Here is a 115,343-nt window from a genome sequence, read left to right on the forward strand (position 1 = left end):
TTTCGATTCGTGATAAAGGGAATACGGTTCTCGTTGTTGAGCATGATCCGGATGTAATAAAAATTGCAGATTATTGTGTCGATATAGGACCTGGAAGTGGTAATCATGGTGGAGAAATTATATTTACCGGGAAATATAATGCATTGCTCAAAGCTGACACACCAACGGGTCAGGCACTCTCCCGTGTACATCAGTTTAAACCGAATGTTAGGACTGCATCTGATTTTATAAATATAGAACATATTACTAAAAATAATTTAAAAGATGTATCAACGCGAATTCCTAAAGGTGTCCTTACTGCAATTACAGGTGTCGCTGGTTCTGGAAAGAGCACATTAGTCCAGACAGGATTAAGGAATCGAGCAGATACGATTTATATTGATCAAAAGCCAGTGCACGCAACAAATCGATCTAACTTACTGACGTATTTAAATCTATTTGATGATATTAGAAACTACTATAGTAAAGCGACAGGGCTTAAAAAAGGGATGTTTAGTTATAACTCTGAAGGCGCATGTCCGAACTGCAATGGGAAAGGTGTTATAAAGACGGAGCTTGCATTCATGTCAGACTTTGTACAAGTATGTGATGAGTGTCATGGTGACAGATACCGCGAAGAAGTAAGAAGTGCTAAAGTGAATGGCTATTCTATTGTAGATTTATTGAATCTTTCAGTGGATGAAGCTATTGGCGTTATACCTATAGATAATGTTAATAAAGTACTGAAAAGCGTTGTGCGTACCGGCCTTGGCTATATGACGCTCGGTCAATCACTTGATACACTTTCTGGTGGCGAAAGCCAGCGTGTTAAATTGAGTCGTTATATTAATGAATCAGTGAAGAATCATTTATTTATATTTGATGAACCTACAACAGGACTACATGAAGAGGACATCGATACTTTAAAGCTTGTATTTGATTATTTAATTGATCAAGGTAATACGGTAATAATTATAGAACATAATTTGACGATGATGACATATGCAGACTGGATTGTGGATATCGGTCCTTATGCAGGTTTTGCAGGAGGTAAAGTACTTTATAGCGGATTACCAAAAGGCATATTACAAGTAGAAGGTTCATTAACAGGGAAGCACTTATCGAGGTATATAAAATAACAAAAAAACAATCTATACAAATTGATTTGTGTAGATTGTTTCTTTTGTTATTTGATAATAATAAATATTTTTTCTTGAGAAATATTTGACTACTGATAAAATAGATTTTCTCAGGTTAAATATTGTGATATTATTCACAATGTGTTATATTAAAAGTGAAATTAATGCTAAAGTTGAAGGAGGGTCATTTATGGCCGAAGTAAAGCTTACCCCAAAATTATTCTTATTTAAAGTGCTTAATGGTGTCGCTTTAGGGATTGTTGTAGGTTTAATTCCAAACGCAATTCTTGGAGAATTATTTAAGTATTTAACGCAGTACCATCCTTTCTTTGGAACATTGCTGAATGTAGTAGTTGGTATTCAGTTTACAGTACCTGTTATCGTAGGTGTATTAATTGCAATGCAGTTCAAGCTTAATCCTTTGCAAACAGTCATTGTAGGTACGGCAGCTTTTGTTGGTAGTGGTGCAGCTGTATTTCAGGATAAGGCATGGATGCTTGTAGGTATTGGAGATTTAATCAATACAATGATAACTGCTTCAGTTTCAATTTTAATTATATTATGGATAAAAGATCGTCTTGGTTCTCTTAATATTATTTTATTACCGATTATCGCAGGTGGATTGGCAGGTCTTATTGGTATTTTAAGCTTACCTTATGTTAAGTTAATTACAAGCTCCCTCGGTCAGCTTGTAAACAGTTTTACCAATTTACAACCAGTAGTAATGTGTATATTAATCGCAGTTGTATTCAGCATTCTTATCGTATCACCGATTTCTACTGTAGCGATTGCAATTGCAATCGGTATTTCTGGTATGGCATCAGGCGCTGCAAACTTAGGTGTAGCAGCTGCAGCTACAATGCTTGCAATTGGTTCAATCAGAGTTAACCAATCAGGTGTTACAATCGCTATTCTTATGGGTGCTATGAAAATGATGATGCCAAACTTAATCAAATATCCGATAATCATGTTGCCAATTACAATTACAGCAGCTGTAAGTGGTTTAATGGGTGCATTGTTTAACATTCAAGGTACACCAGCATCAGCGGGATTTGGTTATGCGGGGCTTGTAGGACCAATTAATGCTTTAAAATTCATGGAAGGCAGTCTATTAATGAATTTAGGAGTATTAGCAATATGTTATATTGTAGTGCCTGTTACTGTAGGATTAGTTGTTCATAATCTTTGTTTGAAAATGAAAGTATATCCTAAAGAAGTATTTAAATTCCAAACTGAAGAATAAGGGGGAAATGACAATATGTATAAAATTGCAATTGCCGGTGCCGGCGCTATGGGCGGAAGAATTGGAACGTATTTAAAACGTAACGGAGAAGATGTTGTTTTAATTGATCGTTGGCAGGAACATATAGATGCTATTAATCAAAATGGTATGGAAATTCAGACTGAAACTGAAACTTATACAGTTCAGATACCAGCGATGCAGCCTGAAGAAGTACAGAAGCAATTTGATTTAATTGTACTGTTAACAAAAGCAATGCATTCAGATGATATGTTAAAAGCTTTAAAGTCAGCAGGAGCAATCAAAGAAGACACAGTAATACTTTCAATGATGAACGGTTTAGGTCATGCAGAAAATTTATCAGCATATGTTCCTAAAGAACAAATATTCCTCGCTGTAACAATGTGGACTGCGGGGCTAAGAGGGCCTGGTAAATTATTATTAGAAGGTTCAGGAGGCATTGACTTCCAACGTTCGGATGGAGAGGCGGATGCTCGTACGGAGAAAGTCGCACAAGTATTAAATGATGCGGGATTGAATGCCAATATAAGTGATGATGTATTCTTCTCTATTTGGTCTAAAGCAGCAGTAAACAGTGTGTTAAATCCACTATGTACAATACTGGATAAGACGATTGGTGAGTTTGGAGCATATGAAGCATCACGTGAAATGATTACGCCGATATTAAAAGAGTTGGTTGCCGTTGCAAATGCACGAGGAACAAATGTTGAATATGAGCCTTTACTCAAAAAAATTGAAGCTACTTATCCGAAAGAGACACAAGGATTGCATCATCCATCAATGCATCAGGACTTTACGAACAAACGTTTAACAGAAATTGATTATTTGAATGGTCAGATTGCGAAGTACGGTAAGGAACTAGGTATCGCGACACCTGCAAATGAACTGATAACACATTTAATTCATCAGTTAGAAATGAAATATTAGTTGAAGTAGATGATGTGTTTAAACGAACGTTTCGCGTGGAACAATTTAGAAATAAATCTACCGGTGGCTCTGGTTTAGGGATTTATATTGCAAAGTCACTAGCAGAACAGATTGGTAGTAGCATTAGCATTCAAAGTAAAGAGAATGAGGGTACGACAATTACATTAATCATAAATAAAACCCAGACGGTATAGCGATTACTCAGTGCTATACCGTCTGGGTTTATTGTTTGAAATGATGCAGTAAATGTGGGTTATCTATCCATGTCACCATTGAAAATAGAGTTTTTAACGACTACATAATCAACTGTTCGAATAGATTCTAAATCTTTTCCGCCTGCATATGAAATTGAAGATTGTAAGTCTTGTTCGATTTCTATTAACGTATCTTTTAATGAACCTTTATGCTCAACGAACATCTTTTTACCTTCGACGTTTTTGCGTTCACCTTTTTGGAATTCAGATGCGCTACCGAAATATTCTTTATATAACTTACCATCTTTTTCAATCGTTTCTCCTGGCGATTCTTCATGTGCTGCAAATAAAGAACCTACCATAATCATAGATGCACCGAAGCGAATAGACTTTGCGATGTCACCGTGTGTACGGATACCACCATCAGCAATAAGCGGCTTACGCGCTGCTTTCGAACAGAGCTTAAGTGCTGCAAGCTGCCATCCACCCGTACCAAATCCAGTTTTAATTTTAGTGATACATACACGACCCGGACCGATACCTACTTTTGTAGCATCAGCACCTGCATTTTCAAGTTCGCGTACAGCTTCGGGTGTGCCGACATTACCTGCAATCAAGAAACTTTCAGGTAAGTGTTGTTTAATATGGCGAATCATATTAATCACTTGATCTGAATGACCGTGTGCAATATCAATTGTAATGTATTCAGGTATTAATTTTTCTGCTTTTAATTCTTCGATGAAAGTATATTCATTATCTTTTACACCGACAGAAATTGAAGCGAATAGACCTTTGTCCTGCATAGCCTTAATAAAAGGCTTTCGTCCAGCTTCATTAAAGCGGTGCATAATATAGAAATAATCATTCGCTGCAAACCATTCAGCAAGTGATTCGTTCATAACGGTTTGCATATTTGCGGGTACTACAGGTAACTTAAATTTTCTTGGTCCGAACTGAATGCTTGTGTCACATTCCGAGCGACTTTTTACAATACATTTGTTAGGGATAAGTTGTATATCTTCGTAATCAAATACGTCTGTCATGTTAAATGCTCCTAAAAGTTTATTTCCGAACGATTATTAGAATTTATTTTTTAATATTCGTTCATAGAGTAATTTACACGTATATGTTCATAAAGTAAAGAAAAAATATTTAGAAAATAAAATTTTTAATTATAAAAGGCATGGACAATATTTTGTCCATGCCTTATTAGATTTGACGTTAATTAATTTCAGCATCCAGATCAACTTCATCAATGTTAAGACCCATCGCTTGTGCAACACCTTGTCCGTATGCAGGGTCTGCTTTATAGCAATGTCTGATGTGGCGATGTTTAATGTGTTCAGATACTGGTGCCATTTCGTTTGCTGTATTATCGAATAAACGTTGCTGTTCTTCAGGTGATAATAAATTAAATAATTTACCTGGTTGTTCAAAATAATTATTATCATCTTCGCGGAAATTCCATTCATATGCAGCGCCGTCTAATGGTAATGCTGGTTTTTTATAGCGTGGATCATCCTGATGATGTCCGTATTGGTTAGGGTAGTAGTTAGTATGGCTGCCTACGTTTCCATCTACACGCATTTGACCGTCTCTAGAGAATGGACATCCACCACCTGTAACGCCTTTAGGCTGGTTAACAGGAATCTGGAAGTGGTTAACGCCTAAACGGTAACGTTGTGTATCACCGTATGAGAATAAACGGCCTTGCAACATTTTGTCAGGTGAAAAATCAATACCTGGAATAATATTAGTTGGTGCAAATGCTGCTTGTTCTACTTCAGCAAAGTAGTTTTCAGGGTTGCGATTAAGTTCAAACTCTCCAACAGGAATTAAAGGATATTCATCTTTAAACCAAACTTTCGTTAAATCAAATGGATTATCTTTATGATTTTTCGCTTGTTCTTCTGTCATTACTTGAATGTACATTTTCCATTTCGGGAAGTTACCTTCTTCGATTGCATTGAATAAGTCACGTTGACTTGATTCACGGTCAGTAGCGATAATAGCATTCGCTTCTTCAGTCGTTAGGTTTTCAATACCTTGTTCTGTTCTGAAATGGAACTTCACCCATACACGCTCACCCGCATCGTTGTACATGCTATATGTGTGAGAACCGAATCCATGCATATGTCTGAAACCTTTAGGAATACCACGATCACTCATTAAAATTGTAACCTGGTGCAGTGCTTCAGGAAGAGAAGTCCAGAAATCCCAGTTACTTTCAGGATTATGCATATTTGTCTTTGGATCACGTTTTACAACGTGGTTTAAACTTGCGAATAATTTCGGGTCACGGAAGAAGAATACAGGCGTATTATTCCCTACTAAATCCCAGTTACCTTCTTCAGTGTAAAATTTAAGTGCGAATCCACGAATGTCACGCTCAGCATCAGCTGCACCACGTTCACCGGCAACTGTTGAGAAACGGGCGAACATTTCAGTTTGCTTGCCAATTTCAGAGAAAATCTTTGCGTTAGTGTATTGCGTAATATCATGCGTTACAGTAAATGTTCCAAATGCACCTGAACCTTTAGCGTGCATACGGCGTTCAGGAATCACTTCACGATCAAAATGTGCCATTTGTTCTAAGAAATAAATGTCCTGCATCAGTAATGGACCACGTGGACCTGCTGTCATTGAATTTTCTCTATCACCAACAGGTGCACCGAATAATCCGCGCAATTGGTTATTGTCGTTGTTGCTCATCAAAAAAACCTCCTAAATTATAATAATTCTAACTTAATATTAATTATAATTTAGGAGGGAGATTATATCAATTAATATGGCTTTGATTAAGTGTATTATAACAACAAATAATAAATTAGTTAATCAATAAGGTTTAGTATGGTTGTCTGATTTTCCATTTAAATGGTGATTCAAACTGATTCCAATCTGCTTCAATTTCATCAGTTTTTAATAAACAATCATCCAGAGATTTTGTAATCATTTCTTCATCAAGATCAATACCGATAATGACAAACTTCGTATGACGATCACCGTACTCTGGATCCCATTCCGATAGTACTTCAGGTCTATCTGATAATATTTCATTCTTCTGAGCCTCACTCATCGCATCTACCCAGAATGTAACGGGATTGATGTCTACAGATGGACCAGTTTGAGAAAATAAACATGCGACCGTATTATAATTAGCAAGCCATATGATACCTTTAGCACGAACGATACTCGAATGTATATTGTTCATCCAATTTGCAAAACGTTCGGGATGAAATGGGAGACGTCTATGATATACGAACGATGAAATACCGTATTCTTCAGTCTCAGGTGTATGGTTGTGATGACCTTCTGTCAGCTCTTTAATCCATCCTGCAGAATCAGATACTTTCTCGAAGTCAAACCGATTTGTATTTAATATGAGGTTTGGATCTACTTCCGCATGCGATGTTTTGATAAATAATGCTTCAGGTTGTAATGAGCGTAGCACTTGTTCGAGTTTTTCTAGTTCATCTTCTGTTACTAAATCGATTTTATTTAATATGAGGATATCGCAAAACTCAATCTGATCGATGAGCAAGTCTGCGATTTCACGCTCATCGGCCTCTCCAACGGCCTGCTTACGGTCGAGTAATGTATCACCTGACTGAAAATCTTTTAAGAAGCGGTGCGCATCTACAACAGTAACCATAGAATCTAAACGACAAATCTTTGTTAAGTCGATATTCATTTCTTCATCGATGTATGAGAATGTTTGTGCGACTGGTATTGGTTCTGATATACCGGTTGATTCAATGACGATGTAGTCAATGCCGCCTTTATGTACAAGTTTTTCTACTTCAATTAATAAATCTTCTCTCAATGTACAGCAAATACATCCGTTTGATAACTCAACGAGTTGTTCATCTGTTTTATCGAGATGACCTTCATTTGCAACGAGGTCTGCATCAATATTTACTTCTCCCATATCGTTTACAATAACAGCGATTCGCATTCCTTTTTCGTTGCGTAGTAAATTATTCAGTAGCGTCGTTTTACCTGACCCTAAGTAGCCGCTTAACACCGTTACAGGCACTTTATGATTCATAATACTCCTCCTAAATAGTAATGATTACGATTTATAGAGTAACATAAATATAAGTGCATGTAATATAAAAAGCATAAAAAATTCGAGGCAATCGATGCCTCGAAAAATTATTAATTGACGATATAATCGGGTTTTTCGCCACATGATACTTTGTAAACATTTTGTGTAACGATATCAGCCATCATATCTCGTGCTTCAAACGTTGCATTACCGATATGTGGTGTAATCACTACGTTATCTAATGTTTTCAGTTTATTATTAATTTCAGGCTCAAACTCAAATACATCAAGTGCTGCACCTTCGATAATGCGCTTTTCAAGTGCATCTGCAAGTGCTGCTTCATGTACAACAGGTCCGCGAGATGCGTTGACTATGTATGCGGTAGGTTTCATCATTTCTAATTGAGGTGTATCAATCATATGCTTCATTGAAGGGTTATAGGACGCATTAATTGTTACAAAATCAGATTGTTTTAATAGTTCCTCCAATGTAACATACTTTGCATCGATACCTTTTTCCCTATCTTCGTGGCGATTAGGCCCAGTGTAAAGGATATCCATATCGAATCCTTTAGCACGTCTTGCTACGGCTTGACCGATTTCACCTAGTCCAATGATTCCGATCGTTTTTCCTGAGACTTCACGTCCTCTGAAGAAAAGTGGTGCCCAACCATTAAAACCGGTTGTTCTGCATAATTGATCACCTTCAACGACACGTCTTGCACTTGCGAGTAGAATCGCCATTGTTAAATCTGCAGTTGCATTAGTCGAAGCGTTTGGTGTGTTTGTAACGTCTATTCCTTTAGTACGTGCATACGCACAATCGATATTATTAAATCCTGCACCATAGTTAGCAATGACCTTTAAGTTTGGAGCGGCATCAATAATTGATTTATCAACATTTGTAGATAACAGACTGATCAAGGCATCCTTATCTTTTATACGGCTGATTAAAGTATCATTATCAATTAGTGTATCACCTTCAAATACATCTACTTCAGTAAAGTGATCCTGTAGAAACTTAAGGCCTTTTTCAGGTATTTCTCCAGCTACTAATACTTTCATAAACTACATCCTCCTATCATACGTTTACTTCTATAGTATCAAATTAAGAGAGGACTTCATAATATATGGAATGTAATCCTTAAATATTGGTATAATATTTAAAAATAATCATTATCTAGTAATAATGAGTCGAAGTAGGGATATATCATGCATGGTAAATTTAATTACTTGAATAATAAATTTTTTGTATTTTTTATCATATTGTGCATAGGTTTAATCGCCAGTTTCATCTATTATGTACCAGATATATACCGATACTTTAAAACGGGTGAACTGTATATAGGAATTGGGGATGGATTAAAGCAGATGCTGCCATTTCAATTGTATTTGTATAATCATATGAAATCTTTCCAGATGTTCTATGATGTATCATTTGGCTTAGGTGGTGACTACTTTACAAATTTAACATATTATTATGCAACGTCTCCGGTAAGTCATTTAACATTTTTATTATTGGCACTGTACAGAGTGCTTTTCAATCATGAAACATATCAATTAGTCAATGACATGATACATATGCAGTATGCGACAGCAATTATAAAGTGCGCTTTAGTATTTACAGCAATTTACTATATGATGCGTGAAATTAGAATAAAACTCATGTATGCAATGTTAACTGCAATATTATATAGTTGGTCAACGATTTTTTATTACTTTTCATATACGTGGTCATTTTATAGCGATGTTATGATTTATCTCCCGTTGTCTATTCTTGGAGTAGAGCAGCTACTCCGCAGGAAAAGCATCGTAGTGTTAGTAATCAGCATCGGCTTGACGATGTTTTCTAACTTTTATCTTGCTTATTACGAGACGATTATTGTAGGAACGTATTTTCTTTTTCGCATCATTCGACCTTCGAAACGAGATGTTATTATAAAAGGACAGGCATTACTTCTCGGCATAGTGAGCGCATTAACAGGTGCAATGATCGGAAATATTGGGTTCATAAGAGGTGTTCAGTCATATCTACAAAATGATCGTTCAATTGAATCGATGAATATACCACTATTAATAGAGTTTTCTAAAGATGAGAATTTATTCTATGGTGGATTTCATCTCATTATTATCTTTTTGGCAATGGTGGCGTTGTTATGTTTTCCGCTGTACAAACATTATTATTTCAAACTGTTTTCGATATTAACGTGGATATTATTACTAGGTTCTTTAACACCGTATTTCGGCAGTATGTTTAATGGATTTTCTATGCCACAGATGAGGTGGGTTTATGCATTAGCATTCTCAACGTCTGTATTAACAGGTTTATTTATGCACTACTTATCAGAATTGAAGTTAAAGCATGTGCTATATGCGAGTATCCCGATAACGTTAATTATCTTTATTTCGTTTATATTGCAGGAAAACAAGCAGCTCTGGATCATTTACGTTCCAATTGCAATCATATTATTCATACTTTATTTCAAATGTGCACATAAACGACGCATTAAGTTACTTATCATCGGCACACTTATATTATGCCAGTGGACGGTTGTGCAAAATTATCACTATGATAGTCAATTGACATATTTCCCGGATAAAGATGAACTTTTACAGAAAGATATTTACGATATTAAAACGCATAAAGCATTGGATTTACTAAAGAAAGATGCGCATGATGATTTGAGAAGGATAGAGCTACCGTATCCAACGAGTCACAATGTCCCGATGTACTACGATATTAATGGTACGATGCTATATTCGAGTATTTTTAATAAGGATATATTAAAATTTTATGAAAAAGACTTACAGATTATAATGCCTAAGCTAAAAAATAGTTATTATTCCGGACTTTCAAAACGTAATAACTTAATGAGTTTAATGAACGTAGATTATTATATATCGCAATATAACGATGGACCTGCACTATTTAACCATTACAGCATGTTCAATAGTAGTGCAAATTATACGGTATATAAAAATCCATATCAGCTTCCGAGTGTCAGAGTTGTAAATCATCTATACGCTGAAGATGATTTGAATACCGCATTGGACCGGGAACATGCAATGCTTAAAGGGGCAATCGTAAAAAAAGGAAACACCGCATATAATGAACATGCGATAGATATATATAAGCATGCAAGTATGAGCGTGTTTGGTGGAAATCTAAAAGGCGATACATTAAACATTGTAAATAAAGTAGGTGGAGTGGAGCTGACGATACCTGAGGATAAAGTGAAACAATATAAAGAGCTTTATATTGAAATGTATGCAGATATTATCAGTCCAGTAGATGAGGATTTTTATATTAAGGTGAATGATTATAAAATAGAGCGCCCGGAGAAAAAATATCGTTATCGCAGAAAACCACAACCATTCATTATGAATGTTAAAGCGAATAATAAAATAAAAATTTCATTCCCGAAAGGTATATATCAGTTCAACATTAAACATATTTACGGTGAAGATTATTCAGTGCTAACTGAAGCGGCAGGGCAATATAAATATCAAGATTTGAAGTTTCACAAGTATAACAATAAATTTGCAGTAAATTTAAAAGGGAGACAACAAGGTATGCTTGTTATTCCGATGCCTTATGAAAAAGGATTGCGCGCTACTATAGACGGAAAACATGTCGACGTTCAGAAAGTAAATTATATGATGACAGGCATTAAAGTTAATAAAGGTGATGAACTGCTGGAGATTCGTTATGCACCGCCATATATGCGAACAGGACTTGTAATTATGTTTGCAGGTATAATTGCTTTAGGGATTATCCAGTCTCTATTGTTGTTTCGAAAAAGAAATAAAAAGAAGAGTTGACAACGCTTACATATTATGAAAATTGAGATATAATAGTGTAAAGGATACTAAAAGTGTAGGAGGCGTTTAAATGAATAACCATCAGAAAGTATTGGCATTCGGATCGATACTTGCAATTATTTTATTTTCTCTACTGTTTTGGCAGCAAATGCCGCATGAAGACGTACACAATGTTAAATCAAAAGAGATTCAGGCGATTGACAAAGGGGTATATGCAACAATGGATGATGCTGAGAGGGCGCTAAGAAGTGAATTGAGTAAAGGGCAGGATGTTAATACTGTAATTTATACACCGAGTAAGAACTTGAAACTACCTTTTTATACAATGCAATTCTCATATGAAAAGGATAAGCACAAATTTGCCGGGTATGCTTTTGCTGTTCCTGTAGGAAACCATTATAAATTAGAAATTGCAGATGCAAAGATTAAAACATATCAAGGGATGAAACCTGTCCGTAACAGTATGAAAGTGGGCGAAGATAAAGTGCACATGTTTATAGGAACACCAGCAGACAATCCATTTTCAGATAGTGTACGTCACTCATTTGATAATGAAGTAGAGCTTGCGCATCATGTAGAATAAAAGAAAGGTTCGCGTGCGAACCTTTCTTTTATTATTCCTGTATTAATTGATCGATACGTAGTCGAAGCGTGTCAAAATCTATAATGCGCGCTTGCCTGTGATATTCCCTCTCTGATTTATATAGAATTACGACCGGAGAAGTGAAGAGACTGAGTTGACCTGCTGCTTCAGGGAGTTTATCAGCAAGAAAGTAAATCGCAGGAATATCGGTTTCTTTTACAATTGATGCGACTTTCGGATAATCTGCATGACAGACAGAACAATCAGTAGTCATGACATAAACTAACGCTTTATCGTTTTTATTTAGAAATGAAAGCACTTCTTCATATTGATGAATCTGTTTCATGTGAAACTCCTTTGTCATATTATTTTAATAATAGTTGATAGAAGTCCAGGTTTAACCAATTATTAAATTTATAACCTACACTTTTAATAGTTCCATTATACGTGAAACCGAATTTCTTATGAAGATAAATACTCCCTTTATTTTCGGAATCGATACCAGCTACCATCGTTTTATAACCTTCCTCGCGTGCAGATGTAATGAGGTGTTCGAGCAGCTTCTCTCCAATGCCCATATGTCGATAGTAAGGTGAAATATATACAGAGTGCTCGATAGTATGTTTGTATGCCGGGAAATTTCTAAATGGCCCATATGTCGCAAAACCCGCCACGACACCGTCTACTTCAAAAACGAATATAGGGAATCCGTCATTTTCTTTTTGTTGCATCCATTGTTTACGCTCTAATAACGTCGTTTTCTCGTATGTATATATAGCGGTAGTGTTAACGATAGCGTGATTATAAATGTCTAATATTTTTGGTAAGTCATGCTGCGTTGCAAGTCTAATCATAATAAACCTCCATAATTAATAATATACGTCAAATCATAACGTATTTATGATTTGACGTATATTATTATGATTGTATGAATTTATTAAAAGATAAGGAAATATATAGTAAACTGTCTTTAACAATTATAAATATAAAGGAGTTGTTTAACGTGAGTACAAATAAGAAAATTTTATCCTTCGTTGCACTTGTAATGGCAATCATCATAATAATAGGGATATGGCAAATGAATTATCATTACCCTGAATTAACTAAAGAAGAGATAAAGATAATCGAAAGTCCAAAATATCAAAGTGTGGAATCATTAAATTCTCAAATATCACACTTAAATAATGATAAGATTGTATCCGGTATCACTACGACAATAGACTTAGGCGATAAAACAATTCCTTTAATAATTCTTACAGGAATACGAAATGATAAAAGTGAAGGGACTTACCAGACTTATATTTATTTAATACCAGAGGGTAACGGATATAAAGCGGATGTCAGAAAAAATGGCGTATATTTTAACCCTAATATGAAGCCAGTTTTAGATGAATTTAAATTCGAGGACTATATTGTAAAAACTTATCTAGGTCGCAAGTCTGACAATTTGATTGGAGAGGGTATAAGACTAATGGATGATGGCAATGGTTTAGAGTTTGTGATTTATCCTGAGAAAGTCGTTAAAAAGTAAAACTAGTACAGCTATTGAGAGATATAACATGGTATTGCAGAGTTTTATACAGCATAAAGTTGTGTAATAAAAACGATTATAATAACGATGGGAAGTATAAATTTTATTAAGTAATACCATATGTGCGTAAATCCATATTTTTTTCTGAATGCATGCAGTAGCTGTTGCTTATGCATAATATACCCAGCAAAAAGCGTTGTAATAAGGACACCGATTGGCATAAATATATTCGTAACGAAAAAGTCCATATTATCAAATATAGTACCGGCACCAAATTGAACATGTGATAGTAGACCGAATGATAAATTAGCGGGTATGCCCACGATAAAGACAATAATACTGAGCAACCATGCATATGTCTTTCGTTTTGAAGCATCGTTTTTAATAACATTCGATAAGTTAAGTTCCAGCAATGATATTGACGACGTAAGTGCAGCGAATAAAAACAAAAGAAGAAACATAATATAGAAAACGAGTCCGAATGCCATTGCATTAAATAATTTAGGCAATACAATAAATAGCAATCCTGGTCCTGCAGTTGCTTCGATATTAAATGCACTTGCAGCAGGGAATATTGCAAGACCTGCTAATATTGAAATCGCTAAGTTCATGAATACAATCCAGCTCGAAGAACTCACAATATCCGTATCTTTTTGCGAATAGGCAGCATACGTAATCATTCCCGTAGTACCGAGTGATAACGCGAAGAATGATTGTCCCATCGCATACAAAGTTCCTTTGAAAGATAAATCTTCAAATCTTGGTATAAGAAAGTACTTCACACCTTCCATTGCGCCATCAAGTGTTAAAGCACGTACAACAATAATTATAAAGAGTATAAAAAGTAGCGGCATCATTATTTTAGAAGCACGCTCTATTCCTTTTTCCACACCGAATGAAACGATTAATCCGGTAATCATAATAAATAAAAATTGACCAGTTAACGAGAGGAGTGGATTTTGAATCATCATATCGAAGAAATTCATGTTTTGTTCGGTAATTTTAGTTGCAATCAGTAAGTAATATCCGAAGAAAATAACAATCCATCCACCGATTACGCTATAGAATGCATAGAGAATAAATGCAGCGAAATTACCCCAGAAGCCGATGAAATTTGTAAATTTTTGATGGGATAATTTAGAGAATATAGTAGTTGAATACGTTTTTCCAAGATGCCCAATTGCAAACTCAGTGATGAGTAGTGGTAACCCGATAAGTATTGTAAACAGGATGAACTCCAGTAAAAATGCCCCACCACCATATTGACCTGCGATATACGGAAACTTCCATATTGCACCGAGTCCGATGGCAGATCCTGCGCTTGCAAGTATAAATCCTATAGATGATTTGAAACCTTGTTTTTCATTCATTAAAACACTCCTCTGCTTAAACGCTTTAACGTGATGATATATTACTTGTTACATTTCGTCAAGGAGGATTGTGCTTTCTTTCAAGTAAGTAACGTCATACTTCTGTGCAAGATGATATAAAAAACGTTTGATTTCTTTATCATTAATCAACACTTCTGTGCAAAGACTGAAGAAATTTTCTTTTTCTTCTGGGGTGGCTTGTTTTTTGAAGTATCCCCACATATGCTCAAAACTATTTCTCATGGAGCCTTGGGTAGGTTTCATACTGTAAGTAGTCGTTAAAATTTGTTTGAGTTCGGCTAAATCATCTAACCCTTCGTTCAACCTAGTACGAATATATAAGTATTGCCGCTGACTGTAATACATCACTTTGTATTTCTCATGCTTCCACAATAACTCAACTTGTTTCCTATGTAATTTATTCATGTTGATCAAGCAAATTTGCTAATGCCATTTTAGCGTTAGGATATTTGAAGTGAAAGCCATGAGATAATAATTTCTCGGGAAATACTTTCTGCCCTTTCGTAACCATCATTGCTTGTTCACCGAGTACAAGCTTTAATAATGCTTTTGGTGTATAGAAATAATGTGGTCGATGGAGTGTTTCTGCGATTACTTTTCCGAGATGTTGTTGTGTAACCGGGTAAGGCGCAGTTAGATTATATACACCTGTTAAACGATGTTCATAAATGTATAAAATTGCACGTACTAAATCTTCAATATGAATCCATGAATAAGGTTGATTACCTTTACCGATAGGGCCACCTGCAAAGAATTGATAAGGCTTGACCATTAAAGGTAATGCGCCACCATTATTTGAAAAAATAACACCAAAACGCATATAAGCAACGTCTATTCCTTCCTGTTCGATTTCGTGTGCAGCGCTTTCCCATAAGTGCACGGTTTCAGATAGAAAATCAAATGATTCAAATGAATCTAATTCGTTGTACGATGCTGTATCAGATGGGGGATAGTATCCTACTGCACTTGCGTTAAGTAGCATCGGCTTTTTGTTCATTTGTTTAATAAGCGGTCGTAACTTATTCGTACTCTCGATACGGCTTTTTTGTATTGCATCTTTATGTGCTTCTGTCCATCTGTCGTTTAATGATGCACCAGCAAGATTAATAACGACATCTACATCAGGAACGTTGTTCATATCATTATCTTTGTTCCAATTGATATATGTAACATTATCATGGTTATCTTTATCAGAACGTGTTAATACATATATTTCATCATTTGATGATAATTGCTTCTGTATTGCGCGTCCTACTAAACCTGTACCACCTGTCATTAACACTTTTACCATAAAATCACTCCTTTGTTTATTTCTCTATACCCTTTCTTGAATGTTATAATAGTATAAATTTAAATTAAAGGAGAAGTTATGGAACTGTTATTTTATGGAGATAAACATTATCAAAATATAGAGCAATTTGAATTAACCGAAGAACAACTTAAATATGTACGTTCACCACAGGAGAACATAAGTCTATTAAAAGATTATGATAGTCGGTATCCGATAGTCGGAAAAGTCGATGAAAATATCGTATTATTTTGTGTGCTCGACACTAATAGCGAGTTTAAAATGCAATTTGAAGTTGAAAATGGAATTTATGTGCGATCATTTTCAACAGATGTCAATTATGTACGTCAAGGATATGCAAAGCAGGCATTAAGGTTGCTTCCTCAATTTATTAGAAATCATTTTAAACATGTGGAGAATATTGTATTAATTGTTGATGAGCCAAATACTATTGCTAAGAACATGTACATTGATGCTGGATTTATAGTGGGAAAGTGTATCAATGGAGAGCGCTATAAGGGGAATTTAATGTATTATAAACTCTAAATTATGATAAGTAATTTTTTTTGAACTACAAAGAAGCGTACCGGTTTGATTACGCTTCTTTGTTTTTTTACAGTAATTTATTAATTTATAGATTTTAAACTATTCATTATTGCTTCACGATTACTTTCAAGAAAGTCTGGTAAATTCAGCTGCTGTCCAAGTTGTGTCTTCGGAGTATCTCTCATAAATCCTGGTTCAGGTGTTGCGAATTCATACATGATACCGTTATGTCGATAATATACTGACTTAAAGAAATAACGATCGATGATACCTGTATGATTACCTTCTTCATCACCATAGAAAAAGTGGTACATGGATGGATTGTCCTGGTTGACAGAGATTTCTATGAGCCTTAGCCCTAATATTTCAGTATAGAAATGTTTGTTGTTTGTAACATCTTTCGTATACATAGATATATGGTGATGACCTAATAATTTCATTGTATTGTTCACCCTTCCTTTACCGTCACTAATGTGTCAGCTGCATCAAAAGATATACACGTAATTGTCACAGCAGGTGCAAATGATCATATGGTATCTCCAGGACAGGTGAAACAATTAGAGTTAGAATTTAAATCACACTTTGATAACGTACAATTTGAATTGTTTGATGGGGGTCACGAACTGACGTTTGAAGAAGTTGAGACGATAACATCAACGTTGAATCATTAAAATCTTCTGCCAATAAATATGAGGGATGTGTTTCATTAGCTTGGACATCGGGAAAGTGATTAGTGCATAATAGTGATGAACATTTAATAGTATGAAAGAGGATTTGGAGGAATACGATGAATATATATATTTCAGAAGCAGCAAAGCATTGGTTTAAGGAAGAAGTTGGTTTAGAGTCTGGCGATAAAGTGAGATTCTTCAGTAAGATATACGGTTCTAGTAAAGTACAGGAAAGTCATTCACTTGCGTTTATGGTTGACGCTGACGATGATAAGTCAGTGGCTTCAATAACAGAAGATGGTGTTACGTATTATATCAATGAAGCGGATTTATGGTTCTTTGACGGGCATGATTTATATATTGAGTATGATGAAAAGCTTGATGAAGTAGCGTATGACTATAAAAAATAAAGGCGTGATTTTATGTACTTATTAGAATTCATAGAAGATGCGCAACGACAAATCGTTGGAGTATTTAACGACGAACAAGATGTAATGGAATGGATTTCAAGTGTTCCTTTTATTCATAAAGATGCTGATAATCAATATACATTATCGTATGACGAACTGCCACCTTACTATGAAGTATTGTACAAAGATAGTGTTTATCCTTTGACACGTTATGCATTCAATCAATCAGAAGTTATTGAAGTTGTATGGAGTGAAATCGCCCATATGGATGAAACGAATGGTGTGGCGCCAGGTGTAAGTAAAGTAGGCGTATACTACTATAATAACGAAGAAGTTGAAGCGGCAGTTAAAGCGAGAGAACAATTTAAATCAGAACTAAAAGCTTATTACGATGATAAAGGAAAGGCTTATACATTTGGTGGCGTTGGCTCTGAAGATGGAGAATATGTACATGTTGAAGGTGGGCCGTTTATTCATATTGATCCAATGACGATAGAATCATATGAATCGGCGCACAATATCGAACAATTTTTAAAGGAAAATCAATAAATCGATAAAATTTTCAGAAAATAATTGACGTAGGAAATGAATACTGATAATATTAAACCAATTTAAAGCTAAAGGAGTTCGTATTATGACAAACACAAAGTTACAATTAAATAACTGGTGGCAGCTGTCTTAATACTTATATTTATGTCCGTCATAGATATAGGTATCTATGACGGCTTCCTTGGCATGTTTGCTATTGAGGCCATAATATGAGCCTCTGTATAAAATTCTGTAAAGAGGCTGATATTTATTGGTCTCTTTTTTTATTTTATATTTCGGAGGAGATAGTATGGAAAATCAATCAGGTTTTAAATCGAAATTAGGCTTTATATTAGCAAGTGCAGGATCGGCAATTGGCTTAGGTGCAATGTGGAAGTTTCCGTATGTCATGGCCGATAATGGTGGTGCAGCATTTTTATTCTTATTTATTATCTTTACCATTTTAATAGGGCTACCGATATTAATGAGTGAATTTGTGATGGGTGTCGCAAGTCAGACACATAGTACGAAAGCATTCAGTAAACTCTCTAATAAAAAGCATTATGATATTATAGGCCATTTAGGCAACTTAGGTGTATTTTTATTGATGAGTTTTTATAGTGTTATCGGTGGTTTTATCCTTATCTATATATTAAGAACTGTAAAAATTCTATTTACAGGTGACCATACGAAAGATTACGCAGCATTATTTGGGCAAATTATATCTAATCCGGTAAATACAATCTTCGGTGTTGTATTATTTTTACTATTAACGGGAATCATCGTTATTAAAGGTGTAGAAAAGGGAATTGAACGTGCTTCAAAAGTGTTGATGCCGATGTTATTTGTGATGTTTTTAATCATGATTGTTCGTGCATTAACGTTACCGAATGCTATGGAAGGTGTGGTATTCTTCTTGAATCCAGACTTTAGTAAACTGGATCAGGAAGGTATATTATTTGCACTTGGTCAATCTTTCTTCTCTTTATCTGTTGGATTTGGAGGTATGCTGACATATGCATCGTATATGAAAAAAGGAACGGATTTAGTTCAGGCAGGCGGTTATATTGTTTTAATGAACATCCTCGTAACAATTATGGCTGGTCTTGCAATCTTTCCTGCAACAGCATCGCTCGGTATTGATAATGCGCAAGGGCCAGGATTATTATTTATCGTATTGCCATATGTATTTGATCATTTACCGTTAGGCTCATTATTCTATTTATTATTTTTATTGCTGTTTTTCTTTGCGACAATTACTTCTTCTATCAATTTAGTAGAAATCAATGTTTCAAACATGTCTAAACAGAATAATGCGAAGCGTTTAAAGTCTACGCTCACGATTATTGCAGGTATATTTTTAGTAAGCATACCATGTGCACTATCATTTGGACCGATGAGTGAGATGAAGTTTTTCAAAGGTACATTCTTTGATAATATGGATTTCTTAGTATCGAATATCATGCTGCCTATCGGTGTGTTATGCTACACGCTATTTTCCGGATATGTATTGAACAGAGATATGACGAGAACATACTTCGTACATCAACCATATCAGGAGAAATTATTTACAGTATGGATAATATTATTGCGCTATATCATTCCAATTGTTATCGTTTTTGTTATGATCAATCAACTTATTAAATAAATACAGTGAAAAAGACCACTAAACTTTCGATATAAATCATTTTTGAAATTTTAGTGGTTTTTTATATGGAATTTCTGTGGTAATATATAAAATCATAATATATATGTAAGTGTTGTAATCATAGACTTCACTAAAACATTACAAATAGCTTTGGATGTATATACTACATACAAGTCGCATTTAAAAATATAGGTGATTTGGAATTATTGCTAGAGAAATTTAACACTTTATTGCGAAAACGCTTTCATGCAACTTGAATATATATATAATAACAAAGTAGAAAAAGACACCGTGGATTTGGAAAAAAGAAAAGATAAAGGGGTCAACGATTATGGGAGATAATCATTTAAAAAGAAGTTTAAGCTCAAGACAAGTGCAGATGATTGCACTTGGAGGAACGATTGGTGTAGGACTATTTATGGGTGCTTCAAGCACAATTAAATGGACTGGACCGTCAGCGATTTTAGCGTATTTAGTAGCAGGATTGTTTTTATTTTTAATTATGCGTGCAATGGGAGAATTAGTTTATCTATACCCGACAACAGGATCATTTGCTGATTATGCATCTGAATACCTTCACCCAGTAGCTGGATATGTAACAGCTTGGGCGAATATATTCCAGTGGATTGTTGTAGGGATGAGTGAAGTTATTGCAGTAGGACAATATATGCAGTTCTGGTGGCCGGAACTACCGAGCTGGATACCAGGTGTTATCGTAATTATTACGTTAGCATTAGCGAACATGGCTTCAGTTAAAGCGTTTGGAGAGTTTGAATTCTGGTTTGCAATGATTAAGATTGTAACAATTATTTTAATGATTGTAGCAGGTTTAGGTATTATTTTATTTGGATTAGGAAATAACGGAAACCCAATTGGATTAAGTAACTTAACAGCACACGGTGGTTTCTTCCCGAACGGTTTTACAGGGTTCTTCTTTGCATTATCAATGGTAGTAGGATCATACCAAGGTGTGGAATTAATCGGTATTACTGCGGGTGAAACGAAAGACCCACAAAAAAATATTACAAAAGCAGTTAACGGTATTATATGGCGTATTTTAATTTTCTACATTGGAGCAATCTTTGTTATTGTAACAGTTTATCCATGGGATGAATTAGGTAACGTAGGTAGCCCATTCGTAGCTACGTTTGCTAAAGTCGGAATTACAATTGCAGCAGGATTCATTAACTTCGTTGTTATTACTGCTGCGATGTCTGGATGTAACTCAGGTATCTTCAGTTCAAGTCGTATGGTGTTTACGCTTGCTCAAGAAGGTAAGATGCCAAAATCATTTGCCCGAGTAATGAAAAATGGTGTGCCAGTATACGCGGTTATGATGATTTCTATCGGTATCTTCGTTGGTGTACTATTAAACATCTTCTTACCAATGTTTATCGATGGCGCAGAAAACATTTTCGTATATGTTTACAGTGCTTCAATTTTACCTGGTATGATTCCTTGGTTCATGATCTTGTTCAGTCATTTAGCATTTAGAAAGCGTGAACCAGAACTTGCGGCAAATCATCCATTTAAGATGCCATTTGCACCAGTTTCTGATTATTTAGCGATTGGATTCTTAGTGTTAGTATTAATCGGTATGTTAATTAACGTTGATACGCGTGTATCAGTAATTATCGGAATTATCTTCTTATCAGTGATGGCTGGTGTGTATTTCTTAAGAGGATTCCATAAGTTAGATGAAGGACGTAAATTTTTAGAGAAGTAGTATGATTGAGCCTCTTAACAACTGTTAAGAGGCTTTTTTATGTGATAAAAAAGATATACATTGAAGTTAATCTATAATATTATTTATTGTATATGTCTCATAACTATTGGGAGGGTGTATGACTGACCTAATTAATCATTTGCAATCATTAGATTTCAAGAATCATGCATGTATCGTATCTAACATGAATCAGCAAAAAGAAATAATCGCTTATTTTAATAAAAAAGATATATGGATAGAAACTTTTAATACACCTTTTCATGAACGTTTAACAGTAAAAGAACAATTAAAGTTTTATATGAAATGGTACGGCGCAACTTATAATATAGATGATGTTTTACAATCGCTTAAGTTGCATGAATATAGCAATGTGAAAGTAAAGAAATTAGAGTATGATGAGTATGTGCTGCTAAAGATAGCTTTGGCATATGTGCAAGATAATAAGTTTATCATTTTTAAAGGTTTATTACATAATCTAAAAGTAGAAACAGTTGATATCATCTTAAATGCACTTCCGCAATTTGATACAGAACATAAAGTTCTACATATACTTTCATATCTAGACCATGCGTTATTGCTATCAAATGAAGTTTATCAGGTAAAAAAATCTCAATTAAAACGTTTAGAAGTATATGAGGACAGAGAATTATTGAACGAAAGAACCGAAATAAGTAAAAAATCAGAACAATCTGCACAGGTATCAACTAATAACGATGAACTAGATAGTATGAAAAATGAGTGTATCCCAGAAAATATTTCCCGAGAAATACATTCAAATCTTTCCCGAAGTAACGTATTTAGAATAACTGTCAAAACGGAAGATAAAACGTTATTTATTAATCCAGAGGATATCAACTATATTGAAGGTGCAGAAGGAAAAGTAAATATTCATTTCAATGGCGAATCATTTAAAGGTGATTATACTTTAAATGAACTGGAAGAGAAACTAAAGGTATATGGTTTCTATAGATGTCACCGCTCTTACATTATTAACTTACAGAAAGTAACAGAGATGATTACATGGTCGAAGAATTCATATTCGATTAAAATAGATGGTTTAGAAAATACTTTCATACCATTATCACGTAACAAAGTGAAAGAAATTCAAGGATATTTTAATAGTCATTCGGTACAGTTCACGGAAAATTAAGTACATTTAACATTTACTTTATAGTGCGGAAATCAAGTCTCTAATACAATTTGAGTAACAAATTGATTGGAGGCTATTTTTATGACACTTATACAAATGGATGAAGTACTAAAGATGTATGACGGTAAAAAAGCAGTGAATCATTTATCTTTGAATATTAAACAAGGTGAGATATTTGGTCTTCTTGGCCCAAGTGGATCTGGTAAGACAACGACGATAAAGATGCTAACAGGGGAGACATCTATTACTGAAGGTAGTATTCAAGTATTTCAATATAAAGATAAAGCACTTCAGACAGCAGAATTTAGAGAACAAATTGGGATACTTTCAGATAATAGTGCGCTATATGAAAGGCTAACAGTCTTTGATAATTTAAAAATGTTTGCTAGGCTATATAAGCAATCTTCACATAGAATCGATGAAGTGCTTTCATTTGTACAATTAGAAAATGAGAAGAAAACAGTGGTTAAAAAGTTATCTAAAGGAATGCGTCAAAGAATACTGTTGGCGAAAGCACTTATACATCAACCGAAACTATTATTCTTAGATGAACCAACATCAGCGCTAGATCCAAATACGACAAGACATATCCATAAAGGGTTGTTAAAACTAAAAGAAAGTGGTACGACAATTTTCTTAACAACACATGATATGGATGAAGCAGAAAGCTTATGTGACCGAATTGCATTGATTAATAATGGTACGCTTATCGCTCTAGATACACCAGATAATTTAAAGTATCAACATTCAGATCATACAATTACAGTGGAAATGAATAATTTAGAGAAGAAAAGAGTTCATAAAGAAGACGTCGTAAAGATTACAGACTTACTAAATTCGAAACAAGTGAAACGTATTTATACGAACGAACCGACATTAGGAGAAGTATTTATAAAAGTAACTGGAAAGGAGCTTGTTTAAGATGAAGATGAATAGAGTGATGGCAATTGCAGAGAAAGATTTCAAAGAATTTATGAGAAATATGATGTTACTTACAATGCCGATATTACCAGTTGCAATGGCATTTCTATTTACAGCTACTCCATTACCTGAAAGTGAAAAAATGGATATGGTACTTTCAGTCCTTGCGATGAGTTTTGTTGCAGTATTAACAGGGTCATTAATGACGATGATTGCTGAAGAAAAAGAGAAACACACATTGAGAGGTTTAATAAACTCTCCCGCATCAATGATGGAAGTATTTTTTGGAAAGAGTCTTGTAGTAACAATTATATTATTAGTGACAATTTCAGTAGTGTTGTTTATATTTAAAATTAATATATTTGCGAATATATGGATGGTTGTTGGATTTATATTATTATATATATTCTATTTATTGCTCGGGTCACTAATTGGTTTGCACGTAAAATCAGTATCTGAAACAAGCCTATATTTCGTCCCTGTTCTATTTATCTTTGGAATGAATACAACAATCGCTAATATTGGCATTAAGAAAGATAACATCCTTATTAAATTAAATGAATACATGCCGATGATGCAATATTCCAAGTTAGAGCAATCGGGAGATATTATCCATCTTATTATTATTGCTGTATGGTTAATAGTAACTTTTATATGTACTTATCTGCTGTACAGAAAAAGTTCAATTGATTAAGAAACAATACTTATAAGATGCATCCAGAGAAGAAGAAATCAATAATTGATAATAGAAATATTATATTGAAGAACAGCCATTACTTGGTTGAACTTCTTTTTTTAATAATTCTTCAGAGCAGTTGATGGTATTTGATAATAAATAGTCGAAAACAGAAATATTTCCCCTGAAATAATTTTATGTATGACCTAGATATCAAAACTAATTGCTTAGTAATAAATAACTACTCAAATAAAAGAGCAGGATGAGTGCAAAATTATTTTGCATCTATCCTGCTTTAATATATTGATTAAACAATTACTCTGACCGTTACTATTTTAAATCTAATGATTCATTAATTGAACTGTCTTTGTTACTTCCTTTATCATTAGAGACTAATGATTTAATACCTTCAATAACAGTTTTAACTGATTCATCTGTTGCCCAATACTCTGCTGATTTAGGAACGACTTTAATTAGAACAACATTCGGATCTTCCAGTTTTATCTTTAAGAATGCTTCAATCCCTTTATTCCAGTACTGTTTGATTTTTTCGTTGTCGTTAATGATAAAGGCATTACCGGCAATAGATACATAACCTTTCTTAGCAAATGATAAGTTAACTCGATTATCTTTTTCGATTTCTTCAGTTTTTTCAGTGCGTGTTGACATAAACCAAATATCACCGCTGTCATCTACATCCTGATAACTCATAGGTCGTGAAACGAGTTTATTATCTTGAATTGTTGTCATCATTGCAATATCATTTTTCTCTAATAGTTCAAATAATTTATCATAGCTTTCCTTTTGATTCATATTATCGCCTCCATATTCTTTATATATTATAATTACCCTACATATTAATGATTTATGCATAGGAAGAGGTTAAATATGGAAAAATAATTTGTAACGATTGATGACATTGTTGAGATGGGAGTACCTTATCCAACATTTTCAATGTGGATGACAAATGGTTTAATTAAAGTTGCATATCAATCTAAGACAGAACGTTATTTCTGGAGATCAGAGGTTGAGACGTTAAAAAGTAAGTATAAATACTAAATATTCAGAATAATCTATAAATAGCTATTGCCATACGATAATAGTGAATATATAATTAAGAAGTGTATTGATTCACTATTTTGATGTAAGGGGATGAGTGTATGGAAGGGATAGTTAGTTTTTTAAATGAAATTGTCTGGAGTAAACCATTAGTATATGGATTATTAATAACAGGAATATCGTTTTCTTTATTAATGAAATTTTTCCAAGTAAGACATCTCAAAGAAATGATCAGATTAATGTTTCAAGGGGAAAAATCACCTACAGGTATCTCAAGTTTCCAGGCGATTGCGTTATCGCTTGCAGGTCGCGTAGGAACTGGTAACATTGTCGGAGTATCAACAGCGGTATATATCGGTGGTCCAGGTGCTGTATTCTGGATGTGGATGACCGCATTTTTAGGTGCGAGTTCAGCGTTTATTGAGTCTACGCTAGCGCAAATTTATAAACGTGAAATTAATGGGGAGTATCGCGGTGGACCAGCTTACTATATAGAATCAGGTATGAAAGGTGGATTTGCAAAAGGGTACGCTGCATTGTTTGCGGTACTTGCAATTATTTCTACAGCGTTACTTTTACCGGGTATTCAGTCGAATGCGATTGCGAGTTCAATGAAGAACGCATTTGGTGTTGAAGGATGGATTATCGGGGTAGTGCTTGCGATTGTTTTAGCTTTAATCATATTTGGTGGGGTACGCTGGATCGCTTCAGTAGCAACAGCAGTAGTACCATTTATGGCGATATTATATATTTTACTCGCAGTAGTGATTATCGTAATTAATTTTGATAAAGTACCTGGATTAATTGCATTGATTATTAAATCAGCATTTAATATGGAATCGGCATTTGGTGGAATTCTAGGTGCGATGATTGAAATCGGAGTAAAACGTGGTCTTTATTCAAATGAAGCAGGACAAGGTACAGGTCCGCATCCTGCAGCAGCTGCAGAAGTTTCACATCCTGCTAAACAAGGATTAGTTCAGTCATTCTCTGTATATGTCGATACATTGTTTGTTTGTACAGCAACAGCGTTAATTATTTTATTATCAGGAACGTTCAATACGACAGATGGTACGATGAAAGGCGATATGCCAAACTTAATTAAAGATGGTGGTATATACGCAGTTAATGCAGATGGCGTGAAAGACTACTCAGGAACTGCAATGTATGTTCAGGCGGGTATTGATAAAGCATTCCATGGAAGTGGCTATCAGTTTGATCCGGCATATTCAGGCATTGGTTCATATTTCGTAGCAATTGCATTATTCTTCTTTGCGTTTACGACGATATTAGCATATGCATATATCGCAGAAACAAATGTATCTTATTTAACGAAGAATAGTAGCGTGTCTTTGAATAAGTTTTTAATAAACGTTGCACGTTTAATTATTGTTGGCGCTACATTCTATGGTGCTATAAAAACAGCGGATGTTGCGTGGGCAATGGGTGACTTAGGTGTAGGATTGATGGCATGGTGTAATATTATCGCAATATGGATTCTGCACAAACCTGCATTACGTGCGCTTAAGGATTTTGAGAGACAGAAGAAAGAGAAAGGGTCAGGGAAATATGCGATATATCAACCAGATCCAAACGAACTACCGAATGCAAAATTCTGGTTAGAAGATTATCCAAAGCGTTTACGAGAAGAGAATATAGAAGGTTAGTCATTAAAGAGGGCAATGTAGCCCTCTTTTTTATTTTGGATAAATATAAATAAAATTGCATCATTAATTAATTAAATATTGACAATATTCTGACAAATAAATAAAATGAAATAGGGTGAACAATTTACACAAATAGATACAAAGGGGATGGAATGATGAAACAATATGATTACAATGCGATTGCAAATGATGAAAAGTTCAAGCAATTACAGAAATCGAGAAAGTCATTTATTTTTCCGATTTCACTGTTTTTTATTGTAGCAACTGTGCTCTTTCCGATTCTAACTGGGTATACGACAATATTAAACAATGAGGCATTCTGGAATATTTCATGGGCGTGGGTATATGCATTCTTATTGTTCGTGATGGTTTGGACTTTAGTAACAATATATATGAAAAAAGCAAAGCAATTCGATTTAGAATCTGAACGTATCATACAAGAATATCGTCAGGAGGATGAATAAATGAATGCTACTGTAATTATTATGTTTTTAGTTTTTGTAAGTTTAACGTTACTCATTACATATTTTGCGTCTAAGAGAACAAATTCTGCAGAAGACTTTTATACAGCAGGCGGAGGCCTTACAGGGTGGCAGAATGGTCTAGCGATTGCTGGTGATTATTTATCTGCTGCGAGTTTTTTAGGAATAGCAGGTGCGATTGCTTTATGGGGATTTGATGGATTCTTTTATAGTATCGGCTATTTAACGGCATATTTGATTGTACTGTATATTGTGGCAGAACCGTTAAGAAACTTAGGGAAGTACACATTAGCTGATATGATTGCTGCGCGTTTTGAACTGAAGAAAGTGCGTGCGACAGCAGCGGTTTCTTCGATTACGATTGTCATTTTTTATATGTTAGCACAGCTCGTTGGCGCAGGGGCACTCATTCAGTTATTATTTCATATCCCATATACATGGGCAGTAATCATTGTAGGGATTATGATGACGATTTATGTATTGTTTGGTGGAATGACGGCTACGAGCTGGGTGCAGATGGTCAAAGCTGTTCTTTTAATGATAGGTACAATTATTATTTCATTTTTAGTATTGAAACATTTTAATTTTAGTATCATAAATATGTTTGGTGCGATGAAGGAAATTAATGCACCAGAACTAAAAGGTGAGTATATTAATCCTGGGTCTCAAGGTAAATCGCCTTTAGATAATATTTCATTAATTGTCGCGTTATTATTTGGAACTGCAGGATTACCACATATATTGATGCGTTTCTTTACAGTAAGTGATGCGAAGACTGCTAGATCTTCAGTAATGTGGGCGACATGGATTATCGGCATTTTTTATATTCTTACGATCTTTTTAGGATTTGGAGCAGCAAGCTTGCTATCAAGAGCGGAAATCATTAATGCAAACCCGGCAGGTAATATGGCAGCGCCACTTCTTGCAGAAAAGTTAGGTGGGGACGTGCTGATGTCGTTCGTATGTGCTGTTGCATTTGCAACGATATTAGCGGTAGTAGCAGGACTTGTGCTATCTGGCGCTTCTGCATTTGCACATGATATTTACGGTGAGATTATTAAGAAGGGAAACATATCAGAACGTGAACAGATGAAAGCTGCTAAGATTGCATCACTCGCAGTGTCAGTTTTATCGATATTGCTTGCGTTATTCGCACAGAACATGAACGTTGCGTTCTTAGTGTCATTAGCATTTTGTGTTGCAGCAAGTGCGAACTTGCCTGTTATTGTATTTACAATCTTCTGGAAGAGGTTTAATACACAAGGTGCGATTGCAGGATTATTAACGGGGTTAATAACATCATTAGTACTAGTAATATTAAGCCCGAATGTAATGAATCCAGAGGGGACTGCGTTTATTACAGCGAACCCGATATTCCCATTAGCAAATCCTGCAATAATATCGGTGCCGGCAGGTTTCATCGGAGCATTTTTAGGGACATATTTAGGAAAAACTGAATCTGAAGATAAATTTAGAGAAGTAGAAGTGAAATCTGTAACAGGTATCGCACATTCTGAAGTGACACATTAGGAGTGAATTTGACGGTGTGCCAATTTCGCGGCAGAAAAAGAGGGTGAATTTGGCGCCGTGCCAATTTCACCCTCAAATATTTTATCTTTCTTTTACTAGTTTTCCGCCTTCTAATCTTAATATATGATCGGCATATTTAAAAATGCGTTCGTCGTGCGTAATAATGATACATGAACTGTTATTCTCTTTCACACGTTCCCTAATGACTTCCACAACTTGAACTGCACGTTCAAAGTCTAAACTAGCTGTAGGTTCATCTGCTAATATAAGAGAAGGATGATTCATAAATGCACGTGCGATTGCTACACGTTGTTTCTCACCGCCTGATAAGCTTTTAGGATATACTTTAGCGCGGTGTGATAAACCGAATGTTTCAAGTAATTCATCAGCTTTTTTAGCAGCAGCTTTTCGGTCCATTCCATTTTCCAGTGCAACGTGTAACAATTGTTCTTTCACGTTTACGAAAGGTATAAGGTGAGATGCCTGAAAGATAAAACCAATATCATCTAAGCGCATTTTTGTGATGTCGCTTTTAGATAAATTTAATAAAGATTTGTTATTAATAATGACTTCTCCGCTTGTTGGTTGAAGTAATGCGCCGATAATTGTCAATAATGTACTTTTACCTGAACCAGATGGGCCGTATAAACATACGACTTCTCCATCATTTACTGTAAAGTTAATATCTTTAAGAACTTCAGTTGTAGTATCTCCTTGTTTAAATGATTTAGATATATTTTTAACTTCTATCATTATTATTCTCCTCCGATTGCTTGAATTGGATCGATTTTTAACACTTTATAGATTGATAGCATTACTCCGAGTAATGCAACGATCAGGAATAACCCGATTAATAAGAATATTAAGTTAGGATTGAAGAAAAATGGCATTGTTGCAGGTATATTCATATTTATAATGTAAATAATGCCGATGCTTAGTAATACACTGAGCATTACGATTAATATAACTTCCTGCATTAATTTAAAAATCAGTTTGCCGTTACTTGTACCGATTGCTTTTAAAATACCGTACTCTGTTGTTTTTTGAATTGTAATTACATAGAAGAACACAGTAATGACGATAGCTGAAATTAAGAATAAGAAGATTACCATTAAGTTTAATGGCATTTGTTCTGCCTCATAACTTGGTATACCTTTCATCGCTTTGTCTGGTGTTATAATTTTAGAATCTTTTAATTTATTATTTAAATCATCCATTTGTGATTTCGACATTGATTTAATAATCCCTGCGTTTGCTGGCATATTTTTAAAGAAGTTGTTATATGTTTCTTGTGAAACAAGTCCAACTGGCATATGCGCAAACATTTGATGACGTGTAAATTTTGAGATTGTTAAATCAGGGTCTTTATCTTTAACGTTCAATTTATCACCGATAGAGAATACTTTAGATGTATGAGAGTCAAGATTAACTTTATTTTCTGAAGGTAAATTCATATAGTCTTCAGAGATTGTTGCGAGTAAAAATTTCTCGTTTTGTTGTACTTTAACGGGTTGTAATTTTAATAATGGTATATTATTGTCTTCTAAAATTTTCTGGTCATGCGTTGATAATGGTGTATTCATTAAGTTATTATCTGCATCTTTTGAAATGACATAGTGACTTGCATCCATTTGCTCGATGAATGATACGTTATCTTTTCCGAGCCCTTGTGCTAAACTAGATACAAATAAAACTAAGAATGAGAGTAAAAATATAATAGCTGCAATCAGTAAGTATTTCACTTTATAATATTTAATTTCTTTTAGTGCTAAGTTCATAATGATCAACCTTTCGCTTTGTTTGTAATACATATATTAAAGGTAGAATATGAACGGAATATGAACGGAGGACATATAATGCAAAATAATATATTAGTAGTAGATGATGAAGCGGCAATTCGTCGTGAAGTTAAAGAAGGTTTCCTGCGTCATGGTTTTCAAGTGTATGATGCAAGTAACGGAGATGAAGCGATTGAATTGCTGGATAATGAGAGTGTCGATTTATGTATCGTTGATATTATGATGCCGGGGATTGATGGATTCAAGTTATGTGAACAAATAAAGCAAGACTATGCATTGCCTGTCATAATGTTAACAGCACGTGATGCACTCGGAGATAAACGTATAGCATTTCAGGCAGGAAGTGATGATTATGTTACTAAGCCATTTGAAATTGAGGAGGTTATCTTTCGTGCGCAGGCGATATTAAAGCGTTATGAGAAATCAGTAGAGAAAGTGAAGTTCGGAAAGCTGACGATAGATGCTGAAAGTTATGAAGTGACGATGGAGGATGAAGCTTTATACATTCCGAGAAAGGAGTTTGAACTGCTTTATTATTTAGTGAGACATTATCCGAAAGTTGCAACGAGAGAACAACTAATAGAAGAAATATGGGGATTTGATTTTGATGGAGATGAGCGAACAGTGGACGTGCATGTGAAGCGCATTCGTAAAAGGTTAGGGGCATTTGATAGTGGTGTTGAAATACAGACGGTTCGTGGAGTAGGATATAAGGTACATCATGTTTAAGCGACTATCGACACGATTTATTATCGGCACATTCCACGTTATTCTCGTTAGCTCGTTGCTTTCGTTTATCATTGCAAACATATATTATCATGTAACACTAAAAGAACAGAACGACACACGTATAACGAATACTTTAATAACTCAGAAGAAATATATTGAATCACATCCGGAAATAAAACCTGAAGCGTTTTTTATGCAACTTGCAAATTTAAACTTTCAAGTTATCGCAGTTAAAGATGGTAAGAAAGCTTTCTATGGCACACCGTTCAGGGTGAAAAACTTACCTGATAACGGTCCGTTAACTGAAACATATCATGGCATTAAAGAACGACCATTTAATGTGTTTATTACCGGTTTCTTTGATAACGAGACGAGGAATACAGTTGGTATGCCGATGCAGGTTAACGGTAAAACATATGATGTATACATTCGACCGGATGTTGGAGAGAGCATGCATGAATTTAGAATTTTTCTTGCGATACTGTTTTTATGTGTCATTGTCTTTTCGGTTTTATTTGTATTTATTTCATCTAAATATATCGTGCATCCCGTTGTTCAGTTAAAGGAAGCGGCGCGTAAAATAGGGAATCAGAGCGGTTATCAGACACAAGTAAGACGTAAAGATGAAATTGGTGTATTGGCACATGAAATGAATGTGATGAGCGCGAAAATATTGCATCATGAAGAAATGAATCAACGTTTTGTTGCGAATGTCAGTCATGAAATCCAGTCACCGATAACAAATTTACTTGGACAAATTAAACAATTAAGACAAACGAAAGACTTTAGTTTATTAGATGACATTGAGCACCAGTCACAACGATTAAGTGGATTGACGAAACAGTTGCTGATGCTTGCGTCTCTTGAGAAGACAGGCACTACAATCGAAAAAGAACATTTCGGCGGGAAAACACTTATACAGGAAGTTATACGTAATCACATGTACGCCCTTGATCAAAAAGAAATTTTTGTCACAACAAAACTTAAAGATATCGAAATACTTGGGCATCGTGATTTATGTTATCAAATGATAAGCAATTTACTTTCTAATGCGATTAAATACAGCCCTGAAGATACTCAAATTAAGTTTGAATTAGGAGAAGAAACGTACAAATATATCAAAATTTCAGATGAAGGTTACGGTATGTCTGATAAAACTAAGGAACTATTGTTTGAAAGGTTTTATAAAGCGGAAGTACATGAAGATAAAGTGCCATCTAACGGTCTTGGAATGGCAATTGTTAAAGAGATTGCTGATTTGCATAGCTTTGAAATAGAAGTAGAGAGCGAACTCAATAAAGGAACGACAATTAAAATTGTATTAAATGAAGCACAATAAAAATGAGAATTCCCACTTTTATTGTGCTTTTCTTATGCTTCAATATTTAATATTGTCCTCGTAAACCATTTTTCAATTTCCACGACAATAAATACGAACAATCCAATACCAATTGGAATGAGCCAATAATGTAGTTCTAGAGGTGCAGTTTTCAATATGCGATTGAAAATTGGAACGTAAGTAATAACGATTTCAAGAATTATAAGGATAGCTGTTATTAAGAATGCCATTTTGTTTTTAAAGAAATCTCGATTGATTGCAAATTGATTTAAGTCGCGACAATTATATAAATGGAATATTAATGCGAAAACTAAAGATTGAAGTGTGATTGTATTAACAACACTGTGCGCCAGTTGATGTGTTTCTAGATAAAAATTTACAGTAAGAATTGCGCCGGCAACCAATAATGATACTAATAATATGCGTACTAAAAAGTAAGTGCCCAGTAATGGTTTTTGTTTCTGTCTTGGTGGTCTTAACATTGCACCATTCTCTAATGGTTCAAAAGCTAATGCAAATGATATTGTTACGGCCATGACCATATTTACCCATAAAACTTGCACTGGTGTTAAAGGAATTGATATACCAAATAAAATGGCAGCCATTATTAATAAACCTTGTGAACCGTTTGTAGGTAATATAAAGAGTATTGTTTTCTTTAAATTGTCATAAACTCTGCGACCTTCCTTTACAGCATCAACAATAGTATCAAAATTGTCATTAACTAAAATCATACGGGCAGCATCCTTGGATACTTCAGTACCTTTAATGCCCATAGCTACTCCGATATCGGCTCTTTTTAATGCAGGTGCATCGTTTACACCATCACCGGTCATAGAAACGATTTGATCATGGTGTTGTAGTGCACGAACAAGCTGTAGTTTATTCTCAGGACTCGTACGTGCGAATACATGATGTGTAGTTGCAGCTTCATAAATCTCTTCATCATTCATTTGATCAAGGTCCTGTCCTAAAACTGCATGTTTACCATCACCAATACCGAGTTGCTTTCCGATCGCCATGGCCGTCGCTTTATGATCTCCTGTTATCATCTTTACGGTTATTCCTGCTTTTTGACATTCCTGAACTGCATGTTTAGACGATTCACGTGGTGGATCGATAATGCCGGCAAGTCCAAGCATTATAATACCTTTGTTTAAGTCATCATGAGAGAGCGATTCATAGTCATCAGATACATCTTTATATCCAGCTGCAATGAGACGCTTACCCATTGAAGCAACATCATCAATAGAAGATTCCCATTTACTTCGTATAGCGTCATTCATTTCGGTGCGTGCGAGTATTCTATCAGGAGCACCCTTAATATATATTCGTTTTTGATGATTTTCTAATACAAGGTAGGCCATATATTTATACTTTGAATCAAATGGAATTTTGTCGAGAATTTCAATATTATTTAATGGTTCTTTATATTTATTACTAAGTGTCATTAAACATCCTTCAGTTGGATCACCTGTGATATAGTAATGACCGTCTTTATTTTGGGCAAGATGTGATTCGTTAACTGTTTTAACACATGTAATAAACTTATGAAGTGTAGACTCATCATGTTTGCATGTATTGAGTGCACGTATTTCTCCGTTTGGTGCATAACCTGTACCAGTAACTTCATAAGTACAATTTGGAAGTATTAAATCTGTTACAGTCATTTCATTTTTCGTGAGTGTGCCTGTTTTATCTGTGCAGATTACTGAAACGGCACCAAGCGTCTCAACGGAGGGTAAGTTTTTTACGATTGCTTGTTTTTTCGCCATTGATTGCACACCAAATGCCAATATGATGGAAATTACTGCAGGTAACCCTTCAGGTATTGCACCGACAGCTAGTGCGATAACAGACAGAAGTAGGTCAACGATATCGTAATCACGAACGATGACACCAAATATAAATATAAAAATGGATAATACAACAATTGCGACACTTACGCGTTTTCCGAATTGTGATGTCTGTTGCATTAATGGTGTTATTGTTGAATCCATTTGATGCATCGCGGTATTAATCTTACCGATTTCAGTATGTTCTCCTATTGCAACAACAACACCTTTACCTGATCCGGAAGTGATGGAAGTACCCGAATAAGCCATGTTTTTTCGATCACCAAGTGGTGCGGCACTATAAATTGCATTAGTATGCTTCTTAACTGGAAGTGATTCTCCGGTAAGTGCAGATTCTTCTATGTTTAATGCATTTGTTTCTATAAGACGAACATCAGCAGGTACTTTTGCGCCGGCTGCAAGTACGACGATATCGCCAATAACAATGTCTTCTGAAGGAATCGTTAAATGTTTGCCATTTCTAATTACAATCGCTTCGTTTGTCATCATATTGCGAATACTATCGAGTGCTTTTTCAGACTTAGCCTCCTGGATATAACCGATAAGTGCGTTTATTATCGTAACCATCAAGATTACAGCCATATCAAGAAAGTGTCCGAGTAAGCCTGTAATGATAGCAGCTAATAAAAGGACATAAATTAAAAAGTCGTTGAAGTGCGAGAGAAATTTAAGTATGTTTGATTGGCGCTGTTTCTGTGGTAATGTGTTTTTACCGTGTGTATTCTGCAGTTTTTGTATATTTTCTTCCGATATGCCTGACTTGCTACTATTAAGTGAACTTAACACATCTTTAAAATTAAATGTATGCCATTTGTCATTCATATAAACCACCCTTTGTAGATATCTTACTTTTATGGTAACTTAAATGACTTAATAATACGAATAAAGTAGAGCAACCTCAGAGTATAAAAATACTCTGAGGTTGGTTTACTTTTCATTTTTTAGCATGTCTAATGCTTTGTCTAAGTCTGCTTTATCTTCATCAGATATTGTTGGAAATTCAGGTTTCAATTGTTTAATTGTATCGATCATCACTTCCGTTACAATTTGGCGTGTGTGCCATTCATCATCAGCTGGGAGAACATACCACGGGCTGTGCTCAGTCGAGGTCTCTTCCAGCATTTCTTTAAAGATTGCTTGATAATCATCCCAATATTGACGTTCTTTCACATCATTGAAGGAAAATTCCCAGTTTTTCTCTGGGTTTGTCATGCGTTCTATTAGTCGGTTACGTTGTTCTTCGTAAGTCATATTAAAGAAGAACTTAATTACTATAAATCCATTTTCCGTTAAATATCGTTCATAATCATTGATTTGTCTGTAACGCGTATGCCATATATTCTTCTCTTCGGCACTATCAGGTGTTTCTTTTGCTTCAACTAAATCGTGAATGCGAGGTGCGAGTACATCTTCGTAATATGAGCGATTAAGAATACCGATCTGGCCACGTTCAGGCAGGCCTTCATGAAAGCGCCATAAGTAATCGTGTTTTCTCTCTGTTTCGTTTGGTTTCCCGAAAGAAGTTGTTTTTAATCCTTGTGCACTTAAATTTGAGAAAATATAGCTAATAACTTCATCTTTACCGGCAGCGTCAAGCGCCTGTAGTACAACTAATATGCCATTTTCTTCTGCTGCGTGCAGCTTTAAATGCAATGTATGAAGTTCGTCAGTCAGTTTTGGTATTATATTATTTTTTATATCGTCATTCTTTGATTTTTTATTCTCAGATGAAGGATAATTTTTAAATGAAAATGATGAATCGTAATGCACTTTGTATTTGTTAATATCCATATCGTTCCTCCTTTATGTTTATACTTTTATACCCTTCTATAACGTTAAAAAACAAAGTTATATATATGGTGATTTTAAAATGATTTTGATTTTTTGAAATGTATACTGTATTATCAAACCATTATTAAATTGAAAGGGTACGATATGGAATTTATTAAAAACATGTTTAAACGTTCGAAATTACAGTGGTTTATATACAGTTTGATTTTAAGCTTATGTATCGGAGCGATTACATTCACGCTTAATAATGACGCGCTCTATAAACAAACAATTGCAAAGGTTAATAATGTAGAACTTATATCAAAAACGCACACGGTAGATGCAAACCACCGTGAAGATACTGTATATACGCAAATTGTTGAACTAAAAGGTACGAATCACAAGCATAAAGGTGAGGCGTTCGTAATTACGAATACATATACGAAAAGTAGCGCTTATGATGAGCAGTATAAAGAAGGACAGAAAGTATTTATAAAAGCTGGAGATAGACCACAAATTATAGGTGAGAAAAGGGATACAGTTTTAGTGAGTGCGCTTTCTGTATTTACATTATTACTAATTATTGTGGTTGGTAAGAAAGGGTTTTATTCATTAATCAGTTTGACGCTAAATTTATGTATTACGTTATTTGTATTTAATTTCTATTTATCCCATAAACATATTCCGATGATACTAATAGCGCTTGTCGCAGTAGTATTATGTACGATACTTACGCTCACATTAATCAATGGATTTACGAGGAAAACATGGATTGCGATTATTAGTACACTTGCAGCCACTTTAGTGACGTTACTCGTCGTGCAAAGTACGATATATTTAACTTCAGCTGAAGGTATTCGCTATGAGACGATGTCTTACTTGACGATTCCACCGAAGAAAGTATTCTTAACGACTATTCTTATCGGAACGCTTGGAGCTGTTATGGATATAGCGATCACAATAACATCATCGCTACATGAAATTAAAGTAACACAGCCGTTTTCGAATACGAAGTCATTGCGAGCATCAGGGTATGAAATCGGAAAGGACATTATCGGTCCGATGACAAATATTTTATTATTTGCATATTTGAGTAGTGCGATGCCGATTATTATATTGTATTTAGCGAATCATTCACTTATATTCCAGACGTTTAGTTTACATTGGTCGCTTGAACTTGCTCGAGCTGTATCAGGTAGTATCGGTATCGTACTTGCTATACCGATTACGGTATGGATAGCGAGCACGATGCTTGGGGGGGGGGAGGTGAATCTAAAGCATGAAAACTTTAACATTACTTATTATTATATTATTTGTACTAATGGCAATTGTCGGACGCAAAAACGGAATAAAAGCTTTTCTTGCAATATTTATAAACATGTTCATGTTGGCACTTGCAGTACTTTCTGTTGTGCTCAATGTGAATGTCATATTAGTAGCACTTTGCTTCAGCATCATAATGGCTTTATTTAATATATTAATTATTAATAAGTATAACAATGTTAGTATTTCCGCTTTAATTTCAACATTCGTTACGTTTATTATTTCACTAATTTTTATATATGCGGTGACGAAATTCGGAATGATTCAAGGATTCCCGATGGAAGATGGAGAAGAGATTGCAACGTACTCATTACGTATAGGCGTATCGTTCTTTAATGTCATGCTCTTTGTCATTATGATTAGCGTGTTAGGGGCGATTATTGACTTGTCTGTATCTATTGCATCAAGTATGGAATACATATATTTAAATGAACCGCACTTAACACGTAGTGAACTGTATCGTTCCGGACTGAATGTTGCGAAAGATATATTAAGCACGACTACAAACACGTTATACTTTGCCTATTTAGGTACGGGGATGACATTGATGATCTGGTTTAAGAATGTAGGCTATTCATTTGAACAAATTATTAATTCTAAAGTGTTTTCCCAGGAAATATTAATGATTATTTCTGGAGGAGTTGCGGTTGCAATTGCAATTCCTGTAACGTGTTTAACAGCGAGTTATATTATTTACCATCAATTAGTAAAGCGCAGCGTGTAAATCACGCTGCGCTTTATTATTTCAACCCGTTATGAATGGTTTTTATATTATGCTCCATCATTTTATAATAACTGTCTCCATCTGTACCCTTTTGACCGATAGAGTCTGTATAGACCTCACCATAAATCGGTGTTTTAGTCATTTCGCTGAGTGACTGCATGCTACGTTTATCGACGCTCGTTTCGACGAATAAAGATTTAACGTCATGATTTTTGACAAAGTTTATCGCTTGCTTCATCTGTTCTGGTGTACCTTGTTTTTCCGTATTAATCTCCCATATGTAAGCATGACTCAAATCATAATCTCGACTGAAGTACTTGAACGCGCCTTCACTCGTAATGAGATGACGTTTTGACTTTGGAATATCATTGAATTTATCTTTATACTGTGTGCTTAATGCAGTTAAGCGTTTCGTGTATTGCTCCATATTATGATGGTACGCTTTTGAATGTTTTTTATCTGCTTTCTCTAGCGCACTAGCGATATTTTTACTGTAAAGAATACCGTTATCAATACTTAACCATGCATGTGGATCAATCGCATTATCGTCATGATGTGCCTTTAAGAAAATTTTCTTAACACCATTACTCACAGCAATAACATTGTCATCGCCTAATTTCTTACCACCTTGTTTTAATGCTTTTTGAAACCATCCGCTTGAAGTCTCTAAATTCAGCCCATTAAACAATACGACGTCAGCATCAGTAATAGCTTTAATATCTTTCGGTTTTACTTCATAGTCGTGCGGATCCTGTCCGATAGGTACGATATTAGTGACAACTGCATGATCACCTGCAATTGATTTCGTCATATCGTAAATAATGGAGTTTGATGTTACGATTTTAATTTTTCCTTCAGTTTTATCTTGCGCACATGCACTTAATAAAAATGCTGCCAGTGCAAAGAAAACAATGATTTTTGAGAAAATTTTTGTGTTCATAAATTTCATCCTTTCGTTATGAATCGTTTTTTTGTTTGATTGAGTGTAAATATTACGAGATAGATTAATGTTGCGATAATCACGATGCATGCACCACTTGGAACGTTCAGTATATAACTGATATATATACCGGTAACTGCACTGAATAATCCGAATGTCGCAGATAAAAGCATCATCTTGTGTAAGCTTTTAGAAATTAAATATGCGCTTGATGCAGGTGTAATCAACATTGCAACGACAAGAATAATGCCTATTGTTTGTAAGCTGACGACTGTAATAAGTGCTAGCATTATCATTACAGTGTAATGCCAGAATGCGGGGTTAATGCCATTCATTCTACTGAAGACCGGATCGAACGTCGTTAACTTAAGTTGTCTATAAGAGACAATGATAATGATGAGTACAGCGAGACTAACAAAAAGTGTTGTGTACATTGCTTCTTTCGTTACCGTAAGGATATCTCCGAATAATATATGGTATAAATTTGTCGTCGTTTCCATCATGCTGATCATTACGACACCGATAGAGAAGAATAGCGTAAATGCTATGCCAATCGCAGCATCTTTTTTTGTTTTAGATCGGTCTGTTATTGCCCCGATAAATAGACTCGTTAAGAGACCGGTGAATAATGCACCGATAAACATTGGTATATGTAATAGAAAGCTTAATGCAACACCTGGCAATACAGCGTGACTCATCGCATCACCCATTAAACTTAATCCGCGTAATATGATAAGACAGCCTACTACACCTGCTGCGATTCCGACAATCGCTGCTGTAATTAATGCACGTGATAAGAATGGATAGTTTGAGATTTCAGCAATAAAACTCATTTAAACACCTCCCTGAACGAAATATGTCTGTTTAATGTTATCGTCAGTAAGTATGCTTTCAGTAGGACCTTGGGCAATAATTTCTTTGTTCAGTAAAATGCACTCATCAAACAATTCAGGAGCTGACCTTAAATCATGATGCACAATAAAGATGAGTTTTTGATTTGATTTTAATTTGAAGATACAATCTTTAATGATTTCGTAACTTTTGAAGTCAATACCAACAAAAGGCTCATCCAGAAAGTAAATATCCTTTTCCTCCATAAGGCTTCTTGCGATCAATACGCGCTGTAACTGGCCGCCACTTAAATCACTGATCAGTTTATGCTGAATATCATTTAATTCCATCAACGTCATTAATTCATTCACCTTTTTATTATCCGCACGATACTTCATTAAAGGGGATGGGGATAAACCGGATCTAATCGTATCAATAACAGTGATAGGAAATTCGATATCTATAGATGATTTCTGAGGAATATAGGCACAACGTGTAAGTTGCTTATTTAATGGTTTATTATCAACATACACCGATCCAGTTGAGCGAATAAAACTAAGCATACTTTTAAATAATGTAGACTTCCCGGCGCCATTCGGACCTAAAACTCCTATAAGCTTTCCTGTTAATTGTTGTGTATAATTAATGTTACGAAGAATATGACGACCATCTATAAAAACGTTTAAATTATTGATTGAAAGCATAGACAACACCTTTTATATTATATTAAAAATAATTTTAGGTAAACCTAAACTATATTTAATATAATACTGAAAAAATCATAAATCAATGGGAAAGTTTGAATAAAATGTGAATACTGGAGGGAAATGCATGTTAACTGAAGAGAAAGAGGATTATTTAAAATGTATTTATCATAATAATGGTTTGAATGAATATGTTTCCAATAAAAAAATTGCAACACATCTTGGGATCAAGCCACCCTCTGTAACAGAGATGACGAATCGATTAGAAAAAGAGGGGTATATTACAACTAAACCTTATAAAGGGGCAAGGCTGACAGAAGTTGGAGAGAAAGAAGTTGCCAGAATTGTAAAACGTCATCGCTTAATTGAATGCTTTTTAATAGAATCGTTAGGCTATCGCTGGGATGAAGTTCATATGGAAGCGGAAGTGCTCGAACACCGTGTATCAGATTTATTTATAGAACGCCTCGATGAGATGCTCTGTTATCCTGAATATTGTCCGCATGGTGCATTAATTCCAAGAGAGAGCTTGCAGGAAGAAGAACTTCATATGGTTACCGAACTAAATGCAGGTGATTCATTTATTCTTTCAAAAGTTCATGATGAAGTGGCGTTGTTATCGTATTTATACGAGAATGATATAAAGATTAACGATAGGTTGAGAATTGATTCGATTGATGAAGCGAATCAAATTATGTATTTGAATAAAGGTGATAAGTCTGTAAGTCTGAGTATGGATAATGCCAAAAAATTATATTATAAATAACAAAAGCGCCGAACCGCATGCAGTTCGGCGTTCATTATTATCCTTTTATTTCATTTCTGCTTCCATTTAAATATGCATAAACAAGTCCTACAAAGATTCCGCCTCCGATATAGTTACCGATATAAGCGAAAACAATGTTTTTCAGAACATCGATCCATGATAATGCATCAATATTATAGAACATCATTCCTGCAAATAACCCTGCATTATAAACAACGTGTTCGTATGCCATAAATACGAAAATTACAACACCGACACCGATAAAGAACACTTTCGCGAGTGCTTCTTTACATTGAAGTGAAATATAAATTCCGATATTAATAAAGAAGTTAGCAAAAATCCCTTTTATTAAAATTGTAAGCCACGTAGAATCAATTGTTTTTGCATTAACTGTTTTTGTAAGTGCAGCGACCATTTCGGGCGTCATTACTTTAGTTCCTGTCATCATACCGAATAATACGAAGCCACCAATGATGTTACCGATAAAGCAGTATGTAAAAATTTTCATCACTTTAGGCAGTGAGATGACTTTATAATAAAGACCAACAGTCATGAACATAAAGTTACTCGTCAATAATTCCGAGTTTGTAAGTACAATCATAACGAGTGCAATACTGAATGATATAGCACCAAGTAAATTAATTAAACCTGGGTTTACTCCTGCAAATTGTGTTTTGACTGCCAGCATTAATACCGTCATAATTGCGAGTAAAAATCCAGACATAACAGATTTCAGCATGTATCTGCCAGGTGTGCGGTCAACCATGATTTCTTTTGTTGCTACTTGACCAACGATATTTTCGATATTAGGTTTTGAAGCATGTGTATCTTCAATTGTTTTTACAGGTCGTGCGAGTGTCATAATATCCCTCCGTATATATGTGCAATGTTTCACAATTACTATATCATATTAAAAATTGTTTTTATATAGTAATTTTACAATATTATACTCGTTGTTTGAATAAAAGTCACAGTAAAAATAATAAGCGTATTAAAGATAAAGCTCTAAATGAGAATATACAATATTAAATGATAATTTTTGATGCTGGAAACTGATTAAATCAAGGCATACTAATTGTTAATTAAAATAATTATAAATTTAGGTGTCTTTAGTTGACTTGTATTATGCATCATGTATAATAAGTATTGTAGAGATTAGAATTATTCTAAATAAGAATTTTATTAAATTTTCAGGAGGAATTTATTTATGTCATTAATCAACAAAGAAATTTTACCATTCACAGCACAAGCGTATGATCCAAAAGGTGATAAGTTTGTAGAAGTATCAAATGAGTCAATGAAAGGTTCTTGGAACATCGTATGTTTCTACCCAGCAGACTTCACTTTCGTATGCCCAACTGAATTAGAAGATTTACAAGATCATTATGCTACATTACAAGACTTAGGTGTTAATGTGTACTCAGTATCATGTGATACACACTTCACACACAAAGCTTGGCATGATCATTCAGAAGCGATTTCTAAAATTCAATACACGATGATTGGTGACCCATCACACGTTATCGCGCGTAACTTTGATGTATTAGATGAGGAAGCTGGTCTTGCTCAACGTGCTACATTCTTAATCGATCCAGACGGTGTTGTTCAAACAATGGAAATTAACAACGATGGTATCGGTCGTGAAGCAAGCGTGTTAATCGACAAAGTGAAAGCTGCGCAATATGTAGCATCACATGATGGTGAAGTTTGTCCTGCAAAATGGAAAGAAGGATCAGAAACTTTAACACCAGGTCTAGATTTAGTAGGTAAAATTTAATTATTGAACTTAACATCAATATTTATAGTGCCACAACGTATATATTGCGTTGTGGTCTCTATTATCTTTAAAGTGTATAAATATACAACAAAAGGAGCGTAAGTAAATGCTAGATAATAATTTAAAACAGCAATTAGGCCAATATCTCGAACTACTTGAAGGCGAAATCGTTTTAACAGCAAGTAAAGGTGATGATAAAACTTCACAGGATATGATGGCATTATTAAATGAAATTAGTGAAATGTCGGATAAGATATCTATTCAAGAAGCTACGCTTAAGCGAACACCTAGCTTCACAGTAGCACGTCCTGAAGAGGAGGCGCGTGTAACATTTGCGGGTGTTCCGTTAGGTCATGAATTTACATCATTAGTGCTTGCATTACTTCAAGTGAGTGGAAGAGCGCCGAAATTAGACGAAGATGTCATTGATCAAATTAAGAAAATTGATAAGCTATTAAACTTTGAAACTTTCGTAAGCTTGACATGCACAAAATGTCCTGACGTTGTTCAGGCTTTAAACGTAATGTCAGTATTAAATCCGAACATCACACATACGATGATTGATGGGGCGGCATATAGAGAAGAATCTAAAGATATTATGGCCGTGCCAAGCATCTTCTTAAATGGCGAAGAATTCGGTAGCGGTAAGATGACCGTTGAAGAAATTATCAACCAAGTAGGAGGCGGTATGGACGCTTCTGAATTTGATGCGAAAGCACCGTTTGATGTACTAGTAATTGGTGGAGGTCCGGCAAGTGCTGCTGCTTCTATTTATGCCGCGCGTAAAGGGTTACGTACAGGTGTAGTTGCTGAGCGTATCGGTGGTCAGGTCAATGATACTGCAGCAATTGAGAATTTCATTTCAGTGAAAGAAACGACTGGACCAGAGTTTGCCCAAAATTTAGCAGACCATATTAAGAGTTATGATATTGATGTTATGAATGCGGTACGCGTAGATTCAATTGAAAAGATTGAAGATATGGTACATGTAACACTTGAGAATGGTGGAAAACTTTCAAGTAAAACATTAATTATCGGTACTGGCGCAAAATGGCGTAATATGAACGTACCAGGTGAAGCTGAGTATAAAAACAAAGGTGTTGCATATTGCCCACACTGCGACGGACCATTATTTGAAGATAAACGCGTAGCGGTTGTCGGCGGAGGAAACTCTGGTGTTGAAGCAGCAATTGATTTAGCAGGAATTGTTGAACATGTAACATTACTGGAATTTGGTGAGACTTTGCGTGCAGATAAAGTACTGCAGGATCGATTAGCTTCATTAAACAACACAGAAATTATTAAATCAGCAGCTACGAAAGAACTGACAGGTGACGACAAACTTAAAGCATTAACGTATGTGGATCGTAATACAAATGAAGAGCATACTATTGATTTAGAAGGTGTATTCGTTCAAATCGGTCTTGTACCTAGCACTGAATTTGTTGGTGACTTAGTTGAACGCAACAATCGTGGCGAAATTATCGTAGACCGTAAAGGTGCAACAAATGTACCAGGTATTTTCGCGGCAGGAGATTGTACGGATCAAGCATATAAACAAATTATTATTTCGATGGGTGCAGGCGCAACAGCTGCATTAAGCGCATTCGATTACTTAATTAGAAATTAATTCACTATGAGACTACATAAGATGTATAATATCTTATGTAGTCTTTTTATTTGAAAATTTAAATAATTAAGTAAAAATCTGGAGGTTACTGAGATGAAGAAGTTGTTATATTTTTTAATTGCAGTGTTTGTATTAAGTGCTTGCAGCAATGATGGTGCGACAAGCAGTAAAGCTTCCAAAGATAAGACAGTAATTACAGTTTCGGCTGCTGCAAGCTTGAAAGATGCTTTAAATGATATCGAAAAAGCATACGAAAAAGAGCATAAGCATGTCGACTTAAAATTTAACTATGGTGCATCAGGTGCATTGGCGCAGCAAATAAAGTCAGGCGCACCCGTAGATGTATTTATTTCAGCAGCAGAAGATAAGGTAGATGATTTAGTGAAAGATGATAAAGTAAATAAGCAAGATACAAAGCAACTCTTAAAAAATCATCTCGTTATCGTATCTAAGGACAAACTCGAAAATATGAATGCACTCACTTCAGAACAAGTACAGAAAATTGCACTGGGTAATCCTGAACTTGTACCAGCTGGTAAATATGGCAAGCAAGCGTTAGAACGTGCAAATTTATATGAAAAGTTAAAACCAAAATATGTACTGGCGAAAGATGTAAGGCAAGTACTGACGTATGTTGAAACTGGGAATGTTGAAGCAGGTATCGTATATACATCAGACTTGAAAGCAAGCGATAAAATTAAAAACGTTGTGACGATAGAAGACAAGATGCATGATGAAATTATTTATCCAGCTGCAATCGTTAAAGATACAAAGCATATGAAAGAAGCTAGAGCATTTTATGAATATTTGGACACACGACAATCAATTGAAGTTTTTGAGAATGCTGGATTTGATAAAGTAAAATAATAAAGAGGTTACAAAATGGAAAAAGAACAAAAATTACAACGATTTTTCGAGAAAGAATCACAATGGCAGTCAGCATATTTAGCGTTTAGATCACTGATGCAGGATACAGAACTGGAAGAAGATTATAAATGGATGCATCCGTGCTATACTTTAAAAGGGAAAAATGTCGTTTTAATGCATGGTTTTAAAGCATATGTAGCATTACTTTTTCATAAAGGTGCACTGATTGAAGATAAATTTAATATGCTCGTTCAGCAGACAGAAAATGTACAATCTGCAAGACAGCTGCGATTTAGCCAGTAGAGGAAATTCATGATAAGCAGGAACAAATTAAGTGGTATATAAATGAAGCGATTAAGATTGAAGCTTCTGGAAAGAAAATAGAGAAACAGCAAACAGAGATTGAAATTCCGACTGAGATGGCAGAAATCTTTGCAGAAGATGAGGCTTATGAATCACACTTCCATGCACTCACACTAGGAAGGCAGCGCGCGTATATTCTAGATATTAATAAAGCGAAAAAAAGTGAAACGAGAACAAATCGAGTGATGAAACATAGGGATAAAATTATGCTCGGTAAAGGAATATTAGATAAATAAAAATTGTTTTTAGTTAATAATAAAATTTGTTGTTGTGGACGTGTTTGTTTTATAAAACACGTCCGTATTTTTTAATAAAAACTATTTAAACAAAAGGAATTTAATACTTGTTTACAAAAATTTAACAGAAATTAATATACTTCCTGTAAAATTTGTATATTATTATATATATCAAATAATTTAGGAGTGTTTTATGAAAAGAGATATTAAACTTATGTTGTCATTGCCAATTTTTAGCTGGGCATTGTATGACTTTAGTAACACAATTTTTAGCGCGAATATCGTAACGCTATTTTTCCCGCAATTTGTGACAGAGCAATTGGGAACTGATCCGGTAACCGAACAGATATCTTCAACATGGATTGCATATTCTGCGAGTATTGCAGCATTACTGTTAATTGTATTAAGCCCGGTATATGGTGTATATATCGACAGGACAAATCGTAAAAAGAAATGGGTTGTCATATTTTCTATAGTTGTATTTTTATGCACATTTTGTATGGGGTATATTTATAAAAATCCAGTTGAAGGGACATTTCACGGTGTTCCAATTACGTTTTTAATCATTATAATTTTATTTACAATTGCAAAGTTTATGTATAACTCGAGTCTTGTGTTTTACGATGCGATGATGCCTGATTTAACAGCTAAAGAGCACTATTCGGTAATATCAGGATTTGGGGTAGCACTAGGTTACATGGGGACTTTGTTTGGTGTAATTTCAATCATGATGTTTGTAGGAACTAAAGATGCCGGAGAAACATTTATCCCGACAGCGATATTATTTTTACTATTTAGTTTGCCATTATTTATGTTTACATCAGATAAAAAAAGGCAATCGGTCAAACAAAAGTCTATGAGCACTGGATATAAGGAAATTATTGAAACATATCAGCTTGCGAAAACAAAACCAGCGATTTACATATTTTTAATTGTGTATTTCTTTTTAAATGATGCGCTGGCGACAGCAATCAGTATGATGCAGCCGTATGCAACAACGGTTGTTGGTTTCACGAGTGATCAGTTTATTATGATATTTATGGTAGCAACAGTATTCAGTATTATCGGTGCGTTTGTATTCGGATATATTGCAAAACATATTGGCTCATTAAAAGCACTGCATTATGTCGGACTAGTGCTAATGATTGCATTAATACTTGCGAGTTTGCCGCTACCGAAAGAAAGTTTCTATATATGTGCGATACTATTCGGCATTGCTATGGGGTCGATATGGGTAATATCAAGAACATTAATTATTGAGTTATCGCCACCAGAACATGTCGGTCAGTTTTTCGGTTTGTTTTCAATGAGTGGTAAACTATCTGCAGTATTAGGCCCATTCATTTACGGAACGATTACATTGCTGCTAAAAGATTATGGACCGTTAGCAAGCCGTATCGCCATCTTATCACTTTTTATTATGGCGTTATTAGCTTATGTTCTGCATTTTAAAGTCATTAAAGCAGTACAGGAAGTATAAAATTATTATTTAAATATAATATAATCTTACACTTCTTAATTTAGAACTAATTGGTATATATTCATAATCCCCATATTTATCAATTTAAATTAATTAAGTAACAAAATAAAATAAATGGGTTAAAATTGAAAAAAACTATTTGAAATGAAATTAAAGTTTGCTACTATTAAAATAACAAACCAAGGAGGAATATCATTTATGAAGAAATCTAAAGGCTTGATTATCGGACTTATCGCAGCATTATTAGTGCTTGGTGGTGGTGCGGCAGCATACTTTTACATGACGAATACACCTAAGAATGCCTACTTATTAAGTGAAAAGCAATCGATGGAGAATATTACGAAATATGTTGAATCAAGATTTTCAGAAGAAATGAAGTTTCAGGAAAAAATGAAAGATGAGAGTTATATTTCAACTGTAAAATTAGGTGCAGATGTACCTGAAGCATTAGTTGAAGGAGCTGGTGTTCCTAAATCGGTTATTGATGCTTCAAATATCGTATTTGAAGTTGCGCACAATGGAAAAGAAGAGTTTTCTAAATTAGGAATTACACCGACAATTGCAGATAATAAAATTGGTGAATTTGCATGGGGAGCAGATAAAGATAAACAATATATTAGTGCACCAGTATTAGATAAACCATTAAGTGTTCCAAACGATAAGATTGTAGAAACATTGAAGAAATTAGATGCGTCATTAGTAGAAGAAGGTATGACGAATGAAACATTAAACTTAAATAACATTTTAAGTGGTGCAACGGTGTCACAAGATGAACTTAATAAAATTAGAGATCGTTATATCGATGTATTTGTTGACAGCGTTAAAGACGAAAACTTTAAGAAAGATAAAGAAAAAGTGGCAGTGTTTGGAGAAGATAAGAATCTTGACAAGTTAACGATGGATTTAAAGCGTGAAGACGTAAAGAAAATCGTTATTGCAATGTTAGAACAAGCGAAAGATGATAAAGAATTGCATGACTTAATCAAAACACAAGCACAAGGCAAAGATATAAAGAAAGAAATTGACGATATGCTTAAAGATGCTAAGAAGGAAGATGCTAAAAACTTCCCTGAAGTTCACTCTATCATCTATGTTGACGGTAAAGAAATTTTAAAACGTGATTTAACAATTAAAGGTCAGGATGATGAGTCGATTAAATTAGCAGGATCATCAAAAGTAGACGATAACATTAAGGTTGACTATGAGCTTTCATCAAATAATGAAAAGGTAGGTTCGTTTAAAGGGGAATCTAAAAAGTCGGATAAGAAATATAACGACGATTACAAATTTGTAATGAATGACGGTGAAGAAAAAGAAATTTCATTTAAAAATGAGTCGACAGTTGATGGTAGTAAGCGTAAAGATAAAGGTCAAATTGATTTAACTGCACTTGCAGGTATGGATATGGTCGTTGCGTTTACAAATGATATGAACACAGATGTTGGCAACAACGAACAGAAACAAAAAGGTGACCTTTCATTTGATGTGGATGGTGAAACTGTTAAAGTTGTATTAGATAGTAAGACAAAACTAAAAGAGTCATTCAAAATTGAAGCGAAAGATGCGCGTGATTTAAATAAGATGTCAGATAGTGAAATTTCTGATATTCAATCTGAAATCGAAGAAAACTTTATGAGCATCTTCATGGATGTTTCTGGTGATTTAGAATAATTCAGAAAGGAGTGATAAATGTGAACAAAAATCTGTTTAACATTTATCACTCTTTTTTGTACAAAAAATGGCACTTAATCGTGTACTTAATGCTATTGTTTACTTTAATTGTAGGTGTAATGGTTGCTTTAACGGTAACACAGCAAACAGATGAGAAGTTTAGACTTGGTCTTGTGGATAATGATCAAACGTCAGAGACAAAACTGATTTTGAAATCCATAGGAGACGGCCAGAGTATCGGAAATGATCTGGAATTAAAACAAATGGATAATGATGAAGCGAAGCGTTTGCTTGAAAAGAATAAGCTTGATGGTTACTTCGTGTTTGATAAAGGGATGACGGACTCGTTTTATAAAAATGGCTCTTTGCCGATATCAGTCCATACTTTCGATAAATCATCGGTTAGGAGTGTTGTCATCTACCAGCTTACCGATTCTGTTTATAGTAGGTTGATGTTGTCGATGGGTGGAGCAAAGAGTTATAAAGTACTTTATCCTGGCAGTACGAAAGATGAAATGGTCGAGATGATGACTGAAATGCTCTTTACTGGATTGAATCGTAACGGTTCATTCGATGAGCAGCCAGTTAAGCTATATGATACAAACGCATATTATACTGTGAGTGCACTGTTTATTTCGATTTATCTGTTTTATTTATCATTGTTTTCAATATTAAAGATGAATCAGGATGAAGCGCTTATTGGAAGGTTGAAATTACTGCATTTTTCGATTGAGAAATTAACGATTGCCAGAAGTATTGTAACGCTGTGCTGCACAATATGTTTTACTGCGTTTATTATATTTACGGCGCATCACTTTATGCATTTCAAGTTTGAATTATATAATTTAAAAACCTTACTTATCGTTATATCATTATATTTATTTTTGATTATTGTGTTACTTATTATGATAGATTGCTTGTTTAAAGGGATATTAAACTTACTATGTAAAGTAGTATTAACGATTGTAGTTATACTGTTCTCAGGTGCTACGATTCCATCTGTGTATTTTAAGGATAGAGCACCATTACTATACGAAAGTCCGTTTAGTTATATTTATAATCAACTTGTTGAGTTATTATTAAATAATTATTTAATTGAGATACCAAAATTCGTATTTGTTTCAGTTTCGATCGTATGTATATTATTTGTTGGTAGTTTAGTCTGGAGGTATAGAAGATGAAACCTCTATTACAACTCGTTGTGTTACAGCAATGGAAAGCTTATATAAGTATTATATGTATGCTCCTAGTAGTGCTATTCTCTTTGCAATGGATACAGAATACAATGAATCAAGTGTTCAGTATGCCGATAGCGGTGCAGGATTTAAATGATTCAGCGGAGTCGCAAAAAATTATTAAAACGATTGAAGCGGCACCTTTTGTAAACGTGAAAGAAATCAATCGGGACGAAGCTTATATTGAAGATGTAATTAAGAAAAAAGAAGCAATTGTATCGCTTACAATTCCTGAAGACTTTAGTGAGAAATTATCAAAACATCAGATGCGAGAAGCAATAAAACTGTATTATCGCGATGATTTTATCGGTTCTATTGCCCAGGAAATCGTCAGTAAATCGTTGTATGAAATACAAGTTCCGTACATCGTAAAGAAATATGTAGATAAAAATGAACAAATATCTATTAAGGAAGCGATAGGGACGTATGAAAAGGAAACGCCTGAAAGTAAGATTAAACAATTTGCAGCGAATAAAGCGCAATCGCACTCTGTCTCAATGAATGCGATTGTGAGCTTAATTTTATTATTTTCGAGTGTTCAGATTTTGCTGCATAAACATATTGCACAGCATGCACCTCTAACGCGAATGTTTATGTTTCCTTCTATGCGTATGAAGTATCACGTTGTGTATATCATCGTGCATGTGCTGATTCTGCTTATGAGTATAATAGGTGCAAGTATCCTATTACAGGAATCGATGAACATTACATTTTATATAATATGTGCATTGCTGTTATGTGTATATGAATTCGGTTTATCTGCAATTTTAATCTATATTAAAACGATAAGTCATAAAATGTTTATGACAGTTACTTTTGCGCTAACGATAGTAATAATATTTAATTTAATTATGTTTGGGTGATCATTATGATAACAGTGGAGAATGTATATAAAAGATACAAACAGAAGATTATCTTTAAAGGGTTGAACACAGGGTTCAAACGTAATGCACTAACGATACTGCTCGGCGAGAATGGTGCTGGGAAATCTACATTGCTGCGTATAATTGCTGGTTTAGAAAATGCCGATAAAGGTGTTGTTAAATATAATGATGAGCCACTTGACTTGAAGCGTATTCATAAAGTATTGGGGTATATCCCACAGGATATTGCACTTTTTGAACATATGTCCGTTGATGATAATGTAAGGCTATTCCGTAGCTTGTATCAACAATCTATTGATGACGAAACGATTCTTAAATACAAAGCGTTACTGAATTTGAATGAATCTAAAGCAGTAGTGTCATCGCTTTCTGGTGGGACGAAACGAAAAGTAAATTTGCTAATCGGATTACTTGGTAAACCGGAAATTATCATTCTTGATGAACCAACAGTAGGCATCGATATGAAATCGCGTTATGATATTCATCGTTTGCTAAATGAACTGAAACAACATACACTTATTATCATGACGACGCACCACATGGACGAAGTACAGGCTATTGCTGATGACATTAAGCTTATCGGGAGAGATCCGTTCTATAAAGAAGTGCTGGAAACGTCAGGGCTGCAGTTTGAGAATATGTTAAAGGATGAGATTTAATATGGATCAGTTTGGACAATATTTAGAAGATGTTGCAGATCAGGATAAGATTGCAAAACTAAAATCGATTTTTGATTTTGTAGAACGTAATTTTCCTGAATTAGAACGTGTGTTTAAATGGAATACGCCAATGTATACGCATCATGATACGTTTATACTTGGTATAAGTTATGCGAAAGCACATATTTCTATTGCGCCTGAGAATATAACGATGGAAGAATTTAAAGATGAAATTGAAGCGGCGGGTTATTCACAGACGAAAGGTCTATTCAGAATAAAGTGGGCAGATGAAATTGATTTTTCGCTCATTGAACGCATCATCCAGTTTAATATAGAAGATAAGGAAGCTTGCGATACATTCTGGAGAAAATAATATAACGCAGTCGGGACGATTGTACCGACTGCGTTTTTTATGTACCGCAATATGTTATATATGGCCTGTCCTTTCGTCCAGGCAGTTTGAATAAATGTGGGTGAGATGTATCGAACGGACGTTTTAAAACATCGAGCAATGTGTTAAATGTAGTCATATCTCCATTAACTGCATCGTCCAGTGCAGCTTCAACGAGATGGTTTCTAGGAATAACGACCGGGTTTGTACTTCTCATGAGTTGCTGTGGTGCGTGTTCTGCCTGTAATCGTTTCTCCCAGCGTTTAATCCATGCACTTAAAGGTTTGAGTGCCTCAATATATTGATTAATATTCTGCAGATGAATAAATGTATTCGTATAGTCCATCTCATGCTGTTCCATGCATTCCAGTAACGTTTCAATAAGATGAAAATCTTCATCGCAATATTTTTCGATACCGATTTTATGACACATTATGCGTAAGTAATGATCATGATAAAGTGCTTTGTATTGATCAAGCAGTAGCGTAGCGCGACGAATTGCTTCGCTTTGATCTGAATGTATGAGTGGTAATAACGTTTCTGCGAATCTTGCTAAATTCCATTGACCGATTGCGGGTTGATTTTCGTATGCATATCGTCCTTGTACATCGATTGAGCTAAAAACGGTATACGGATGGTAATAATCCATAAAAGCACATGGTCCGTAGTCTATTGTTTCTCCACTTAAAGTCATATTGTCTGTATTCATAACACCATGAATAAATCCGACAGATTGCCATTTCGCAATGAGTTCAGCTTGTCTGTTTATGACGCATTCAAGTAATTTGAAATACTTATCTTCTTCTTCTGAAAGATATGGATAGTGTCGTTTGATTGTATAGTCCGCAAGCAGTTTTAAATTATCAGTACCATTTCGAATCGCATATTCAAAAGTGCCGACACGTATATTACTGGCAGCAACTCTCGTAAGTATAGCGCCCGGTAAAACTGTTTCGCGCATAACAGGTTCGCCAGTTGTACATACTGCCAAACTACGCGTCGTTGGAATGTTTAAATAATGCATCGCTTCACTAATGATATATTCACGCAACATAGGGCCTAGTGATGCACGCCCATCTCCGGAGCGTGAATAACGTGTTCGCCCTGAACCTTTAAGTTGTATATCAAATCTTCTGTTATCTTTAGTGATATGCTCTCCTAGAATATGCTGTCTTCCATCTCCGAGCATCGTAAAATTGCCGAACTGATGACCGGCGTATGCTGCAGAAAATGGTTGACTGAACGTTGTTTGTCCTGTTAATAGCTCTGGATGCGCGCTTAAATTTGTATCTATATTTAAAGATTTAGCAAGGGTATCGTTAAATATTAACGTGTCGGTATTAGCACAAGTAGCAGGAGCATTAATATCAAAGAAAATTTCAGGAAGTGTCATGTATGTCGTATCAAAATTAAAATAGCGCATAAAATATCCTTTCTCTTAAGAATTAAGAAATAGTTAAGAATTATTTCAATAAATTTTAACAATTTATGGTTGTTACAAAATGGTAAAGAATGTATTATTAATAATGTGTAACAATTGTGTTACAGAATTGTTAAAGAGGATGATTCATTCATGAATAGAAAATACTTGCCGGGTCTTGATGGCATTCGAGCGATAGCAGTTATCGCAATAATTATATTTCATTTAAATCCAAAGTGGCTACCGGGTGGATTTCTTGGTGTTGATACTTTCTTTGTCATTTCCGGTTATTTAATTGCAATGTTACTACTTAATGAATATGAGCAAACAGGTACAATTAATATTGTGCAATTCTGGATTCGTCGTGTTAAACGATTATTTCCACCGGCATTATTTATGTTACTGGTTGTAATTCAATATATCATATTTTTTGATCGAGATTTATTATATCAACTTAAGAAGGATGCGATTGCTGCACTTTTATATGTATCGAACTGGTGGTACATCTTTGATGGATTAAGTTATTTTGAAAGCTTTGAGCCTAGACCTTTACAGCATTTATGGTCGCTAGCGATAGAAGAACAGTTTTATTTATGTTTTCCATTATTATTAATGCTATTGCTAAAGCGATGGTCTAAAAAGCAGATTTTTATAATACTGTTAATCGTATCATTAATTTCAGCGATATGGATGTCGGTGCTTTACAATCCTACTGCCGGCAATGTTTCACGTGTATACTTTGGTACGGATACTAGACTTCAGACATTGTTGATTGGTGTCATGTTTGCTTTTATATGGCCGGCATTTAAGCTTAAGCAAAAAGCGCCGATACTATTAGTATTAATCATAGATGCACTAGGCATTACTGGCTTATGTGTTCTGATGTACTGTATCATTAACGCGAGTGAGAATAGTGCGCCATTATTCAATGGTGGTTTTTATGTTCTTGGTATATTTACGTTATTTGTGATTATGGCTGCTGTACATCCGAATACGTTAATGCGCAAAGTGCTTGGGATAAAGCCGCTTGTTGTTATCGGTAAATATTCATATAGTTTATACTTATGGCACTATCCTGTAATCGTTTTGATGCAGGCACATTTTGTTAAGGGCCAGATTCCGATAGGCGTACATATTGCATCAGTAATTGTAACTGTGATGTTAGCAGTATTAAGTTATAAATTGATAGAGCAACCTTATCGCACGTTAGGTTTCAAAGTATTTACAAAAATTAGGCCGATTGCTTATTTTATTACGATAGTTATAACTTTATATCTATGTATATCGACGCCTTACTTACTATCTGTCGTAAAAGCAGTACAACCTATGAATGATCACGTTGTGACGAAGACAATATCAAATGTTCCGAGTATAAAGCGCATTAGTCCGTTAGAAACGAATGAGTCGGTAGAAGATATCGTAAAGCATTACACACCTTTACTTATAGGTGACTCATTACTTGTAGATATTAACGATAAATTAAAGGAAGTTCTACCAAACGCAACGATAGATGGAGAAGTAGGAAGAAATATATATAAAACATTAAATGTGGCGGATAAATATACATCATTTAATCATAAAGATAGCATTATAATATTATTTGTTGGTACAAATGGTGACTTCCAGGACATACAGATGAACATATTATTAAGTAAGTTTGATAAAGCTGAAGTATTTTTAGTGACATCGCGTGTACCGAAAGAGTACGAACAGCATGTAAATGAAGAAATGTATAAAGCAGCGCGCAAACATAAAAATGTTCACATTATAGATTGGTATGAGGCTTCTAAAGCACATTCTGAATACTTTGCGCCTGATGGAATACACCTTGAGTACCCGGGAGTAGAACGTATGGTGTCTTTAATATATGGATCGCTTGTAGACTATGAAAAAAGTAAAAATTAATTTTAGATGATATGAACAATTTAGTCGATAACGTTATAATAAAAGAGGAGGTATCAAGATGTTCAGTTTATTTATTCTTTTATTAGAGCGTGTCGGCTTAATTATTATCGTCGCATATATATTGATGAATGTACCATATTTCAAGAAGATGATGTCTGAAAGAACAAGGTTATCAACTCAAATACAATTGCTTATAGTGTTTGGGTTATTTGCAGCTGTCTCTAACTTTACAGGTGTAGAAATCAGGAACAATGAAATTTTATCGAGTCAGATTTTCAGGACGATATCAGATGATGCTGTAATTGCGAATACGAGAGTGCTCACGATAAGTGTGGCAGGGCTCATTGGCGGTCCGGTTGTCGGTATTGGCGTTGGTATTATCTCTGGTATTACACGTTATTTGATTGGAGGTGTTGATGCCTACACATATGTTGTATCATCATCACTCATCGGTCTTGCTTCAGGTTATTTTGGGTACCGTGCGATGAAGGTAAATCGATATCCAAGTATAGTGACAGGCATTATTCTCGGAGCAATTATGGAAGTGATACAGATGATTTGTATTATCGTTTTTGCAACTTATACTGATAATGCGATTCATCTCGTGAAGTTTATTGCACCACCGATGATTTTAATTAACAGTTTAGGTGTTGCAATCTTTTTGTCTATTATTATCTCGACAATTCAGCAGGAACAACGTATGCGTGCAGTACAGACGCATGATGTACTGAACCTTGCAAATCAGACACTACCTTATTTCAGGGCAGGTTTAAATGAAGCATCTGCGACACAGGCAGCGCAAGTGATAAAAGATTTAATGAAAGTGTCTGCTGTATCGATTACGAACAAAACAGATATTTTAGCGCACGTGGGAGCAGGAAGTGACCATCATGTACCGCGTAAAAAAATCATTACGGATTTATCGAAACAAGTAATACACTCCGGAGAAATTAAAGAAGCACATAGTAAGCGTGAAATTGGATGTACGCACCCCGGCTGCCCGTTAGAAGGTGCCATTGTAATTCCGCTATATGTTAATAATGAAGTTACAGGAACTCTGAAGCTGTATTTTACGGATGGATCAAAGCTGACGTATGTTGAACGACGCCTCGCTGAAGGATTAGCAAATATCTTCTCGAGTCAAATCGAGCTTGGTATGGTTGAAACACAATCAAAACTACTGAAGGATGCAGAGATTAAGTCGCTTCAGGCGCAGGTCAATCCGCACTTTTTCTTCAATGCGATGAATACAATATCTGCACTTATTCGTGTTGATAGTGAAAAAGCAAGGGAGTTACTATTGAATTTAAGTAATTTCTTTCGTTCTAATCTGCAAGGTGCAAAAAGTACGACCATTTCAATAAAGAAAGAAATTCAGCAGGTGGAAGCATATCTTTCACTAGAACAGGCGAGGTTTCCAGATCGCTTTAATATACACTTTGATATTGATAAAACACTTGAAGATGCAGAAGTACCGCCATTTATTATTCAAATTCTGGTGGAGAATGCGATTAAACATGCATTTCATAACAGAAAATCCGGAAATGATGTATTTGTCAAAGTGAAAGAAGGAGAGCGCGCAATTGAAATAAGCGTTGAAGATAATGGTTTTGGAATACCGGAAGAAAAACGTGAGCATATCGGACAAATTGAAGTAGTGTCTTCGTCAGGAACGGGAAGTGCACTTGAAAATCTGAATAAACGACTTATAGGGCTATATAATAATCGTTCCAGATTACAATTTACGACAAGTGATACAGGGACAAGATTCTTTATTTCGATACCGTTAGAAAAGGAATGATTAAGTTGAGAATATTAGTTGTAGATGACGAACCATTAGCAAGAAATGAGCTGAAATATTTACTGAATGAAATTGATTCTACTTTATTAGTAGATGAAGCGGACTCTGTTGAGGAAACGTTGACGGCATTAATTTCAGAAACATACGATTTACTCTTTCTGGATATTAATTTAATTAATGAAAGTGGGCTGGAGCTTGCGCAGAAGATAAATAAAATGAAACAACCACCAAAGATAGTGTTTGCAACAGCGCATGATAGTTATGCGGTAAAAGCGTTCGAATTAAATGCACTTGATTATATTCTGAAACCTTTCGAGCAAAAGCGTATTGCTGTAGCACTGGATAAAGCAAAAACTTCAATAGAGCCGGTGAATCAAGAACATAAATTACCAACAATATCTGTTCAAATTGACGATAAGATTTATGTGATTAATATACAGGATATTATTGCATTGTATGTTGAGGATGGACAGCTGAACATTGTGACGATAAATGCCGAATATACGATTCATGAACCATTAAGTGCGTTTGAGAAAAAATTGCCGGAACATTTATTTATGCGTATACATCGTTCGAGTATTATTAACAAGCAGCACATTAAATCAGCGGAACAATGGTTTAATCATACGTACCAGGTAAAACTCACGAAAGATATTAAGCTGCAAGTATCAAGATCATATATAAAACAATTTAAACATGAGATAGGACTCAAATAATTTTGAGTTCTATTTTTTTGCATTTCAGCATGCATTTTTTGCATTTCATCGTGAAAACGCTCACAAATAGGTGAAACAGACGTATGATATAACCAAGATAAAAACACGGGAGGTCATTCAAAATGACAAAAGAAAAAACGTATCACTTCTTTCACCAAGTATCAGTAATCTCAATCGTGTTACTCATTTCGAAGATGATTGAAAGTTTTATGCCAATTCCGATGCCGGCATCAGTTATTGGACTCGTATTATTGTTCATCTGTTTATGTACGGGGATTATTAAGTTAGGTCAAGTTGAAAAAGTTGGAACTGCATTAACGGACAATATCGGTTTATTATTCGTACCGGCAGGTATTTCAGTTATTAAATCATTAGGTTTACTTGCAGCGCATCCAATTTTGATACTAGGATTAATCTTTATCTCAACGTTATTATTATTACTATGTACAGGATTCTTCTCGCAAATGATAGTGAAAATGACAGATTCAAAAGTGAAAACAAAAGTAAAGAAAGAAACAAAACATTTAAAAGGAATAGAGGTGCATTAACATGACAATGTTTGATCATTTAGGTATCAACTCAGTGTACTTTGGAATTTTACTGACGATATTGCCATTTATGTTAGGACAATACTTGTTTAAGAAATCAAATGGATTCTTCTTGTTTGCACCGCTATTTGTCGGAATGGTGTTTGGTATCGTATTCTTATCGGTGACGGGTATAAGTTATGAAACGTACAGCAAAGGTGGCAGCATTATAAGCTTCTTCCTTGAACCGGCAACCATTTGTTTTGCGATTCCTTTATATAAGAAGCGTGATGTTTTACAAAAATATTGGTTACACATCGGATTAGGTCTGTCATTAGGAACGGCAGTTGCGATGTTGGGTATATATGGTGTGGCAAAACTATTTGGATTTGGTACACAAATCATTGCATCAATGTTACCGCAGGCAGCGACAACAGCAATTGCCTTACCAGTGTCTGCTGGTATTGGTGGTGTACCTGAATTAACATCACTAGCTGTAATACTAAATGCAGTCATTATTTATGCCCTGGGAAATAAAATGCTACGTTACTTTAAAATCTCTAACCCGATTGCAAGAGGACTTGCACTCGGTACGAGCGGACATGCACTTGGTGTGTCAGCGGCAACTGAGCTTGGAGAAACTGAAACATCTATGGCGAGTATTGCATTAGTATTAGTCGGTGTTGTAGTTGTTGTCATCGTCCCGATTTTAACAGGGATTCTCCTTTAACTAATGGATATAAAATAATAAAATATATCATCAATTCACACTTGAGGTCAGAACAACATGTTCTGGCCTCTTTTTAAGTTTAAATTCTTATATAAATGTGAATTAAATAGTATGATGATAGTAGACACATTTTAGGAGGAAGTAGATGTTTTTAGCATGGAAAGAAGTAATACATAACAAACTGAAATTCAGTTTAATCATCGGTGTACTTGTACTGGTATCTTACTTACTGTTTTTAATTTCCGGACTATCAAATGGCCTCATGGGGATGAATCGTGAAGCAATTGATACATGGAATCCGGATGCAGTAATTGTAACTGAAGAGTCTAATCAAAATGTTGCGCAATCAATTATGAGTGAGGATGCGATTGATGGGAAATTTGATAAGATTGCAACTGTTAAAAACTTACCGGTTATTATCGCGAAAGATGATAATAAACAGAACACATTATTGTTCGGTATTAAAAAAAATCAGTTTTTAAAGCCGGATATTACTGAAGGCAAGATGTTTAATAAAGACTTTGAAGTGGTTGCGAATGATTCGCTTAAAACGAAAGGATTTAAACTAGGTGATACACTAAATATTGCTGGTAGTGATGAAAACTTGAAGATAACAGGATTTACACAAAACTCGAAATATAACGCAGCTGCAGTTCTGTATGCTAACGATGCAACGCTTGATGCATTATCTATGAACAAATTAAAGGGTAAGGCGAATGCTTTCTTTATTAAAGATAAGGATTTTAAAAATAAACACATCGATAAAGATTTACAGATGATTGAGAAAGAAGACTTCATTAAAAAGCTTCCAGGATATACAGAACAGAAATTAACGCTCGATATTATGAGTTATTTCTTGTTTGCGATTTCTGCGTTTATTATCGGTATATTTCTGTATGTAATTACGATACAAAAAGAACCGATTTTCGGATTGCTTAAAGCACAAGGTATCAGTAATGGATTCCTTGCACGTTCATTACTCATTCAGACGCTCATTCTATCACTTATTGCAGTGATGATTGCACTGATTCTTACAATTGGAACTGCTATGGTAATTCCCGACGTTGTCCCGATTAAGTTCGAATGGGATAAAATTGCGTTATTCGGTTTTACAATTATTGTAACAGCAATTGTTGGTGGATTGTTCTCGATTCGTTCAATCCGTAAAGTAGACCCACTGAAAACGATAGAATAAAGGAGGAGTAATATGATACTTGAACTAAAGCAAATACGAAAAAGTTTTGGGAAAGATCAGACATATGTAGAAGCACTGAAGCCTGTAGATTTCAGTATAGATAAAGGGAAACTAGTTGCGATTATCGGGCCATCTGGTTCTGGAAAGAGTACACTACTTACGATAGCAGGATTGCTTCAAGGACCAACAGAAGGTCAAATTATAATAAATGGTAAAGATGTATCGTCATTTAATGAAAAAGCGCGTTCTAAAGTAAGATTAAACGAAATTGGTTTTATATTGCAGGCATCCAACTTAGTACCATTTTTAAAGGTGAAAGATCAGTTCAAATTGCTGGATAAAGTGAAGAAAGATCACATGTCTCGGGCCGAGTTAAAAAATGAACTGGAGCATCTCGGACTTAGTAAAGTAACTAATCAATTTCCGAATGAGCTTTCAGGGGGGCAGAGACAACGCGTAGCGATATTAAAAGCATTATATACGAACCCGTCTATTATTCTAGCTGATGAACCGACTGCAAGTCTTGACGGTGAGAAAGCGATAGAAGTGATTAAACTGTTAAGAGATGAAGTGAAGACGAAAGATAAGGCAGGAATTGTTGTGACGCACGATCATCGTCTACTGGACTACTTTGATGAAATATATGAAATGAATGACGGTAAGTTGACGAAAAAATAAAAACAGGATAGAACAGAAATGCACACTGTTGTTAATCAGTAGTAAGCATTCTGTCCTATCCTGTTTAATTATTACGGGCGAAGTTACCATGAACTTCAGTTGTTTGATAAACATTGATGAAACATTTCGGATCGTTTTCTTTAGCGATACGAATGACATCTTGTAGTTCATAACGCGTTAATACCATTGTAATCATATGTTGTTTATTATTTGAATAACCGCCAGTAACTTCAGTAATTGTAATCCCTCTATAAATTTCATCAATTAACCCCTGTTTTACAGCTTCTATGTTAGAGGTAACAATTGTTGCGGTAAGTTTAATATGCGAAGTAAAAATCATATCAACTGTTTTACCTGTAATATAAATAGATAATAACGTCATTAAAGCAATATTCCAGTTGAAGAAGAATCCAGAACAAAGAATAATAATACCATTTAATATTGTCATTACAAGTCCGATTGACATGTTGCTATGCTGGCTGATAATCATCGCCACAATATCCATACCACCAGTCGTACCGGAATACTTTAATATAATGCCGACGCCAATACCGACTAGAACACCACCAAATATTACATTGACGAATAGTTCTTCTGACACTTTTGTTATTGGAATGAATGTCATAAAAAGTGAGATAAAAATGACGCTCAGCACAGTGTTGACGATAATTGAGCGATTGAGTTTCCATATACCTAGTATAATAAGTGGAATGTTCAGAAGTAAATTCAGAATACCGGCATCAAAGTTTGTCAGTATATGTAATAGTAACGCAATACCACTGACACCACTACTGAGTACGCCATGAGGTAATAAAAATAAATTAAATGCAGCTGCTATGAGAAATGATCCGATAACAGTAATTGCAACTTTGAATACTATATTATTTTGATATTTCATCGAAAAACCCTTTCTTAAATTCGTATATATAGTATAACAAATATAAAGCGGACCGGAAAAATAATTCCGGTCCGGTAAAGTTTATTGAGAAGTTTCATTTTATTCAACTAAGTTACTTGCTTTGCTTCTCGCATAAAATCCTTTTTTGATAGGTTCAAACTTTGGTTTTAATGCAAGTCCGAAAGCAAATGTTAATGTTGCAATTAAATAGAGCATTCCAAGCTTTGACCATGCAATTTCGGGTACGATACCGCCAACTGCCTCACGCAATAAGTCGACTGCGTAAGTAAATGGCAGGAAAGGGTGAATTGCCTGGAAGAACTTAGGTGTTACTTGAATCGGGAATGTGCCACCACCGCCGGCAATTTGCAGCACCATAATAATAATTGCAATTGCTTTACCAATATTGCCGAGTAAGCTGACAACAGTATAAACCATTATCGTAAATGCAATACCAACTAATATGGCAAAGAGCACATTGTACACCGGGTGTTTTGCGTATGCATCCAGAATAAACAAATTACCGAGTACAACTATTGTTGCTTGTGCAATACTTAATAATAAGAATAAAATCATACGTCCTAAATATAGTTCTCGTAAAGAAAATTTACCTATTAATGATTTATCTTTAAGTTCAGTTGTTAATAAGTTACCACTTAATAATGCACCAACCCATAGTGCCAATGCTGTATAGAATGGCGCACTTGCAGAACCATAGTTTGGAATTGGAAACACTTGCGTCTCATCCAGTTGTATAGGCTCAGCGAAGTAATCAGATTGATCTTCAAGGTCGTTACGTAGTAATTTGATAAGTTTGTTAAGTGTATCGTTCTTATCCAGTTCTCTGAATTTATCAGCTGCCTGTTTAATCTCTTTTTCGATACCTGGTAATTCTTCGTTCGAGAACACAGCAAGTTCATGAATTTTTTCCTGTGCACCAGGTAACTTGTTCTGTAATAGATGTGACGCTTCATTATATTTCTTCATGACACCAGGTAAGTCATTTGAAGCAAATGCGCTCAGACGATTTAAATCATTTAATACAGAAGGAAGTTCGCTTTCGACAAATGAAGATGCTTCACCGACTTTAGATTTGAAAGTAGGTAAATTTGCCTGTGCTGTCTGATTGATTCGGCTGAGCTTCTCTTCTAAGGCAGGTAATTCAGCATTAATTGTCAGTAATGTCTGATGAGCATTGCTTGTGATTTGTGTAGCATCTGCAAGAATTCGGTCAACATCATTTGCAAACTGACTCGCATCAGAAAGTTTGCCCGCAATTGTATCAAGATTACTGTCGATTAAACTTAAGCCGTTTGATAAAATTTTCTGCATATCACTTCCAGCAAATGCTTCGAGTGATGAGAGTGACTTAATTGCATTTTGAATCGCTGCATTATCAAAGCTTACTTTACCGTTACCTTTTGCACCGTTTAACGTAGTGTTTAAAGATTGATTTAATATTGTAAGTGCATCAATAGAGTCATTTAACTGCTTAGTTATTTTAGAAGTATCTCCTAAACCTAGTTTTTGTGCCTGATCCATTAATTTGATTACTTCATTGTAATAAGCAATCGATTGTTCTAAATTATGCTGATATATTTCTATGTTTTTAGCGAGTACTTCTGAACTACCTGGATTTTGTTCGCTCAGCGCTTGTAATTGGTTTAATGTATCTTGAGTCGTAGCAGCTTCCTCTTTCGTAAGCTGACTGATTGCCATTAAACCATTATTTAACGCATCTTTTGCAGGTAATAAGTCCGGTTTCTTTAACGGTTCTGTTTCTTTATCAACGACTGTTTTTTCTGTCGTAGCTTTTTCAGATGTCGGGTTTTCTGCTGTAGGTTGCTCCAACGATGTTTCAGCTGATTTAACGTCGGTTTGTGCATTGTTCGTTATACTTTGTGCGTTGTTAATTTTTTTGTGTACATCAGGCATTGCGTTTTGTGCGCTTGAGATAGCACTCTGTGCTGTACTTGTAGCCTGAAGACCTTTCGCTACTGCATCGTTGATTTGTGGGAATTTCTGCTCTATCGTATTCGCTTTTTGTAATGCATCTTCAATGACCGGCATGTTGTTGTTAATGTTAACGATCATTTGACCGGCTGCATTAATATCTCCGGCGTGTTCATTTGCTTTAATCAGTTTGTCTGCGCCTTCGGTTACCTTACCTTCATAATTTGAAAGGCTGTAAAACTCATCAGCATACTTAGAAATATCACCTTGATGGCGATCGATTTTGTTAACAGTTTGCTTGAATTTTTCCATCTGCGGAATGGCTTTTTCTGCTTCGTAAACTGCGTTTTCTATTTTATGATATAAAGGTAATTTATCTTGTAATTTCAATCCGACACGATTACTTTCATCCAGCAATGCTTTCGTTGCACTGTCGACAAACTTTTCGTTAAGTGACTTAGTAATTGCTGTAGCACCTGCGTTCGTCATTTTAGGTGCAATCGCATTAATTTTCTGATTTACTTTATAGTCGATATGCGCGCGCTTCGGTTGTTTATGGAGTATGCTCGTCACATCTTCTGAAAAATGTTTAGGAATATGAATAATCGCATAGTAATTCCCGTATTCCAACTGTTTGTTTGCTTCCTTTAAATCATCGGTAAAAACCCATCCGAATTTTTTATTATCCTTTAAATTATTCACAAGCTGATTGCCGACATTTACTTTCTTGCCTTGTACTTCGGCACCTTTATCATGGTTAACAATCGCAACCTTTAAATATTCCGTATTTGAATATGGATCCCATGATGACTTTAAGTTGAACCATGCATAAAATGATGGGAGTATTGCTAAACCGAGTAATAGTATAATGAATGAAGGTGTTCTTTTTATGTTTTTTAAGTCATGTAAAAAGAGTTGAAAAGCGTTCTTCATTGAATCTCCTTCTTTATATTAGTATAGTAAATAAAATGCAATTATTATTTTATTAATTGTAAAACAGTATATACTAATATAACAAATGACACACTAAAATACAATGTATTTGCTAAATGTATAACCTTCAAATGAAAGCGGCAGGATTACAAACGTTTCCATAGTGTAATTCTGCCGCTTTCATTATATTGATATAGAGAATTGTGTTTTTATTACTGCTTTTGCTTCCTCTGAACTGAAAACATTATATATTATTGTACGTCCGTCTTTTAGGATGTGTATTGTAACGTTACTGTGTTTAATAAGTTTGAAGTAAGGTGTTGATTTCATAATATTGGGATAACTTTTCGTGAATATGCCATTCGGTAGTTTTACAGAGTATTTACCGTGACACATCTTCGTGACATATTTAGGTCCGCTTGTTAGTGATGGGTAGTCGTGCGTTCCACATGTTCTGCAATGCGTGTTTTTAAATAGCGTAGCATCTGTTGATTTGAATTTTAAAGTATAACTATCGAATGTAATAAATTGGTTAGTAAACGATCCATCTGAGATGAATTTTATAACTTCAGATACTTGCATGCTTGCCGTCAAGTGCGCGGTTTGAGGGAGAATACCTTCAAGTGCACAATTTTGTCCGGTTTCTGGTGGGTCAGGCAATATGCAGCGCAGACATGCAGCTGTGTAATCTATAGCGAAGACGGTGCCTTTCGTGCTTAAACATGCCCCATAAATCCATGGGGTTTTAAGCTGATGGCATACGTCGTTAATAATATAGCGTGTTACAAAGTTATCTGTACCATCTAACACGATTGTTGGCTGATATGTCTTAATGAGTTGTGCTAAATTATCACTCGTAATTTCTTCAGGAATAGGTGTGACAACGACTTCGCTATTAATACGCGCTATATGCTGCTTTACGGCATCAACTTTAAGGATATAGGCATCGACATCACTTTCATCGTACAAACTTTGGCGATGAAGATTTGATAAGCTGACAATATCCATATCACAAACGATTAATTCTCCGACGCCACTACGTGCAAGCATTTCGCAAATCGTGCTGCCGAGTGCACCGGCACCAACGATTAAAAACTTCGCATGTGATAACTGTTTTTGACCTTGTTCGCCAAAAACACTTGCTTTTATTTGTCGGTCATAGCGCTTCATAGAAATTCAAGACCTTCAGTAGGGCTGGATGCTTGTGCAGTATACTTTTTAGGAATGCGGCCAGCCTGTGCACCTAAGTGTCCGGCGTGAACGGCAAGTTTCATTGCTTCAGCCATTAACACAGGGTCTTTTGCATGGCTTACAGCTGTATTTAATAGTACCGCATCTGCACCGAGCTCCATTGCATATGCAGCATCGCTCGGTGAACCAATACCTGCATCTACGATAACGGGAACATTAATCGCGTCGATGATATAACTTAAATTCAATGCATCGTTAATACCAAGTCCTGTTCCAATCGGTGAACCGAGGGGCATTATTGCATGAACTCCAAGTGCTTCAAGTTTTTTAGCGAGCACTACATCACATTGAATATATGGACATACGATAAAACCTCTTTCGAGTAGAATTTCACATGCTTTATATGTTTCAATCGCATCTGGTAACAATGTTTTATCGTCACCGATGATTTCAACTTTAATCATATTGCACATGCCGGCTGCACGTGCAATTTCTGCGATTTTCACTGCTTCTTCAGCTGTTTTAGCACCGGCTGTGTTCGGAAATGTAATATACTGCTCAAGATCTACTGCTTCTAGCGGATTCGGTAAATCTTTATCATATAAACTCATACGACGTACTGCGAAAGTAAGTGCGTTTGTTTCGCTCACTTCTACAGCTTTATGCTGAATCTCACCGTTTTCAAACTTACCTGTGCCGAGTATAAGTCTTGATTCAAGTTCTAAAGGTCCAATCTTTAACATATTAACCGCCTCCTACAAATTCTAATAGCTCTAATCTCTGTTCTGGTTTAATTTCTGTTTCATGCCATTTATCTTTTTGAATCGGCATATCATCAATTACAACTACTGCGCGCTTTAAATCAATATTTAATGATTCCAGAAAGGGTACAAGCATCGTTGTTTCTGTTTCATAAACTTCATCATTAACAAATAGTTTCACGTGAATCCTCCAATTTAAATTTATTTTGATACTTAATTGCAAGCGGATTATTTTTATCAAACATAAGTTTATGTACGAGTTCGCCAGTTATTTTGGAAAGGAGAATACCATTACGATAATGGCCGGTTGCAACAAACACACCGTCCTGAACTTCATCAATGACGGGGCGGTGTAGCGCACTATCTGGTCGAAATCCGCATCTCGATTCTTTAATTTCACCATTCATCAGTTCAGGTAATAAGTTATAAGTCATTGATTTGAGCCAGGTAAGCCCTTCTTCATGTACGATGTTTTCTTGATTCATCGATGTCGTAGCACCAACAAGATACAAGTCTTCTGCTTTCGGAACAATATAATGTCCGTTTGTCTGGAATAACGTTTCCTTCATGCATAGCGTAGGGTGGTAAATCGTCATGACCTCGCCTTTAACACCGTGCATATGAAAATCGACATTCAAAGATTTGAGTATCGTTCCTGAATACATACCAGCAGCAACAACAAGTCGCCCGCAGTGATATGTACCGCGATTTGTTGTTACGATAAATTCATTCGTATGAAGTGATTCAACATGTATAACACGGTCATCTATAAAAGTAATATCATCATTCAATTGCTTTAATGCTGTGTGATACTTCACTGCATTGACCTGACCATCTGTTGGAATCCACATCGCTAAATCATGATTTCGAATATGGCCATTTGCGAATTTGTGTAAACTATCTTCGTATAATTTCGTTGTAGTAGACTGTGAACTCAGGAAATCATATTGCTGTCTTATATCATTAGCGCCATCATGAGATGCAATCTTTAATAGACCGTTCTGGCAGTAATCTATACCATGACCAAGCCTGAAGAGCTCATCGGCAAAGTCCTTCATCATATACTGACCTTCTATACATAATTGAAACAACGGTGAATCATCATAAAATTCATTTTGAGCGCCAAGCATACCACCAGCTGCATGTGTTGCACGGCATCCATTATAGTCATCAATAATGCCGACTGTTATATCTTCTTTTTTCAAATGATAGCCGATACTCTGACCGATAATGCCACCACCAATTATGAGGACGTCGAATTTCGTAATAACCACTCCTTTATAACATGCTCAAGTACTGCCTTATGCTGAAACAAACGAATACCACTGAAACCACTGAACTTAATGTTAAGATCGTGTATCGTATTTTCATCAATACCACCGATTGCAATGACAGGAATGTCGTAATTCAATACTTCCTGAATTACAGATTCACGCTGAGGTGGTAAACCTTGCTTTGACGTTGTAGGAAAGACGTGACCAAATATACAATAATCAAGTATACCGTTAATACGACGAACACTTTGAATGCTATGTGCACTCATACCGACACTGATTTCAGGATGCTGACGTTTAAATAACAGCGCATCATCAATACGTTCCTTAAAGTGAATACGCTTCAGCTGATGTTTATCCAGCAGATGCGGTGCATTATGCACTATAATCTTAGAAACATCTATCGACTGCTTCAACACATTAATAAATTCATCAATTACATCATCATTCGCATCTAATCGCAATATCACACCATCGATGGATGCCTCAACATCAATAATCGATTGCAACACACTGTGATTTGGGGATACAAACGGTGTCATCATATAAATCATAAGCGCCTCCAAAAAAAGACCACCCGTAAAATAAACTACGGGTGGTCGTCATCAATGATCAAAATAAAATATATAAATAAGTATATAAAAATACATTTAAATATATAACAATATACATAACGATTGCTTCCCTACGTTGGAATTATCCAAATCAGGTTATGAGAGTCAGACGTTGTCTTCTCAGCTATAAGAGCACCCCTAGCAAATATTTAATTATGAATTAAGAATAGCACTGAATGATTGATAATTCAAACTTTGAAATTAAAATGATAAAATAAAGATTGAGGAAGGGGATTTACAAAATGAATGAACAAGAATTGTCGGCTTTGCTTGATGAACATGCTGAGATACATGAACAAATGAATGAACAGCAACAAATTGAAACACAAAAAGAAAATGTAGAAGAGATAAACGAAGAACATATAAATCAGGAAAGAATGCTTAAACTACAAGAAGATCGAATGACATCTGAAGAAATATTAAGGGAGATTGATGAACAGGAATCGCTCGATATGGAGAATGAAATTGCACAGAAAGAAGTGCATATCTTTAAATATGTAATGTATACAATTGAAATATATAAAGATGTATCGCTCACGTTTGATAGATTGAAAAACTTAATGGCGCATGAGTATGCTGAGATGACGGAAGAACATTTGATGCAGTACCTTAAAGATTATGAAACTGCCGGGTATATAAGGTTTAATGAAACAGATGAAGGTGTAACTGTATCGAAAACATTTCTTGGGGAATGTGCATTAGCGTTAGTGAAGAAGTAAGGCGGCTGAATCAGCCGCCTTACTTTTTTTAAGGTGTTGAAGTTGTAACGCTACACGCTTCAATTTTAAAAATTTTATTATAGTAATTATAATTTAAATCTTTATCATGCGTAATTTCAATCACCGTTTCGATATTTGTATGTAGTATATCTCTTATGAAAATTGTATTTTCTGAATCAAGACCAGCAGAGAATTCATCTAATAATACAAATTTAGGATTCCGTACTAAAATTCTCGCTAAAGCGATTCTCATTTTTTGACCACCTGATAAAAACTTTCCATCTGAACCTACAGAATAGCTTAAACCATGTGTTTGAATGAGCGTATCTAATTTGCACATTTCTATAACCTGATTTATATGGTGTTTTTCAAAATCATCTCCTAAAGTTATGTTAAACAATATAGATTCATTAAATATGAAAGGCTCTTGTTCAAAATAGTGTATATCATCTGCTATAGTAGACGTTTGAAACAAATTCGAATCAATATTATTAAATAAAATTTTGCCACGTTCAGGTTTTTCGAATGAGAGTAATAGTTTAAAGATTGTTGATTTTCCACTACCTGAAGCCCCTCTTAGTAATATATGGTCTCCTTTATTAATAGAGAGAGTTACATCTTTTAATATGGTGCGTTCTCCATATCGATGTGTTACATTGTCAAATAAAATCGGTAAGAACGTATTTTTACTTTGAATAAGTTCTTCTTTAAGATTATTTCCATTTTCTAGTTGCATCATTAAATTATTATACTTTTCGATGATAGTATCGGATGACTTTAGTTTATTATAATGATCTATCGCATTGACGGCAGGTATAACAATTCTATCACTTGCTAAGTATACAGCCATTAATGCTGCTAATGATAAATCTCCTTTTATAACAAAAATGCCGCCTATAAATAATGGTAAGAACGAACTAAAACCGGACAACAAGTTCGTTATCCAATTGGATTGAAAAAGATTTTTTTGCAGTTCGAAGTTACGTTGTTCAACATTAATTAGATCTTTAGATAAACGGGATATAAAGTAATGTCGTTTATTGAATACACTAATTGTAGTTAGTGCTCTAAAGTATTCATTAATGTGATTCATGAAATTTGATGAAGAAATAGACCAATTATCAGTAGAAAACTTAATCTTATTTTTATAAAGTTTAGGTGTAATGACAGGAATGATAGAAAATAATATAAATAATATACCAAGTTTATAGTCTATAACTAGTACATATAGAGCAGAAATCATAGAAAATGCTACACAATATATTAATAAAAAAAGTGACTTAATATAGTTGGATTCAAGATACTTAAAATCATTAATGATAAAGCTTAATAAATCAGCCCGAAACGATGCATTGTTACTAATAAAATATTTGCGAATCATTATACCTTTATACTTATTGTTAAAATCTTGAATAAATTGCTGCTGAGATAAATTCCATAAATATAAAGCAGTACGAATTGTGCAATAACCAACAATACCGAAAATAAAGTAATTTATTAAAGAATATAAGCTTTTTTGTTCTACAGAATGAATGATACCTGCTATAAGTGTAGGTATTACGAGACCATCCAATGCTGTCAAAAGCATAAAAAAATAAATAGGGATAAGTTTGAGTTGAAATAAATGTATTCGCATATAACTCTCCTTAAACAAGACAATCTTTAAATTTTTGTAATATTCTGTATAATAAATATAATACCAAAAATATTTAGAAATACGAACAATTATTTATTTGATAAGGAGAATTAATATGAAATATAAAATTAGAGAGATGTCTGTAAGTGATATTCCAGCAGTTCAAAATGTTGCAAAACTCAGTTGGCATGATACATATGAAGGTATTATTCCATGTCATATACAAGAAAATTTTCTGGATATAGCATATAGTACTTCAATGTTAGAAAAGAGATTAGCAATGACTCATATGTATGTTGCCGAATATTCAGGGAAAGTTACTGGTTTTGCTAATTTTAGTAAGCCGGATGACCAGCATATAAGTGAACTAACCGCGATATACATACTTCCCGACTATCAGAGATTAGGAATAGGATTGGCGTTATTAGAATACGGGATATCAAAATTAGAACAAGTAAGAAACATAGACGTGATTGTAGAGAAAGCTAATATTAAAGGATACAATTTCTATAAAAAACTTGGATTTGAAGTACTAGATGAATTTGAAGAAGATTTTGATGGACATATGCTGAAATCCATAAAAATGAGGCTGAGACTATAATTATATTTAGCGTAGTACTAAAACGTTTCATAAAGAGATATAGAATATTGATATTTTCTTTAACTCTAAAGTCTAATTTTTAAGGAGGTATGGTTTGTTGCGAAATACAATTATTTATCTTTTGAGTATTTTTGTAATAACTACTGGCAGCTTAATATACAATTTTGCAATTAGTTATTATATTTTAGAACTTACAAAATCACCATTCTTATTTTCGATTAACACGGTAATTATGAGTGTCGGAACTATCATTTCGTTAACGATAATGGGAGCATTTATAGATAAGTATGATAGAAAATCCATCATAATAATTCTCGAGATTCTTTCGTGTATTAGCCTTTTAGCATTATACCTATATACTTATAATTATGGGTTTAATATTAAATTTCTTTTTTGTATTACTGCCTTTAGATCTCTAATTATACCTGTTGTCTCTAATACATTTGATGCGTCATTAACTCAGATTTTCGATGAGGAGAAGATACAGAATGTTCTAGGGCAAGTAGGTACAATTAGAACAAGTGTCTTTTTAATAGGTCCTGTACTAGCGGGAGTACTGTATGGTTTTGTAAGTTTAGAAACGATGATATTGATTTTTTTAATTTTACAAATCATTTCATTATTATTAGACTTTTTACTCAAGTTTAAGCCATATGATAATTCTGTTGACCTAATTGAAAACAAGCCTGAAAAATTACTGGAATTCATTATCGGGAAAAATAAAGAAGCTTATAAATACGTGATGAACTCAAATATTCTATCAAGAATCATCATTTTAGCAATGATAATAAATGGAGTAGGTGCTGCAAGTTTTAGTGTATTGCCTGAAACGATAATGATTAAAGAGTTAATGTTTGAGCCTGAGTATGTTGGAATCGCGAGTTCTGTCATGGGTCTAGGATCATTGTTAGCAACTATACTTCTTTCTAAAATAAAGATATCTAATCCTTTGAAATCTATGAGACTGGCATTTTTAGCATTGGCAATCTTGATGACAGTGTTTACTTTGCCTGCATACTTTCAAGCGAGTTTGACTGTGAAATTGATATACATCGCTGCTATAGGGATGACTATGGCATTTACTTTTCAGTTCGTTTCAATACCTATGATGAGTTACATGCAAAAGATTATTGAAAATGAATATAAAGGCAGAGTTTTTTCATTGCTGAATTCTTTAGGAAATATATTGTTACCTGTTGGAACTTTATTCTTCGGCTTTTTATATGAATTTAAAGTTTACGTTTTAGTTAATTTATTTACTGCATTAGTTATAATTACGGTTACTACAATTTTGTTAAATAAAGATATCGTTAGAGAGAGTGAAATGATATACAACAAAAAATCTAATGCATAATCCGTTCTGAAATAAGTATTTATAAGCGGTTTAAAAATATAGTCTGTAATTATTTTCTGAATTTTCAATCTTGAAAATAGTACATCAAAATATTATTATGATAAAATTAGATTACTAAATTAAAGGGGTGCTTAATAGATGGATAATTTAACGTTTGAAATTGAACAAAGAGAGTTAGAAATTGAAAAAAATGAACTAGAACTCGAACAGAAAGAACTTGAGATTGAGCAGAGTGAACTAGAACTTGAGCAAAAAGAACTAGAACTTGAGCAAAAAGAACTAGAACTTGAACAAAATGAATTAGAACTTGAATAAGAAGAATAATAAAATAGAAATCTTAACAAAATAAACCTAGTATATAAAATCTTATACTAGGTTTATTTGTTTAATTTTTATTATCTCCGTTTAGTTTAATCGATATTTTAAATCTATAACTTCCTATGATAAAATCGATTATCTACATCTATTTTTGGAAAGTCTGTAGGTAATTCTGATTTTTTGATCTCATAAAAGTCGTTATTTCTATAAAAGTGCTGTGCGCTTATAAATTTATCAATTGTCCCTAGGTATATATCTGTTATATGTGCATCTTTAGATGCATCAATTACTTTATTCAATAATTTTTTACCTAATTTTAAATTTCTGAAATTCTGATTCACAAACATCTTCTTTAAAGCTGCATTATCGCTTGATAATTTCACCAGTCCTACTGTTCCGATAACTTTATCGTCTTCACTAAGTGCAATCCAGAATTGTCCACCACGCCCTAGATAGTGTAGCGGTATGTCTTCTAAATCACTTTGTTCTTCTCGTGTAATGTTTATGCCGAATTCGTTTCGCTGAATGTTTAATATAAATTCAATGATTTGTTCCTTATATATATCTTCATATTGAGTAATCTTATATTGCATATCGTCACCACCCAGATTTTTATTGAATAAAACCCCAGCATATATGCTGGGGGTATATTTATTGTAATAATAATCTTTCTTCGTCACGTGAATGAATTTCGTTCACGATAATGATACTTCTGAAGCTATCAAATATATTAGTTGAGAAACCTTCTTCGATTTGATGTTTTACTTGTTTGATAATTTGACGCATTATGTCATGATCGCGTTTAAGTTGTGTTACAGCGTCAGCCTTTTCAGGGTGATCCGCAACAACTTCACTATAAAAGCCATTCTCTTCTTCTTCCGCATCTGCATGACTAATGATGCGAGATTCAAAGAAGTCAACGATAGCGAGTACTTCCTGCTTTAAAGTTGCTTCATCATAGTCTTTATAGTTCATGATTAAGTCATCTGTCATTTGAACAGCAAGTGCGAGTCCTGTGTCGTGAATTTGTTTATGTGCATGTAACTGTTTTAACGATGGTCCTGTCATAGTATCATCTCCATATCATTTGTTGCTTATAGGATATCATATTTTGTTATGAATGACTTCTTTTGTTCTGTCTTGCACTCGTAATAAAACCGATTGCTAATATTGAAAGTAGTACAGTCCAGAAAATTAACTGCCATACTGGTGAATGTGGGAATTCATGTGGTAATACGTGTATCGAATCATGAGCGAGTACGAGTACGACAAGTTTCACACCAATCCATCCAACAATTGCAAATGCAGCTGCCTCAAGTCCAGGATATTTCTCCAGTAATTTGATGAAGTATGTTGCAGCAAATCGCATTAATACAACACCTAACATTCCTCCAGTAAACATTACTGCAAATTGTCCTGCATTAAGTCCCATAAAGTCCGGTCCTACATGTGGTAATGTAACAGCAATTGCGATTGCTGCAAGCATTGAGTCGATTGCAAAAGCTATGTCTGCAAATTCAACTTTCAGTACAGTCATCCAGAAGCCGCTACCTTTTGTTTCGTTGCCTTCTTCTTCCGCAATATTCGGTACGGACGGGTCATCGGCATGATTTTTATTCTTGAAGTATGTGTATAAACTTTTAGCGGACATAAACAGTAAGTATGCTGCACCAGCTGCTTGTATCCACCAGTACTTTGCAAGTACTGTAATAAAGAATAATGCAATTAATCTAAACACAAATGCACCAACTAAACCATAAAATAAAGCTTTCTTTCTTTGTTCTTCTGGCAAATGTTTTACCATAACTGCCATAACGATTGCATTATCTGCAGCAAGTAACCCTTCTAATAATACTAATACGACGATTACCCATGCATATGCTAATAAAATACTTGGATCCATATGTTCACTCCTTAAATTTTGAATATAAAAAGACCCATGCCAAAAAAGTATTGGCAAAGGTCTCGCTGAATGTAAATTCTTATAACGCCGGAAGTGAACACTTCGTAATGACGACATTATAATCGGGTTGCCCCTTAGCTACTCCCCTTCGACATAAGTCTTAGGATATTCGATTGATTTGTTACAACTATAACATATATTATTTTGTTTGACTATGGTAAAGAATTGGAAATTATCTTTTACGTTTATATAAATAGATAATACCAGCGATTAAAAGGATAACGATAATCATATAAAATACGTTTGAATACATATCGAAATAATAGAGTACTTTTTCCCAATTCTGTCCAAGAGCCATACCTAAATAAATGAGCACAGCGTTCCATATAATTGTCCCGATTGTTGTATAAATGATAAACGGAACAAGTGCCATCTGACTAAGTCCAGCAGGTATCGATATTAAACTTCTGATTAAAGGGACGAAGCGGCATAGGAAAACAGCGGTATAGCCATACTTGTTAAACCATTTGTTTGCTTTATGAATATCATCGATCTCCAGACGAAGGATAAAGCCATACTTATCAATAATTTTCTCAATTCTACGAAGGCCAAGTATATGTCCCAGGTAATATAGTATAATTGCACCACTCACTGCCCCAAGTGTTGAAGCAGTGAGCATACCGATAAAAGAAAGTTTTGGAGACTGGTCAACCATAAACCCACCAAAAGTTAATATAATTTCGGATGGGATAGGTGGAAATACGTTTTCAAGTAATATGAGTAAGAATACGCCTAAGTAACCGAACTGTTCCATGACGTGCATAATCCATTGCTGCATAATATCCTCCAAATAAATTGTATAATGTAAATATAACAATATTATTTAAGAAAATGAAATTATTACATCGATGAAAGGGTATATTTAAAATAACAAATAAGTGAGTATTTTATAATAATAGGAGGCTGTTATGGCAAAATTTCGAGAAATTTCAAATGAGGAATTATTCCCAACAGAAAAACAAGGTCCAACAATTGAGGGAATCGTGCTCTTTAAAACAGAAGCGGGTATCAGTGAGTTACAAGGTGCATATATTGCAACGAGCGAGCGTTTATTCATGAATATAGATATGGGTGAACGCGTGTATGAAAGAGTTGTTGGTATGCATGAAATTCACAGTATTGAACATAAGGCGGATGAACTGACAATGACATTTGATATTGGACCGATTACAATGGTGAATGTGAATGAAGAAAGTTTAAATAAATTTGTTGTTTTTATAGAGCGATATAAAGCGAGTAATTAGCATAATACATTAGGATATTTCTGTTAAATTTAATAATGCAGTGTTATATTAATAGTTAGAAAATTAGATAGAAGGGAATAGTACAATGAAATTTTGTGAATTACAACCGAGTGAATTTGAGTCCTTTGTAAATGAAAATTTTAGTCATTATACACAATCTAGAATTCATTTTGATTATAAGCATGAACATGACGAACCTGTATATTTAGTAGGTGTTAAAGAAGGAGATGAGGTATTAGCCGCATGTCTGTTAAATAGCGCACCTGCCTTTAAGTTCTTTAATTACTTTTATTCGCACCGTGGACCGGTAATGGATTATAACAATAAAGTACTTGTAGATTTATTTTACACGGAGTTAAAACAGTATTTAAAGGCGCGTAACGGCTTATTTGCACTCGTAGATCCTCATATCGTTATGAATTATAGAGATAGCGATGGTAACATCACAGAGGAAAAGGATGTCAAAGGCTTTATCGAACAACTGCAAGGGTTAGGGTATAAGCATAGAGGCTTTCCTGTAGGTTATTCGAATGATTCACAAGCGCGTTTCTTATCCGTACTGAATATTGAGGATAAATCAGAAGATGAACTGCTTAAAGAAATGGAGTATAAAACGCGAAGAAACATTAATAAAACGTATGAAATGGGTGTCCGTCTAAGAGATTTATCGATAGATGAGACGGATAAATTCTTCGAGTTGTTTAAAATGGCTGAAGATAAGCATGGCTTTTCATTCAGAGATTTTGATTACTTTGTTAAGATGCAGCAAATTTATAAAGACCAGTGCAGATTAGTATTAAGTTATATTGACCTTGATGAGCATCTGGATATATTGAGAAATGCATTAAATCAAAAAGAAGAAGAATATAATAAAGAAAAATTGAAATTAGACGAAAACCCTGACTTCAGAAAGCTGCGCAATAAAGTGGAGCAGCTGGAAAAAACAGTAGATAAAGATAAGAAAAAGATTAAAGAGATTGAAGCATTAAGACAGTCTGATGGTAAGATTCTTCATTTAGCAAGTGCATTATACATTCATAATGAACATGAGTTATATTACTTATCTAGTGGTTCTAACCCGAAGTATAATCAGTTTATGGGACCTTACAACATGATGTTTGAAATGATTAAATATGCGAAAAACTTAAATTTAAAAACATATAATTTCTACGGTGTAACAGGTGTATTTACTGAAGACGCTGAAGACTATGGTGTACTTAAGTTTAAGAAAGGCTTCAATGCACATGTTGAAGAATATATTGGAGACTTTATTTTACCGCTCAGTCCATTTTATAAATTATACGAATTAAAACAGAAGTTATAAAAAATAAGCCGATACTTTAAAAGTATCGGCTTATTTTTATCAGTTTTATATTATTCTATGATTTCTAAAGCGATTTCCATCATTTTAGTGAATGATGTTTGACGCTCTTCAGGAGTTGTTTCTTCGTGTGTTAATAAGTGATCACTTACAGTGAAGATACCAAGTGCACGAACATCTTCACCTGCGTAAGCTGCATTCATGTATAATCCTGCAGATTCCATTTCTACTGCCAAAATACCCATTGAACGCCATTTATCAGTCGCTTCTTTATTTGCATTGTAGAAGATATCCGATGATAATACGTTACCAACATGACTTACAGCGCCTTTTTCATCAGCTAACTGTTTCGCACGTGATAGTAAGTCGAAGTTTGCGATAGGGGCAAAGTGACCTGGTAAACCATATTGTGCAACGTAGTTAGAGTCAGTTGAAGCACCTTGAGCGATAATAATATCATACACGTTAATATCTTCCTGCATAGCGCCACAAGAACCAACGCGAATTAAGTTTTTCACACCGAACGTATGAATGAGTTCATATGAGTAAATACCGATTGATGGGATACCCATTCCAGTACCCATAACTGAAATACGCTTACCTTTATAAGTACCAGTATACCCAAACATGTTACGTACTTCGTTGAATTGAACAACATCTTCTAAGAAAGTATCTGCAATAAACTTAGCACGAAGTGGATCTCCAGGTAACAGAATAGTTTCTGCAATTGGATTATTTTCTGGTTTAATATGTGGTGTTGATTTAGACATAATGTAGTCTCCTTTAAGTTTATATTTGATTAACTTCAGTCTACCTCACAATATAGCCATCTTTCAAGCAAAGCTATGAGAAATACATAAGAATTGTAAAAATTACTATTTCCTAAGCACTTGTGTTGCAATCATCATTACAAATGACATCGTAATCATAATGAAAACCCATGCATATGCATAATCCATATGATTATTTTCAATTGCAACATATATAGCAGTCGGCATCGTTTCAGTAATACCAGGTATGTTACCAGCAAATATAAGGGTCGCACCAAACTCTCCGATTGCACGTGCGAATGATAATAGAATACCGGTTAATATCGCCGCTTTAGAAAGCGGAAGTGTGATGCGTGTAAACATGCGAATGCGACTTGCACCATCAATTTGTGCAACATGATAGAGTGATGATGGAATTTGTTCGATACCAATCTTTAGAGATTGATACATTAACGGTAAGGCAACGAGTGTTGAAGCGGTAATCGCTGCATAAATTGTAAATATAATAGGCTGGTGAAAAACAGCTGTAATGACCTTCCCGGCAAAACTTTCTTTGCCGAACGTAATGAGTAGAATAAAGCCAACAACAGTAGGTGGCAGCACCATCGGCATCATAATAATTGCTTCAAGAATCGTTTTACCTCTGAAATATTTCCCGGACAATAAAAAGTGTAATATAAGCGCGAGTATAAAGCTCAGCAATGTAGCGCTTATCGCAACTTTTAACGATATGACAATCGGTGATATGAAGTTTTCGTCTGTCAGTAAGTGCGCTAAAGTCATATGTATCCCTGCTTTTATAGTATTGATATCATTATATCTTAAAGATTGAAGATAAGCATTTAAATAAAAAGAGAGATAATAATATATCTCTCAAACTATGATGTCTTTTTTTTTTTGAATTCATCATTGATATAAATAGGACAACGCCGAGAATAATCATCATCCCGATAACTTGAATAAAATCAAATGGCTGCTTTAACCATATAATACTTAAAATCACAGCAGTTAGTGGTTCGATACATCCAAGCAGTGCTGTAAGCTGTGGATCGATAAATTTTACGCTGAGTAAATACAGGAAGAACGCTAAAGCGGTACCTACGATGATAACAAAAGCAAGGTACATAACAGCAGTGCCTCCCATTGAAAAAGGATTGATATGCCAATGACGGTTAAACACGCTGATGAAAATTCCTGCAAACAACATTGCCCATCCGATAATGACAAGGGGCTTATGATGAATGAATAGTCTTCCGGCATACATCGTATAAAATGCAGCAGCTACAGCGCTGAGTAATCCCCATATAATGGCTGCAGGTGCAACTACAACATTATTAATATTGCCGCTTGTTAATAGTAGAAAAGTACCGAAAGTTGAAGCAGCTATTATGATAAAGTCAATGACTCTGAAACTTGTTTTACGTGTAACAAGTAGAAATATAAGAATGACAATCGGTGCTAAATATTGCAGTAATGTAGCTACAGCAGCGTTACCTGCTTCTATTGATGCGAGAAATGTATACTGCACAGCCAGCATACCGAATATCGAATAGATGATTAGGTGAACCATCGTGTAACGATCTTTAAACACGTGGAATATCGGCTGATTTCTTATTAAAGCAAGAAGTAATAAGAATATGCCGCTAAAAAATAATCGTACAGTAATAAACCAATCCAGTGGCAGATTGAATGTCTGAAACATTTGCTGAGATACTGTTCCACCGATTCCCCAGAACATTGCGCCTAATGTTACAAGGATAATGCCTTTAGTTGTGTTACTCATGTCGTATACCCCTTATAAAGCGTATTATTAAAGATTATAGAGATTGTATATGCGAATTTCAATGTTATAACGCTTAAAAAAATATATTGCTTTTATAGCATGTACTTTATATAATTGGTTGGTAATGATAATCAATATCAATTGGAGGAAGAATGAATGAAGAAATTGCTCATGTTAATTGTTGCATGTATCGTAGTGCTTGCAGCATGTGGTAGTAAAGAAACAAAAACAGAGCGTACAGATGCGCAAGTTGAATTTAAAACAGATAGCGGTAAAACAATCAAGATTCCTAAAGCACCGAAGCGAATCGTTGTAATGGGTGCGAGTTATGCAGGGAATTTAATTGATTTAGGAGTAACTCCAGTTGGTGCAGATCAATATGCGTTCCAATCTGATATTTTAAAACCTAAGTTAAAAGGTGTAGAACAATTAAATCCTGGCGATATCGAGAAGATTGCGAAATTAAAACCAGACTTAATTATTTCTTTTGATACAGATAAAGATAACAAGAAATATGAGAAAATAGCGCCGACAATTCCTTTCACATATACAAAACACGGTTATTTAGAAGTACACGAATTACTAGGTAAAATTGTAGGTAAAGAAAAAGAGGCAAAAGCTTTTGTCGATAAGTGGCATGAAGAAACGAAAAAAGATGGAGAAGAAATTAAGAAACATCTTGGTGCTGACAAAACATATTCTATCTTCCAGTTCTTCCAGAAAGAAATTTATGTATACGGAGATAATTGGGGACGTGGTTCAGAGATTATTTATCAGGCATTCGGTTTAAAGATGCAGGATAAAATCGTAAAAGATGTTAAACCAACAGGCTGGAAGAAAGTGTCTTCTGAAAGCTTAGGCCAATATGCAGGTGATGTTGTACTTGTATCTAGTGATTCAGGTGCAGTCAGCAACACGGTAACAGAATCAAGCTTATGGAAAAACATGGACGCAGTTAAAAATAATCGTCTCGTAGAATATGATGCGGAGGATTTCTGGTTTAACGATCCAATCTCGTTAGAACATCAGAGAAAAGTATTAAAAGAGAAGTTAATGAACTTAAAATAATGATAACGGCTGGATATTCCGGCCGTTATTTTACCTTAATTGTCAACTTTATATTTTAAACAGTTGACGATTGTTGTAAAATAAATTTATTCTGTTGAAAAGAGGTAAAAGAAATGAAATTAAAAGATTTAGTCATCATCGCGATGTTTGCAGCATTAATTTCTGCAATGGGGATTATTCCACCAATTCCGGTACCTGGATTACCAGTACCAATCGTGCTGCAAAATTTAGGTATTATGTTAGCGGGTTGTTTATTAGGGCGTAAGAAAGGAACAATTGCTGTCCTCATCTTCCTGTTACTTGCAGCAGTCGGTGCACCTGTATTATCAGGTGGCCGCGGAGGATTTGCATTATTTTTCGGTCCGACAGGTGGATATTTATTGTCATACATTGTTGTAGCGTATTTAATTGGATTATTTACAGATAAGATGAAACAACTTTCAGTATGGAAAGTATTTATCATTAATGCGCTTGTCGGTGTCATCTTATGTAACTTAATCGGTGGTGCTTTTATGTCACAAAACTTACATATGGATTTAATAAAGGCATATATGTCTGTATTAGTATTCTTGCCAGGTGATTTCATTAAAGCATTACTGGCAGCAATACTTGCTGTAAGTTTACGAAAAAACCCACAAGTGAAGAGAAGCTTAAATATATAATAAAAAGCGCCTGAGTAGGCGCTTTTTATTATACATGTTTTATGTAATTAAACGATTAGGGTGACTATATACATTAAAGCTATCATCTCTTATAAAACCGATTGCGGTAATGTTTAAGTCATCGGCAAGCTTAATAGCAAGATCTGTCGGTGCAGATTTACTTAATATTATCCCGACGCCGATTTTAGAGGCTTTTATCAATATCTCTGAAGAGATTCTACCTGAGAATATTAATATTTTATCTTTAATCGGGATTCGATTTAAAATGCAGTGTCCGTATAATTTATCCATCGCATTATGTCGACCGATATCTGTTCGGTGTAAGTAGAAGTTGCCACCGTCACTAATTGCGGCATTATGCAAGCCTCCTGTAACTTGAAATGCCTTACTTTCACTTTGGAGATGCTGCATCATGCGGATAACTTCTTCTGGTGTTATCGTTTTGTCAGTAGTCGACACTTTAGATGTCTGCATGTCGTTAACAAAGTAAAACTGACGACTTTTACCACAACAGGAACTGATCAGCCGTTTAGAATGATTTGCGTGTATTGAATGAATCGCATGTGAAAGCGTAATATGACATAGTCCTTTAGAGTCATCAAGATGGAATTTCTCAATGTCACTGAACTTTCGGATAATACCTTCTGATGCGAGGAAACCGATAATTAGTTCTTCCATATATTCAGGTGTGCACACAATCGTTGCAAACTCTTCGTTATTAATGTAGATCGTTAGTGGGAATTCTGTTGCAATTTGATCACTGACTTCATGCAATGCATCATTTTCAAATCTCATTATTTTGTTTGTAACGTAAACTTCATGCGTCATAATAATTCCCCCTTTATATATCATATCAAATTATGTATGCTACGTAATTGTCATTTACTTGAAAAGTTCAATTTTTCAATGATTTCTTTTATTTTAACCTATAGGGATTCCCCTACATACTTTAGGACATTCCCCAATGGCTCTCTTTTGTGAAAAGTTTCATAATCTATAGTAAGAGGGCAAATGTCTAAAAGGAGTGTTGTAAATGGCAATAGGAACAGGATTACGTTTCTTTAAACCTACAGAAAAGTTCAATGGAAATTGGTCAGTGTTAGAAGAGAAAAGTCGCGAGTGGGAAAAGATGTACCGACAACGCTGGAGTCACGATAAAGTTGTAAGAACGACACACGGTGTAAACTGTACTGGTTCATGTTCATGGAAAGTATTCGTGAAAAACGGCATTATCACATGGGAAAACCAGCAAATCGATTATCCATCATGTGGGCCGGATATGCCGGAATTTGAACCCCGTGGCTGTCCACGTGGTGCTTCATTCTCTTGGTATGAATATAGTCCGTTACGCATTAAGTTCCCGTATGTACGCGGTGTTTTATGGCGTATGTGGCAGGAAGCTTTAGAAACAACTGGAGATCCGGTTCGTGCGTGGCAATCAATTGTTGAAGATGAAACAAAAGCAAAATCTTATAAGCAAGCGCGTGGTATGGGTGGTCACGTACGTGTAAACTGGCGTGAAGTGACACAACTTATTGCAGCGCAATTAATTTATACGATTAAAAAATATGGTCCCGACCGTATCGCAGGGTTTACACCAATTCCTGCGATGAGTATGATTTCGTATGCATCAGGTGCACGTTTCATCTCGTTACTTGGTGGAGAAATGTTATCGTTCTATGACTGGTACGCGGACTTACCACCTGCATCACCGCAAATTTGGGGTGAGCAGACAGACGTACCAGAATCAAGTGACTGGTATAATGCCGGATATATTATTATGTGGGGGTCTAACGTACCATTAACACGTACGCCGGATGCGCACTTTATGACAGAAGTACGATATAAAGGAACGAAAGTTGTATCAGTTGCTCCAGACTATGCTGAAAACGTTAAGTTTGCAGATAACTGGTTAGCACCGAATCCTGGTACAGATGCGGCGCTTGCGCAAGGTATGACGCACGTTATTCTTGATGAGTTTTATGAAAAGCGCCAGGAACCAATGTTTATTAATTACGCAAAACAATATACAGACATGCCGTTCTTAATTATGTTAGATAAACATGAAGATACATTAAAAGCAGGACGATTCTTACGTTCAAGCGATTTAGGAGATACTTCTGAACATAGCGAGTGGAAACCGGTCGTATATGATGATATATCAGATTCAATTGTTGTGCCTAACGGTACGATGGGACAACGATGGGAAAAAGATGTGAAGTGGAATATTAAATTAGAAACAACAGACGGTACTAAAATTGACCCTGCAATGACGATTAAAGATAAAGATCATGAAGTTGTAGAAATTGTGTTCCCATTCTTTGATAACGCAGGTAACGGAACGTTCAAACGTCCAATTGCAGCGAAGAAAGTAACGCTTGCAGATGGTACGGAGCAATATGTTGCGACAATTTATGATCTAATGCTTTCACAATATGGTGTTAATCGCTTCAATACTGCATTAGAAGCGCAAGGATATGACGATGAAAACTCTATTTACACACCAGCATGGCAGGAAAGAATTACAGGTGTAAAACAATCAATCGTTGTTCAGATCGGTCGAGAATTTGCACAAAATGCAATCGATACAGGTGGACGCTCTATGATTATTATGGGTGCAGGTATCAACCACTGGTTTAACTCAGATACGATTTATCGTTCAGTATTAAACTTAGTTACATTATGTGCAACACAAGGTGTAAACGGCGGAGGCTGGGCACACTATGTAGGTCAGGAGAAATGTCGTCCGATTGAAGGCTGGTCAACAATTGCATTCGCAAAAGACTGGCAAGGACCACCAAGATTACAAAACGCAACGAGCTGGTTCTACTTTGCTACAGATCAGTGGAAATATGAAGAGTCAGGCGTAGATACATTAACATCACCACTTGCTGAGAATGTAAAACATCAGCACCCGGCAGATTATAATGTACTTGCTGCACGTCTCGGATGGTTGCCATCTTATCCGCAGTTTGATACGAATAGCTTATTATTCGGTGAAGATGCGCGTGAAGCGGGTAACTTTACGAATGAAGAAGTTTTAAAACGTGCTGTTGAAAGCGTTAAATCACGTGAAACGAAATTTGCAGTAGAAGATCCAGACAATAAGAAGAACCACCCGAAAACATTATTCGTATGGCGTTCTAACCTAATTTCTTCTTCAGCAAAAGGACAAGAGTACTTTATGAAACATTTATTAGGTACAAAGCATGGTTTACTCGCTGAACCAAATGAAACTGAAAAACCTGAAGAAATCGTATGGCGTGAAGATACTGAAGGTAAATTAGACTTACTAGTAGCACTTGACTTCCGTATGACAACAACGCCACTTTATGCAGATATCGTATTACCGGCTGCGACTTGGTATGAGAAGCATGATATATCTTCTACAGATATGCATCCATTTGTACATCCGTTTAACCCGGCGGTCGATCCGCTCTGGGAGTCAAGAAGTGACTGGGATATTTATAAATCAATCGCGAAGACATTCTCTGAAATGTCAGAACGTCACTTAAAAGGTACATTCAAGGACGTTGTCACTGCACCACTTGCACACGACTCACAGCAGGAAATCTCGACACCTATGGGAATCGTTCGTGACTGGACGAAAGGTGAAGTAGAAGCAGTACCAGGTAAAACGATGCCAGGATTTGCAGTTGTAGATCGTACGTATACAGATGTGTACGATAAATATGTATCAGTAGGACCTTTACTGGAAAATGGTAAAGTTGGTGCACACGGCGTAAGCTTCAGCGTTAAAGAAGAATACAATGAGTTACGCGCGATGGTTGGTACTTACGAAGACGACACAGTGAAAAATGGATTGCCAAGAATTGATACAGCAAAACGCGTGGCAGATGTTATCCTGAATGTTTCATCAGCAACAAACGGTCACGTATCACAAAAGTCATATGAAGATTTAGAAAATCAGACAGGTATGGAATTAAAGGATATTTCAGCAGAACGTGCAGCTGAAAAAATTACATTCCAGAACATTACAGCACAACCGCGTGAAGTTATACCGACAGCAGTATTCCCGGGTTCAAATAAATTAGGTCGTCGTTATTCACCATTTACGACGAACATTGAACGTCTCGTTCCGTTTAGAACGTTAACAGGTCGTCAAAGTTATTATATCGACCACGAAGTGTTCCAGCAGTTCGGTGAGTCACTGCCTGTTTATAAACCGACATTACCACCAATGGTATTCGGTACGAAAGACAAAAAGGTTAAAGGTGGCGTTGATAGTTTAGTATTACGCTATTTAACACCGCACGGTAAGTGGAATATCCACTCAACATACCAGGATAATTTGCACATGCTAACATTATTCCGCGGTGGTCCAACAGTATGGATCAGTAACGAAGATGCAGCGCAACATGATATTAATGATAACGACTGGTTAGAAGTTTATAACCGTAACGGTTTGGTGACAGCGCGTGCTGTTGTATCGCACCGTATGCCACGCGGCACAATGTTTATGTATCATGCACAGGATAAACATATTCAAACACCAGGTTCTGAAATTACAGATACACGTGGTGGATCACATAATGCACCAACACGTATTCACTTAAAACCAACACAACTTGTTGGTGGCTATGCACAAATTAGTTACGGATTTAACTATTACGGTCCGATTGGTAACCAACGTGATGTTTACGTTGCTGTACGTAAGATGAAGGAGGTTGATTGGCTTGAAGATTAAAGCACAAGTCGCAATGGTAATGAACTTAGATAAATGTATCGGATGCCATACGTGTAGTATTACATGTAAGAGTACGTGGACAAACCGTCCAGGTGCTGAATACATGTGGTTCAACAATGTAGAAACAAAGCCGGGTATCGGTTATCCGAAACGCTGGGAAGACCAGGAAGTATATAAAGGGGGATGGCAATTAAACAGTAAAGGTAAACTAGAGCTTAAATCAGGTTCTAAACTTTCTAAAATTGCTTTAGGGAAAATTTTCTACAACCCTGATATGCCAGAAATGAAAGATTATTATGAGCCATGGACTTACAACTATGCAAATCTTACGAACGCAAAAGAACAAAAGCATTCACCAGTTGCAACAGCTGAATCATTAGTAACAGGTAAAAAGATGGACTTAGAATGGGGACCAAACTGGGAAGATGATTTAGCAGGTGCACATATTACAGGACCAACAGACCCAAACATTCAAAAGATTGAAGAAGAAATAAAATTCAATTTCGAACAATCATTTATGATGTATTTACCAAGGTTATGTGAACACTGTTTAAACCCATCTTGTGTCGCAAGTTGCCCAAGTGGTGCGATGTATAAACGAGATGAAGATGGTATCGTGCTTGTCGACCAGGATGCATGTCGTGGCTGGAGATATTGTATGACAGGTTGTCCTTACAAAAAAGTTTACTTCAACTGGAAAACGAATAAAGCTGAGAAGTGTACATTCTGCTTCCCGCGTGTTGAAGCAGGGCTTCCGACAGTTTGTTCTGAAACATGTACAGGACGTATGCGTTATTTAGGTGTGTTACTATATGATGCTGACCGCGTATTAGAAGCAGCAACTGTGAAAGATCCACAAGATTTATATCAGGCACAACTTGATTTATTCTTAGATCCACATGATCCTGAAGTAATTGCACAGGCTGAACGTGATGGTATCGCGCAGGACTGGATTGAAGCAGCTCAAAACTCACCGGTGTATAAACTGGCAATTGAATATAAACTTGCATTCCCATTACATCCGGAATACCGTACATTACCGATGGTGTGGTACTGCCCGCCATTAAGCCCGATTATGAACTACTTTGAAGGTAAAGATTCGATTAAAAATCCAGATATGATTTTCCCTGCAATTGAAGAAATGCGTTTACCTATTCAATATTTAGCGAATATGTTAACAGCAGGCGATGCGAAAACTGTAAAAGAAGCGCTTCAACGTATGGCGATGATGCGTAGCTATATGAGAGCCGTTTCAAGTGGTAAAGATTTTGATGAGTCGCGTTTAGATCGTGTTGGTATGACAGCACATCAAGTGAAGCAGATGTATCGTTTACTCGCAATCGCGAAGCATGAAGATCGATTTGTTATTCCAACATCGCATAAAGAAGGGTACATGAATACGTATAGCGCTCAAGGTGGCGAGGGTTATACGAGCGATAACTTCGGTGCGGATTGTGATGGTTGTGGACCAGTTCCGGCTGGAAAATCTGGTAAAGAAGTTTATGAAGACAACTTCTACGGAGGCATTTGGCGTGATTGATTTAAATAAACTTTATGACTATAAACGAGCATTCGGATTCTTTAGCCACCAGCTCGTTTATCCTGAGAAATTAAATTTTCATCCGAGAGAATTTGATGGGGTATTTGCAGAAGACCATCCAGCATACGAAGCGGTAAATCAATACTGGAAAAATATGCATGAAATCAGTTTATCTGAAATTCAGGAAGTATATACATCAACGTTCGACTTTGAGAAGAAAACGACATTGTACATGACATATGTTAAGTTTGAAGATAAGAAAGAACGCGGACAAATGCTTGCACGTCTGAAAGTGTTATATGAAATGTTTGGCCTTGAAATGCCATCATCTGAACTGTCAGATTTCCTGCCATTAATGTGCGAATTTATTTATGCAGCAGACTGGCGCGGAGATGACCGTGCGGAAGAAAGTATGGGGCTGTTATTAATGGTCATTGAAGATGGGACGTATAACTTATTACAAGCATTAGATCACATTAAGAGCCCTTATTATCATCTAATATTAGCAATAAGAGAAACGTGCAAAGCATGTTTAATTAAAGACGAGAATGAGGTGACGGTAAATGGGTGATCAATTACTGTGGGTAATTTATCCGTATGCTTGTATCGCAATATTTATTATCGGCCATATTTTTAGATTTAAGTATGACCAATTTTCATGGACGGCAAAGTCGAGTGAATTTGTAGAGAAGAAGTCATTGATGTGGGGCAGTATTTTATTCCACTTAGGGATTATTCCAGTTATTATGGGGCACGTAGTAGGTCTTGGAATTCCTGCAAGCTGGTTGCGAGCAATCGGTGTTAGTGACCATTTATATCACATTGGTGCAGTATATATCGGAAGTATATTCGGTATCGTGACTTTGATTGGTATGTTGTTATTAACAGCACGTCGCGTAACAAATGAAAATGTAAGAAAGTTAAGTTCATTATCAGATATACTTGTGAATTTTCTATTGTTATTTATCGTGTTTATCGGCTGTTACTCAACGATTGTAACGAATGCGACGATACCTGATTTTGATTACCGAAATACTATTTCTGAATGGTTCCGTGGATTGCTTATATTAAGACCTGAAGCGGGCTACATGGAAGGTGTACCGTTATCATTTAAGATACACGTATTAACAGGATTTTTAATTACAGCGCTATGGCCGTTTACACGATTAGTACATGTATGGAGTGTGCCGGTAAATTATGTAGGACGTAGCCATATATTATATCGTAAACATAAACAATAAGTTATAATCAGAAGGCAAAGGAGTGAAAGAGATGTATGATTACCAAATAATCATTGATCAATTGAGAGAATCTCTAGATGTAGATTTTATCGGACTCGCGATGCCTTCTGATTTAATTTTACAGACAGATATTCATTGGCTATATGTTACTGGTGAAACAAATGAAAGATATAAGAAGATAGAATTAAAAAAAGGAAAAGGCGTCGCAGGGATTGTTATAAAAACTGGACGTGACTGGATGGAACTTGATGTAGCATCCAGCAGTTTACAATCACACATGTTTGATTTTCCAATCATTCGCTTCGAAAAACTTACAAATTTTCTTGCGGTACCATTATGGAAATATAATCAAGTTGCCGCGGTATTACTCATAGGTAATAGAAATAAGAGAACTTTTACGCTTACAATGCACGAACAGTTAAAAGCACAGTTAGATAAAGGTTTAGGTGCTTTCTATCGCAAGGATGTGATTAATAGTGTCCGAATTTAAAACATATCCTGAACAGCAACTTGAAAGTGCACTAATTGATGCGTTTTATCATGATACAGATGAAATCATCATTTTTATTGATGAGGATAATCGTATTCTGAAGATGAATGAAGCAGCAGAAAAAGTAATTCATATGCATGATAATATTGCAGGCCTTACGAGAAACCTTTGTCGTACTTGTCTCGGTGTAACAAGTGAACATGCGTTAATGGCGTGCAGAGATTGTTTTATTAAACGTGAAGAAAATAATCAGTCATTCCAGATTTTCCTGAAGGATGAAATGGGGGAGCCGAAACCTTATTCTGCTTCATATGTTGTATTAAAGCAGTTAAAAGGCATTAAAGTTCTGACATTACAAAATATTTCCCAACAAATAAAAACGCAGGAAATATTGCATCAAAAAACGATTACTCAAAAGATTATGAGTGCTCAGGAAAATGAACGCAAAAGAATTTCACGAGAATTACATGACAGTGTTATTCAGGAATTATTAAACGTATCAGTTGACATCAGACTACTGAAGTATAAAACTGAAGAAGAGAAAGAAAAACACCTTCAGCTTATGGAGGGCACGATATCACGACTTATGGATGATATTCGTAACTTGTCGCTGGAACTTAGACCGTCATCACTCGATGATTTAGGCCTTGTAGCTGCATTTAAGTCTCACTTCAAACAACTTGAGAAAAGTTATGGGCTTGAAGTGATTATGGATGAGAATATTCAGGATATGCGTTTTTCGAATGAGATTGAAACATCAGTGTATAGAATAACGCAGGAAGCGATATTAAATGCTTTAAAGTATGCAGACGTAGATGAAGTCAATGTGCTGATACAAAAAGATGATTCAGAATTAACAGTAGAAATAAGTGATAGTGGAGATGGGTTTACACCAGGAGAGACACCGAAAAGTTCCGGACTTGGCTTATTTGGTATGCAGGAACGTGCAGCTATCGTCAACGGACACGTTGAGATAAATAGCGAAAAGGGCAAAGGTACGTTTGTAACATTAACCATCCCACTTTAGGGGGATATAAATGAAAATAGTAATTGCGGATGATCATGCGGTAGTGCGTACAGGATTCTCAATGATTTTAAATTATCAGGAAGATATGGAAGTTGTTGCGACAGCGGCTGACGGTATGGAGGCATTTCAAAAGGTGTCTCAGCATAAACCGGACGTGTTAATCATGGATTTGAGTATGCCGCCTGGAGAATCCGGATTGATTGCGACGGGTAAGATTAAAGAAGCATTCCCAGAAACGAAGATATTAATATTAACGATGTATGATGATGAAGAGTATTTATTTCATGTACTAAAAAATGGTGCGAACGGTTATATTCTTAAAAACGCACCAGATGAAGAGCTTGTTAAAGCTGTACAGACAGTTTACAAAGAAGGAACTTATATAGATCCGAAGATGGCAACTTCTCTTGTACATGAACTCATACATCACGATACAGAGTATTCGGCAAAGAATGACCATTTAAAGATATTAACGAAACGAGAATTAGAAATACTGCCTTTAATTGCTAAAGGATATGGTAATAAAGAAATTGCAGAAATGCTTTTTGTTTCTGTTAAAACAGTAGAGGCACATAAAGCGAGAATTATGGACAAGCTGGAGCTTAAAAGTAAGCCGGAACTTGTGGAATATGCGCTTAAGAAAAAATTACTTGAGTTTTAAATGAGGAACTCCGTAAAAAAGGTAGTGACGTGATGCAATTTCAAACAAAGATGAAAGCACTTCGTATATTAGAGAATGAACATCTGCTCATTCGATCGTTACTTCACGAATGGTATCAGATAATGATGGATGTAAAGCAGACGGACGCGATGTTATCGAAGTATCATAAGTTAAGAATGTTAAAAGAGAAAGTATCGGATTTTCTGCCAATTCTTGATAAACACCAGGCAAAAGAAGAGCGATTTTTCTTTCCGATTCTCGGAAGTTACATCGGAACAGATCAAGGTCCGATAATCACAATAGAGGCAGAACATGATGAGATGGCACAATATTTCAATCATTTTATCGGTGTTACGAATATGATGGAACTCAGTACAGAAGACATTAACCTGCTATTAAACGATTTAAATGAAGGGTACGAAATTTGTATGGTCCATATGTACAAAGAAGAAAGTGTACTGTTCCAGATGGCTGAGAAAGTATTCAAAATTAAAGACGAAGAAACTTTGCTTGAGGCTGTTAATACGAAGATAATATAAGAATAAGATTCGAAACGATACCGTGTTTCGAATCTTTTTTCTTATATAGGGATTTAACCTATACATAGGGGGAATTCCCCAATGTTAAATGAATCACAATCACCTTAAAATATATTTGTATAGTAAATCACAAACTTATGAAAAAGGTGAAGACGATGAACAAATCAACAGGTAAAGTACAATTACCCTTACAGACGTTAAGTTTAGTTGCAGGATTTATGGCATGGACAATTATTGCGCCACTTATGCCATTTATGTCACAGGAATTTACGATTCCGGAAAGTCAAAAAGCGATTATTTTAGCAATTCCAGTAATTCTTGGATCTATATTACGTATTCCTCTAGGCTATTATGCTAATTTAATCGGCGCAAGAAAAGTATTTTTATTCTCATTTATCTTTTTATTAATTCCTGTATTCTTACTGAGTATGGCACAATCAACAACGATGCTTATGGTTGCAGGACTTTTTCTAGGAGTTGGTGGTGCAATCTTCTCAGTAGGTGTTACGAGTGTACCGAAATATTTCCCGAAAGAAAAGCATGGTTTAGCGAATGGTATTTATGGAATGGGGAATATCGGAACTGCTGTATCAGCGTTTGCAGCACCACCGATTGCGAATGCAATTGGATGGAGCAATACTGTTAAATCTTATTTAGTCGTTATGGCATTATTTGCTTTACTGAACTTCTTATTAGGGGATAAAGATGAACCTAAAGTAAAGCAACCATTAATGGATCAAATTAAAGGTGTGTTACCGGAATATAAATTATACTTACTGAGCTTCTGGTACTTCATTACATTTGGTTCATTCGTAGCATTCGGATTATTTTTACCAAACTTTTTAGTTAACAACTTCGGTTTAGATAAAGTAGATGCTGGTGTTCGTACAGGTACATTTATTGCGATTGCAACGTTGCTTCGTCCAATTGGTGGAGTGCTCGGTGATAAATTACGTGCTATGGACGTGCTTAAAGTTGTATTCGTTGGTTTAATTATTGGTGCTGCAATGTTATCTATTAACCATCAAATTTTCTTCTTTACTGCAGGATGTTTAATTATTTCAGCATGTGCCGGTTTAGGAAATGGACTAATTTTCAAACTAGCACCAACGTATTACTCTAAACAAGCTGGTATTGTAAACGGCATCGTTTCAATGATGGGTGGTTTAGGTGGTTTCTTCCCGCCACTAGTTATTGCCGCTTGTGCAGCAAACTTCGGTACAAACAAGCCAGCTTTTGCCTTCCTTGCAGTGTTTGGTATAATTGCATTAATAACAATGTTCTGGATGGACAAAAAAGAAGGCAGAAATTAGGGGATGACATATGCGATATGACAGACAAATAAAATTTTATGGTATCGGCCAGGAAGGTCAGGAGAAACTCTCTCGTAAGACTGTTGGTATTGTAGGATGTGGTGCATTAGGTACGCATCTTGCAGAATCCTTGGCAAGATGCGGTGTAAGTAAAATTGTGATTGTCGATCGCGATTATGTTGAACTCTCAAATTTACAACGACAATCACTTTTTAAGGAACAAGATGCGATTGATGCGACGCCTAAAGTGATTGCTTGTGAACGTGAAGTTAAAGCAATTCGAAGTGATATTCAAATTGAAACATATATCAATCATCTTGATGCGCCGCTTTTAGAAGCGGCGTTTTTGCAATGTGATTGTATATTAGATGCGACCGACAATTTTGAAACACGATTGCTTATTAATGATTTCTGTTATAAATATAATATTCCATGGATTTATGGTGCATGTGTAGAATCCACTTATGTAGCATGTCCTTTCATTCCTGGTGTAACACCTTGCTTTAATTGTGTGATGGGTATGTTACCCGTAATGAACAGAACTTGTGATACAGTAGGTGTTATAGAACCCGCTGTGAGTATGGCAACGAGTTTTCAGATGATGTATGCATTAAAACTGTTAACAGATACACCATTCGATGCGAAATTAGTATTCGGAGATGTATGGCAGATGGATCATACGGCACTGAAGTTTTCAAGAATGTTTAATGAGCGTTGTTCAACGTGCGGGGCACATGCATCATACCCGGCACTTAGTCAGCAAACGCATGAAACGATGTTATGTGGTAGAGATACATTACAGATTGTGACAGCGTTCAGTGATGAAGATTTGTTGAAACATTTACAATCGTTGTCTATCATATTTCAGGAGACGCCTTATTTTATAAGATTTAAGTTTGATAATCATCCGATTGTATGGTTTAAAGGTGGCCGTATGTTAATTCATGACGTCAAATCAATGGCTGAAGGTAAGAAAGTTTATCATCAATTATTTGGTTAGGAGAGATAGTAATGGAACATTCTAATGAAGTACGTAAACAATTAAATGTAGGTGTTATTACAGTAAGTGACACGAGAGATTATGATACAGATAAGGGCGGAAAAGCGATTATTGAACAATTAAAAGATATCGAAATCGATGTTTCACGTGAACATTATTTAATCGCTAAAGATGATCAGGCTGATATTAGAGCGAGTATTATGAAATTGTTGCATGACAAAGTGGATGTCATTATTACGACAGGTGGGACAGGCGTTGCAAAACGTGATGTTACGATTGAAGTGGTGACGTCGATTATCGATAAAGAAATGGAAGGCTTCGGTGAAATATTCCGTTATTTAAGCTATACAGAAGATGTGGGCACACGCGCAATGCTTTCACGTGCGTTATGTGGTACGAAAGATAATACGGTAATTTTTTCAATACCGGGCTCAGTTGGTGCAGTAAATCTTGCAATGAAAAAGCTCATTACACAGGAAATCCATCACATTGTGCATGAGCTTAATAAGTAATTAACGGTTAAAGTCTCCATTTTTTCCGCCTGATTTATGTTCGAGATAAGTTGGGCCGATAATCATACCTTTATCAACTGCTTTTGTCATATCATATATTGTAAGTGCTGTAGCACTTGCACCCGTTAAGGCTTCCATCTCAACACCTGTTTGTCCGGTCGTTTTAACGGTACAAGTGATTAATATTTCATAACCATCAGTCGTGTCCCATTCGAATGCAATATCGATGCCACTTAAATTCAGTGGATGACACATTGGGATAATTTGTGCGGTATTCTTTGCAGCCATAATACCTGCGACTTGTGCAACACCAAGAACATCGCCTTTTTTATTCTTGTGGTTGATAATTTGGTCATAAATTACTGCGTTTACTTTTATAGAACTTTTAGCGACAGCAGTTCGCGTTGAGATAGGCTTATCAGATACATCTACCATCTTAGCGCGTCCTTGTTCGTTAAAGTGTGTTAAATTATTCATTATTTCACTTCCTTTTTTATATACTATAACTATCATACTACATTTAGAGAAAGTAGGATAACGATGCTTGAAAAACGTACACCCATTCCAGTAACTGAAGCGATAGATAAATGTTTAAAATATGCTAAATATAAATCAGTAACAAAAAAGTACTACACTGATAGCTTGGGCGATACATTAGCTGAAGATATTATTGCAACGTATGATATCCCGATGTTTGACAAGTCACCATATGATGGCTTTGCAATTGTCAGTGGATCTTCAGAAGGCGCAACTGGTGATGAAAGAAAATTATTTAAAGTTATCGATCATATCGGCGCCGGACACGTAAGCGATGTACAACTAAAAGATAACGAAGCAGTACGTATTATGACGGGCGCACCAATTCCAAAAGGTGCTGATGCTGTCGTAATGCTTGAACAAACGACGCCAACAGAAGACGGATTTACGCTGAGAAAAACCTTTACACCGGGTGAAAACATTTCGAAGCAAGGTGAAGAATGTAAACAAGGTGAAGTTGTTATTCCGAAAGGGACAAAAATTACTGCAGGGGTCATAGCAGTTCTTGCGACGTTTTCGTATGAGTACGTGAACGTTTATCAAAAGCCAACTGTTGCACTTATCGCTACTGGTTCAGAACTTGTAGAAATTAATGAACCACTTACACCTGGGAAAATTAGAAATTCGAATGGACCGATGATTGCATCACTTTGCAAGGCGATGGATATTGAAGTGAAAGATTATCGTGTTCATGGTGATGATTTCGATGCGCTATACGAAGTCGTTCGTAATGCACTGGATGCACATGACATCGTAATTACTACGGGTGGTGTAAGTGTTGGTGACTTCGATTTCATGCCTGAAATTTATAAAAAGCTTTCAGCAGAAGTACTATTTAATAAAATTGCGATGCGACCAGGTAGCGTAACAACTGTTGCAGTAAGTGATGATAAATTTCTATTCGGGTTATCCGGAAACCCAAGTGCTTGTTATACGGGGTTTGAGTTATATACGAAACCTGTACTGCGTAAAATGATGGGGCAGAATGAAGTATATCCGACGGTAATTAAAGCAACGCTTTCTGAAGACTTCACGAAAGCAAACCCATTTACTAGGTTTATAAGAGCAGATTTAGATTACCGTAATATGATGGTAGCACCGAGTGGATTTAATAAGAGTAATGCAGTAATCGCTATTGCAAAAAGTAACAGCATGATTGTTTTACCTGGGGGAACGAGAGGGTTTAAACAAGGTGACACTGTAGATGTCCTGTTAACAGATCTTTCTTGTCAGGATACATCATGGTAAAAGTGTTGCAAGTCGTCGGTTTTAAAAAGTCTGGAAAAACAACGACGATGAATCGAATTATTAAACAATTGAAAGCAATGAATTATGAAGTGTCTGTTATTAAACACCATGGTGAAATTGGCGGACAGGAAATCGATATTCCAAGAACGCGTGATCATATAACATATATAGAAAGTGGTGCAGATGAAAGCATCGTTCAGGGATATGCGTATATTCATAAATTGAGGAAAAACGAATCGATTGAACTCCAGTCAATTATCGAAGAAGAAGTAACATGTAAGGATATTGTACTTGTAGAAGGTTATAAACAGGCACATTACGATAAAATTGTACTTTATAACAATGCTGAAGATAAGGAGACATTATCTCAGTTACAAAATATTAAAATAATGGTAGATACATCTGTTGATAGCGAACAAGTGATTAAGGAATTTATACAAAGTTGGGTAGGTGACACACGTGAAACAATTTGAGATTGTAACAATGCCGATAGATGTTGAGCATTATCGCAAGATGACGGTAACACCTCATCAAGGTGCAGTATGTGTATTTACGGGAATCGTCAGAGAATGGACACAAGGTATTAAAACGGAGTATCTGGAATACGAAGCATATGTACCGATGGCAGAAAAGAAATTAGAACAAATCGGGCAGGAAATCAATGAGAAATGGCCAGGGACGATTGTAAGTATCGCACATCGTATCGGTAATCTTGATGTATCTGAAATTGCTGTCGTTATTTGTGTTTCTAGCCCACACCGAAAAGATAGTTACGCTGCAAATGAATATGCAATTGAACGCATTAAAGAGATTGTTCCGATATGGAAAAAAGAAATATGGGAAGACGGAGAACAGTGGATCGGTGGCCAAAGAGGTTACCATCCGAACTATAAGGGGTGATATGATGAAAGTATTATATTTTGCACATATTAAAGCAAAACTGGACCGCACGGAAGATCAATTTTCGTTTGCTGAACCTATTACAGTAAATCAGTTTAGAAATCATTTATATGAAACGTATCCGGCAATTCGTGAAGAGCAATTTCAAATTGCTGTTAATGAAGAGTTTGTCCGTGACGAAGATGTAATCCATAACCATGATGTAGTTGCATTAATCCCACCTGTTAGTGGTGGCTAAATGATAGGTGTGATATTAGCAGGAGGTGCTTCTACACGATTTGGCAGCAATAAAGCACTTCATAAAATCGATGGCAAACCATTTTATGAGCATGTATATGAAGCATTTAAAGAAAGTGATGTATCGCGTATTGTTTTAAGTACGAATAAAAAGATGACATCATACTTCGAATCGGAAATTAAAGAGAAACAGCTTGATATGCATGTAGTTACGGATATCGAAGCGGATTGTGGTCCGATGTCAGGTATATACACTGTAATGGAAACGAGTGCTTCAGAAAGTTACTTCGTCGTCTCTGTTGATACACCGTTTATAACAACAGAAGCGATCAACTATCTTATTAGTTGTTTTAATAAACGAAGTGTAAATGCGCTTTGTTATAAGGATAACTTACAAGTACATCGCACAATTGCGATTTATCATCGTTCGTTACTACCTGTTATACGAGAAAGTATAGGACAAAAGCGTTATGCATTAAAACAATTGACGGCTGAGGCGCAGTTAATTCCCGTTTCAGGAGTAAGCGACGAAAGCGAATGGTATGCTAATATAAATACAAAGAATGATTTACAGAACGTAAGGAGGGTGACAAATGGAACAAATAACAGATAAATTAGGACGCCCGATTAGAGATTTGCGTATTTCTGTAACAGATCGCTGTAACTTCCGTTGTACATATTGCATGCCGAAAGAAATATTTGGTGATGACTATGTTTTTCTGCCGAAAGATGAACTGCTTTCATTTGAAGAGTTAACGCGTATTGCAAAAGTATATGCACAGCTCGGTGTTAAGAAAGTAAGGATTACAGGTGGAGAGCCGTTATTGCGTAGAGATTTACCGGATTTGATACGGGAAATCAATGCGATAGAAGGTATAGAAGATATCGGTTTAACGACGAATGGATTATTGCTAAAAAAGCATGGACAAGCATTATACGATGCAGGTTTACGTCGCATAAATGTGAGTTTAGATGCGTTGGATGAAACGTTCGAAGCGGTCAATGGACGTGGTATAAAAGCAGAACAAATATTAGAACAAATTGATTATGCTGTTTCTATCGGATTACAAGTTAAAGTGAACATGGTAATCCAAAAAGGTATGAATGACCATCAGATGATTCCGATGGTGAAGTACTTTAAAGATAAAAAAATAACATTGCGATTTATTGAATTTATGGATGTCGGCAATGATAATGGATGGAATTTTGATAAAGTAATTACGAAACAGGAAATGATAAATCACATTTCAGAGCATTTTAATATTAAACGTGAGCAACCTAAATATTTTGGTGAAGTTGCGAAATATTATGTCCATGACAATGGTGCGAAACTTGGATTTATTACAAGTGTTTCAGAGTCATTTTGCTCAACATGTACAAGAACACGCTTAAGTTCCGATGGTAAGCTATTTGGCTGTTTATTTGCAACGGACGGCTATGATTTAAAAGCATTTATTAGAAGTGGTGTGACAGATCAAGCATTGAAGGATAAGCTTATAGCCTTATGGTCTGTACGTCAGGATCGCTATTCAGATGAACGTACAGAGGAAACTGTGAAACAAAGGAAAAAGAAAAAGATTAATATGAATTATATCGGTGGATAAAATTTATTATATTAATATACAAATTATAATATATGCAATTTAGATATAAGTAATTTTTAATATGTAAACCAATACTGAAATAGCATCTCATCAATTTTTTCGATGAGATGCTATTTTTTACTTTTATTATTTGAATTAAACGTTATAATAGAGTAGTAATAAAAATTAGGACTAGGTAATAATATTAACTAACAATTCTTTTCGGTATCGTGGTTTCATTATTATTTTATTTTAGAGGTGACTTATGGAAAGAGACAAAAAGTTAATGTTAAGAAAGATGGTTAAGCCTTATGAGAAATCAGCACTACAAATAAGTTTAATCCAGGTGCTGAATACACTGATTCCTTATTTAGTACTTGTAGCGATAAGTATGTTGAGTTACAGTGTTTCCCCGTGGATATCAGTAGCTGTTAGTATTGTGGCAGCATTCTTCCTAGTTCGAACGTTTATTATATTTCATGATTGCTGTCATGGTTCGTTCTTTAAGAATAAGAAGTGGAATGATGCAATGGGGAATTTCACTGGATTTTTGACGATGTTTCCGTATCAGCAATGGCGCAGAGAGCATAATATTCATCATGCAACAAGCGGCAACCTTGATAAGAAGGGTATCGGCGATATTTGGATGATGACGATTGATGAATATGAAGCAGCAAGTAAGTGGAAGCAGCGTGGATATCGTATGTATCGTAATCCATTTGTGATGTTTGTTTTAGGACCGATATATTTATTGTTTGTGACGAACAGAATTAATAGTAAAGGTGCTAAGCAGAAAGAAAAATTAAATACGTATTTTCATAATATCGCGATATTAGTCGTGTATGGATTAATTATCTGGAATTTTGGATTTGCATTCTTTGCAGCAGTGTTCCTGCCGATTATGTTTGTCGGAGCAATGCTTGGTATATGGATGTTCTATATTCAGCATACATTTGAAGAATCGTATTTTGAAGAGAACTCTGAGTGGGATTACGTGAAAGCAGCTGTTGAAGGAAGTTCGTATTATAAATTGCCGAAACTTCTCCAATGGTTAACAGGGAACATCGGATTCCACCATGTACACCATTTGAGCCCGAGAATCCCCAATTACTATCTCGAAACTGCACATGAAGAAGTTAAACCATTGCAGTATGCGACGACAATCACATTGAAAGAAAGTCTGGAGACAATTAAATATAAGCTTTACGATGAGAAAAGAAAGGTGTTTATCACATTTAAAGATTATTATCGTAATTATGCAAAGAAAAGAACGATCTAAAAAACGAGAATGGAATTAGTTTCCATTCTCGTTTTTTATTTAAAGAACACTTCGATAATATAATCCAGATTATCGTCTGTAAGTTGTAGTGTCGATTCATTCACTTTGCTTAACAATGCCTTCGTATTATTTTCTTCAAATACGATAGACTTTTTGAAATATGGTTCAAACACATGGATAAAGCCGTTAAGCACAGCCTCCTCAGCGTTCATTGTAGAACGTGCTGATGTTGGTGCAACAGTTAATGCATCAAACTGCAGATGTCTCTTGATCATTTCAAGTACTTTTAAATTTTCTGGTGGTTGATTATTTGTAATATGATATATCGTTTTGTGTTCAGCATGAGGGATTGCATGCGTCAGTACTTTAACAACGTAGTCAACAGGCACTAGGTTAGATGTGCAGTTATTATCTGCAAATAATCGGAATGATTGTTTGTCGAGAAGCCCTTTACGTTCCATTTTACGTTTGAATACTTTTAATGCTTTCATAAATCCGTATAGCGTAAACTTAGAATCTGCCTCGCCCGTTACAGAATCACCAATAATGATTGCAGGTCTTAAAATTGAATACGTCAAGCCACTATTGGCTACAGCGTGTTCAGCTTTAATCTTGCTAGCTTCATATGGATTGTTAACTGGCGTATCAAGCGGATGCAGTGCTTCTTTAGCATCTTCATGCGTTCCGACTGTGTATGCCGTAGATACATATAAGAAATGATTCGTGTTCAAGTTTTTAGCAAGATCCAGTGCATGTAATGTACCTTCATAGTTTATGTTGAATAAGTCATCACGCAACTCCTCATCAAACTTCACTAAAGCCGCTAAATGATAAAAATAGTCCATAGATGGTAATGACGCAATCGTTGCTGCATCTAAACCACAAAGTGGCGTCGTAATATCACCTTTCATAAAGTGAAGACGATCTTTATTTGTTGTTGTAATTAATTTGTTTTTACGTGCTTCATCACGGTATAGAATATATAAATGATTATCTTCGTTACGAAGCAGCGCGTTAATAAGTTGTGCACCGACAAATCCGGTAGCACCCGTTAAAAATATATTCAATTTATTTCACATCCATAAGTTTTATCGTGACTATTATTGTCCTATATATTGTAAGGATAGTAAAGAAATACGGCGAAGATTAATTGTATAAATGCGCTTTTCTGCCGTGTAGAAAATAGTAAGCTACAATACCGATAATAACGAAGAAACTTAAGTAACGATATAAACCGTGTAGCCCAATTACAGGAATGAATATTCCTAGAATATATGGCCCGAATCCTAGTGCAAAGTCTAAAAAGATAAAGTACGTACTCGTTGCAAGCCCCATCTTTTCGTGATCCGTGACTTTAACGGCAATGGCTTGTGCGATGGACTGGAAGTTACCGTAGCCGAATCCGAGTAGTGCAGCGCTTAATATGAGCATCCATGATGTGTGTGTAAAACTTAATGTAAGTAAACCGGAAAAGTATGCGATGAGCGCAGGATACATGACGATGTTCGTTCCTTTATTGTCCATTAATTTGCCGGTTACTGGTCTGGAGATTAAGACGACAATCGCATACGTCAAAAAGAAGAAACTTCCAGCAGTAATTAAGTTGTTTTCTTTAGCGAAAAATGAAATAAAGCTGAGAACACTTGAATATGCAGTACAGCAAATAAGTACAACTAGTGCAATCGGTATCGCATTTACATCGATATACTCCTTAATATTAAATCCTGATGGCGAAGAAGATGTTAATCGTTTTACATCTTGATTTACTGTAACTTGAGGTAACATGATTAACCCGATAATAGCTAGTATTAAACAGAATACGAATAATTGTCTGAATGAAATTACTTGAAGTAGAGATAAGCCGAGAAACGGGCCAATCGCAGTTGCCATTACAGTGCTCATACTGAAATAACTAATACCTTCACCACGGCGTTTCATCGGAGTGATAAAGGCAGCAATCGTACCTGTTGCAGTCGATGCGATACCATTCCCCATACCGTTTAAGAATCTGACGATTAATAATAATGTTAAGTTAAATGAAACGAAATAAAGCGCAGTTGTTATCGCGAATATAATAACGCCGATAATCAGTACTTGTTTCTGTCCATATACATCGATGCTTTTACCAGCCCAGAATCTACCGAATAAACTTCCGACGATAAATATACCTGATACAAGTCCGGCAGTACTCGTAGAAACGTTGTATTCATCTACGGCATAGCCTCCGATTGTAACGAGTAATAAAAACATTGATAACATTAATATAAAGTTAATTAAAGAAACCATAATAAATGGTTTTGTCCATAATTTTTCCTGCAAAGTAACAGATCCTTTCTATTCATTAAATTTTATTTGTGAGAGTGCGAGATTTATTGTTTCCAGAGTTTTATCATCAATATGCTTCAAATGATTTGTCTGTACACTTTCAATCATAATCATAATCTCTTTATATATATCGCATCCCTTTTGCGTAGGTGTTAGGAGCTTTGAACGTTTGTCTTCTCCGACACAACTTTCTATAAACTGATGCTGTAGTAAAAATTGAATAATTTTCGTAGCGGTAGGTTTCTCGATATTTCTCAATTTGGCAATTTCAACGAGTGTTGTGGATTGTTTTTTTACGATGATTTTTAAAACGAGCCATTGAGAAGAAGATAATCCGAATTGCAGCAATGCTTTATTCATTTTTTCGACATATGCCTTGCGTATCGCGACGATGTGATCAAAAAGTTGTAACTGCTGTTCTGCACGTGTCATTTATTCACTTCCTTATATAGTTAGTTAAGCTAACTATACAAGTATAGGGGATAGTAATCGCTTTGTAAATGAATTAAAAAAAGTCGGACAATTGTCCGACTTTTTTTATAGATACTTTGTATTCACAAATTTAGCTGTCACATATTCTTTAATACCGAGATGAGAGTTCTCACGACCGAATCCAGAATGTTTTACACCACCAAAAGGAGTTTCAGCATTTGAAATAGCAACTTCATTAATACCAACCATTCCGTATTCAAGGTTTCTAGAAATATATTGAATTGCTGAACTATCGTTTGCATATGCATAACTTGCAAGACCGTACTCTGTATCGTTGGCCATTTCAATCACTTCTTCTAAAGTATCAAAAGTAATGACTGGAATAACAGGGCCAAATGTTTCCTCGTAGAAAATATCCATCGTTTTATTAACATTATCTAAAACTGTAGGTTGCATAAAGAATCCTTTCGCATATTCACCTTCAGTTAATCGGTGACCGCCAGTAACAAGTGTTGCACCTTTGTCTGTTGCATTGATGATTTGCTGTTTAATCTTATCAATGGCATCTTCTCTAATTAATGGACCGACATTACTATCTTCGTTCATACCGTTACCAACTTTAAGTGCTTCGACAGCTGGTATAAGTTTTTCCATGAATGCATCTTTTATAGCACTGTGTACGAAAATACGGTTTGGTGCGATACATACTTGTCCGTTATTACGGAATTTCGCAGCAATTAAGCCTTTTACAGCAGCATCTAAATCTGCATCTTCATTAACGATAAATGGTGCATGACCACCTAGTTCTAACGACATTTTCTTTAATGTCTGAGCGGATTGCGCATATAAAGCTTTACCGATAGGTGTAGATCCTGTAAACGTTAATTTCTTAACGATATTAGAATCTGTGAAAGCTTGTCCAATCTCTTTAGAACTACCCATAACGATATTAACAACACCTTCAGGGAACTTGGCCTGTTCGAATAATTCAAAAATTGCAAGTGCAGAAAGTGGTGTATCACTTGAAGGCTTCAATACGACAGTGTTCCCCGCAGCAAGCGCAGGTGCTAATTTACGGGTAATCATACCTGATGGGAAGTTCCATGGAGTGATCGCAGCAACAACACCAATTGGTTCATAAATAACTTCATATTTATGATTGTTAGGTGCAGGAATAAGTTCGCCGTATAAGCGACGTGATTCCTCCGCATTCCATCTGAAGCTTTCAGCGCCAGCAAGTACTTCTAATTTAGATTCCTTTAACGGCTTACCTTGTTCTAACGTCATAATTTCGGCAAGACGGTCTGCGTTTTCTTCTAATAAATCGGCTACTTTGTGTAAATACTGAACACGTTCTTTAAGTTCTAATGTTTTCCATTTAGGAAATGCTATATGTGCGGCTTGTATTGCATCTTCAGTTTGTGTTTCGTTTGCTTGTGCAACATGCGTTAATACATCACCGGTTGCAGGATTGATAACATCTTTCTTGTCCACAGTATCAACCCACTTACCGTTTATATATAGACCTGTGTTTAAATTGTTCATTACGTTCGTCATAAATAGACCCCTCTTTCAATTGAGTGATAGTTATATTTTCCCTTTTTATAGTTACGTAAACAAACGATATGCTCTCTAAAATTATGAATAATAAAATTTACAAAAACTTAAAAAATAAAATCGCGTTTTTCAGACATATACATATAGGGGGGATAAAATGATAAGAAAACCAGAAATAATGTTGTTAGAAGAATCATTGCACAGAAGATTAGGAAAGTATGCATTTTCAGAAGATTATCATTACGTACAGTATGGATATGATGGAGAACAAATGTTTAAGGAGAATTTTCCGTTAAGTCTGTCATACATTCAGCTATTTAACATTTGTCTGAAACATCATCAGCATCACTTTGAAGTAGACCGCATGATTATCACAGGAGAATCGATTTACGCATTTGATGTTAAAAGCTATCACCGAACATTCCATAATGAAGGCGGTGTGTGGAGAAAGGAAGGGAAGTCAATTAAAAGTCCAATGGGGCAGTATGAACAAATGAAAGAAGGAATGCAGGCGTTGATGCATTATATGGGAACGCATCATAACATCGTATGCAAAATGATTTTTATTCAACCGAGTTTCAGCATTGATCAAAGAGAAGCGGATATTGTATTTTTTAAAGAAATTAAAGATATCATGTGCGGTATAAAAAATGAGAAAAGTGTGGGTAAACTAGAAATGGAAATGAAGCAGTACTTTGAACAAATCCAAAAACCGATATCACTATACAAACAGCGCCCTATTTTTAATATGAAAGACGTGACACCCGGAATACTATGTGACGTATGCGGAATGAAAATCGGCCTTGGAAAAGGAAATGGGATGTATACAAAATGCTCGTGTTGTGAAACAAGGAAATCGAAAGAAGAATGGATTCGATTCGCCCTGCAAGAATATCAGATACTTGTTAATAGACCGATAAATTATACTGAATCTGTTCGTTGGATTGGGAGGGCACATAGGAATTTAGTGAAAAAAGTGCTGGAAAAGCACTTTAACTGTACAAATGGAATGTATTTATTTAAAACTTGATGTGTCTGTCACGAGTTGAATAAGAGTCGTGACAAAATTGGTGAATCTGTCACGAGTTGAGTACGAGTCGTGACAAAACTGGTGAATCTGTCACGAGTTGAGTACGAGTCGTGACAAAATTGGTGAATCTGTCACGAGTTGAATACGAGTCGTGACAAAACTGGTGAATCTGTCACGAGTTGAATAAGAGTCGTGACAAAACTGGTGAATCTGTCACGAGTTGAGTACGAGTCGTGACAAAATTGGTGAATCTGTCACGAGTTGAATAAGAGTCGTGACAAAACTGGTGAATCTGTCACAAGTTGAGTACGAGTCGTGACAAAACTGGTGAATCTGTCACGAGTTGAATAAGAGTCGTGACAAAACAAGTAGAAGTGTCACAAGTTGAGTGTAATTCGTGACACTTCTACATCATCAAATCAATCAAATATTTACTCATGAAATAAATGGCCGCAATATGTATCAAGATAAAGAATAATAAGTATAAAAATGCTGGTATTCGTGTGACTTTACTAAGTTGTGCGCGATCCCAGTCAGTATTGCCCTGGAAATATACGAGTGTAATGGTTCTCAAGGTGATAATCAGATTGGCAAACAATATTGCGATGATGAAGTGATATAGGTAGGAAACTAGGTCAAGCCCTATCATTGGATAATACGTTTTTATGCAATAACTAGTGCCTATAAAAAGAATCAGCATCATTAAAGGTAGTACTTTTCTACTTGTTTTTACGAAGTAATATATATAAATCAGCAATAGTATTATCCAGAACAAGATGACAGCACTATACTTCAGACATAATATGGCGATGAACAATATGACTGGAGGCATTAAATAGCCACTTATTAAAGTAATAAATGTATTCATTCCAGGTTTAGTTGCAGTAATTGCATACCCTGATCGATTCGTCTGGTACTGTTCTTTTCTACTTGCTATAATTGCGATGTCATGCACTTTGCCACCAGTTAGCTGGCAGACAAAGGCATGTCCAAACTCATGGAATAGTACAGGGATACAACGAATGACGTGAAGTAAGAATAAATTGCTTCGATAAAAATATATAGATAATGTAAAATATATAAAACTTATGATTAATATTAACGTCTGATTTAAAGTAATTTGTGTGTTCATATATGCTCCTTTCATTAAAGGATAACATTAAAAAAGATGCATCTCATCATACTAGAGATGCATCTTCAGCGATTATGCAGGTATTTCTGTGCGTTTGCCAACATGTTTTTTAACTTGTGAAGCGGTAATGATTAATATGATACCGACAATGGCTAGTCCTAAGTACATTTGCATTGGTGTATTAAATGTTAAAGGTTGATTCAAATATATTAATTCGCGTAATCCATCAGCATATAATCTGAATGGATTCCATCCGATAATGTAAGTTTGATAAAACTTCGGTAACATTTCTTTCGGCATAATTAATAATTGCATACTGAAAAATAGTGCAAGCATAAATAATGGGACAGCTCTCATACCAAGAACAGACATTAATCCTAAAATTAACATAATAAAACCGAACATTGCTATAGAAATATATATTGATACGTTTAACGGTTGAGAAACATCCAGGCCTAGTATATGTGTGACATAGTTAATCGCAATGAATCCACCGAATATAGCAGTAATTAATGCAGCAGTAATTTGACCTAAACTACCAATGAATCTATTTTTCTTACCAGATAAATTAGATTGTCTGAATGCAAAATATAACATAACAGATGTAATTAAAGAACCTAACCAAATTGGTGTGAATAATAACATAGGAGCATTACCCATAGCTTGATTGTCCTTTAGTTTATTTATTATTTTATGTTCTGTATGAACTGGGTTCGTTACAGCTTTAATGTCTTTACCAGATAATGAGATGTTCATATCAGCAAACTGTTTCAGAGCATTATCACGAATTGTATCGTTTAACGTAGTTGAAAATTTAGTAAGCATTGTATCTGTAATTTGCGATGCTTGAGTAGAAGCACCTTGATTAATGATAATTTTTAAATTACCTTGTTTCACTTCAATTGGCTGTAACGCTTCTTTATTTTGAGCTATTTGATCCTGTGCTTTTTGTTTCATTTCTGCACTGATTGCTTGTGCTTGTTGTAGCGTTATTTCTCCTGATGCGACTTTTGTTTGTATATTTTGTTTAGCAGCAGCTGCTTTATCTTGAGCTTCTTTCATCTTAGTCGTTTGAATCTGCTTACGCATCGCACTCGTCGCATCTTCTGAAAAATGTTCAGAAATAACAAATGCACCGTAATACTTTCCTTCCTTAAATCCATCCGCTAATGCATCTTCTGTATTAATGTTAATAAATTTAACTTTATCCGTAATATCTTTATTAGATGAAACTTTATCCACAAATGTCTTTCCGATATTTTGTGATTTATCTCCAATCTTAATGCCTTTATCAAGATTTACAATTGCTACAGGCATTGCTTTTGGTTTCGGATTATATGCCGGATAAAATGCTGTTGCGAGTAGGCTGATAATAATAATTGCAACGATCGGTGTAAATAAAAATAATTTATTTTTGAAAATACGCATGTATAAAACCTCCATATTCAACAACGTGTTGATTAATTAATATATTGTTTATTATAATATGATGTAAACAAGACACAATAATTAATAAAAGGCAATTCGTTTATTAATCAACATTAATTATCTAATCTGTTCATTAAAAGACGTATTTCTTTAAAATATAAAACTTTAGGAGTGGTGATATGGAAGACCGACGTATAAGAAAGACGAAGAAAGCGATACGAGAAGCATTGCTTACGTTAATGCTTGAAAAAGGATTTGATGCCATTACGATTAACGATATTGCAGAAGAGGCAGATATTAATAGAGGAACGTTCTACTTACATTATGCTGATAAATTTGAATTACTGGATATTATAGAAGATGACATCATTGCACAGTTTCAGGCATTACAGAATAACATTGATATTAGTAAGATGTATCAGGAAGAGAATCATTTTACAGATGTATTTATAAAAGAAGGGATCGGAGTAATTAAAGAAAATGAATTATTTTTTAAAGTGATGTTTATATCTGGAGAAAAGACAACATTTGAGTCTAAGTTTAAAGCAGAGATTAAGAAGAATATGAAAAGTAAAATCAATCATATCGATACAATTTCTGACATTCCGTTTGACTATTATTTTTCTTATGTCGTAAATGCGTTGCTCGGAATTTTACGTGAATGGGTTAAAGGCGGCATGGTAGAAACGAAAGAACAAATTGCAGCGTATGCTTACGCAATTTCAAGTAATGGCCCACTAACACTTATGATGAAAGAGATGAAAGTTCAGAATGAAAAAGCGAAAGAAGTTTAAGATAACGCTTTCTTTTACGTTATTGTATATACTATAATAAATGTAAAAAAACGGGAGTAATTATGATGGATGAATCTAACTATGTAATAGAGGCATATGATTTAACGAAGGATTTTAATGGGAAGGTTGCGGTTAATCACATAAATTTAAACATTAAACGTGGTGAATTGTACGCATTCCTTGGACCAAACGGATCTGGTAAATCTACTACAATTAAGATGCTGATGGGGCTACTTAAGCCGACATATGGTTCAGTATCTATGTTTAATAAGAATATGCACGATAATGCATTAGAAATTAAACGTCGTATCGCATATATACCGGATACACCGAACACGCTCGGTAAACTTACAGGGGATGAATATCTGGATTTCTTTGCTTCAATATTTAATATGGATAAAGCAATGTATGAAACAAAGAAAGCGGAATTACTGTCATTGTTTGAACTAGAAGGCAAGACGAACCAGCAAATCGAAAGTTACTCGCATGGGATGCGTCAGAAGATTGTTCTCGTTGCGAATTTAATGCATGAACCAGAAATCATCTTTCTTGATGAACCGACAGTAGGATTAGATCCGCTCAGTACGAGAAATTTAAAAAATTACTTACGCCATCAAGTGAGTCTTGGTAAGACAGTATTTTTAACGACGCATATATTAGAAATTGCAGAACAATTGGCTGACCGCATCGGTATTATATATGATGGTAATTTAAAGGCCGAAGGGACACTTCAGGAACTATATGCATTACATCCGGAGCATAGTCGAAGTCTCGAAGATATATTCCTTGCAGTAACAGATAAGCACGAGGTGTCTTATGATTAAAGCGATGTTAAAGATGGAGTGGCAAAGTTTTATTAACACATTCAAAGGAATGTCGAGCAATAATAAAGGATGGACGATATTCGGTATTATCATCGGCATCATTGTATTCGTACCTTTAACAATTTTTATCATTACACAAGGATATATGAAAGATAGTCCGGTGCAGCAAGTGATTTTTACATCGTATATATTGTTCATTATGTTTCTCATACTATTTTTTAGTTCTGTTAAGACGATTATTAATGATTTCTTTATCGAGAAAGATATACAGCAATTAATGACACTTCCGATTGGTATACAGCATATATTTATCGTCAAAATGATTAAGATGTGGCTGCTATCGATTGTATGGGTATATTTAATCATTTCTATTACGATGGCAGTGAATTTATATTATATATACGATAGCATTCATGCGATTATTGTTACGTTAATGATAATGCTCGGGTTGTGTTTAATTTATACGGCAATTACTTTCGCAGCGATTTTCTTATTAACGAAAATATTGCCGAAGAACAAAATAAATGAAATTATGACAGCGCTTATCGGTATATTCAGTGCAGTAGGTTATTTTATTTATATTGGACCTCTGAATTTGATTGGTAAAACATTACCACCGATACCAGATTTTTTACTCGTGCATCAATTAAGCGAAGTTATACATTTAAAATACAGCATATTAATCACTTATATTATTTCCTGCGCAATATTATTTTTAGGATGTGCAGTATTTGTGCTGCTGTTTAAACTATTAATACATTACGGTCAGCACGACTTCAATTCGGAAACCGTGCAGCGAAAACGTAAAGCATACGATGGAGAGATAATGTCACCGGTAAAAGCTTTCCGTTTTAAAGATCAGAAGATGATTTTCAGAGATTTTCGTGAAGTTGCGAATATATTACCACAAGTGATTATTCCGATACCGTATTTCATATTTGTCATTATGCAATCAGGTGGGATTTCAGAAATATTAAATTGGTCTGAAACAGTTAAGGCAACGATGCTATTTGGTATAGCAGCGGGTGGAACTGGGTTTGTTGTAACAGTATTATCTGCACAAATCGCAGCTAAAGATGCTGAGCAATATGACTTGTTATATAGTCTCCCGATCGATTTCAAAGATGTAGTAAAAGCAAAGTGGCAGATTACATCATTGCTGAGTGGCGGATTGTTTTCTATTCCTCTAGTCATATTTGGAATTTGCATCCATCTGAATGTTATTTATATTATGTTCAGCGTTATTACGGCATTTATTACTGCAATGAGTTTATCGCTAGTAGGTATTAATATTGGAATCAGCGAACCACAAATTAGTAAAAAGCATGTGAATAAACGCATTTCACCTGGCATGAGTTTCGTATTGATGATTATCCTATCAGGGTTTATCGGTGCAGTCGTAATGATGCAGTTTATTATTGGCAGTATGCATCTGAGTTTACTTGCACACTTTTCGATATTAGTTGGAAGCTTAACGCTATTTGGATTGATTATTTATTTTACGATGATGAAGAGATGTGTTGAAAAGTATGAACAAGGTTTAAAAATTATAATTGTAGATTAACATTAAAAACCCTGCTTAAAATGTCAGAACATTTTAAGCAGGGTTATATTGATACTATTTATCTTCCCAAATCTTTCTGAATAATTCAGGTTTGTAATAATATACGAGTAATGCGATACCGGCGATAATGGACAGTAAGCTTAACAATACAATCCACCACATGTTTTCCTGGAAGAATATGCGACGTTCATATTTTTTGTTATCTTCAGCCTTAACTGAAGGTGCTTTATATTTATCGGAAACGTAATCGCGATCATAGTGGTAGGATAGTTGATTATCTTTGAATACGAACTTACCTTTCACGCCTTTTTTAACTACATCAAATAAATCTTCGTGAACGTAAAGTTCTTGTCCGTTAATCGTATGTACGCCTTTTGATAGCATTTTTTTATATTTATATTCGCTGTAAACTTTGTCCATTATTGCATTGGTCATAATATTTCTGTTGAATTCAGCAGGTGGATCGTACCAACTCTCAACGCCCATCATGACCTGTATAATTCTCATATTGTTTTTTGTGCCTGTAATTGCAGTATTAAATCCTGCAGTATCACTAGAGCCTGTCTTTAAGCCGTCGACACCTTTGTAACCAAGTTTTGCACCTTCTAGTGAATGATTGTATGTATGGAATGTTTCCTCGTCAATCGTTCCTTTTTTAACAGTTACGTTCACTTGTTTCGTATACTTAATTATTTCTGGGTACTCGTTTATAAGATGTTGACATAAAATCGCAAAATCTTTAGCGCTGGAGATATTGTCTGTATCCTCCTGGTAACGCTCAGGCTTATACTGCAGTAATAAGTTATTTGGTGGTCCGGCAGGGTTATAGAACTTTGTATGTTTCATACCAAGATGCTTTGCTTCTTTATTCATCATATCTACAAAGTCAGAATCATCTTTCGTTACAAGACTGGATAACATAAATGTTGCAGCATTACTGGAATTTGTAATAACAATAGGCATTAATTCTTCTACAGTATACTCTGCGTTCAATCTGAAACGATTATTGCTCAGAGCAGGGAGCTTAGAAATATTGTAAAACTTATCCGTTACTTTCACTTTAGTATGATAGTTAATCTTTCCCTTATCCATTTCTTTCATAAATATATATAAAGTCATTAGTTTAGACATAGAAGCAGGCGGCCACTTCGTATCTGCATGATCACTATACAGCACTTGACCAGTCTTTGAAGCGATTACGATTGTGCCTTTCGGATTGTACGATGGATTGATAAAGTTACCAGCTTCGTTTGCAATTTCATAAGGTGCTTTTGCAAATGCTGTTTGTGAAAAGCAAAGAGTCGTTATTAAAACGATAGAGAGTAAAGCATAAAAAACTTTCATTATATAGAACCTCAACATAAATTATTAGAATACAATATTATTCTATCATACAGAGTAATAACTATAAATTTTATATTTAATAAAACGAAAAAACTTATGTTAGCGTTTTACTTAGAAAGAAAATATCTTTAATATTCGAGTTTTATCTAAAATATTATAACTCCATGAAAAAATGTTCGTTTTTTCGTGAAAAAAAGTGTACTTAAATTGATTAATACGTGATATAATCAATCACGTAAAATTTAATTAAAGGTGGAAAAAATGAATACTTATTTAATTTTAAACGTTATTGGTATCTTTGTCTTTGTTTTAGTTGCGTTCCTTTTCTCACGTGATAAGAAAAATATTAACTGGAAATCAGTAGCGATTATGCTCGTATTAAACTTATTCTTAGCATGGTTCTTTACTCAATTCCCATACGGTCGTATCGGAGTTAAAGCTGTTGCAGATGCATTCAGCTGGATGTTAGGAGCTGCATATAAAGGTATCGGGATGCCATTCGCGAGCTTTGTAGCAGATATGTCTAAGATGGATATGGCAGTTGCCGCACTACTTCCTATCTTATTCGTAGTACCACTTTTTGACATATTAATGTATATCGGTGTATTACCATTCATTATTAAATGGATGGGCTGGTTAATCGGTAAAGTTACTGGTCAACCGAAATTTGAATCATTCTATTCAATTGAAATGATGGTACTAGGTAACACTGAAGCATTAGCAGTATCTAATGCACAAGTACGTCAAATGAACGAAACACGTGTACTTACAATCGCATTAATGTCAATGAGCTGTATTTCAGGTTCTATCGTAGGTGCATATATTTCAATGATGCCGGGTGAGCTTGTATTAACAGCGATTCCGTTAAACATTATCAATGCAATGATTATCGCAACAATTTTAAATCCGGTTA

Annotated in this window: 115 protein-coding genes, 2 pseudogenes and 1 riboswitch (2 of these 118 cut by a window edge); of the genes and pseudogenes, 73 read left to right on the forward strand and 44 right to left on the reverse strand. The window is 35.2% G+C overall.

Annotation, left to right across the window (positions count from 1 at the left end; genetic code table 11):
* The 4 genes from LAU42_RS00320 to LAU42_RS00335 form a co-directional block, all read left to right on the forward strand.
* Positions 1-1,118, forward strand: partial view of an ATP-binding cassette domain-containing protein gene (locus LAU42_RS00320; protein WP_224183768.1) — the 3' end only. Its footprint begins 1,135 nt before the window's first position; 1,118 of the gene's 2,253 nt are visible here — the last part of the coding sequence; the start codon falls outside the window, past its left edge; it ends in the stop codon at positions 1,116-1,118.
* Between the two features lie 190 nt (positions 1,119-1,308).
* Positions 1,309-2,361, forward strand: a complete 1,053-nt coding sequence (locus LAU42_RS00325; protein ID WP_224183769.1) for a PTS sugar transporter subunit IIC — start codon at positions 1,309-1,311, stop codon at positions 2,359-2,361.
* 15 nt (positions 2,362-2,376) lie between these two features.
* Positions 2,377-3,306 (forward strand): ketopantoate reductase family protein, encoded by a 930-nt coding sequence (locus LAU42_RS00330; RefSeq protein ID WP_224183770.1) that lies wholly within the window; start codon positions 2,377-2,379, stop codon positions 3,304-3,306.
* A gap of 14 nt (positions 3,307-3,320) precedes the next feature.
* The gene (locus LAU42_RS00335; protein WP_224183771.1) at positions 3,321-3,500 is read left to right on the forward strand and encodes an ATP-binding protein; all 180 of its coding nucleotides are present in this window, start codon (positions 3,321-3,323) and stop codon (positions 3,498-3,500) included.
* A 59-nt stretch (positions 3,501-3,559) separates the two neighbouring features.
* Here the strand turns inward: LAU42_RS00335 and guaC are convergent, their stop codons facing one another.
* The 4 genes from guaC to LAU42_RS00355 all read right to left on the reverse strand — a co-directional run bounded on the left by guaC (position 3,560) and on the right by LAU42_RS00355 (position 8,612).
* Positions 3,560-4,543: a GMP reductase gene (guaC, locus tag LAU42_RS00340; protein ID WP_224183772.1), complete on the reverse strand. Its 984-nt coding sequence runs from the start codon at positions 4,541-4,543 to the stop codon at positions 3,560-3,562.
* A gap of 178 nt (positions 4,544-4,721) precedes the next feature.
* The gene (locus LAU42_RS00345; RefSeq protein ID WP_224183773.1) at positions 4,722-6,212 is read right to left on the reverse strand and encodes a catalase; all 1,491 of its coding nucleotides are present in this window, start codon (positions 6,210-6,212) and stop codon (positions 4,722-4,724) included.
* A gap of 133 nt (positions 6,213-6,345) precedes the next feature.
* Positions 6,346-7,548, reverse strand: a complete 1,203-nt coding sequence (locus LAU42_RS00350; protein ID WP_224183774.1) for a GTP-binding protein — start codon at positions 7,546-7,548, stop codon at positions 6,346-6,348.
* 110 nt (positions 7,549-7,658) lie between these two features.
* Complete coding sequence (locus LAU42_RS00355; protein ID WP_224183775.1) at positions 7,659-8,612, reverse strand: NAD(P)-dependent oxidoreductase; 954 nt, start codon at positions 8,610-8,612, stop codon at positions 7,659-7,661.
* Between the two features lie 147 nt (positions 8,613-8,759).
* On the opposite strand from LAU42_RS00355, the gene LAU42_RS00360 reads away from it, so the two are divergent.
* On the forward strand, positions 8,760-11,369 hold the full coding sequence (locus tag LAU42_RS00360) for a YfhO family protein (protein ID WP_224183776.1): 2,610 nt from the start codon (positions 8,760-8,762) through the stop codon (positions 11,367-11,369).
* 70 nt (positions 11,370-11,439) lie between these two features.
* Positions 11,440-11,952 carry a hypothetical protein gene (locus tag LAU42_RS00365; RefSeq protein ID WP_224183777.1) on the forward strand — a complete coding sequence of 171 codons (513 nt, stop codon included), beginning with the start codon at positions 11,440-11,442 and terminating at the stop codon, positions 11,950-11,952.
* A gap of 31 nt (positions 11,953-11,983) precedes the next feature.
* On the opposite strand, the gene LAU42_RS00370 is transcribed toward LAU42_RS00365, so the two are convergent.
* Positions 11,984-12,298 (reverse strand): thioredoxin family protein, encoded by a 315-nt coding sequence (locus LAU42_RS00370; protein WP_224183778.1) that lies wholly within the window; start codon positions 12,296-12,298, stop codon positions 11,984-11,986.
* A 19-nt stretch (positions 12,299-12,317) separates the two neighbouring features.
* Positions 12,318-12,806 (reverse strand): GNAT family N-acetyltransferase, encoded by a 489-nt coding sequence (locus LAU42_RS00375; protein ID WP_224183779.1) that lies wholly within the window; start codon positions 12,804-12,806, stop codon positions 12,318-12,320.
* 74 nt (positions 12,807-12,880) lie between these two features.
* Here LAU42_RS00375 and LAU42_RS00380 point away from each other — a divergent pair, with 74 nt between their 5' ends.
* Entirely contained in the window at positions 12,881-13,483 is a 603-nt protein-coding gene (locus LAU42_RS00380) for a hypothetical protein (protein ID WP_224183780.1), read from the forward strand.
* A 44-nt stretch (positions 13,484-13,527) separates the two neighbouring features.
* Here the strand turns inward: LAU42_RS00380 and LAU42_RS00385 are convergent, their stop codons facing one another.
* Genes LAU42_RS00385 through LAU42_RS00395 form a run of 3 tightly spaced genes read right to left on the reverse strand, consistent with a single transcriptional unit; the run spans position 13,528 to position 16,165 of the window.
* A complete protein-coding gene (locus tag LAU42_RS00385; protein WP_224183781.1) occupies positions 13,528-14,853 on the reverse strand; it encodes a sodium-dependent transporter in 1,326 nt (441 codons plus the stop codon).
* 48 nt (positions 14,854-14,901) lie between these two features.
* On the reverse strand, positions 14,902-15,279 hold the full coding sequence (locus LAU42_RS00390) for a YbgA family protein (RefSeq protein WP_224183782.1): 378 nt from the start codon (positions 15,277-15,279) through the stop codon (positions 14,902-14,904).
* On the reverse strand, positions 15,272-16,165 hold the full coding sequence (locus LAU42_RS00395; RefSeq protein WP_224183783.1) for a TIGR01777 family oxidoreductase: 894 nt from the start codon (positions 16,163-16,165) through the stop codon (positions 15,272-15,274). Before LAU42_RS00395 ends, LAU42_RS00390 begins: the two co-directional genes overlap by 8 nt.
* Positions 16,166-16,243: 78 nt before the next feature.
* Here LAU42_RS00395 and LAU42_RS00400 point away from each other — a divergent pair, with 78 nt between their 5' ends.
* Complete coding sequence (locus LAU42_RS00400; protein ID WP_224183784.1) at positions 16,244-16,708, forward strand: GNAT family N-acetyltransferase; 465 nt, start codon at positions 16,244-16,246, stop codon at positions 16,706-16,708.
* A gap of 80 nt (positions 16,709-16,788) precedes the next feature.
* Here the strand turns inward: LAU42_RS00400 and LAU42_RS00405 are convergent, their stop codons facing one another.
* Positions 16,789-17,148, reverse strand: coding sequence for a VOC family protein (locus LAU42_RS00405; RefSeq protein WP_224183785.1), 360 nt, complete (start codon positions 17,146-17,148; stop codon positions 16,789-16,791).
* A 33-nt stretch (positions 17,149-17,181) separates the two neighbouring features.
* On the opposite strand from LAU42_RS00405, the gene LAU42_RS00410 reads away from it, so the two are divergent.
* From LAU42_RS00410 to LAU42_RS00445, 8 genes are all read left to right on the forward strand, one after another.
* On the forward strand, positions 17,182-17,379 hold the full coding sequence (locus tag LAU42_RS00410; protein WP_224183786.1) for an alpha/beta hydrolase: 198 nt from the start codon (positions 17,182-17,184) through the stop codon (positions 17,377-17,379).
* Positions 17,380-17,495: 116 nt separating this feature from the next.
* A complete protein-coding gene (locus tag LAU42_RS00415) occupies positions 17,496-17,789 on the forward strand; it encodes a HesB/YadR/YfhF family protein (protein WP_224183787.1) in 294 nt (97 codons plus the stop codon).
* Between the two features lie 12 nt (positions 17,790-17,801).
* Positions 17,802-18,338 (forward strand): hypothetical protein, encoded by a 537-nt coding sequence (locus LAU42_RS00420; protein WP_224183788.1) that lies wholly within the window; start codon positions 17,802-17,804, stop codon positions 18,336-18,338.
* 289 nt (positions 18,339-18,627) lie between these two features.
* Positions 18,628-19,965, forward strand: coding sequence for a sodium-dependent transporter (locus LAU42_RS00425; RefSeq protein ID WP_224183789.1), 1,338 nt, complete (start codon positions 18,628-18,630; stop codon positions 19,963-19,965).
* Positions 19,966-20,296: 331 nt separating this feature from the next.
* On the forward strand, positions 20,297-21,691 hold the full coding sequence (locus LAU42_RS00430; protein WP_224183790.1) for an amino acid permease: 1,395 nt from the start codon (positions 20,297-20,299) through the stop codon (positions 21,689-21,691).
* Positions 21,692-21,809: 118 nt separating this feature from the next.
* The gene (locus tag LAU42_RS00435) at positions 21,810-22,841 is read left to right on the forward strand and encodes a LytR/AlgR family response regulator transcription factor (protein WP_224183791.1); all 1,032 of its coding nucleotides are present in this window, start codon (positions 21,810-21,812) and stop codon (positions 22,839-22,841) included.
* An 81-nt stretch (positions 22,842-22,922) separates the two neighbouring features.
* On the forward strand, positions 22,923-23,762 hold the full coding sequence (locus LAU42_RS00440; RefSeq protein WP_224183792.1) for an ABC transporter ATP-binding protein: 840 nt from the start codon (positions 22,923-22,925) through the stop codon (positions 23,760-23,762).
* Between the two features lies 1 nt (position 23,763).
* Positions 23,764-24,456, forward strand: a complete 693-nt coding sequence (locus tag LAU42_RS00445) for a hypothetical protein (RefSeq protein WP_224183793.1) — start codon at positions 23,764-23,766, stop codon at positions 24,454-24,456.
* Positions 24,457-24,768: 312 nt separating this feature from the next.
* Here LAU42_RS00445 and LAU42_RS00450 read toward each other — a convergent pair whose 3' ends face one another.
* A complete protein-coding gene (locus LAU42_RS00450; RefSeq protein ID WP_224183794.1) occupies positions 24,769-25,251 on the reverse strand; it encodes a pyridoxamine 5'-phosphate oxidase family protein in 483 nt (160 codons plus the stop codon).
* 114 nt (positions 25,252-25,365) lie between these two features.
* On the opposite strand from LAU42_RS00450, the gene LAU42_RS11825 reads away from it, so the two are divergent.
* From LAU42_RS11825 to LAU42_RS00465, 4 genes are all read left to right on the forward strand, one after another.
* A complete protein-coding gene (locus LAU42_RS11825; RefSeq protein ID WP_277602374.1) occupies positions 25,366-25,497 on the forward strand; it encodes a hypothetical protein in 132 nt (43 codons plus the stop codon).
* A 101-nt stretch (positions 25,498-25,598) separates the two neighbouring features.
* On the forward strand, positions 25,599-27,164 hold the full coding sequence (locus LAU42_RS00455) for an alanine/glycine:cation symporter family protein (protein ID WP_224183795.1): 1,566 nt from the start codon (positions 25,599-25,601) through the stop codon (positions 27,162-27,164).
* A 152-nt stretch (positions 27,165-27,316) separates the two neighbouring features.
* Positions 27,317-27,628, forward strand: a complete 312-nt coding sequence (locus LAU42_RS00460) for a DUF485 domain-containing protein (RefSeq protein WP_224183796.1) — start codon at positions 27,317-27,319, stop codon at positions 27,626-27,628.
* On the forward strand, positions 27,629-29,176 hold the full coding sequence (locus tag LAU42_RS00465; RefSeq protein WP_224183797.1) for a solute symporter family protein: 1,548 nt from the start codon (positions 27,629-27,631) through the stop codon (positions 29,174-29,176). It abuts the gene before it with no gap.
* 81 nt (positions 29,177-29,257) lie between these two features.
* Here LAU42_RS00465 and LAU42_RS00470 read toward each other — a convergent pair whose 3' ends face one another.
* Both LAU42_RS00470 and LAU42_RS00475 read right to left on the reverse strand, forming a co-directional pair.
* A complete protein-coding gene (locus tag LAU42_RS00470) occupies positions 29,258-29,929 on the reverse strand; it encodes an ABC transporter ATP-binding protein (RefSeq protein WP_420908204.1) in 672 nt (223 codons plus the stop codon).
* A gap of 2 nt (positions 29,930-29,931) precedes the next feature.
* Positions 29,932-30,954, reverse strand: a complete 1,023-nt coding sequence (locus LAU42_RS00475; protein WP_224183798.1) for an ABC transporter permease — start codon at positions 30,952-30,954, stop codon at positions 29,932-29,934.
* A 78-nt stretch (positions 30,955-31,032) separates the two neighbouring features.
* On the opposite strand from LAU42_RS00475, the gene LAU42_RS00480 reads away from it, so the two are divergent.
* Together LAU42_RS00480 and LAU42_RS00485 are read left to right on the forward strand one after the other, a co-directional pair.
* The gene (locus LAU42_RS00480; protein WP_224183799.1) at positions 31,033-31,704 is read left to right on the forward strand and encodes a response regulator transcription factor; all 672 of its coding nucleotides are present in this window, start codon (positions 31,033-31,035) and stop codon (positions 31,702-31,704) included.
* Positions 31,697-33,043, forward strand: a complete 1,347-nt coding sequence (locus LAU42_RS00485; RefSeq protein ID WP_224183800.1) for a HAMP domain-containing sensor histidine kinase — start codon at positions 31,697-31,699, stop codon at positions 33,041-33,043. The genes LAU42_RS00480 and LAU42_RS00485 overlap by 8 nt, the downstream gene beginning before the upstream one ends.
* Positions 33,044-33,075: 32 nt before the next feature.
* On the opposite strand, the gene LAU42_RS00490 is transcribed toward LAU42_RS00485, so the two are convergent.
* On the reverse strand, positions 33,076-35,721 hold the full coding sequence (locus tag LAU42_RS00490; protein ID WP_224183801.1) for an HAD-IC family P-type ATPase: 2,646 nt from the start codon (positions 35,719-35,721) through the stop codon (positions 33,076-33,078).
* Between the two features lie 105 nt (positions 35,722-35,826).
* Entirely contained in the window at positions 35,827-36,690 is an 864-nt protein-coding gene (locus LAU42_RS00495) for a PPK2 family polyphosphate kinase (protein ID WP_224183802.1), read from the reverse strand.
* A gap of 162 nt (positions 36,691-36,852) precedes the next feature.
* Here LAU42_RS00495 and LAU42_RS00500 point away from each other — a divergent pair.
* Positions 36,853-37,902, forward strand: a pseudogene (locus LAU42_RS00500) (YibE/F family protein); the annotation flags it as partial.
* Positions 37,903-37,990: 88 nt separating this feature from the next.
* Positions 37,991-38,716 carry a YibE/F family protein gene (locus LAU42_RS00505; RefSeq protein ID WP_241426524.1) on the forward strand — a complete coding sequence of 242 codons (726 nt, stop codon included), beginning with the start codon at positions 37,991-37,993 and terminating at the stop codon, positions 38,714-38,716.
* A 16-nt stretch (positions 38,717-38,732) separates the two neighbouring features.
* Here LAU42_RS00505 and LAU42_RS00510 read toward each other — a convergent pair whose 3' ends face one another.
* From LAU42_RS00510 to LAU42_RS00520, 3 genes are read right to left on the reverse strand one after another with little or no spacing between them, the layout of a single operon-like run.
* Positions 38,733-39,656 carry a metal ABC transporter substrate-binding protein gene (locus LAU42_RS00510; protein WP_224183804.1) on the reverse strand — a complete coding sequence of 308 codons (924 nt, stop codon included), beginning with the start codon at positions 39,654-39,656 and terminating at the stop codon, positions 38,733-38,735.
* A gap of 5 nt (positions 39,657-39,661) precedes the next feature.
* Positions 39,662-40,489, reverse strand: coding sequence for a metal ABC transporter permease (locus tag LAU42_RS00515; RefSeq protein ID WP_224183805.1), 828 nt, complete (start codon positions 40,487-40,489; stop codon positions 39,662-39,664).
* A complete protein-coding gene (locus tag LAU42_RS00520) occupies positions 40,490-41,191 on the reverse strand; it encodes a metal ABC transporter ATP-binding protein (protein WP_224183806.1) in 702 nt (233 codons plus the stop codon).
* Positions 41,192-41,318: 127 nt separating this feature from the next.
* Between LAU42_RS00520 and LAU42_RS00525 the strand changes: the two genes are divergently transcribed.
* Complete coding sequence (locus LAU42_RS00525; protein ID WP_224183807.1) at positions 41,319-41,957, forward strand: metal-dependent transcriptional regulator; 639 nt, start codon at positions 41,319-41,321, stop codon at positions 41,955-41,957.
* 37 nt (positions 41,958-41,994) lie between these two features.
* Here LAU42_RS00525 and LAU42_RS00530 read toward each other — a convergent pair whose 3' ends face one another.
* On the reverse strand, positions 41,995-42,819 hold the full coding sequence (locus tag LAU42_RS00530) for a formate/nitrite transporter family protein (protein ID WP_224183808.1): 825 nt from the start codon (positions 42,817-42,819) through the stop codon (positions 41,995-41,997).
* Positions 42,820-43,164: 345 nt separating this feature from the next.
* Between LAU42_RS00530 and ahpC the strand changes: the two genes are divergently transcribed.
* The 10 genes and pseudogenes from ahpC to LAU42_RS00580 all read left to right on the forward strand — a co-directional run bounded on the left by ahpC (position 43,165) and on the right by LAU42_RS00580 (position 53,132).
* Positions 43,165-43,734: an alkyl hydroperoxide reductase subunit C gene (ahpC, locus tag LAU42_RS00535; protein ID WP_224183809.1), complete on the forward strand. Its 570-nt coding sequence runs from the start codon at positions 43,165-43,167 to the stop codon at positions 43,732-43,734.
* A gap of 106 nt (positions 43,735-43,840) precedes the next feature.
* On the forward strand, positions 43,841-45,364 hold the full coding sequence (gene ahpF / locus LAU42_RS00540; protein ID WP_224183810.1) for an alkyl hydroperoxide reductase subunit F: 1,524 nt from the start codon (positions 43,841-43,843) through the stop codon (positions 45,362-45,364).
* Positions 45,365-45,457: 93 nt separating this feature from the next.
* Entirely contained in the window at positions 45,458-46,231 is a 774-nt protein-coding gene (gene modA / locus LAU42_RS00545; RefSeq protein WP_224183811.1) for a molybdate ABC transporter substrate-binding protein, read from the forward strand.
* A gap of 15 nt (positions 46,232-46,246) precedes the next feature.
* Positions 46,247-46,830, forward strand: a pseudogene (locus tag LAU42_RS00550) (YdeI/OmpD-associated family protein).
* Positions 46,831-47,023: 193 nt separating this feature from the next.
* Complete coding sequence (locus LAU42_RS00555; protein WP_224183812.1) at positions 47,024-48,310, forward strand: MFS transporter; 1,287 nt, start codon at positions 47,024-47,026, stop codon at positions 48,308-48,310.
* 198 nt (positions 48,311-48,508) lie between these two features.
* Entirely contained in the window at positions 48,509-49,981 is a 1,473-nt protein-coding gene (locus tag LAU42_RS00560; protein ID WP_224183813.1) for a flagellar basal body-associated FliL family protein, read from the forward strand.
* Between the two features lie 20 nt (positions 49,982-50,001).
* Complete coding sequence (locus LAU42_RS00565; protein ID WP_224183814.1) at positions 50,002-51,162, forward strand: ABC transporter permease; 1,161 nt, start codon at positions 50,002-50,004, stop codon at positions 51,160-51,162.
* On the forward strand, positions 51,159-52,079 hold the full coding sequence (locus LAU42_RS00570; RefSeq protein WP_224183815.1) for an ABC transporter permease: 921 nt from the start codon (positions 51,159-51,161) through the stop codon (positions 52,077-52,079). The genes LAU42_RS00565 and LAU42_RS00570 overlap by 4 nt, the downstream gene beginning before the upstream one ends.
* Positions 52,080-52,084: 5 nt before the next feature.
* Positions 52,085-52,759, forward strand: coding sequence for an ABC transporter ATP-binding protein (locus tag LAU42_RS00575; RefSeq protein ID WP_224183816.1), 675 nt, complete (start codon positions 52,085-52,087; stop codon positions 52,757-52,759).
* A 1-nt stretch (position 52,760) separates the two neighbouring features.
* A complete protein-coding gene (locus LAU42_RS00580) occupies positions 52,761-53,132 on the forward strand; it encodes an iron chaperone (protein ID WP_224183817.1) in 372 nt (123 codons plus the stop codon).
* Positions 53,133-53,169: 37 nt separating this feature from the next.
* On the opposite strand, the gene LAU42_RS00585 is transcribed toward LAU42_RS00580, so the two are convergent.
* A complete protein-coding gene (locus LAU42_RS00585) occupies positions 53,170-54,573 on the reverse strand; it encodes a protein adenylyltransferase SelO (RefSeq protein ID WP_224183818.1) in 1,404 nt (467 codons plus the stop codon).
* A gap of 150 nt (positions 54,574-54,723) precedes the next feature.
* Between LAU42_RS00585 and LAU42_RS00590 the strand changes: the two genes are divergently transcribed.
* From LAU42_RS00590 to LAU42_RS00620, 7 genes are all read left to right on the forward strand, one after another.
* Entirely contained in the window at positions 54,724-56,475 is a 1,752-nt protein-coding gene (locus tag LAU42_RS00590; RefSeq protein WP_224183819.1) for an acyltransferase family protein, read from the forward strand.
* A 58-nt stretch (positions 56,476-56,533) separates the two neighbouring features.
* Positions 56,534-58,276 carry a sensor histidine kinase gene (locus LAU42_RS00595; RefSeq protein WP_224183820.1) on the forward strand — a complete coding sequence of 581 codons (1,743 nt, stop codon included), beginning with the start codon at positions 56,534-56,536 and terminating at the stop codon, positions 58,274-58,276.
* Between the two features lie 5 nt (positions 58,277-58,281).
* Positions 58,282-58,992, forward strand: coding sequence for a LytTR family transcriptional regulator DNA-binding domain-containing protein (locus tag LAU42_RS00600; protein ID WP_224184705.1), 711 nt, complete (start codon positions 58,282-58,284; stop codon positions 58,990-58,992).
* Positions 58,993-59,114: 122 nt separating this feature from the next.
* Positions 59,115-59,540, forward strand: a complete 426-nt coding sequence (lrgA, locus tag LAU42_RS00605) for an antiholin-like murein hydrolase modulator LrgA (RefSeq protein ID WP_224183821.1) — start codon at positions 59,115-59,117, stop codon at positions 59,538-59,540.
* Between the two features lie 7 nt (positions 59,541-59,547).
* Positions 59,548-60,249, forward strand: coding sequence for an antiholin-like protein LrgB (gene lrgB / locus LAU42_RS00610; protein WP_224184706.1), 702 nt, complete (start codon positions 59,548-59,550; stop codon positions 60,247-60,249).
* A gap of 145 nt (positions 60,250-60,394) precedes the next feature.
* Positions 60,395-61,444: an ABC transporter permease gene (locus LAU42_RS00615; RefSeq protein WP_224183822.1), complete on the forward strand. Its 1,050-nt coding sequence runs from the start codon at positions 60,395-60,397 to the stop codon at positions 61,442-61,444.
* Positions 61,445-61,456: 12 nt separating this feature from the next.
* Positions 61,457-62,122 carry an ABC transporter ATP-binding protein gene (locus tag LAU42_RS00620; RefSeq protein WP_224183823.1) on the forward strand — a complete coding sequence of 222 codons (666 nt, stop codon included), beginning with the start codon at positions 61,457-61,459 and terminating at the stop codon, positions 62,120-62,122.
* A 64-nt stretch (positions 62,123-62,186) separates the two neighbouring features.
* Here LAU42_RS00620 and LAU42_RS00625 read toward each other — a convergent pair whose 3' ends face one another.
* The 7 genes from LAU42_RS00625 to LAU42_RS00655 all read right to left on the reverse strand — a co-directional run bounded on the left by LAU42_RS00625 (position 62,187) and on the right by LAU42_RS00655 (position 69,686).
* Positions 62,187-63,020, reverse strand: coding sequence for a YitT family protein (locus LAU42_RS00625; protein WP_224183824.1), 834 nt, complete (start codon positions 63,018-63,020; stop codon positions 62,187-62,189).
* A 99-nt stretch (positions 63,021-63,119) separates the two neighbouring features.
* Positions 63,120-65,906, reverse strand: a complete 2,787-nt coding sequence (locus tag LAU42_RS00630) for a YhgE/Pip domain-containing protein (protein WP_224183825.1) — start codon at positions 65,904-65,906, stop codon at positions 63,120-63,122.
* Between the two features lie 183 nt (positions 65,907-66,089).
* The gene (locus LAU42_RS00635) at positions 66,090-67,076 is read right to left on the reverse strand and encodes a HesA/MoeB/ThiF family protein (RefSeq protein ID WP_224183826.1); all 987 of its coding nucleotides are present in this window, start codon (positions 67,074-67,076) and stop codon (positions 66,090-66,092) included.
* Positions 67,073-67,840 (reverse strand): thiazole synthase, encoded by a 768-nt coding sequence (locus tag LAU42_RS00640; RefSeq protein WP_224183827.1) that lies wholly within the window; start codon positions 67,838-67,840, stop codon positions 67,073-67,075. The genes LAU42_RS00635 and LAU42_RS00640 overlap by 4 nt, the downstream gene beginning before the upstream one ends.
* Position 67,841: 1 nt before the next feature.
* Positions 67,842-68,039, reverse strand: coding sequence for a sulfur carrier protein ThiS (thiS, locus tag LAU42_RS00645; protein WP_224183828.1), 198 nt, complete (start codon positions 68,037-68,039; stop codon positions 67,842-67,844).
* Entirely contained in the window at positions 68,023-69,132 is a 1,110-nt protein-coding gene (locus LAU42_RS00650; RefSeq protein WP_224183829.1) for an NAD(P)/FAD-dependent oxidoreductase, read from the reverse strand. Before LAU42_RS00650 ends, thiS begins: the two co-directional genes overlap by 17 nt.
* Positions 69,102-69,686 carry a thiamine phosphate synthase gene (locus tag LAU42_RS00655; RefSeq protein WP_224183830.1) on the reverse strand — a complete coding sequence of 195 codons (585 nt, stop codon included), beginning with the start codon at positions 69,684-69,686 and terminating at the stop codon, positions 69,102-69,104. The genes LAU42_RS00650 and LAU42_RS00655 overlap by 31 nt, the downstream gene beginning before the upstream one ends.
* A gap of 111 nt (positions 69,687-69,797) precedes the next feature.
* Positions 69,798-69,896: riboswitch (TPP riboswitch) on the reverse strand.
* Between the two features lie 92 nt (positions 69,897-69,988).
* Between LAU42_RS00655 and LAU42_RS00660 the strand changes: the two genes are divergently transcribed.
* The gene (locus LAU42_RS00660) at positions 69,989-70,465 is read left to right on the forward strand and encodes a hypothetical protein (protein ID WP_224183831.1); all 477 of its coding nucleotides are present in this window, start codon (positions 69,989-69,991) and stop codon (positions 70,463-70,465) included.
* Between the two features lie 28 nt (positions 70,466-70,493).
* On the opposite strand, the gene LAU42_RS00665 is transcribed toward LAU42_RS00660, so the two are convergent.
* The gene (locus tag LAU42_RS00665; RefSeq protein ID WP_224183832.1) at positions 70,494-72,101 is read right to left on the reverse strand and encodes an ATP-binding cassette domain-containing protein; all 1,608 of its coding nucleotides are present in this window, start codon (positions 72,099-72,101) and stop codon (positions 70,494-70,496) included.
* 115 nt (positions 72,102-72,216) lie between these two features.
* Here LAU42_RS00665 and LAU42_RS00670 point away from each other — a divergent pair, with 115 nt between their 5' ends.
* From LAU42_RS00670 to LAU42_RS00680, 3 genes are all read left to right on the forward strand, one after another.
* Positions 72,217-72,702, forward strand: coding sequence for a GNAT family N-acetyltransferase (locus tag LAU42_RS00670; protein WP_224183833.1), 486 nt, complete (start codon positions 72,217-72,219; stop codon positions 72,700-72,702).
* Positions 72,703-72,799: 97 nt separating this feature from the next.
* Positions 72,800-74,056 (forward strand): MFS transporter, encoded by a 1,257-nt coding sequence (locus tag LAU42_RS00675; protein WP_224183834.1) that lies wholly within the window; start codon positions 72,800-72,802, stop codon positions 74,054-74,056.
* Between the two features lie 138 nt (positions 74,057-74,194).
* Positions 74,195-74,371 (forward strand): hypothetical protein, encoded by a 177-nt coding sequence (locus LAU42_RS00680; RefSeq protein ID WP_224183835.1) that lies wholly within the window; start codon positions 74,195-74,197, stop codon positions 74,369-74,371.
* A 113-nt stretch (positions 74,372-74,484) separates the two neighbouring features.
* Here the strand turns inward: LAU42_RS00680 and LAU42_RS00685 are convergent, their stop codons facing one another.
* The 4 genes from LAU42_RS00685 to LAU42_RS00700 all read right to left on the reverse strand — a co-directional run bounded on the left by LAU42_RS00685 (position 74,485) and on the right by LAU42_RS00700 (position 77,115).
* Positions 74,485-74,967 (reverse strand): GNAT family N-acetyltransferase, encoded by a 483-nt coding sequence (locus tag LAU42_RS00685; RefSeq protein WP_224183836.1) that lies wholly within the window; start codon positions 74,965-74,967, stop codon positions 74,485-74,487.
* Between the two features lie 58 nt (positions 74,968-75,025).
* Positions 75,026-75,442 (reverse strand): hypothetical protein, encoded by a 417-nt coding sequence (locus tag LAU42_RS00690; RefSeq protein WP_224183837.1) that lies wholly within the window; start codon positions 75,440-75,442, stop codon positions 75,026-75,028.
* 46 nt (positions 75,443-75,488) lie between these two features.
* Positions 75,489-76,277: a TerC family protein gene (locus tag LAU42_RS00695; RefSeq protein WP_224183838.1), complete on the reverse strand. Its 789-nt coding sequence runs from the start codon at positions 76,275-76,277 to the stop codon at positions 75,489-75,491.
* A gap of 232 nt (positions 76,278-76,509) precedes the next feature.
* A complete protein-coding gene (locus tag LAU42_RS00700) occupies positions 76,510-77,115 on the reverse strand; it encodes a DedA family protein (protein ID WP_224183839.1) in 606 nt (201 codons plus the stop codon).
* Positions 77,116-77,245: 130 nt separating this feature from the next.
* On the opposite strand from LAU42_RS00700, the gene LAU42_RS00705 reads away from it, so the two are divergent.
* Together LAU42_RS00705 and LAU42_RS00710 are read left to right on the forward strand one after the other, a co-directional pair.
* Positions 77,246-77,581 (forward strand): hypothetical protein, encoded by a 336-nt coding sequence (locus tag LAU42_RS00705; RefSeq protein ID WP_224183840.1) that lies wholly within the window; start codon positions 77,246-77,248, stop codon positions 77,579-77,581.
* A gap of 85 nt (positions 77,582-77,666) precedes the next feature.
* Positions 77,667-78,905: an aminoacyltransferase gene (locus tag LAU42_RS00710; RefSeq protein WP_224183841.1), complete on the forward strand. Its 1,239-nt coding sequence runs from the start codon at positions 77,667-77,669 to the stop codon at positions 78,903-78,905.
* A gap of 50 nt (positions 78,906-78,955) precedes the next feature.
* Here the strand turns inward: LAU42_RS00710 and deoD are convergent, their stop codons facing one another.
* The 3 genes from deoD to LAU42_RS00725 form a co-directional block, all read right to left on the reverse strand.
* Positions 78,956-79,672 carry a purine-nucleoside phosphorylase gene (gene deoD, locus LAU42_RS00715; protein WP_224183842.1) on the reverse strand — a complete coding sequence of 239 codons (717 nt, stop codon included), beginning with the start codon at positions 79,670-79,672 and terminating at the stop codon, positions 78,956-78,958.
* A gap of 105 nt (positions 79,673-79,777) precedes the next feature.
* The gene (gene modB, locus LAU42_RS00720; protein ID WP_224183843.1) at positions 79,778-80,455 is read right to left on the reverse strand and encodes a molybdate ABC transporter permease subunit; all 678 of its coding nucleotides are present in this window, start codon (positions 80,453-80,455) and stop codon (positions 79,778-79,780) included.
* 31 nt (positions 80,456-80,486) lie between these two features.
* Positions 80,487-81,455 carry an EamA family transporter gene (locus LAU42_RS00725; protein ID WP_224183844.1) on the reverse strand — a complete coding sequence of 323 codons (969 nt, stop codon included), beginning with the start codon at positions 81,453-81,455 and terminating at the stop codon, positions 80,487-80,489.
* Between the two features lie 156 nt (positions 81,456-81,611).
* On the opposite strand from LAU42_RS00725, the gene LAU42_RS00730 reads away from it, so the two are divergent.
* Together LAU42_RS00730 and LAU42_RS00735 are read left to right on the forward strand one after the other, a co-directional pair.
* Entirely contained in the window at positions 81,612-82,523 is a 912-nt protein-coding gene (locus LAU42_RS00730) for an ABC transporter substrate-binding protein (protein WP_224183845.1), read from the forward strand.
* Between the two features lie 113 nt (positions 82,524-82,636).
* Entirely contained in the window at positions 82,637-83,185 is a 549-nt protein-coding gene (locus LAU42_RS00735) for a biotin transporter BioY (protein ID WP_224183846.1), read from the forward strand.
* A 39-nt stretch (positions 83,186-83,224) separates the two neighbouring features.
* On the opposite strand, the gene fdhD is transcribed toward LAU42_RS00735, so the two are convergent.
* Entirely contained in the window at positions 83,225-84,013 is a 789-nt protein-coding gene (fdhD, locus tag LAU42_RS00740; protein ID WP_224183847.1) for a formate dehydrogenase accessory sulfurtransferase FdhD, read from the reverse strand.
* A gap of 205 nt (positions 84,014-84,218) precedes the next feature.
* Here fdhD and LAU42_RS00745 point away from each other — a divergent pair, with 205 nt between their 5' ends.
* The 11 genes from LAU42_RS00745 (at position 84,219) to LAU42_RS00795 (ending at position 96,216) form a co-directional block, all read left to right on the forward strand.
* Entirely contained in the window at positions 84,219-87,893 is a 3,675-nt protein-coding gene (locus tag LAU42_RS00745; protein ID WP_420908205.1) for a nitrate reductase subunit alpha, read from the forward strand.
* Positions 87,883-89,433, forward strand: a complete 1,551-nt coding sequence (gene narH / locus LAU42_RS00750) for a nitrate reductase subunit beta (RefSeq protein WP_224183848.1) — start codon at positions 87,883-87,885, stop codon at positions 89,431-89,433. Before LAU42_RS00745 ends, narH begins: the two co-directional genes overlap by 11 nt.
* Positions 89,426-90,004 (forward strand): nitrate reductase molybdenum cofactor assembly chaperone, encoded by a 579-nt coding sequence (gene narJ, locus LAU42_RS00755; RefSeq protein WP_224183849.1) that lies wholly within the window; start codon positions 89,426-89,428, stop codon positions 90,002-90,004. The genes narH and narJ overlap by 8 nt, the downstream gene beginning before the upstream one ends.
* A complete protein-coding gene (gene narI, locus LAU42_RS00760; protein WP_224183850.1) occupies positions 89,997-90,674 on the forward strand; it encodes a respiratory nitrate reductase subunit gamma in 678 nt (225 codons plus the stop codon). The genes narJ and narI overlap by 8 nt, the downstream gene beginning before the upstream one ends.
* A gap of 31 nt (positions 90,675-90,705) precedes the next feature.
* Entirely contained in the window at positions 90,706-91,164 is a 459-nt protein-coding gene (locus LAU42_RS00765; RefSeq protein WP_224183851.1) for a GAF domain-containing protein, read from the forward strand.
* Entirely contained in the window at positions 91,151-92,191 is a 1,041-nt protein-coding gene (locus tag LAU42_RS00770) for a sensor histidine kinase (RefSeq protein ID WP_224183852.1), read from the forward strand. Before LAU42_RS00765 ends, LAU42_RS00770 begins: the two co-directional genes overlap by 14 nt.
* 10 nt (positions 92,192-92,201) lie before the next feature.
* Entirely contained in the window at positions 92,202-92,852 is a 651-nt protein-coding gene (locus LAU42_RS00775; RefSeq protein ID WP_133433231.1) for a response regulator, read from the forward strand.
* A gap of 32 nt (positions 92,853-92,884) precedes the next feature.
* Entirely contained in the window at positions 92,885-93,391 is a 507-nt protein-coding gene (locus LAU42_RS00780; RefSeq protein WP_224183853.1) for a hemerythrin domain-containing protein, read from the forward strand.
* 155 nt (positions 93,392-93,546) lie between these two features.
* Complete coding sequence (locus LAU42_RS00785; RefSeq protein WP_120786214.1) at positions 93,547-94,704, forward strand: nitrate/nitrite transporter; 1,158 nt, start codon at positions 93,547-93,549, stop codon at positions 94,702-94,704.
* A 10-nt stretch (positions 94,705-94,714) separates the two neighbouring features.
* Positions 94,715-95,704, forward strand: a complete 990-nt coding sequence (locus tag LAU42_RS00790) for a ThiF family adenylyltransferase (RefSeq protein ID WP_224183854.1) — start codon at positions 94,715-94,717, stop codon at positions 95,702-95,704.
* 11 nt (positions 95,705-95,715) lie between these two features.
* Positions 95,716-96,216 carry a MogA/MoaB family molybdenum cofactor biosynthesis protein gene (locus LAU42_RS00795; protein ID WP_086037898.1) on the forward strand — a complete coding sequence of 167 codons (501 nt, stop codon included), beginning with the start codon at positions 95,716-95,718 and terminating at the stop codon, positions 96,214-96,216.
* Here LAU42_RS00795 and moaC read toward each other — a convergent pair whose 3' ends face one another.
* On the reverse strand, positions 96,217-96,693 hold the full coding sequence (moaC, locus tag LAU42_RS00800) for a cyclic pyranopterin monophosphate synthase MoaC (RefSeq protein ID WP_101030932.1): 477 nt from the start codon (positions 96,691-96,693) through the stop codon (positions 96,217-96,219).
* A 63-nt stretch (positions 96,694-96,756) separates the two neighbouring features.
* Here moaC and LAU42_RS00805 point away from each other — a divergent pair, with 63 nt between their 5' ends.
* From LAU42_RS00805 to desA, 7 genes are all read left to right on the forward strand, one after another.
* Positions 96,757-98,001 carry a molybdopterin molybdotransferase MoeA gene (locus LAU42_RS00805; protein WP_224183855.1) on the forward strand — a complete coding sequence of 415 codons (1,245 nt, stop codon included), beginning with the start codon at positions 96,757-96,759 and terminating at the stop codon, positions 97,999-98,001.
* Complete coding sequence (mobB, locus tag LAU42_RS00810; RefSeq protein ID WP_224183856.1) at positions 97,995-98,474, forward strand: molybdopterin-guanine dinucleotide biosynthesis protein B; 480 nt, start codon at positions 97,995-97,997, stop codon at positions 98,472-98,474. The genes LAU42_RS00805 and mobB overlap by 7 nt, the downstream gene beginning before the upstream one ends.
* Positions 98,461-98,901, forward strand: a complete 441-nt coding sequence (locus LAU42_RS00815; RefSeq protein ID WP_224183857.1) for a molybdenum cofactor biosynthesis protein MoaE — start codon at positions 98,461-98,463, stop codon at positions 98,899-98,901. Before mobB ends, LAU42_RS00815 begins: the two co-directional genes overlap by 14 nt.
* A 4-nt stretch (positions 98,902-98,905) precedes the next feature.
* Positions 98,906-99,139: a molybdopterin converting factor subunit 1 gene (gene moaD, locus LAU42_RS00820; protein WP_224184708.1), complete on the forward strand. Its 234-nt coding sequence runs from the start codon at positions 98,906-98,908 to the stop codon at positions 99,137-99,139.
* A complete protein-coding gene (gene mobA, locus LAU42_RS00825) occupies positions 99,140-99,751 on the forward strand; it encodes a molybdenum cofactor guanylyltransferase MobA (RefSeq protein ID WP_224183858.1) in 612 nt (203 codons plus the stop codon). It abuts the gene before it with no gap.
* Complete coding sequence (gene moaA, locus LAU42_RS00830; protein WP_224183859.1) at positions 99,732-100,742, forward strand: GTP 3',8-cyclase MoaA; 1,011 nt, start codon at positions 99,732-99,734, stop codon at positions 100,740-100,742. The genes mobA and moaA overlap by 20 nt, the downstream gene beginning before the upstream one ends.
* A 244-nt stretch (positions 100,743-100,986) precedes the next feature.
* Positions 100,987-102,000 carry a Delta(5) desaturase DesA gene (gene desA, locus LAU42_RS00835; protein ID WP_224183860.1) on the forward strand — a complete coding sequence of 338 codons (1,014 nt, stop codon included), beginning with the start codon at positions 100,987-100,989 and terminating at the stop codon, positions 101,998-102,000.
* Between the two features lie 35 nt (positions 102,001-102,035).
* On the opposite strand, the gene LAU42_RS00840 is transcribed toward desA, so the two are convergent.
* The 4 genes from LAU42_RS00840 to LAU42_RS00855 all read right to left on the reverse strand — a co-directional run bounded on the left by LAU42_RS00840 (position 102,036) and on the right by LAU42_RS00855 (position 106,314).
* Complete coding sequence (locus LAU42_RS00840) at positions 102,036-103,067, reverse strand: SDR family oxidoreductase (RefSeq protein ID WP_224183861.1); 1,032 nt, start codon at positions 103,065-103,067, stop codon at positions 102,036-102,038.
* A 79-nt stretch (positions 103,068-103,146) separates the two neighbouring features.
* Positions 103,147-104,319: an MFS transporter gene (locus tag LAU42_RS00845; RefSeq protein WP_224183862.1), complete on the reverse strand. Its 1,173-nt coding sequence runs from the start codon at positions 104,317-104,319 to the stop codon at positions 103,147-103,149.
* A 15-nt stretch (positions 104,320-104,334) separates the two neighbouring features.
* Positions 104,335-104,757: a MarR family winged helix-turn-helix transcriptional regulator gene (locus LAU42_RS00850; RefSeq protein ID WP_224183863.1), complete on the reverse strand. Its 423-nt coding sequence runs from the start codon at positions 104,755-104,757 to the stop codon at positions 104,335-104,337.
* A 105-nt stretch (positions 104,758-104,862) separates the two neighbouring features.
* Positions 104,863-106,314 (reverse strand): NAD-dependent succinate-semialdehyde dehydrogenase, encoded by a 1,452-nt coding sequence (locus LAU42_RS00855; RefSeq protein WP_224183864.1) that lies wholly within the window; start codon positions 106,312-106,314, stop codon positions 104,863-104,865.
* Positions 106,315-106,471: 157 nt separating this feature from the next.
* On the opposite strand from LAU42_RS00855, the gene LAU42_RS00860 reads away from it, so the two are divergent.
* Positions 106,472-107,344 carry a nuclease-related domain-containing protein gene (locus tag LAU42_RS00860; RefSeq protein WP_224183865.1) on the forward strand — a complete coding sequence of 291 codons (873 nt, stop codon included), beginning with the start codon at positions 106,472-106,474 and terminating at the stop codon, positions 107,342-107,344.
* Between the two features lie 406 nt (positions 107,345-107,750).
* Here the strand turns inward: LAU42_RS00860 and LAU42_RS00865 are convergent, their stop codons facing one another.
* Positions 107,751-108,476 carry a M50 family metallopeptidase gene (locus LAU42_RS00865; protein WP_224183866.1) on the reverse strand — a complete coding sequence of 242 codons (726 nt, stop codon included), beginning with the start codon at positions 108,474-108,476 and terminating at the stop codon, positions 107,751-107,753.
* A 72-nt stretch (positions 108,477-108,548) separates the two neighbouring features.
* Complete coding sequence (locus LAU42_RS00870; protein WP_224183867.1) at positions 108,549-109,904, reverse strand: YhgE/Pip domain-containing protein; 1,356 nt, start codon at positions 109,902-109,904, stop codon at positions 108,549-108,551.
* A gap of 179 nt (positions 109,905-110,083) precedes the next feature.
* Here LAU42_RS00870 and LAU42_RS00875 point away from each other — a divergent pair, with 179 nt between their 5' ends.
* The 3 genes from LAU42_RS00875 to LAU42_RS00885 all read left to right on the forward strand — a co-directional run bounded on the left by LAU42_RS00875 (position 110,084) and on the right by LAU42_RS00885 (position 113,086).
* Positions 110,084-110,698 (forward strand): TetR/AcrR family transcriptional regulator, encoded by a 615-nt coding sequence (locus LAU42_RS00875; protein WP_224183868.1) that lies wholly within the window; start codon positions 110,084-110,086, stop codon positions 110,696-110,698.
* A gap of 62 nt (positions 110,699-110,760) precedes the next feature.
* Complete coding sequence (locus LAU42_RS00880) at positions 110,761-111,522, forward strand: ABC transporter ATP-binding protein (protein ID WP_224183869.1); 762 nt, start codon at positions 110,761-110,763, stop codon at positions 111,520-111,522.
* Positions 111,515-113,086 (forward strand): ABC transporter permease, encoded by a 1,572-nt coding sequence (locus LAU42_RS00885; protein WP_224183870.1) that lies wholly within the window; start codon positions 111,515-111,517, stop codon positions 113,084-113,086. Before LAU42_RS00880 ends, LAU42_RS00885 begins: the two co-directional genes overlap by 8 nt.
* Before the next feature lie 54 nt (positions 113,087-113,140).
* Here the strand turns inward: LAU42_RS00885 and LAU42_RS00890 are convergent, their stop codons facing one another.
* Positions 113,141-114,430 carry a DUF1958 domain-containing protein gene (locus LAU42_RS00890; RefSeq protein WP_224183871.1) on the reverse strand — a complete coding sequence of 430 codons (1,290 nt, stop codon included), beginning with the start codon at positions 114,428-114,430 and terminating at the stop codon, positions 113,141-113,143.
* Between the two features lie 261 nt (positions 114,431-114,691).
* On the opposite strand from LAU42_RS00890, the gene LAU42_RS00895 reads away from it, so the two are divergent.
* Positions 114,692-115,343: the 5' portion of a NupC/NupG family nucleoside CNT transporter gene (locus LAU42_RS00895; protein WP_224183872.1), read on the forward strand. It continues 551 nt past the right edge of the window; 652 of the gene's 1,203 nt are visible here — the first part of the coding sequence; its start codon is at positions 114,692-114,694; the stop codon falls past the right edge of the window.

Source organism: Macrococcus armenti, assembly GCF_020097135.1.
Taxonomy (GTDB): Bacteria; Bacillota; Bacilli; order Staphylococcales; family Staphylococcaceae; genus Macrococcoides; species Macrococcoides armenti.

Bases quoted from the DNA above. Each gene is read 5' to 3' on its own strand.
- LAU42_RS00430 (WP_224183790.1), top strand. From the start codon at position 20,297: ATGGGAGATAATCATTTAAAAAGAAGTTTAAGCTCAAGACAAGTGCAG.
- LAU42_RS00730 (WP_224183845.1), top strand. From the start codon at position 81,612: ATGAAGAAATTGCTCATGTTAATTGTTGCATGTATCGTAGTGCTTGCA.
- LAU42_RS00575 (WP_224183816.1), top strand. From the start codon at position 52,085: ATGATAACAGTGGAGAATGTATATAAAAGATACAAACAGAAGATTATC.
- LAU42_RS00405 (WP_224183785.1), bottom strand. From the start codon at position 17,148: ATGAAATTATTAGGTCATCACCATATATCTATGTATACGAAAGATGTT.
- LAU42_RS00790 (WP_224183854.1), top strand. From the start codon at position 94,715: ATGCGATATGACAGACAAATAAAATTTTATGGTATCGGCCAGGAAGGT.
- LAU42_RS00420 (WP_224183788.1), top strand. From the start codon at position 17,802: ATGTACTTATTAGAATTCATAGAAGATGCGCAACGACAAATCGTTGGA.
- fdhD (WP_224183847.1), bottom strand. From the start codon at position 84,013: ATGACGCATGAAGTTTACGTTACAAACAAAATAATGAGATTTGAAAAT.
- LAU42_RS00710 (WP_224183841.1), top strand. From the start codon at position 77,667: ATGAAATTTTGTGAATTACAACCGAGTGAATTTGAGTCCTTTGTAAAT.
- LAU42_RS00440 (WP_224183792.1), top strand. From the start codon at position 22,923: ATGACACTTATACAAATGGATGAAGTACTAAAGATGTATGACGGTAAA.
- LAU42_RS00680 (WP_224183835.1), top strand. From the start codon at position 74,195: ATGGATAATTTAACGTTTGAAATTGAACAAAGAGAGTTAGAAATTGAA.
- LAU42_RS00805 (WP_224183855.1), top strand. From the start codon at position 96,757: ATGCTTGAAAAACGTACACCCATTCCAGTAACTGAAGCGATAGATAAA.
- LAU42_RS00350 (WP_224183774.1), bottom strand. From the start codon at position 7,548: ATGAATCATAAAGTGCCTGTAACGGTGTTAAGCGGCTACTTAGGGTCA.
- LAU42_RS00490 (WP_224183801.1), bottom strand. From the start codon at position 35,721: ATGAATGACAAATGGCATACATTTAATTTTAAAGATGTGTTAAGTTCA.
- LAU42_RS00455 (WP_224183795.1), top strand. From the start codon at position 25,599: ATGGAAGGGATAGTTAGTTTTTTAAATGAAATTGTCTGGAGTAAACCA.
- LAU42_RS00395 (WP_224183783.1), bottom strand. From the start codon at position 16,165: ATGGTAAAAGTGTTAATGACAGGTGGTACAGGTTTAGTAGGACGCGCA.
- LAU42_RS00875 (WP_224183868.1), top strand. From the start codon at position 110,084: ATGGAAGACCGACGTATAAGAAAGACGAAGAAAGCGATACGAGAAGCA.
- LAU42_RS00560 (WP_224183813.1), top strand. From the start codon at position 48,509: ATGAAGAAATCTAAAGGCTTGATTATCGGACTTATCGCAGCATTATTA.
- LAU42_RS00360 (WP_224183776.1), top strand. From the start codon at position 8,760: ATGCATGGTAAATTTAATTACTTGAATAATAAATTTTTTGTATTTTTT.
- LAU42_RS00415 (WP_224183787.1), top strand. From the start codon at position 17,496: ATGAATATATATATTTCAGAAGCAGCAAAGCATTGGTTTAAGGAAGAA.
- LAU42_RS00485 (WP_224183800.1), top strand. From the start codon at position 31,697: ATGTTTAAGCGACTATCGACACGATTTATTATCGGCACATTCCACGTT.
- LAU42_RS00670 (WP_224183833.1), top strand. From the start codon at position 72,217: ATGAAATATAAAATTAGAGAGATGTCTGTAAGTGATATTCCAGCAGTT.
- LAU42_RS00355 (WP_224183775.1), bottom strand. From the start codon at position 8,612: ATGAAAGTATTAGTAGCTGGAGAAATACCTGAAAAAGGCCTTAAGTTT.
- LAU42_RS00850 (WP_224183863.1), bottom strand. From the start codon at position 104,757: ATGACACGTGCAGAACAGCAGTTACAACTTTTTGATCACATCGTCGCG.
- LAU42_RS00475 (WP_224183798.1), bottom strand. From the start codon at position 30,954: ATGAACTTAGCACTAAAAGAAATTAAATATTATAAAGTGAAATACTTA.
- mobA (WP_224183858.1), top strand. From the start codon at position 99,140: ATGATAGGTGTGATATTAGCAGGAGGTGCTTCTACACGATTTGGCAGC.
- LAU42_RS00590 (WP_224183819.1), top strand. From the start codon at position 54,724: ATGAATAGAAAATACTTGCCGGGTCTTGATGGCATTCGAGCGATAGCA.
- LAU42_RS00860 (WP_224183865.1), top strand. From the start codon at position 106,472: ATGATAAGAAAACCAGAAATAATGTTGTTAGAAGAATCATTGCACAGA.
- LAU42_RS00375 (WP_224183779.1), bottom strand. From the start codon at position 12,806: ATGATTAGACTTGCAACGCAGCATGACTTACCAAAAATATTAGACATT.
- moaC (WP_101030932.1), bottom strand. From the start codon at position 96,693: ATGAATAATTTAACACACTTTAACGAACAAGGACGCGCTAAGATGGTA.
- narI (WP_224183850.1), top strand. From the start codon at position 89,997: ATGGGTGATCAATTACTGTGGGTAATTTATCCGTATGCTTGTATCGCA.
- LAU42_RS00880 (WP_224183869.1), top strand. From the start codon at position 110,761: ATGATGGATGAATCTAACTATGTAATAGAGGCATATGATTTAACGAAG.
- LAU42_RS00390 (WP_224183782.1), bottom strand. From the start codon at position 15,279: ATGAATAAATTACATAGGAAACAAGTTGAGTTATTGTGGAAGCATGAG.
- moaD (WP_224184708.1), top strand. From the start codon at position 98,906: ATGAAAGTATTATATTTTGCACATATTAAAGCAAAACTGGACCGCACG.
- LAU42_RS00745 (WP_420908205.1), top strand. From the start codon at position 84,219: ATGGCAATAGGAACAGGATTACGTTTCTTTAAACCTACAGAAAAGTTC.
- LAU42_RS00400 (WP_224183784.1), top strand. From the start codon at position 16,244: ATGGAACTGTTATTTTATGGAGATAAACATTATCAAAATATAGAGCAA.
- LAU42_RS00775 (WP_133433231.1), top strand. From the start codon at position 92,202: ATGAAAATAGTAATTGCGGATGATCATGCGGTAGTGCGTACAGGATTC.
- LAU42_RS00620 (WP_224183823.1), top strand. From the start codon at position 61,457: ATGATACTTGAACTAAAGCAAATACGAAAAAGTTTTGGGAAAGATCAG.
- LAU42_RS00735 (WP_224183846.1), top strand. From the start codon at position 82,637: ATGAAATTAAAAGATTTAGTCATCATCGCGATGTTTGCAGCATTAATT.
- LAU42_RS00690 (WP_224183837.1), bottom strand. From the start codon at position 75,442: ATGACAGGACCATCGTTAAAACAGTTACATGCACATAAACAAATTCAC.
- LAU42_RS00855 (WP_224183864.1), bottom strand. From the start codon at position 106,314: ATGACGAACGTAATGAACAATTTAAACACAGGTCTATATATAAACGGT.
- guaC (WP_224183772.1), bottom strand. From the start codon at position 4,543: ATGACAGACGTATTTGATTACGAAGATATACAACTTATCCCTAACAAA.
- LAU42_RS00380 (WP_224183780.1), top strand. From the start codon at position 12,881: ATGAATTTATTAAAAGATAAGGAAATATATAGTAAACTGTCTTTAACA.
- LAU42_RS00385 (WP_224183781.1), bottom strand. From the start codon at position 14,853: ATGAATGAAAAACAAGGTTTCAAATCATCTATAGGATTTATACTTGCA.
- LAU42_RS00460 (WP_224183796.1), top strand. From the start codon at position 27,317: ATGATGAAACAATATGATTACAATGCGATTGCAAATGATGAAAAGTTC.
- LAU42_RS00655 (WP_224183830.1), bottom strand. From the start codon at position 69,686: ATGATTTATATGATGACACCGTTTGTATCCCCAAATCACAGTGTGTTG.
- lrgA (WP_224183821.1), top strand. From the start codon at position 59,115: ATGACAAAAGAAAAAACGTATCACTTCTTTCACCAAGTATCAGTAATC.
- LAU42_RS00780 (WP_224183853.1), top strand. From the start codon at position 92,885: ATGCAATTTCAAACAAAGATGAAAGCACTTCGTATATTAGAGAATGAA.
- LAU42_RS00885 (WP_224183870.1), top strand. From the start codon at position 111,515: ATGATTAAAGCGATGTTAAAGATGGAGTGGCAAAGTTTTATTAACACA.
- LAU42_RS00890 (WP_224183871.1), bottom strand. From the start codon at position 114,430: ATGAAAGTTTTTTATGCTTTACTCTCTATCGTTTTAATAACGACTCTT.
- LAU42_RS00665 (WP_224183832.1), bottom strand. From the start codon at position 72,101: ATGCGAATACATTTATTTCAACTCAAACTTATCCCTATTTATTTTTTT.
- LAU42_RS00480 (WP_224183799.1), top strand. From the start codon at position 31,033: ATGCAAAATAATATATTAGTAGTAGATGATGAAGCGGCAATTCGTCGT.
- moaA (WP_224183859.1), top strand. From the start codon at position 99,732: ATGGAACAAATAACAGATAAATTAGGACGCCCGATTAGAGATTTGCGT.
- LAU42_RS00585 (WP_224183818.1), bottom strand. From the start codon at position 54,573: ATGCGCTATTTTAATTTTGATACGACATACATGACACTTCCTGAAATT.
- LAU42_RS00470 (WP_420908204.1), bottom strand. From the start codon at position 29,929: ATGATAGAAGTTAAAAATATATCTAAATCATTTAAACAAGGAGATACT.
- LAU42_RS00630 (WP_224183825.1), bottom strand. From the start codon at position 65,906: ATGAAGAACGCTTTTCAACTCTTTTTACATGACTTAAAAAACATAAAA.
- LAU42_RS00325 (WP_224183769.1), top strand. From the start codon at position 1,309: ATGGCCGAAGTAAAGCTTACCCCAAAATTATTCTTATTTAAAGTGCTT.
- LAU42_RS00785 (WP_120786214.1), top strand. From the start codon at position 93,547: ATGAACAAATCAACAGGTAAAGTACAATTACCCTTACAGACGTTAAGT.
- LAU42_RS00530 (WP_224183808.1), bottom strand. From the start codon at position 42,819: ATGACACTCGCACGACCTGTAAAAACAATTGAAGATACACATGCTTCA.
- LAU42_RS00525 (WP_224183807.1), top strand. From the start codon at position 41,319: ATGTTAACTGAAGAGAAAGAGGATTATTTAAAATGTATTTATCATAAT.
- LAU42_RS00700 (WP_224183839.1), bottom strand. From the start codon at position 77,115: ATGCAGCAATGGATTATGCACGTCATGGAACAGTTCGGTTACTTAGGC.
- desA (WP_224183860.1), top strand. From the start codon at position 100,987: ATGGAAAGAGACAAAAAGTTAATGTTAAGAAAGATGGTTAAGCCTTAT.
- LAU42_RS00425 (WP_224183789.1), top strand. From the start codon at position 18,628: ATGGAAAATCAATCAGGTTTTAAATCGAAATTAGGCTTTATATTAGCA.
- deoD (WP_224183842.1), bottom strand. From the start codon at position 79,672: ATGTCTAAATCAACACCACATATTAAACCAGAAAATAATCCAATTGCA.
- modA (WP_224183811.1), top strand. From the start codon at position 45,458: ATGAAGAAGTTGTTATATTTTTTAATTGCAGTGTTTGTATTAAGTGCT.
- LAU42_RS00635 (WP_224183826.1), bottom strand. From the start codon at position 67,076: ATGAAGCGCTATGACCGACAAATAAAAGCAAGTGTTTTTGGCGAACAA.
- mobB (WP_224183856.1), top strand. From the start codon at position 97,995: ATGGTAAAAGTGTTGCAAGTCGTCGGTTTTAAAAAGTCTGGAAAAACA.
- LAU42_RS00865 (WP_224183866.1), bottom strand. From the start codon at position 108,476: ATGAACACACAAATTACTTTAAATCAGACGTTAATATTAATCATAAGT.
- LAU42_RS00725 (WP_224183844.1), bottom strand. From the start codon at position 81,455: ATGAGTAACACAACTAAAGGCATTATCCTTGTAACATTAGGCGCAATG.
- LAU42_RS00660 (WP_224183831.1), top strand. From the start codon at position 69,989: ATGAATGAACAAGAATTGTCGGCTTTGCTTGATGAACATGCTGAGATA.
- LAU42_RS00495 (WP_224183802.1), bottom strand. From the start codon at position 36,690: ATGGATATTAACAAATACAAAGTGCATTACGATTCATCATTTTCATTT.
- LAU42_RS00370 (WP_224183778.1), bottom strand. From the start codon at position 12,298: ATGAAACAGATTCATCAATATGAAGAAGTGCTTTCATTTCTAAATAAA.
- LAU42_RS00515 (WP_224183805.1), bottom strand. From the start codon at position 40,489: ATGAGTTTTATTGCTGAAATCTCAAACTATCCATTCTTATCACGTGCA.
- LAU42_RS00510 (WP_224183804.1), bottom strand. From the start codon at position 39,656: ATGAACACAAAAATTTTCTCAAAAATCATTGTTTTCTTTGCACTGGCA.
- LAU42_RS00555 (WP_224183812.1), top strand. From the start codon at position 47,024: ATGAAAAGAGATATTAAACTTATGTTGTCATTGCCAATTTTTAGCTGG.
- LAU42_RS00520 (WP_224183806.1), bottom strand. From the start codon at position 41,191: ATGCTTTCAATCAATAATTTAAACGTTTTTATAGATGGTCGTCATATT.
- LAU42_RS00705 (WP_224183840.1), top strand. From the start codon at position 77,246: ATGGCAAAATTTCGAGAAATTTCAAATGAGGAATTATTCCCAACAGAA.
- LAU42_RS11825 (WP_277602374.1), top strand. From the start codon at position 25,366: ATGGGAGTACCTTATCCAACATTTTCAATGTGGATGACAAATGGTTTA.
- ahpF (WP_224183810.1), top strand. From the start codon at position 43,841: ATGCTAGATAATAATTTAAAACAGCAATTAGGCCAATATCTCGAACTA.
- lrgB (WP_224184706.1), top strand. From the start codon at position 59,548: ATGTTTGATCATTTAGGTATCAACTCAGTGTACTTTGGAATTTTACTG.
- LAU42_RS00330 (WP_224183770.1), top strand. From the start codon at position 2,377: ATGTATAAAATTGCAATTGCCGGTGCCGGCGCTATGGGCGGAAGAATT.
- LAU42_RS00435 (WP_224183791.1), top strand. From the start codon at position 21,810: ATGACTGACCTAATTAATCATTTGCAATCATTAGATTTCAAGAATCAT.
- LAU42_RS00505 (WP_241426524.1), top strand. From the start codon at position 37,991: ATGGCAATTGTCGGACGCAAAAACGGAATAAAAGCTTTTCTTGCAATA.
- ahpC (WP_224183809.1), top strand. From the start codon at position 43,165: ATGTCATTAATCAACAAAGAAATTTTACCATTCACAGCACAAGCGTAT.
- LAU42_RS00625 (WP_224183824.1), bottom strand. From the start codon at position 63,020: ATGAAATATCAAAATAATATAGTATTCAAAGTTGCAATTACTGTTATC.
- LAU42_RS00795 (WP_086037898.1), top strand. From the start codon at position 95,716: ATGGAACATTCTAATGAAGTACGTAAACAATTAAATGTAGGTGTTATT.
- LAU42_RS00345 (WP_224183773.1), bottom strand. From the start codon at position 6,212: ATGAGCAACAACGACAATAACCAATTGCGCGGATTATTCGGTGCACCT.
- LAU42_RS00870 (WP_224183867.1), bottom strand. From the start codon at position 109,904: ATGCGTATTTTCAAAAATAAATTATTTTTATTTACACCGATCGTTGCA.
- LAU42_RS00450 (WP_224183794.1), bottom strand. From the start codon at position 25,251: ATGAATCAAAAGGAAAGCTATGATAAATTATTTGAACTATTAGAGAAA.
- LAU42_RS00580 (WP_224183817.1), top strand. From the start codon at position 52,761: ATGGATCAGTTTGGACAATATTTAGAAGATGTTGCAGATCAGGATAAG.
- LAU42_RS00765 (WP_224183851.1), top strand. From the start codon at position 90,706: ATGTATGATTACCAAATAATCATTGATCAATTGAGAGAATCTCTAGAT.
- modB (WP_224183843.1), bottom strand. From the start codon at position 80,455: ATGACTTTAGCGCACTTACTGACAGACGAAAACTTCATATCACCGATT.
- LAU42_RS00640 (WP_224183827.1), bottom strand. From the start codon at position 67,840: ATGTTAAAGATTGGACCTTTAGAACTTGAATCAAGACTTATACTCGGC.
- LAU42_RS00365 (WP_224183777.1), top strand. From the start codon at position 11,440: ATGAATAACCATCAGAAAGTATTGGCATTCGGATCGATACTTGCAATT.
- LAU42_RS00595 (WP_224183820.1), top strand. From the start codon at position 56,534: ATGTTCAGTTTATTTATTCTTTTATTAGAGCGTGTCGGCTTAATTATT.
- LAU42_RS00615 (WP_224183822.1), top strand. From the start codon at position 60,395: ATGTTTTTAGCATGGAAAGAAGTAATACATAACAAACTGAAATTCAGT.
- LAU42_RS00685 (WP_224183836.1), bottom strand. From the start codon at position 74,967: ATGCAATATAAGATTACTCAATATGAAGATATATATAAGGAACAAATC.
- LAU42_RS00445 (WP_224183793.1), top strand. From the start codon at position 23,764: ATGAAGATGAATAGAGTGATGGCAATTGCAGAGAAAGATTTCAAAGAA.
- LAU42_RS00695 (WP_224183838.1), bottom strand. From the start codon at position 76,277: ATGGATCCAAGTATTTTATTAGCATATGCATGGGTAATCGTCGTATTA.
- LAU42_RS00570 (WP_224183815.1), top strand. From the start codon at position 51,159: ATGAAACCTCTATTACAACTCGTTGTGTTACAGCAATGGAAAGCTTAT.
- LAU42_RS00465 (WP_224183797.1), top strand. From the start codon at position 27,629: ATGAATGCTACTGTAATTATTATGTTTTTAGTTTTTGTAAGTTTAACG.